Annotated in this window: 85 protein-coding genes and 2 pseudogenes (2 of these 87 only partly in view); 33 read left to right on the top strand and 54 right to left on the bottom strand. The window is 62.1% G+C overall.

Annotated features, from left to right (window positions below; translation table 11 throughout):
• From CQ041_RS07575 to CQ041_RS07540, 8 genes are all read right to left on the bottom strand, one after another.
• Positions 1–681 carry the 5' end (the start) of a GntP family permease gene (locus tag CQ041_RS07575; RefSeq protein ID WP_105521836.1) on the bottom strand. Its footprint begins 711 nt before the window's first position, so the window shows 681 of its 1,392 coding nt (coding positions 1–681); the start codon lies at positions 679–681; its stop codon lies beyond the left edge, outside the window.
• Between the two features lie 276 nt (positions 682–957).
• Positions 958–2,361, bottom strand: coding sequence for a sigma-54-dependent Fis family transcriptional regulator (locus CQ041_RS07570; protein ID WP_105521835.1), 1,404 nt, complete (start codon positions 2,359–2,361; stop codon positions 958–960).
• On the bottom strand, positions 2,358–3,932 hold the full coding sequence (locus CQ041_RS07565; RefSeq protein WP_105521834.1) for an ABC transporter ATP-binding protein: 1,575 nt from the start codon (positions 3,930–3,932) through the stop codon (positions 2,358–2,360). The genes CQ041_RS07570 and CQ041_RS07565 overlap by 4 nt, the downstream gene beginning before the upstream one ends.
• Positions 3,933–3,942: 10 nt before the next feature.
• On the bottom strand, positions 3,943–4,965 hold the full coding sequence (locus CQ041_RS07560) for an ABC transporter permease (protein WP_105521833.1): 1,023 nt from the start codon (positions 4,963–4,965) through the stop codon (positions 3,943–3,945).
• Positions 4,965–6,026, bottom strand: a complete 1,062-nt coding sequence (locus tag CQ041_RS07555; RefSeq protein ID WP_105521832.1) for a microcin C ABC transporter permease YejB — start codon at positions 6,024–6,026, stop codon at positions 4,965–4,967. Before CQ041_RS07555 ends, CQ041_RS07560 begins: the two co-directional genes overlap by 1 nt.
• On the bottom strand, positions 6,026–7,873 hold the full coding sequence (locus CQ041_RS07550) for an extracellular solute-binding protein (RefSeq protein ID WP_105521831.1): 1,848 nt from the start codon (positions 7,871–7,873) through the stop codon (positions 6,026–6,028). Before CQ041_RS07550 ends, CQ041_RS07555 begins: the two co-directional genes overlap by 1 nt.
• 129 nt (positions 7,874–8,002) lie before the next feature.
• Entirely contained in the window at positions 8,003–8,284 is a 282-nt protein-coding gene (locus CQ041_RS07545) for a peptidylprolyl isomerase (RefSeq protein WP_010210937.1), read from the bottom strand.
• Positions 8,285–8,375: 91 nt separating this feature from the next.
• Positions 8,376–8,870 (bottom strand): DUF1543 domain-containing protein, encoded by a 495-nt coding sequence (locus CQ041_RS07540; RefSeq protein WP_105521830.1) that lies wholly within the window; start codon positions 8,868–8,870, stop codon positions 8,376–8,378.
• 106 nt (positions 8,871–8,976) lie between these two features.
• Between CQ041_RS07540 and CQ041_RS07535 the strand changes: the two genes are divergently transcribed.
• Complete coding sequence (locus CQ041_RS07535; RefSeq protein ID WP_105521829.1) at positions 8,977–9,798, top strand: aldo/keto reductase; 822 nt, start codon at positions 8,977–8,979, stop codon at positions 9,796–9,798.
• Positions 9,799–9,817: 19 nt separating this feature from the next.
• On the opposite strand, the pseudogene CQ041_RS07530 reads toward CQ041_RS07535, so the two are convergent.
• Positions 9,818–9,898 (bottom strand): annotated as a pseudogene (locus CQ041_RS07530) (type VI secretion system tube protein Hcp); the annotation flags it as partial.
• A complete protein-coding gene (locus CQ041_RS07525; RefSeq protein ID WP_105521828.1) occupies positions 9,886–10,248 on the bottom strand; it encodes a DUF6388 family protein in 363 nt (120 codons plus the stop codon). The pseudogene CQ041_RS07530 and the gene CQ041_RS07525, both read right to left, overlap by 13 nt.
• 253 nt (positions 10,249–10,501) lie before the next feature.
• Here CQ041_RS07525 and CQ041_RS07520 point away from each other — a divergent pair, with 253 nt between their 5' ends.
• Positions 10,502–12,577, top strand: a complete 2,076-nt coding sequence (locus CQ041_RS07520) for a PTS sugar transporter subunit IIC/EAL domain-containing protein (protein WP_105521827.1) — start codon at positions 10,502–10,504, stop codon at positions 12,575–12,577.
• Here CQ041_RS07520 and CQ041_RS07515 read toward each other — a convergent pair.
• Genes CQ041_RS07515 through CQ041_RS07505 form a run of 3 tightly spaced genes read right to left on the bottom strand, consistent with a single transcriptional unit; the run spans position 12,574 to position 15,845 of the window.
• Positions 12,574–13,407, bottom strand: a complete 834-nt coding sequence (locus CQ041_RS07515; RefSeq protein WP_105521826.1) for a metal-dependent hydrolase — start codon at positions 13,405–13,407, stop codon at positions 12,574–12,576. The genes CQ041_RS07520 and CQ041_RS07515 overlap by 4 nt on opposite strands.
• Positions 13,408–13,422: 15 nt before the next feature.
• A complete protein-coding gene (locus tag CQ041_RS07510; protein ID WP_105521825.1) occupies positions 13,423–14,313 on the bottom strand; it encodes an SDR family oxidoreductase in 891 nt (296 codons plus the stop codon).
• Positions 14,310–15,845, bottom strand: a complete 1,536-nt coding sequence (locus CQ041_RS07505) for an NAD(P)/FAD-dependent oxidoreductase (protein WP_105521824.1) — start codon at positions 15,843–15,845, stop codon at positions 14,310–14,312. The genes CQ041_RS07510 and CQ041_RS07505 overlap by 4 nt, the downstream gene beginning before the upstream one ends.
• Positions 15,846–16,032: 187 nt before the next feature.
• Here CQ041_RS07505 and CQ041_RS07500 point away from each other — a divergent pair, with 187 nt between their 5' ends.
• The 10 genes from CQ041_RS07500 (at position 16,033) to CQ041_RS07455 (ending at position 29,547) form a co-directional block, all read left to right on the top strand.
• Complete coding sequence (locus CQ041_RS07500; protein WP_105521823.1) at positions 16,033–17,019, top strand: alpha/beta fold hydrolase; 987 nt, start codon at positions 16,033–16,035, stop codon at positions 17,017–17,019.
• A gap of 227 nt (positions 17,020–17,246) precedes the next feature.
• Entirely contained in the window at positions 17,247–18,527 is a 1,281-nt protein-coding gene (locus CQ041_RS07495) for an alkane 1-monooxygenase (RefSeq protein ID WP_105521822.1), read from the top strand.
• A gap of 135 nt (positions 18,528–18,662) precedes the next feature.
• Positions 18,663–19,157, top strand: a complete 495-nt coding sequence (gene praA, locus CQ041_RS07490; RefSeq protein ID WP_105521821.1) for an alkane oxidation protein activator PraA — start codon at positions 18,663–18,665, stop codon at positions 19,155–19,157.
• 136 nt (positions 19,158–19,293) lie between these two features.
• Positions 19,294–19,821: an alkane oxidation protein activator PraB gene (gene praB, locus CQ041_RS07485; protein WP_105521820.1), complete on the top strand. Its 528-nt coding sequence runs from the start codon at positions 19,294–19,296 to the stop codon at positions 19,819–19,821.
• 117 nt (positions 19,822–19,938) lie between these two features.
• Positions 19,939–21,393 (top strand): outer membrane protein transport protein, encoded by a 1,455-nt coding sequence (locus tag CQ041_RS07480; RefSeq protein ID WP_105521819.1) that lies wholly within the window; start codon positions 19,939–19,941, stop codon positions 21,391–21,393.
• Between the two features lie 213 nt (positions 21,394–21,606).
• Positions 21,607–24,132: an acyl-CoA dehydrogenase gene (locus tag CQ041_RS07475; RefSeq protein WP_105521818.1), complete on the top strand. Its 2,526-nt coding sequence runs from the start codon at positions 21,607–21,609 to the stop codon at positions 24,130–24,132.
• Positions 24,133–24,278: 146 nt separating this feature from the next.
• Positions 24,279–25,622 (top strand): 3-oxoacyl-ACP reductase, encoded by a 1,344-nt coding sequence (locus CQ041_RS07470; RefSeq protein ID WP_105521817.1) that lies wholly within the window; start codon positions 24,279–24,281, stop codon positions 25,620–25,622.
• 4 nt (positions 25,623–25,626) lie between these two features.
• The gene (locus CQ041_RS07465) at positions 25,627–26,517 is read left to right on the top strand and encodes a MaoC/PaaZ C-terminal domain-containing protein (RefSeq protein WP_105521816.1); all 891 of its coding nucleotides are present in this window, start codon (positions 25,627–25,629) and stop codon (positions 26,515–26,517) included.
• Complete coding sequence (locus CQ041_RS07460) at positions 26,514–27,812, top strand: acetyl-CoA C-acetyltransferase (RefSeq protein ID WP_105521815.1); 1,299 nt, start codon at positions 26,514–26,516, stop codon at positions 27,810–27,812. The genes CQ041_RS07465 and CQ041_RS07460 overlap by 4 nt, the downstream gene beginning before the upstream one ends.
• A 31-nt stretch (positions 27,813–27,843) precedes the next feature.
• On the top strand, positions 27,844–29,547 hold the full coding sequence (locus CQ041_RS07455) for an AMP-binding protein (RefSeq protein ID WP_105521814.1): 1,704 nt from the start codon (positions 27,844–27,846) through the stop codon (positions 29,545–29,547).
• 130 nt (positions 29,548–29,677) lie between these two features.
• Here the strand turns inward: CQ041_RS07455 and CQ041_RS07450 are convergent, their stop codons facing one another.
• The gene (locus CQ041_RS07450) at positions 29,678–30,793 is read right to left on the bottom strand and encodes a Gfo/Idh/MocA family protein (protein ID WP_105521813.1); all 1,116 of its coding nucleotides are present in this window, start codon (positions 30,791–30,793) and stop codon (positions 29,678–29,680) included.
• Between the two features lie 308 nt (positions 30,794–31,101).
• On the opposite strand from CQ041_RS07450, the gene CQ041_RS07445 reads away from it, so the two are divergent.
• The 5 genes from CQ041_RS07445 to CQ041_RS07425 all read left to right on the top strand — a co-directional run bounded on the left by CQ041_RS07445 (position 31,102) and on the right by CQ041_RS07425 (position 36,402).
• Positions 31,102–32,142 carry a YCF48-related protein gene (locus CQ041_RS07445; protein WP_177429370.1) on the top strand — a complete coding sequence of 347 codons (1,041 nt, stop codon included), beginning with the start codon at positions 31,102–31,104 and terminating at the stop codon, positions 32,140–32,142.
• Between the two features lie 15 nt (positions 32,143–32,157).
• Entirely contained in the window at positions 32,158–34,533 is a 2,376-nt protein-coding gene (locus CQ041_RS07440) for an RND family transporter (RefSeq protein ID WP_105521811.1), read from the top strand.
• Positions 34,534–34,611: 78 nt separating this feature from the next.
• Positions 34,612–34,905 carry a DUF5629 family protein gene (locus tag CQ041_RS07435; RefSeq protein WP_105521810.1) on the top strand — a complete coding sequence of 98 codons (294 nt, stop codon included), beginning with the start codon at positions 34,612–34,614 and terminating at the stop codon, positions 34,903–34,905.
• Complete coding sequence (locus CQ041_RS07430; RefSeq protein WP_105521809.1) at positions 34,892–36,067, top strand: lactonase family protein; 1,176 nt, start codon at positions 34,892–34,894, stop codon at positions 36,065–36,067. Before CQ041_RS07435 ends, CQ041_RS07430 begins: the two co-directional genes overlap by 14 nt.
• A 155-nt stretch (positions 36,068–36,222) precedes the next feature.
• Positions 36,223–36,402, top strand: a complete 180-nt coding sequence (locus CQ041_RS07425; RefSeq protein WP_105521808.1) for a hypothetical protein — start codon at positions 36,223–36,225, stop codon at positions 36,400–36,402.
• Between the two features lie 102 nt (positions 36,403–36,504).
• Here the strand turns inward: CQ041_RS07425 and CQ041_RS07420 are convergent, their stop codons facing one another.
• The 11 genes from CQ041_RS07420 to CQ041_RS07370 form a co-directional block, all read right to left on the bottom strand.
• Positions 36,505–41,877, bottom strand: a complete 5,373-nt coding sequence (locus CQ041_RS07420) for a hypothetical protein (protein WP_146116052.1) — start codon at positions 41,875–41,877, stop codon at positions 36,505–36,507.
• A 195-nt stretch (positions 41,878–42,072) separates the two neighbouring features.
• Positions 42,073–42,693 carry a glutathione S-transferase gene (locus CQ041_RS07415; RefSeq protein ID WP_105521806.1) on the bottom strand — a complete coding sequence of 207 codons (621 nt, stop codon included), beginning with the start codon at positions 42,691–42,693 and terminating at the stop codon, positions 42,073–42,075.
• Complete coding sequence (locus CQ041_RS07410; protein WP_105521805.1) at positions 42,690–46,328, bottom strand: AAA family ATPase; 3,639 nt, start codon at positions 46,326–46,328, stop codon at positions 42,690–42,692. Before CQ041_RS07410 ends, CQ041_RS07415 begins: the two co-directional genes overlap by 4 nt.
• Entirely contained in the window at positions 46,325–47,566 is a 1,242-nt protein-coding gene (locus CQ041_RS07405) for an exonuclease SbcCD subunit D C-terminal domain-containing protein (RefSeq protein WP_105521804.1), read from the bottom strand. The genes CQ041_RS07410 and CQ041_RS07405 overlap by 4 nt, the downstream gene beginning before the upstream one ends.
• Before the next feature lie 144 nt (positions 47,567–47,710).
• Positions 47,711–49,351 (bottom strand): BatD family protein, encoded by a 1,641-nt coding sequence (locus CQ041_RS07400; protein WP_105521803.1) that lies wholly within the window; start codon positions 49,349–49,351, stop codon positions 47,711–47,713.
• Entirely contained in the window at positions 49,348–51,087 is a 1,740-nt protein-coding gene (locus CQ041_RS07395) for a tetratricopeptide repeat protein (protein WP_105521802.1), read from the bottom strand. Before CQ041_RS07395 ends, CQ041_RS07400 begins: the two co-directional genes overlap by 4 nt.
• Entirely contained in the window at positions 51,084–52,172 is a 1,089-nt protein-coding gene (locus CQ041_RS07390; RefSeq protein ID WP_105521801.1) for a VWA domain-containing protein, read from the bottom strand. The genes CQ041_RS07395 and CQ041_RS07390 overlap by 4 nt, the downstream gene beginning before the upstream one ends.
• Positions 52,165–52,659 carry a DUF4381 domain-containing protein gene (locus CQ041_RS07385; protein WP_105521800.1) on the bottom strand — a complete coding sequence of 165 codons (495 nt, stop codon included), beginning with the start codon at positions 52,657–52,659 and terminating at the stop codon, positions 52,165–52,167. The genes CQ041_RS07390 and CQ041_RS07385 overlap by 8 nt, the downstream gene beginning before the upstream one ends.
• A complete protein-coding gene (locus CQ041_RS07380) occupies positions 52,656–53,588 on the bottom strand; it encodes a DUF58 domain-containing protein (protein WP_105521799.1) in 933 nt (310 codons plus the stop codon). Before CQ041_RS07380 ends, CQ041_RS07385 begins: the two co-directional genes overlap by 4 nt.
• Before the next feature lie 5 nt (positions 53,589–53,593).
• Complete coding sequence (locus tag CQ041_RS07375; protein WP_034106117.1) at positions 53,594–54,553, bottom strand: MoxR family ATPase; 960 nt, start codon at positions 54,551–54,553, stop codon at positions 53,594–53,596.
• A gap of 168 nt (positions 54,554–54,721) precedes the next feature.
• Positions 54,722–55,075 (bottom strand): hypothetical protein, encoded by a 354-nt coding sequence (locus CQ041_RS07370; protein WP_105521798.1) that lies wholly within the window; start codon positions 55,073–55,075, stop codon positions 54,722–54,724.
• Positions 55,076–55,555: 480 nt separating this feature from the next.
• On the opposite strand from CQ041_RS07370, the gene CQ041_RS07365 reads away from it, so the two are divergent.
• Entirely contained in the window at positions 55,556–60,415 is a 4,860-nt protein-coding gene (locus tag CQ041_RS07365; protein ID WP_105521797.1) for an NAD-glutamate dehydrogenase, read from the top strand.
• Positions 60,416–60,509: 94 nt separating this feature from the next.
• Here CQ041_RS07365 and CQ041_RS07360 read toward each other — a convergent pair whose 3' ends face one another.
• From CQ041_RS07360 to CQ041_RS07350, 3 genes are all read right to left on the bottom strand, one after another.
• On the bottom strand, positions 60,510–61,196 hold the full coding sequence (locus CQ041_RS07360; RefSeq protein WP_105521796.1) for a GntR family transcriptional regulator: 687 nt from the start codon (positions 61,194–61,196) through the stop codon (positions 60,510–60,512).
• 17 nt (positions 61,197–61,213) lie between these two features.
• Positions 61,214–61,915: a FadR/GntR family transcriptional regulator gene (locus tag CQ041_RS07355; RefSeq protein WP_105521795.1), complete on the bottom strand. Its 702-nt coding sequence runs from the start codon at positions 61,913–61,915 to the stop codon at positions 61,214–61,216.
• Between the two features lie 83 nt (positions 61,916–61,998).
• Positions 61,999–63,324, bottom strand: a complete 1,326-nt coding sequence (locus tag CQ041_RS07350; RefSeq protein ID WP_177429369.1) for a C4-dicarboxylate transporter DctA — start codon at positions 63,322–63,324, stop codon at positions 61,999–62,001.
• Positions 63,325–63,541: 217 nt separating this feature from the next.
• On the opposite strand from CQ041_RS07350, the gene CQ041_RS07345 reads away from it, so the two are divergent.
• Positions 63,542–64,171 (top strand): DNA-3-methyladenine glycosylase I, encoded by a 630-nt coding sequence (locus CQ041_RS07345; RefSeq protein WP_105521793.1) that lies wholly within the window; start codon positions 63,542–63,544, stop codon positions 64,169–64,171.
• Positions 64,172–64,245: 74 nt separating this feature from the next.
• Here CQ041_RS07345 and CQ041_RS07340 read toward each other — a convergent pair whose 3' ends face one another.
• Entirely contained in the window at positions 64,246–64,647 is a 402-nt protein-coding gene (locus CQ041_RS07340; protein ID WP_105521792.1) for a cupin domain-containing protein, read from the bottom strand.
• Between the two features lie 84 nt (positions 64,648–64,731).
• Complete coding sequence (locus CQ041_RS07335) at positions 64,732–66,165, bottom strand: PLP-dependent aminotransferase family protein (RefSeq protein ID WP_105521791.1); 1,434 nt, start codon at positions 66,163–66,165, stop codon at positions 64,732–64,734.
• 120 nt (positions 66,166–66,285) lie between these two features.
• On the opposite strand from CQ041_RS07335, the gene CQ041_RS07330 reads away from it, so the two are divergent.
• Both CQ041_RS07330 and CQ041_RS07325 read left to right on the top strand, forming a co-directional pair.
• On the top strand, positions 66,286–69,639 hold the full coding sequence (locus CQ041_RS07330; protein WP_105521790.1) for a type I secretion protein: 3,354 nt from the start codon (positions 66,286–66,288) through the stop codon (positions 69,637–69,639).
• The gene (locus CQ041_RS07325; protein ID WP_105521789.1) at positions 69,636–71,474 is read left to right on the top strand and encodes a hypothetical protein; all 1,839 of its coding nucleotides are present in this window, start codon (positions 69,636–69,638) and stop codon (positions 71,472–71,474) included. The genes CQ041_RS07330 and CQ041_RS07325 overlap by 4 nt, the downstream gene beginning before the upstream one ends.
• Before the next feature lie 52 nt (positions 71,475–71,526).
• On the opposite strand, the gene CQ041_RS07320 is transcribed toward CQ041_RS07325, so the two are convergent.
• The 4 genes from CQ041_RS07320 to CQ041_RS07305 form a co-directional block, all read right to left on the bottom strand.
• A complete protein-coding gene (locus CQ041_RS07320) occupies positions 71,527–72,294 on the bottom strand; it encodes an SDR family oxidoreductase (RefSeq protein WP_105521788.1) in 768 nt (255 codons plus the stop codon).
• A gap of 22 nt (positions 72,295–72,316) precedes the next feature.
• Positions 72,317–73,384, bottom strand: a complete 1,068-nt coding sequence (locus CQ041_RS07315) for a phosphotransferase family protein (RefSeq protein ID WP_105521787.1) — start codon at positions 73,382–73,384, stop codon at positions 72,317–72,319.
• A 129-nt stretch (positions 73,385–73,513) separates the two neighbouring features.
• Complete coding sequence (locus CQ041_RS07310; RefSeq protein ID WP_105521786.1) at positions 73,514–74,467, bottom strand: 2-hydroxyacid dehydrogenase; 954 nt, start codon at positions 74,465–74,467, stop codon at positions 73,514–73,516.
• 165 nt (positions 74,468–74,632) lie between these two features.
• Positions 74,633–75,157 (bottom strand): cysteine hydrolase family protein, encoded by a 525-nt coding sequence (locus CQ041_RS07305; protein WP_105521785.1) that lies wholly within the window; start codon positions 75,155–75,157, stop codon positions 74,633–74,635.
• 385 nt (positions 75,158–75,542) lie between these two features.
• On the opposite strand from CQ041_RS07305, the gene CQ041_RS07300 reads away from it, so the two are divergent.
• Positions 75,543–76,820, top strand: coding sequence for a serine/threonine transporter (locus CQ041_RS07300; protein ID WP_105521784.1), 1,278 nt, complete (start codon positions 75,543–75,545; stop codon positions 76,818–76,820).
• A 154-nt stretch (positions 76,821–76,974) separates the two neighbouring features.
• Here the strand turns inward: CQ041_RS07300 and acnB are convergent, their stop codons facing one another.
• Positions 76,975–79,584, bottom strand: coding sequence for a bifunctional aconitate hydratase 2/2-methylisocitrate dehydratase (gene acnB / locus CQ041_RS07295; RefSeq protein WP_105521783.1), 2,610 nt, complete (start codon positions 79,582–79,584; stop codon positions 76,975–76,977).
• 396 nt (positions 79,585–79,980) lie between these two features.
• On the opposite strand from acnB, the gene CQ041_RS07290 reads away from it, so the two are divergent.
• Positions 79,981–80,451, top strand: a complete 471-nt coding sequence (locus CQ041_RS07290; protein WP_105521782.1) for a DUF1289 domain-containing protein — start codon at positions 79,981–79,983, stop codon at positions 80,449–80,451.
• 121 nt (positions 80,452–80,572) lie between these two features.
• Here the strand turns inward: CQ041_RS07290 and CQ041_RS07285 are convergent, their stop codons facing one another.
• Positions 80,573–81,436, bottom strand: a complete 864-nt coding sequence (locus tag CQ041_RS07285; protein WP_105521781.1) for a universal stress protein — start codon at positions 81,434–81,436, stop codon at positions 80,573–80,575.
• A 150-nt stretch (positions 81,437–81,586) separates the two neighbouring features.
• Here CQ041_RS07285 and CQ041_RS07280 point away from each other — a divergent pair, with 150 nt between their 5' ends.
• On the top strand, positions 81,587–82,189 hold the full coding sequence (locus tag CQ041_RS07280; protein WP_105521780.1) for a tRNA-(ms[2]io[6]A)-hydroxylase: 603 nt from the start codon (positions 81,587–81,589) through the stop codon (positions 82,187–82,189).
• Here CQ041_RS07280 and CQ041_RS07275 read toward each other — a convergent pair.
• The 3 genes from CQ041_RS07275 to yghX all read right to left on the bottom strand — a co-directional run bounded on the left by CQ041_RS07275 (position 82,145) and on the right by yghX (position 85,506).
• The gene (locus CQ041_RS07275; protein ID WP_105521779.1) at positions 82,145–83,344 is read right to left on the bottom strand and encodes an MFS transporter; all 1,200 of its coding nucleotides are present in this window, start codon (positions 83,342–83,344) and stop codon (positions 82,145–82,147) included. The genes CQ041_RS07280 and CQ041_RS07275 overlap by 45 nt on opposite strands.
• A 79-nt stretch (positions 83,345–83,423) precedes the next feature.
• A complete protein-coding gene (gene ampC, locus CQ041_RS07270) occupies positions 83,424–84,566 on the bottom strand; it encodes a class C beta-lactamase (RefSeq protein ID WP_105521778.1) in 1,143 nt (380 codons plus the stop codon).
• 52 nt (positions 84,567–84,618) lie between these two features.
• Positions 84,619–85,506 carry a YghX family hydrolase gene (gene yghX / locus CQ041_RS07265; protein ID WP_105521777.1) on the bottom strand — a complete coding sequence of 296 codons (888 nt, stop codon included), beginning with the start codon at positions 85,504–85,506 and terminating at the stop codon, positions 84,619–84,621.
• 96 nt (positions 85,507–85,602) lie between these two features.
• Between yghX and CQ041_RS07260 the strand changes: the two genes are divergently transcribed.
• On the top strand, positions 85,603–86,169 hold the full coding sequence (locus CQ041_RS07260; protein WP_256586753.1) for a YceI family protein: 567 nt from the start codon (positions 85,603–85,605) through the stop codon (positions 86,167–86,169).
• Here CQ041_RS07260 and CQ041_RS07255 read toward each other — a convergent pair.
• On the bottom strand, positions 86,166–87,056 hold the full coding sequence (locus CQ041_RS07255; protein ID WP_105521775.1) for a DMT family transporter: 891 nt from the start codon (positions 87,054–87,056) through the stop codon (positions 86,166–86,168). The genes CQ041_RS07260 and CQ041_RS07255 overlap by 4 nt on opposite strands.
• A 90-nt stretch (positions 87,057–87,146) precedes the next feature.
• On the opposite strand from CQ041_RS07255, the gene CQ041_RS07250 reads away from it, so the two are divergent.
• A complete protein-coding gene (locus CQ041_RS07250; protein ID WP_105521774.1) occupies positions 87,147–88,472 on the top strand; it encodes a PLP-dependent aminotransferase family protein in 1,326 nt (441 codons plus the stop codon).
• A gap of 23 nt (positions 88,473–88,495) precedes the next feature.
• Here the strand turns inward: CQ041_RS07250 and CQ041_RS07245 are convergent, their stop codons facing one another.
• Positions 88,496–88,924, bottom strand: a complete 429-nt coding sequence (locus CQ041_RS07245; RefSeq protein ID WP_105521773.1) for a nuclear transport factor 2 family protein — start codon at positions 88,922–88,924, stop codon at positions 88,496–88,498.
• A gap of 221 nt (positions 88,925–89,145) precedes the next feature.
• Between CQ041_RS07245 and CQ041_RS07240 the strand changes: the two genes are divergently transcribed.
• Positions 89,146–90,243 (top strand): SMP-30/gluconolactonase/LRE family protein, encoded by a 1,098-nt coding sequence (locus tag CQ041_RS07240; RefSeq protein ID WP_105521772.1) that lies wholly within the window; start codon positions 89,146–89,148, stop codon positions 90,241–90,243.
• 120 nt (positions 90,244–90,363) lie between these two features.
• Here the strand turns inward: CQ041_RS07240 and CQ041_RS07235 are convergent, their stop codons facing one another.
• Positions 90,364–92,064, bottom strand: coding sequence for an amidase (locus CQ041_RS07235; RefSeq protein ID WP_177429363.1), 1,701 nt, complete (start codon positions 92,062–92,064; stop codon positions 90,364–90,366).
• A 53-nt stretch (positions 92,065–92,117) separates the two neighbouring features.
• Positions 92,118–92,906: a helix-turn-helix domain-containing protein gene (locus CQ041_RS07230; RefSeq protein ID WP_105521770.1), complete on the bottom strand. Its 789-nt coding sequence runs from the start codon at positions 92,904–92,906 to the stop codon at positions 92,118–92,120.
• A gap of 82 nt (positions 92,907–92,988) precedes the next feature.
• Between CQ041_RS07230 and CQ041_RS07225 the strand changes: the two genes are divergently transcribed.
• Positions 92,989–93,294, top strand: coding sequence for a DUF2834 domain-containing protein (locus CQ041_RS07225; protein WP_105521769.1), 306 nt, complete (start codon positions 92,989–92,991; stop codon positions 93,292–93,294).
• A gap of 171 nt (positions 93,295–93,465) precedes the next feature.
• On the opposite strand, the gene CQ041_RS07220 is transcribed toward CQ041_RS07225, so the two are convergent.
• From CQ041_RS07220 to CQ041_RS07210, 3 genes are all read right to left on the bottom strand, one after another.
• On the bottom strand, positions 93,466–94,659 hold the full coding sequence (locus CQ041_RS07220) for a GGDEF domain-containing protein (protein WP_105521768.1): 1,194 nt from the start codon (positions 94,657–94,659) through the stop codon (positions 93,466–93,468).
• A gap of 87 nt (positions 94,660–94,746) precedes the next feature.
• A complete protein-coding gene (locus CQ041_RS07215) occupies positions 94,747–95,877 on the bottom strand; it encodes a sensor histidine kinase (protein ID WP_105521767.1) in 1,131 nt (376 codons plus the stop codon).
• A gap of 117 nt (positions 95,878–95,994) precedes the next feature.
• Entirely contained in the window at positions 95,995–97,206 is a 1,212-nt protein-coding gene (locus tag CQ041_RS07210) for an MFS transporter (protein WP_105521766.1), read from the bottom strand.
• Between the two features lie 97 nt (positions 97,207–97,303).
• On the opposite strand from CQ041_RS07210, the gene CQ041_RS07205 reads away from it, so the two are divergent.
• Positions 97,304–98,125, top strand: a complete 822-nt coding sequence (locus tag CQ041_RS07205) for a helix-turn-helix domain-containing protein (RefSeq protein ID WP_105521765.1) — start codon at positions 97,304–97,306, stop codon at positions 98,123–98,125.
• On the opposite strand, the gene CQ041_RS07200 is transcribed toward CQ041_RS07205, so the two are convergent.
• The 4 genes from CQ041_RS07200 to CQ041_RS07185 all read right to left on the bottom strand — a co-directional run bounded on the left by CQ041_RS07200 (position 98,118) and on the right by CQ041_RS07185 (position 104,155).
• Positions 98,118–100,679 (bottom strand): EAL domain-containing protein, encoded by a 2,562-nt coding sequence (locus CQ041_RS07200; RefSeq protein WP_105521764.1) that lies wholly within the window; start codon positions 100,677–100,679, stop codon positions 98,118–98,120. The two genes, CQ041_RS07205 and CQ041_RS07200, sit on opposite strands and share 8 nt — an antisense overlap.
• Positions 100,680–100,811: 132 nt before the next feature.
• Entirely contained in the window at positions 100,812–102,314 is a 1,503-nt protein-coding gene (gene proP / locus CQ041_RS07195) for a glycine betaine/L-proline transporter ProP (protein ID WP_105521763.1), read from the bottom strand.
• Between the two features lie 138 nt (positions 102,315–102,452).
• Complete coding sequence (locus CQ041_RS07190) at positions 102,453–103,745, bottom strand: sorbosone dehydrogenase family protein (RefSeq protein ID WP_105521762.1); 1,293 nt, start codon at positions 103,743–103,745, stop codon at positions 102,453–102,455.
• Entirely contained in the window at positions 103,742–104,155 is a 414-nt protein-coding gene (locus CQ041_RS07185; protein WP_105521761.1) for a DUF2231 domain-containing protein, read from the bottom strand. Before CQ041_RS07185 ends, CQ041_RS07190 begins: the two co-directional genes overlap by 4 nt.
• Positions 104,156–104,324: 169 nt before the next feature.
• On the opposite strand from CQ041_RS07185, the gene CQ041_RS07180 reads away from it, so the two are divergent.
• The gene (locus tag CQ041_RS07180) at positions 104,325–105,359 is read left to right on the top strand and encodes a UV damage endonuclease UvsE (RefSeq protein WP_105521760.1); all 1,035 of its coding nucleotides are present in this window, start codon (positions 104,325–104,327) and stop codon (positions 105,357–105,359) included.
• A 12-nt stretch (positions 105,360–105,371) separates the two neighbouring features.
• On the opposite strand, the gene CQ041_RS26765 is transcribed toward CQ041_RS07180, so the two are convergent.
• The 3 genes and pseudogenes from CQ041_RS26765 to CQ041_RS07170 form a co-directional block, all read right to left on the bottom strand.
• Positions 105,372–106,139, bottom strand: coding sequence for a methyl-accepting chemotaxis protein (locus tag CQ041_RS26765; RefSeq protein WP_371923005.1), 768 nt, complete (start codon positions 106,137–106,139; stop codon positions 105,372–105,374).
• Between the two features lie 87 nt (positions 106,140–106,226).
• Positions 106,227–107,231: pseudogene (locus tag CQ041_RS26760) on the bottom strand (cache domain-containing protein); the annotation flags it as partial.
• Between the two features lie 230 nt (positions 107,232–107,461).
• Positions 107,462–111,199: a bifunctional nitrate reductase/sulfite reductase flavoprotein subunit alpha gene (locus tag CQ041_RS07170; RefSeq protein ID WP_105521758.1), complete on the bottom strand. Its 3,738-nt coding sequence runs from the start codon at positions 111,197–111,199 to the stop codon at positions 107,462–107,464.
• Positions 111,200–111,372: 173 nt separating this feature from the next.
• Here CQ041_RS07170 and CQ041_RS26170 point away from each other — a divergent pair, with 173 nt between their 5' ends.
• Genes CQ041_RS26170 through nirD form a run of 3 tightly spaced genes read left to right on the top strand, consistent with a single transcriptional unit; the run spans position 111,373 to position 114,610 of the window.
• Positions 111,373–111,714 (top strand): hypothetical protein, encoded by a 342-nt coding sequence (locus CQ041_RS26170; RefSeq protein ID WP_146116051.1) that lies wholly within the window; start codon positions 111,373–111,375, stop codon positions 111,712–111,714.
• A gap of 2 nt (positions 111,715–111,716) precedes the next feature.
• A complete protein-coding gene (gene nirB / locus CQ041_RS07165; RefSeq protein ID WP_105521757.1) occupies positions 111,717–114,257 on the top strand; it encodes a nitrite reductase large subunit NirB in 2,541 nt (846 codons plus the stop codon).
• On the top strand, positions 114,257–114,610 hold the full coding sequence (gene nirD / locus CQ041_RS07160; protein ID WP_105521756.1) for a nitrite reductase small subunit NirD: 354 nt from the start codon (positions 114,257–114,259) through the stop codon (positions 114,608–114,610). The genes nirB and nirD overlap by 1 nt, the downstream gene beginning before the upstream one ends.
• Positions 114,611–114,665: 55 nt before the next feature.
• Here the strand turns inward: nirD and CQ041_RS07155 are convergent, their stop codons facing one another.
• A protein-coding gene (locus CQ041_RS07155; protein ID WP_105521755.1) for an NAD(P)H-quinone oxidoreductase crosses the window boundary here: on the bottom strand, positions 114,666–115,343 show its 3' portion. 312 nt of this gene lie beyond the right edge of the window; the window shows 678 of its 990 coding nt (coding positions 313–990); its start codon lies beyond the right edge, outside the window — the gene reads right to left on this strand; the stop codon is at positions 114,666–114,668.

Here is a 115,343-nt window from a genome sequence, read left to right as displayed (position 1 = left end):
TGCCAGGTTGTCAGCGGTTTCCGGTTCGTTGCGCAGGTCGGTGCCATACCCTTCACCCGCGCGCTGGGCCTTGTTGCGCTGGCGCGCCAGGTAGAGCATGCCTGCGCAGAACACGAAGATCGTGCCGATCAATCCCAGCCACGGCGCGGCCCAGGCGGTGGTGTTGAAAAAGGTGCTGGGGATGATGTTCTGGATCTGCGGCGTGCCGGGCAGGGCGTCCATGGTGAACGAGAACGCACCGAGGGCAATAGTCGCCGGGATCAGCCGCTTGGGAATATTGCTCTGGCGGAACATCTCCGCAGCAAACGGGTACACCGCAAACACCACCACGAACAGCGACACGCCGCCGTAGGTGAGCAGGGCGCAGACCAGCACGATCACCAGCATCGCCTGGCGGGTGCCGAGCAAGCGGATCGCAGCGGCCACAATCGAACGGGAAAAGCCCGACAGCTCGATCAGCTTGCCGAACACCGCGCCGAGCAGGAACACCGGGAAATACAGTTTGATAAAGCCGACCATCTTTTCCATGAACACCCCGGTAAAAGCAGGGGCGACGGCGGACGGATCGGTGAGCAGTACCGCGCCGAGCGCGGCGATGGGGGCGAACAGGATGACGCTGTAGCCACGGTAGGCAGCCAGCATCAGCAGCGCGAGGGCTGCGAGGGCAATGATCACACTCATGGTGTGTCTCCAAATCGGATTGTTATTTTTGTGGGGTGTTGCGGTGGGGAACGGCTATAGCTAAATATGTGCCAATTAGTTAAGTAATTGATATGTAAGGATAATTTATAATTAGTGTCGAGTGGTGTCTCGATTTTGAGAAAAATGAGGATCAAAGGTGGGACCAGGCTTGCCCCCGATGAGGGAGAGTCAGTTGTCAAATTTGCTGGCTGACACACTGCTGTCGGGGGCAAGCCCCCTCCCACATTGGACTGTCTTGGATTAGAGAATGATGTCTCAATTCAGGGATTGTGCGATACCCAAGGCGACCATCTTCTTGTACAACGTCGATCGCCCCAGCCCCAACCGCTTGGCCGCCTCAACCACATTCCCCCCGCAGGCCGCCAACGCCGTCGCAATGATCTGCCGATCAAACCGCTCACGCGCCGCACTGAATGACTCTTCCTCGACAGCCTGCACGGCGTGGCGCTCAACCGGGGTAAACGTCCCAATCGCCGCACGAATCTCCCCGGCATCCAACACCAAGTCGTCACTCAACAACGCCGCCCGCTCCAGCACGTTGCGCAGCTCACGGATATTTCCCGGCCACGCATGCTGGGCCAGCAATGCCAGGGCATCGCGGTCCAGCTCATGCTGGCTGCGCAGCTCCTCCAGGATCGCCTCGCTCAACGCCGGGATATCTTCCAGCCGCTCGCGCAAGGGCGGCACCTGGATCGGCAGCACATTGAGCCGGTAATACAGGTCGGCCCGAAACTCGCCGCGCTTGATCGCCGCTTCCAGGTCCATGGACGTTGCCGCGATCACCCGCACATCGCTTTGCAGCATCTCGTTTGAACCCACCGGTTCGAACTCCTTTTCCTGCAACACCCGCAGCAGTTTGCTTTGCAGCGGCAAGGGCATGTCGCCGATTTCATCCAGGAACAGGGTGCCGCCCTGGGCAATCTGGAATTTACCGGGACGGCCCTTGCGGTCGGCGCCGGTAAACGCCCCCGGCGCGGTGCCGAAGAACTCGGCTTCCAGCAGGTCGGCAGGAATTGCCGCGCTGTTGACGCTGACAAACGCCTTGTGCGCTCGCGGTGAGGCGCCGTGAATCGCCTGGGCCAGCAATTCCTTGCCGGTGCCGGTTTCCCCCAGCAGCAGCACCGGCGACTCGGCGCTCGCACTGCGCCGGGCGCGGCGTTTGACTTCCAGGCTGGCAGGGCTGGTGCCGATAAAATGGGCGAAGTTGTACTTGCTCTGACGCGAGCGCAGCAACGAACGCGTGGACGCCAGCTCCTGCTGCATGCTCAGGTAGCGTTCGATCAACGGCGACAGGTTGCGCAGTTCATCGAACAATGCAAAACCGATTGCCCCGATCACCGCCCCGGCATCGTTGTGGATCGGCAGGCGCATCACCACCAAGGGGCCTTTGGGCGTGTCCTGGATATCCAGCAGGATCGGCTGGTCATTGCGCACCACCTGCCGCAACAGGCTGTTGGAAATCACCTGCTCGCACGGTTGGCCGATGGCTTCGTCGGCGCTCTTGAGGCCGAAGCGCTTGGCGTAGCGCTCGTTCATCCACACGATATTGGCGTCGCGGTCGACGATCACCGTGCCTTCGCTGGACTGCTCGATGATCTCGAACAACGACTGGATGGCCAGGCCGCGAACCTGCTGGTAATCCGTGAGGCTGGTGCTCATGAGGATAATCCGCAGGCGGCCGCCAGCAGTTCCTGGGTGTAGGGATGCTGGGGCGCATCAAACACTCGGCGGCTCTCACCGGCCTCCACCACCTTGCCGTCCTTGATCACGATCATGTCGTGGGCCATGGCCCGTACCACGGCCAGGTCATGGCTGATGAACAGGTAGGTCAGGCCATATTTATCCTGCAGCTCACGCAGCAGCGCCACAACCTGCTTCTGCACCGTGCGGTCCAATGCCGACGTCGGCTCGTCCAGCAGCATCAGCGCCGGCTTGAGCACCAGGGCTCGGGCGATGGCGATCCGCTGGCGCTGGCCTCCGGAAAACTCATGGGGGTAGCGGTGGCGGCTGGCCGGGTCGAGGCCCACGTCCTTGAGGACCTGGACCACCTGCGCGTCGCGGTCCGCCAGGCTGCACGGGGCGTGTACTTCCAGCCCTTCGCTGATGATCTGTTCGACCGTCATGCGCGGGCTGAGGCTGCCGTAGGGGTCTTGGAACACCACCTGCATCTGCTTGCGCCATGGGCGCATCTGTTGGTGATTGAGCGGGTCGAGGGCCTCGCCCTGAAAGCGGATGCTGCCGCTGGAATCCAGCAGGCGCAGGATCGCCTGGCCCAAGGTGGATTTGCCCGAGCCGGACTCGCCGACAATGCCCAGGGTCTTGCCGCGTTGCACGCTGAGGCTGATGCCGTCGACGGCACGCAAATAGGTTTTGCGCCGAAACAATCCGCCACTGAGGGGGAATTGCACGGTCAGGTCTTCCACCTGCAACACGGTTTCGCGCTCGTCGCTGCACAAGGCGTCGCCCGCCGGTTCGGCGTCCAGCAGCAGGCGGCTGTAGGGATGTTGCGGGGCGTTGAACAGGGTTTGGCAATCGGCCTGCTCGACGATCTCGCCGGCGCGCATCACGCACACCCGTTGGGCAATGCTGCGCACCAGGTTGAGGTCATGGCTGATCAGCAGCAGCGACATGCCCAGGCGCTCCTGCAGGGACTTGAGCAACAGCAGGATCTTGCGCTGCACGGTCACATCCAGCGCAGTGGTGGGTTCGTCGGCAATCAGCAATTCCGGCTCGCAGGCCAGGGCCATGGCGATCATCACCCGTTGCCGTTGCCCGCCCGAGAGTTGGTGCGGATAGGCCTTGAGGCGCTCCTGGGGTTTCTGGATGCCCACCAGGTCAAGCAGCTCGAGGATGCGTGCCTGGGCGGCCTTGCCCCCCAACCCTTTGTGCAACAGCAGGGTTTCTCCTATCTGCTTTTCGATGCTGTGCAGCGGGTTCAAGGAGGTCATCGGCTCCTGGAAAATCATCGCGATGCGATCGCCCCGCAGCTTTTGCAGGGTCGCGGCCGAGGCGCCGATCAGTTCCTGGCCACGGTACTGGATGGACCCCGTGGTGTGCGTGCCGGCTTCGGGCAGCAATTGCAGGATCGAATGGGCCGTCACCGACTTGCCCGATCCTGACTCACCCACCAATGCCAGGCATTCGCCGGGGCGCACGTCCAGGCTCAGGTTGCGCACCACGGTCTGGCCGCTGAAAGCGACGCACAGGTCGCGGATCTCGATCAGGTTCATAGGCAGTCACTCATGAGCGTGGGTCGAAGGCGTCACGCAACGCCTCGCCGATAAAGACCAGCAGCGACAGGATCAGCGCCAGGGTGAAAAACGCCGTCAGCCCCAGCCACGGCGCTTGCAGGTTCTGCTTGCCCTGGCCGATCAGCTCGCCCAGTGACGCGCTGCCCGCGGGCATGCCGAAGCCGAGGAAATCCAGGGCGCTCAGCGTGGAAATCGCGCCGGTCAGGATGAAGGGCAGGTAACTCAAGGTCGCGGTCATGGCGTTGGGCAGGATATGCCGCCGGATGATCTTGCCGTCACCCAAGCCCAGGGCGCGGGCAGCCTTGACGTACTCCAGGTTGCGCCCGCGCAGGAACTCGGCGCGCACCACGTCTACCAGGGCCAACCATGAAAACAGCGCCATGATCCCCAGCAGCCACCAGAAATTCGGTTCGACAAACCCCGACAGGATGATCAGCAGGTACAGCACCGGCAGCCCCGACCACACTTCCAGCACGCGTTGACCGATCAAATCGACCCAGCCGCCGTAATAGCCCTGCAATGCCCCAGCCGCGATACCGATGGCAGCGCTGATGGCCGTGAGGGCCAGGGCAAACAGGATCGACACCCGCGCGCCGAAGATCACTCGCGCCAGCACATCCCGAGACTGGTCATCGGTACCCAGCCAGTTCACCGTCGAGGGCGGGCTGGGGGCAGGGCGGGTCAGTTCGTAGTTGGGCGTGTCGTCGCTGAACGGGATCGGCGGGAACAGCATCCAGCCGCCGTTCTGCTTGATCAGCGTTTGCACATACTCACTGCGATAGTCGGCCTGGAAGGGCAACTGGCCGCCGAACTGTTGCTCGGTGTAACGCTTGAACACCGGGAAATACAGCTCGTTCTTGAAACTCAGCACCAAGGGCTTGTCGTTGGCGATCAACTCGCCGCCGAGGGTCAGGATAAACAGGCCGATGAACAGCCACAGTGACCACCAGCCACGGCGGTTTTTCTTGAAACGCTCGAATCGGCGCCGAGCCACGGGAGACATATTGAACATCAGGCGTTCCTCGCGGCGAAGTCGATACGCGGGTCCACCAGGGTGTAGCAGAGGTCGCCGATCAGTTTTATCAGCAGGCCGAACAAGGTGAAGATGAACAGCGAGCCAAACACCACCGGGTAATCCCGGGACACCGCAGCTTCGTAGCTCATGCGCCCCAGGCCGTCGAGGGAGAAGATCACTTCGATCAACAACGATCCGGCAAAGAACACGCTGATGAAGGCCTGGGGAATGCCAGAAATCACCAGCAGCATGGCGTTGCGGAACACGTGGCCGTACAGCACCCGTCGCTCGCTCAGGCCTTTGGCGCGAGCGGTGACCACATATTGACGGGTGATTTCATTGAGGAACGAATTTTTGGTCAGGATGGTGAGGGTGGCGAATCCACCGATCACCAAAGACGTGACCGGCAGCACCAAATGCCAGAAGTAGTCGGCGATCTTGCCCACGGTGCTCAGTGTCTCGAAGTTTTCCGACACCAGCCCGCGGACCGGAAACCAGTTCAGCGAAGTGCCGCCCGCGAAGACCACGATCAGGAACATCGCAAACAGGAACGCAGGCATGGCATAGCCGATGACGATGGCGGTACTGCTCCAGACATCGAAGCTGCTGCCGTGGCGCACCGCTTTGCGAATGCCCAGGGGGATCGATACCAGGTAGGTGATGAGCGTGGCCCACAAGCCGAGGGAAATGGTGACGGGCATTTTTTCCAGGATCAGGTCGATCACCGTCTTGCCGCGAAAGAAGCTGTCACCGAAATCCAGTTGGGCGTAGCGCTTGAGCATCAGCCACAGGCGCTCCGGCGCGGGCTTGTCGAAGCCGTACTGTTTTTCGATGTCCTTGATCAGCTTCGGGTCCAGGCCACGGCTGGCGCGGGAGCCACTGCTGACGCTGTCGCCGGAAGAGCCGCCGACCGCGCCCCCGCCAACCCCTTGCAAGCGCGCGATGGCCTGTTCCACCGGGCCGCCCGGCGCGGCTTGGACGATCACGAAGTTCACCAGCAGGATGATCACCAGCGTCGGGATGATCAACAGCAGGCGGCGCACGATATAGGCAAACATCAGTGGCGGTCTCCGCGTTGTTTCATCTGTTCATTGGTCAGCGGTGTCGGGCTGATTTCCCACCAGGTTTCCAGGGCTTCATCGTTCTTCGCTTCGATGGCCGGGCGGCCGAAACGGTTCCACCACGCGGCGGACGTACCCGGCGGGTAGTAGTTGGGGATCCACAGGTAATTCCATTGCAGCACCCGGTCCAGCGCGTGGGCATAGGCGAGCATCCGGGGCTGGGTGTCGGCCTTGACCAGGCCCTTGATCAGGGTGTCGACCGCCGGGTCCTGCAGCACCATGTAGTTGTTGGCACCGGGGTCAAACGCGGCGGTCGAGCCAAAGTAGTTGTACAACTCCATCCCCGGTGAAGTGGTGACCGGGAAGCCGATGACGATCATGTCGTAGTCGCGGGCCATGATCCGGTTCACATACTGCGAGGAATCGATACGGCGGATATTCAGGGTGATGCCGATCTGCGCCAGGTTGCGCTTGTACGGCAGCAGCAGGCGCTCCATGCCGTTCTGGGTATTGAGGAAGGTGAACGTCAGCGGCTCGCCCTCGGCGTTGACCAATTGATCACCCTTGGGTGTCCAGCCGGCTTCTTCCAGCAGCGCCAGGGCCTGTAACTGCTTGTCGCGGATCATGCCGCTGCCGTCGGTCACCGGGGCCTTGAACACCTGGGTGAACACTTCGTCGGGCACCTGGCCGCGCAGGGGTTCAAGGATCGCCAGTTCTTCCTGGGTCGGCAACTGGGTGGCGGCGAGCGGGCTGTTGGAGAAGAAGCTCTGCTGGCGGATATACAGATTGCGCATCATCTGCCGGTTGGCCCATTCGAAATCCCACAGCATCGCCAGGGCCTGGCGTACGCGGCGGTCCTTGAACACCGGCTTTTGCACGTTGAACACATAGCCCTGGGCCGGTTGCGGCATTTCCTTGGCCAGGTGGGCACGCTGCAGGCGCCCGTCGTCGAGGGCCGGGCCGTTGTAGCCGATGGAGTAGCCGGTGGCGGAAAATTCACGGTTGAAATCGTAGGCGCCGCCGCGCAGGACCTGGCGCGCCACTTCGGTATCGCCGAAGTATTCCAGGCTCAAGTGATCGAAGTTGTACAGGCCACGGCTGATCGGCAGGTCCTTGCCCCACCAGTCAGGATCGCGGGTAAAGGTAATGGTGCTGCCGGAATCGACCTTGCTGATCTTGTACGGGCCGCTGCCCAGCGGCGCTTCGTAGCCGCCGCCGTTGGCGAAGTCGCGGGTTTTCCACCAGTGTTCGGGGAAGACGGGCAGGGTGGCGATGTCGAGGGGCAGGGTGCGGTTTTCGTTGCTGGAAAAATCAAAGCGGACCTGGCGCTCGCTTTCGACTTCGACGTGCTTGACGTCGGCGAACAGCGTGCGAAAACGCAGGCTGCCCTGGGTCATCAGCAGGTCGAAGCTGTAGCGCACGTCTTCGGCGGTGATTGGCTTGCCGTCGGCGAAGCGCGCCTTGGGGTTGAGGTAGAAACGCAGGGACAGGCCGTCGTCGGCACGCTCCATCGTCTCGGCGACCAGGCCGTAGACGGTATAAGGCTCGTCCAGGGAACGCTGGGCCAGGGGCGCGTACAGCCAACCGTCTACCTGGGAAACGCCAATGCCTTTGTCGATATAGGGCAGTACGTGGTCAAAACGCCCGATCTCGATGGCTGAACGCCGCAGGGTGCCACCCTTGGGGGCATTGGGGTTGGCGTAGTCAAAATGGCTGAAGCCGGCGCGGTATTTTGCCGGTTCACCATATACCGTGAGGTAGGGCTGCGGCGCCGCGATCACGGCGGTGCTGGCCAGTAGCAGGGCCAGGGCGGAACCCAGCAGAGTAGAAAAAGCCAATCGCATTATCAGCCTTGAACGCCGTATCAATGGAAAAGGGGGTTGTACGCTAACGGCGTGCGCGTCGCCAGTCATCAAATACACAACGGCCCACCAAAAGGCGGGCCGTTGTTTACAGCATCAGCTGAGACTGTATCAGTCCTGGCGGCTGGTCACTTCGAGCAGGTGGTAACCGAACTGGGTTTTCACCGGGCCTTGCACGGTGTTGACCGGGGCGCTGAACACGACAGTGTCGAATTCCTTGACCATCTGGCCTGGACCGAACGAACCCAGGTTGCCGCCGTCGCGGCTGGATGGGCAGCTGGAGTTGGCTTTGGCGATTTCTGCGAAATCGGCGCCGCCTTCGATCTGGGCCTTGAGTTCGTTGCACTTGTCTTCAGTGGAAACGAGGATGTGACGGGCGGTTGCTTTGGCCATGGGGAGTAACTCCTTGAATAAAAAGGGTGAGCCTACCGGATTCAGGCGGTTATTTCCTGGCAAAGTTCCGTCGGGTTTCAGGGCATGCGATTTAAGGCAGCACAATGTAGTCATTTCGCTGACTGAGCGGTCGATGGGCGCCTTGCACCAGGTGCACGTAGCGGCCGTCGACCAGGTCGATGGGCAGGCAATCATCAATATCCATCACGCCGTCGGTGTGCGCCTGCGACCAGTGGCGCAGCATCTGCTGCCTGCCTTGTGCGGTGGCCTCGCGCTTGTCGCGAGCCACCACCAGCAGGTAGTGATGGGCTTCGCCAAAGCTGCCCGTTTCATAGCCGCCCAGGTTGATGAAGTACAGGCGATGCGCGCCGGCCTGGGGGGCCAGAGGGCTTAGTTCGACTTTCCAGCCGTCGACGCCATCCACGGCCATCCACGCATCAATGTGCACGCCCTTGGGGCTGCCAAACCAGGCATCGCGCAATTGCGGGTAGGCGGCCTCCAGGGTATCTGCCGCGGCGAAAACCACATCATGCACCTCGATATTGGCCCGTGGGTGCTTGCCCCCGAGCATCACGACAAACAGCATTGCAGGACCTTCACGACGAATTGGCAGAGGGCAACCATACTTCGATTGAACCCTTTTGTCCGGCCAATGCCACACTGTTAATCCTTGAACTCACTCGGAGGCAGTCATGCGAACCATTGATCTGGCGGGCGTACCCGTCCCAGTCATCGGCCAGGGCACCTGGCGCATGGGCGAACATCCCGACCAACACCGTGCCGAAGTCGCAGCCCTTCAACTGGGCATCGACGAGGGCATGACGCTCATCGATACCGCCGAAATGTACGGTGAAGGCGGTGCCGAAACAGTGGTAGGCGAAGCCATTCGTGGCAGGCGCGACCAGGTGTTCCTGGTGAGCAAGGTTTATCCGCACAATGCCAGCCAAAAAGGCACGGCGCGCGCCTGTGAAGCCAGCCTGCAACGCCTGGGCACGGATTATATCGATCTGTATCTGCTGCACTGGCGTGGGCAATATCCCCTTGAAGAAACCGTTGACGCCTTCGAGCGCTTGCGAGAAGCCGGCAAGATCGGCCGTTGGGGCGTCTCCAACTTTGACGTGGCAGACCTCCAGGAGCTGGCATCGCCGGTCTGTGCTACCAACCAGGTGCTCTACAACATTGAAGAGCGCGGCATCGAGTTCGACCTGCTGCCCTGGTGGCAACAGCACCACTTACCCCTGATGGCGTACTGCCCGATTGCCCAGGGCGGCGAGTTGCTCTCCAGCCAGACCCTCAAACAGATCGCTCACCGTCATGAGGCCACTCCCTCTCAGGTCGCCCTGGCCTGGGTGTTGCGCCAGGACGGCGTGATTGCCATTCCCAAGGCGGTCAGCCCTGAGCATGTCCGGCTCAATGCGGCCGCCGCCAGGTTGACGCTGGACGAGCATGACCTCGATGCCATCGACCGGGTATTTGGTGCGCCCAAGCGCAAGCATCCGCTGGCGATGGTGTAGTGAGCCGGCAGCCCCTGGGATGCTCCAAGGTTCCCGCCGAGGATGTTCGGAACCACTCCAATCGGCACTTGACCCTCTCGCCGCAGGTCAATGCGCAACAGAACCCGGGGCCTGGCTTGACCCAGGCCCTACGTCGTAAAGCTCGCAGTATTCGGTCCAGCTGAGACCCGCCATCTGCGCGACTTCCTTGTGCACCTCGAGGCGCTGGGCCTCGTAGGACTCCGGCGAGTCGGCGGTCAGCTTGAGGGTGAGCTCCCAGGCAAACAGACCCAGGTGCTCGGCATGGGCTTCGAAGGCTTCATGCAGTCGCTCGGTACGGTAGTGCGCCAGGGTTTCGCCTTTGGCCTGGGCAGCCAATGGGTTCAGTGTGTCGAGCTCAGCGGCCACGTCGGGGTGGTCATTGAGAAACCTGTCCAGCGCGAGCTGGTGGTTATCACCGGGTTGGGACAAAGGTCACTCCAGATCAGATCAGGGCTGCACCGGTTATCGGTGCGCGTAAAAACAATAACAGATAGCTACGCGGTTGCATCGCCCGGACCCCTGGGGTGGCGCCGGTCGAACTATTCAGGGGGGCGCCGCGGCATCTGCCGGTTAAATAGATAGCAAAAGGCTTTCGCTCATGGCACTTGGCCGTGTAGCGTTAGGCCCGGTATTTGCAGCCCTGGTTTGGCAGGGCTGAGTGCGATGGGCAGAGGGACGTGTCATGGCGCAAACGCTGTTCAAACTTTTCTTTACCCAGCGTCTGGCCGCGATGGCCAGTGCGGACTCGTTGCGTGCCATCCGAGAAGGGTTGCTGTGGATCCTGCCGTGCCTGCTGGTGTCGGCCGGTTTCCTGATCCTGTCCGAATGCGCCCGGGTACTGGGTGCGGATCCGCACCTGGTGAGTTTCCTCGCCGGGCTGCACAACCAGATCAGTTCGGTGATCCCGCTGCTGGTGGCCGCGTCCATTGGCTACATGTTGGCTATCCAGCATCGCCTGCCACAACTGCCAGTGGCGTTCCTGTGCCTGGCCCATGTGGTGGTGGCCACCTTCATTTTGCGCGAGTACCCGCGTGCATCCGCCACGTTCGTGTTGTTCATCGCCATCGCTTCGCCGTTGCTGAATGTGCCGGCCATGGCCTGGCTGCACCGCTTTCGATGGACGCGCCTGGTCAATGAAAACCTCGTTGGCCACAACCTCAAGGGCACTATCAACATGGTCGTGCCGGGCGCCATCACGGCGCTGGTGCTGGTTGCGGTGCTGTCGTTGCTGTTGCAGGTGCCCTATGTGGCGCAGATCCAGGGACCGCAGGTCCTGGGCGCGCTGGAAACGCCCTACGGCAGCGGCCTGTTTGTGACCATGATGAACTCGCTGCTGTGGTTTTTCGGGATCCACGGTGTGTACGCCATGCAGCCGCTGTTCGACGTCCTGGACCATGCCGTGACGCTCAACGCGGCTGCGCTGGCGGCCGGTGAACCGATCAAATACGTGCTGAACAGCGGCCTGCTGGGCAATTTTGCGTTTATCGGCGGCTCCGGTGGCGCGTTGTGCCTGTTGGTGGCGATCCTGATGTTTTCCAAGAGTCAGTCCATGCGCCTGCTGGCGATCGCCAGTCTGCCGCTCTCGCTGTTCAACGTCAGCGAAGTGTTGCTGTTTGGCCTGCCGATCATCCTCAATCCGCGCCTGTTCATCCCGTTCCTGTTGGTGCCCGCCATCAATGCAATGGTGGCCCTCACGGTGGTGCAGTGGGGCTGGGTTTCCCCCGCGGTGGCCAGCGTACCGTTCACCTCGCCGGTGATGCTCAATGCGTACCTGAGCACCCACGGGGACCTGGCGGCGGTGGTGTTGCAATTAGCGCTGTTGTGCCTGGGCACGTTGATCTACGCACCCTACGTCAAGGCGATGCACCGCCAGCGCAGCGAAGGCGGCACGGTGTACCTCAAATCCCTCGACATGACGTTCCGTGGCCTGGAAGAAAAAGGCCGGCTGCTGGAGATGGACTCGGTGCTCGCGTCCCACAAGGCCCTGGCACGGCAAACCACCCAACTCAACCGCATCCAGCAGATTTGCGACTACGAGTTCTACCTCGAATTCCAGCCGCAAGTCTCCACCCGTACGGGGTTGTGCACCGGTTGCGAGGCGCTGATGCGGGCCCGTGACGACAAGGGCACGGTGCATTCACCGTGGGAGTTCCTGCAATGGCTGGCCCAGGCGGGACTCATGCCGGACGTGGATGTCTGGGTGGCGTCCCAGGCGGTTCGGCAGTATCAGCAATGGCAAAAACTGGGTTTTGCCTTGCCGATGACCATCAATATTTCCAGCGCCACCCTGACCGACGCCGCCTACGGCGAACGCCTGGTGGAGATCCTGGCCGAGGCCCATGGGCAGGTGTCGGTGGAAATTACCGAGGATGCACTGGTGGGGGATATCCAGGCCACGCGCCAGACCATCCAGAAGCTGCAGGCCATCGGTGCCAAGGTCTATATCGATGACTTTGGCACCGGGTATTCGGCCTTGAGCTACTTGCACCAGTTCCCGGTGGACTTCATCAAGATCGACCGCAGTTTCGTGCTGGCCCAGCACGACCCCAAGGGGGCTCAGGTGATGACGGGCATGCTGCGCTTCTGCGAGGCGCTCAACCTTGGTGTGGTGGTGGAAGGCGTGGAGACCGCCGAGCAGTTGGCCTTCCTGAACACCGGTGCCGAGCTGTTCATCCAGGGTTGGTATTTCAGCAAGGCGTTGCCCGGTGATCTGCTGGAAGACTTTGTGCGGGAACGCGCCGCCCTGGCGCACACTTAATAGCCGCGTTGGGTGTGCTCGATCTCTTCGACCAGTGTGTCGATCCTTTCGAGGCGCGCACGGTTGTCGTGGTCCCAGGGGTGAAAGCCGGGTTTGAAATACTGCAGCCACGGGACCAGCATCCGTGGGAAAACCCCTTTGCGCCCGTACAGGAATTTGAGCATGCGCCAGAACCCTTTCAGGTGCCCACCGGCCTTGCGATCAGCCACCAGCAGGCGCACGTGGAAGTCCAGCACCACCAGCCAGAAGAACACGGTGGTGGTAAGCATGGTCCCGGTGCGCAACAGGTAGCGTTTTGGGCCGGGCTTGATCACGGTGTTCCAGACATCGAATGCCACCGCCTTGTGTTCGGTTTCTTCCAGGGCGTGCCAATACCACATTTGCTGATAACCCTTGAGGGAGTCGCCGAAGCGTGACGGGTCGCTGAGCAGTATCTCGGCGAGCATTGCCGTGTAGTGCTCGAGAGCGATGGTGATGGCCAGGTTGAAGGACGCGGGGCAATGTTTTTTTTGCCAGTCGAGAATGAACTTCAGTCTGCGATCCAAGAGGTGTGCCGGCAGGCCCGCGCTCTGCAGCAGGTCGTTGTAGGCCACGTGTTCCCGGCTGTGCATGGCTTCCTGGCCGATGAAACCCTGGACTTCCTTCTTCAACTGCGGGTCGTCAATGCGTGCGCGATAGTGGCGCACGCTGTCCATGAAAAACAGTTCGCCCTGGGGAAACAGCAGCGACAGCGCATTGAAAAAATGCGTGATGAACGGACCCTGTTCATGCCAGTCCTTGATGCGCTCGGCAGGCAGGGAAAAACGCAGATCGCGGCGGATCGGCAGCATGGTGTGTGCTCCTGTTCAGAGGCGGGGCTCGTCGTGGGTTTCCAGCACCGCGGTGCGCGGTTTGGGCGCCATGCGCTTGCTGGCGAACACCACCAGCGCCTGGTAGGCGGCCGGCAGGCAACGGGCGAGCAGGTCGAGAACATACGCGTCGCGGCCAATCAGCACGCGGCGTTTGTTTCGACGCACGCCGTGCAGGATCACGTTGGCGGCGTGGTCGGCGTCGGTGATGAACAGCTTTTCGACGTCGGCGCGGGCTTGTTGTTCGCTGTGGATCAGGAAGCCGGTCATGTTCGCGTCGATGCGGCTAGCGCGGCAGATATCCGTGCGGATGCCGCCGGGGTGCACGCAGGTGGCCGACACGCCACAGCGTTGCAGGTCGAGTTCCTGGCGCAACGCCTCCGTGAACCCGCGCACGGCGAACTTGGTGGCGTTATAGCCGCTCATGCCCGGCTGGGCGAACAACCCGAACACGCTGGACGTATTGATCACATGACCCTCGCCCGCGGCTTTCAAATACGGCAGGAACGCCTTGGTGCCATGCACCACGCCCCAGAAATTGATGCCGACAATCCATTCCAGGTCGCTGTAATCCACGCCTTCCACGGTGCTGGACAGGGCAACCCCGGCATTGTTGAACACCAGGTTGACCTGGCCGTGCTCGGCGGCGCAGCGCGCGGCCCAATCCTCCATGGCCGGGCGGTCGGACACGTCCAGCACCTGGGTGGTGACCCGTACCGGTGACCGCGTAGAGGCCTCGATAAGCGCCAGGGTCTGCTGCAGTCCCTGGCTGTTTTTATCGGCCAGTGCCAAGTGACAACCCTCACGCGCCAAGGCCAGGGCCAAGGCTCGGCCCATGCCGGATGCCGCGCCCGTAATCGCCGCTACGCGGCCGTTGAATGACTTCATGAGAGGCTGCCTTCTGGGGTGGTTTGGGGCGTTGCAGGGCTCAAGAGCACCGGGGCTGGCTGAAGGGTGGCGACGTAATCCTTGAGCGAAAACTGCCGCGTGACCTGCCTGAAGCGCCAGGTCGAGCCCGGCCACAGGGTGGTGTTTTTGCCGGTGCGTGGGTCGAGGTACCAGCTCTGGCAGCCGCCGGTGTTCCAGATTGTGCGTGTGAGCCGGTCTTGCAGGCGCTGGTTGTAGGCACTTTCCACGGTGGGCTTGACGTCCACGCTGGCGATTCGCTGTTGCTGCATCTGCTTGAGGGCGTCGAGGATGTAGGTCACTTGTGCCTCGATCATCAGGATCATCGAGTTATGCCCCAGGCCCGTGTTCGGCCCGACAATCAGGAACAGGTTGGGATAGCCGGGCACCGTGGTGCCCTTGAAGGCATGTGCGCCATCGCGCCAGGTGTCCATCAGGTCCACACCGCCACGCCCGATGATGCAGTCCCGGGGCAATGGGTCGGTGGCCTGGAAACCGGTGCCGAAGATCAGGCAGTCCACGGGGTGCTTGATACCGTCGTCAGTGATCACGCCATCCGCTTCGATACGCTGCACGCCCTCCGTGACCACGGCGACGTTGCTGCGAGACAACGCCGGGTAGTAGTCATTGGAGATCAGCACGCGCTTGCAGCCGATGGTGTAGTCCGGCGTCAGGGTCTGGCGCAGGGAAGGGCGGGCCACGTGTTTGTACAGGTGGCGCAGGGCAATCTTCTGCACCAGTTTCATCAACCGCGGATGCTGCGCAAACCCCACCACGCGGCCTTCCAATGCCCAGTAGAACGCGCTGCGTACCACCCGTTGCGTGACCGGCACATGCCGGAACAGCCAACGCTCGAAAGGCGATATGGCGCGGTCGGGCTTGGGCATGATCCACGGCGGTGTGCGCTGGAACAAGTCCAGGTGGGCCACCTGCGGGGCAATCTGCGGGACGAATTGAATGGCACTGGCGCCGGTGCCGATCACCGCCACGCGCTTGCCCTTGAGTGAGTAGTCGTGGTCCCACTGCTGGGAGTGGAAGCGCGCGCCTTTGAAGCTGTCCAGCCCCGGAATATCCGGCAGCGCCGGGCGCGACAAGCCGCCCATGCCCGACACCAACACCCGCGCGCTGACCTGGCGACCGTTGCGAAAGCTCAACTGCCAGCGTTGTTGCGGCTCATCGAACACCGCGCGCACCAGCCCCATGCCGAAATGCAGGTACGGCGCCAGCGCGAAGCGCTCTGCACAGCGCTCAAGGTAGGCGCGGATTTCCGCCTGCTGCGCGAACTGCCGCGACCAGTCCGGATTGGGCGCAAAGGAAAACGAATACACATGGGACTGCACATCGCAGGCGCAACCGGGGTAGTGGTTGTCGCGCCACGTGCCACCCAGGGTGTCGGCCTGTTCGGCGATAAAGAAGTCGGTGAACCCGGCTTCCTTGAGCTGGATACCCATGCACAGGCCGGCAAAACCCGAGCCGATGATGGCAATGTCGATGACGTCACGCGAGGCATTCATGGGGCGGTACTCCTAAGCATCGGGGCGCTCCTGTTTGAGTTCGGTCTTTTAGATAGAACACCATTGCAAAGAAAAATTGAATTACTTATTTTAAAAAAGATTTTGAATGGTTTGTTCGAACCAGACGGTTGAGGCCTTGATCAATACCGGTCGGGTCGCCAGCCGCAGGGACGCAGAGGGCCGGGCTATGGCGGTTGGATGGGTTGTCGCTGCAAGCGTGTTCGTGGGTTTGAGCGCGGTGTCATGGGGTTTCAGCGCCTGGATGACGCGGCGTATTGAAGCCAACGTTCCGATCAACGGGCGCGTGGTGGAGGTCAATGGCGAACGCGTTCACTACGTCGAAGAGGGCAAAGGTCCGCCGCTGGTGATGATCCACGGGTTGATGGGCAGCAGTCGCAACCTGACCTATGCGTTGTCCGGCCAATTGCGCGAGCACTTTCGCGTGATCAGCCTCGATCGGCCGGGCTCGGGTTATTCCAGCCGCCACACCGGCACCGCTGCAGACCTGCCGGCGCAGGCGCGGCAGATCGCCAGTTTTATCGCCACGTTGGGCCTGGAGAAGCCGCTGGTACTGGGGCACTCCCTGGGCGGGGCGATTTCCCTGGCGCTGGCGCTGGATCACCCCCACGCGGTGTCGGGCCTGGTGCTGGTGGCCCCACTGACCCATCCCCAACCCAGGTTGCCACTGGTGTTCTGGTCGCTGGCGGTGCGACCGGCGTGGTTGCGGCGCTGGGTGTCCCGCACCCTGACCGTGCCCATGGGGCTATTGACCCGGCGCTCGGTGGTCAAGGCCGTATTTGCCCCGGACCGTGCCCCCGAAGATTTCGCCACCCGTGGCGGCGGGCTGTTGGGCATGCGTCCGGACAACTTCTACGCCGCCTCCAGCGAGATCGCCCTGGTCAACGATCATCTGCCCGACATGGTCAAGCGCTACGCCCAACTGAGTCTGCCCATTGGCTTGATCTTCGGCGCGCGCGACAAGGTGCTCGACTTCCGGCGCCATGGCCAGGCACTGGCCGACAAGGTGCCTGGACTGAAGCTGCAGCTGGTGGAAGGGCGCGGTCATATGCTGCCGATCACCGCCACGGCGCGGGTGACGACCCTCGTGCTGCACGTCGCCAAGCGCACGCGTAGCCCTGAAAAGCCTGGTCTAGAGACTTGGCCAATCGGTTGAAAAAAAGACTGCGCGGTCACGCCCGAAAGGGTCGGAAAAATGGTTGACGACCTAACGATTCCGCGCTATTTATTTAAAAAAATATTTCAATATTTATTTTGAAATGATTTTTGAAATGCCTAAGAGCGAATAAAAATGAAAAAAACGCCTTTTATCGCATGGTTGTATTCCTGGGGCTTCCCGTGCTCCGTGAACCTGTTTTCAGCTTCCCAGCGCCGGAGGCTGTCATGAACCCGACGTTGGCTGCACCGAGCGTATGGGCCGATGGCAAGCGCCACCTGTGGTGGCTGGGCATCATGCCTTTGGCCACGCCATTGCTGTCCGGCGCGTTGGCCATCGGCACCGGTATCCAATCCTTGTGGTGGGTCGGCGTGCTGGTGATCTTCGGCCTGATCCCGCTGATCGATGGCCTTCTTGGCGAAGACGTGAGCAACCCGCCCGAGTCCGCTGTCAGCCACTTGGAATCCCAACGCTACTATCGCTGGATCGTCTACACCGGGGTGGTGTTCGTCATTGCTTCGGTTGTGGTCACCGGCTGGCTGGCGGCCGGAGGTATCGGTTGGATCATCGGCGGTGGCTTGTTGCAAGCCGCCGCCCACCTGGACCCTTCGAGCTGGCTGTGCCAGGCCGCGAGTTTCGTGACTGCCCGCGCCCAACTGCATGGCGAGCCCAGCTGGTTCACATACCTGGGCATGGCCATGTCGACGGGTGCGGCCACTGGCATCGCGATCAACACCGCCCATGAATTGGGACACAAGCCCAACGCGCTGGAAGTGTTCCTGGCCAAGGTCACCCTGGCGCCGACGTTCTACGGGCACTTCTACACCGAACATAACCGTGGCCACCATGTGCGCGTCGCCACGCCGGAAGACCCGGCCAGCTCGCGGCTGGGGGAGAGCTTCTGGGCGTTCCTGCCGCGCTCGGTGTGGTTCAGCGCCCACTCGGCGTGGAACCTGGAGCGCGAACGGCTGCGCAAGCTCGGCCTGCCGGCCTGGCACTGGAAAAACGGCGTGCTCAGCGCGTGGATGTACAGCGTGGTGCTGTGGGGCGCGATGATTGCCTGGCTGGGGGCTGCGGTGATTCCGTTCCTGATCATCCAGGGCATCTACGGGTTTTCGCTGTTGGAAGTGGTCAACTACGTCGAGCACTACGGGCTCAAACGCCAGAAGTTGCCCAACGGTCGTTATGAACGTTGTTCGCCGCGCCATTCCTGGAACAGCAATCGCATCGTCACCAATATCTTCCTGTTCCAGTTGCAACGGCATTCCGATCACCATGCCAACCCCACGCGCAGTTATCAGTCACTGCGCCACTTCGACGAGTCGCCGCAACTTCCCTACGGTTACGCAAGCATGATCGTGTGGGCCTATGTGCCGTACTTGTGGCGACGGCGCATGGACCATCGTGTGTTGAATCACTATGCCGGTGATATCCACCTGACCAATCTTCAACCGTCACAGCGCTTGAAGTATCTGGAGAAGTACAGCGGCAGTGCCAAGCCGTTTTGATTTGAACTAACGCGTCCAGCGTTCAACTCGGGATCTGTGTATCGCGCAGGATTTCATCGCCCCACGTTTACCGATCCTGTTTCAAGCAAGTGGTTTGACCCGAACAACAATAATTTCAAGGGAAGGGCGTACACCATGCAAACACCTGCCACGTTCACCACCCACATCCTCCTGGCTGCGTTGGGGCTGATCGCCTATCACCAGGCCCAGGCCGCCCGCATCGAGCCGGCGGGCAGCGCATTAACGGCCCAGGGCCCCATCAGCTTCTCCAAAGGCGCGCTGATCAGCGCCGACTGCACCATCAAGGTCGCCGGCAAGGTGGCGGCCGATGGTTCTTCGGTGAATGTCGACAAGGTCGAATTCGACGGCGGCCTCAAGTGCAGTCGCGTCGAAGCCATCAACTTGCCGTGGGTGCTGGTGGCCAAGGACGCCAAGAGCGGGTCGATGTCGAAGATCGCCGTGGATGTCCACGCCTTTGGCCTGGGTGGCAAGTGCGGCCCGTCAACGGCGGAGGGCACCTGGGACAACGCCACCGGCAAGTTGGAAGCGAGCAATGTTCCGATTGGCGACGACTGCACGATCAAGGCCGTGTCGATCAAGATGCCGCCCACCTTCAAAGTTGTCGAGTAAATACCCGCGGCTGTCAGTGCGGTAATTGAATTGAGATTTGGCTGGAAAGGGACGTTCTGCTGTGTTTCACCGTGACTTCTCGTTCATGGCCATTACCCCCGGCGAAATGACTCGCCACAACATGTGAGGAACAATAATGAAAACGTTGAAAGCCCTCGTTTCGTTGTCTGCTTTGGCTGTCTGCATGGGTGCAGCTTCAATGGCAAATGCGTTCAGCATCAGCCCGAATGGTCCGTTCACCACCTCCGCCGGTAGCCTCACCGTGCAATCGCCTTCCTCTTTCGGCGCCGCGGTCACCTGCGGTATCACCTTCTCCGGCAATGTTGCTGGCGGTGTCGCCACCATCACCAGTGCATCCCTCACCGGCGGCGGGCTGTGCGCGTTGCCGACGCTGAAAAATATCCCTAGCCCAGGCTGGGTACTGAGTGCCACCAGCTTGAGCACCGGCACGGTCACCAACGTGGGCTACACCATTGCCCGCAGCCTGTTGTTCCCGGCCACCGATTGTGGGGCCAACACCCTCACCGGCAGCTTCAACAACAGCACCAACGTGCTCACCATTACCAACCAGCCGCTGACCGGCCACACCACGGGCACCGGAAACCAGAACTGCACCATTCAAAGCCTGACGGTAACGGTGCCGGGCATCACGATCATCCCTTGATAGCAGCGTTGCAGAAGGCGTGATCACCCGCTGTCAGTAGGTGCCTCACACGAGGCACCTACCGGGTGATGACGACAGGGTATTTCGTGGTTCGTGGCTAATGAGAAGGATTGGAGCATGAATAATAAGAAACAACAGATGCGGGCTGCCGTTGGATTGGCACTGTTGGGTAGCCTGGTCGCGGTGGGCACTGCACACGCCGGCGGATTCTCGACGCCCACCTACGGCGCGCCCGGCTGGGGCCGTGCATTTGCCGGTGGCTCGCTGTTCAAGAACGACCCGAGTTCGGCCTACAACAACCCCGCCGCCATGGCGTTCGTCGAGCACAACGTGGCTCAATTCACCGTCGACTACGCGCGCATCAAGATCAAGTACAAGGGCGATGCCTACGACTATCTCGGCAACCCTACCTCGAATACGCCGATTGGGGACAACGGATTCCCTGATACGGCCGCCACCACGGTGAACAACAACAACGGTGGCGAGGGCGGCTTTACGGCCTGGTTGCCCACCGGCTTCATGGTGATGCCGCTGGGCGACCGGTTTGCCTTCGGCTTGAGTCAGGTGGTGCCACAGGGCATGCGCTCCACCTGGAACGAGGACTCCAAGGTGCGCGACTTTGCCGTGGATACCAAGATCGAAACCGTGGGCCTGACCGGATCGCTGGCGTTCAAGGTCAATGACCAGTTCTCCCTCGGTGCCGGGGTCATCGTGCAGCACAGCAAAGGTTTCGTGAGCCAGAATATCGATTTGTTCTCCGCAGCTTCCAGCTCCCAGGACCCCATCCTGGGCACAATCGACCTGCCTTCGGGTGTGGGCGGGGCACTGATTCGGGTCAAGGTCGACAATATCTCGGCAGGCTGGTTTACCGGGGTTACCTGGAAACCCACTGACCGTGACACGCTGGGTTTGAACTACCACGCCAAGATCAAAAACAAGATGACGGGCAAGTACAACATTCGCGCGGATGCGTACAACCGGGCCCTCATGACTGAACCCAGCCCGTTCGGCAGCGGCACGTTGGTCAGCCAGGCTTACCCGGGCCTCGCGCTGTACCCTGATGGCGCCCACGCCAGCACCCAGCTGGATATCCCGGCAACGGCGGGCCTCGACTGGGTACACGTGTTCAGCGACCGTTTCACCCTCGGCGCGAGCGTGGTGTGGACCGAGTGGTCGTCGTTCAAAGACCTGACGCTCAAGTCCGGCGACATGACCATCGTGTCCATTCCCTATAACTACAAGAACACCTGGATGTACTCCCTCGGCGGTGACTACCGCGTCACCGATGAGCTGACCTTGCGCGCCGGTGTCGCGCTGGACCAGACGCCGACCCGCAATTCGACCCGTGACCCACGGATCCCGGATGGCGATCGCACATTCCTGTCCCTGGGCGCCGGGTACGACGTCAAGGCGGTCAAGGGCCTGACGATTGACGCGGCGTATTCGCACCAGTTCGTTCAGGAGGTCAAGCTCAAGACACAGAACGTCGACCGTCTCGGGGCTGCGAGGCTTGATGGCAAGGCCGAGTCTTCGGGTGACGTGTTCAGCCTGTCGGCAACCTACGCGTTTTGACGGCTCGTCGAGGATGAGGGAGGAGGGTGCCAAGCGCATCGTGTTGCCTTCGTCCAGTGGTTCATCCTCACGTGCACGGTGTTGTATCGGAACGGGAAGGCTGACAGGTTCAGCCGCGTTTTTTTTGCCTAGCGATTAAATAAAAATTTCAAAACATAATTTGAATCTGGCGTTGCGGATTTGCAGTGTGGTCTAAACGAGTCGAGGTATCCCATGGTTATCTGGTTATTGGCGGGTGTCGCAGCAGCGATTGCCCTGGCGTATCGACAAGCTGCCGCCATCCTCTGGTTGGGCGCAGGCCTCATCTGGTTGGCGGCGGGTTATCTGTTCAACGGGGTCGGCGCTTCCGGCGCCACCGTCGCTGCGGTGGTGGTGATCGCGCCCGCATTGTTGCTGGCGGTCAAACCCTTGCGGCGTCGCGCGCTGACCGGCAAGGCCCTGGGCCTGTTTCGCAGCATCATGCCGGCGATGTCCGACACCGAGCGCGCCGCTATCGAGTCTGGCACCGTGTGGTGGGACGCCGAGCTGTTCAGCGGCAAGCCAAACTGGGAGCGCCTGCTGCAGGCCGCGCCGGCGAGCCTCAGTGCCGAGGAGCAAGCCTTCCTCGACAACGAAGTGGAAACCCTGTGCGACATCGCCAACGACTGGGAAACCACCCAGATCTGGCAGGACATGTCGCCCCAAGGCTGGCAGTACACCAAGGACGCCGGGTTCCTCGGCATGATCATTCCCAAGCAATACGGCGGCAAGGGTTTCTCCCACTACGCGCATTCCCAGGTGGTGATGAAACTGTCGACGCGCTGCTCGGCGGCGGCGATTTCGGTGATGGTGCCCAACTCCCTGGGGCCAGCCGAATTGCTCTTGCATTACGGCACCGACGCCCAGCGCAATTACTACCTGCCACGCCTGGCGCGCGGTGAAGACATCCCGTGCTTTGCGTTGACCAGCCCCTATGCAGGCTCCGACGCGGGAGCGATTCCCGACTTGGGCATCGTCTGCAAAGGCACCCACGAAGGTGAGGAAGTACTGGGTTTTCGTGTGACCTGGGACAAGCGCTACATCACCCTGGGGCCGATTGCCACGGTGCTGGGCCTGGCCTTTCGCGCGGAAGACCCGGACGGCTTGCTTGGCGCTCCCGGTTCGCTGGGCATCACCTGTGCCCTGATTCCAACGTCCCATCCGGGGGTGAACAGTGGCCGTCGCCATTGGCCACTCAATGCCGTGTTCCAGAACGGTCCTACTACCGGCAAGGATGTTTTCATTCCGCTGGAATGGGTGATCGGTGGCCGCGAACAGGTTGGCAACGGCTGGCGCATGTTGATGGAATGCCTGGCGGCGGGGCGGGCGATTTCCTTGCCGTCGGCCAACGTCGGCCTGGGCAAGGTCGCGGTGCGTGGTACCACGGCCTACGCTGCCATGCGTAAACAGTTTGGCTTGCCTATCGGAAAATTTGAAGGCGTGCAGGCGCCACTCGCGCGCATGGCCGGGCACCTGTATGCCTGCGATGCGGTGCGCAAGGTGTCGGTGGCGTCGCTGGATGCAGGTGAAAAACCTTCGGTGATCTCGGCCATCGCCAAGTACCACGTCACCGAGCGTGCGCGGATCATCGTCAATGACGGCATGGACATCGTTGCAGGCAAGGGCATCTGCATGGGCCCGAACAATTTCCTGGCCCGCGCTTACCAGCAAAGCCCCATCGCCATTACTGTGGAAGGCGCGAACATCATGACCCGCTGCCTGATCATCTATGGCCAGGGGCTGATCCGTTGCCATCCGTATGTGTTCCGCGAGATGGAGGCCGCGCGCAACCCGGATCGGCGTCAGGCGCTGGCAGACTTCGACAGCGCAATGTTCGGTCATGTGAGTTTTGTGCTTGCCAATACCGTGCGTGCAGCGGTGCATTCCCTTACGGCCGGCCGGCTCATTTCCGCCCCGGCCAAGACCGACCCAGCGCTGGCGTCCTACTATCGCCAGGCCAATCGTCTGTCGGTGGTGCTCGCGTTGATCTCGGACGTTTCCATGGGCGTGCTGGGCGGCGCCCTCAAGCGCAAGGAAAGTATCACCGGGCGCCTGGGGGATATTCTGTCGCAGCTGTACATTTTGTCCTGCGTGCTCAAGCGCTTCGAGGATGACGGCCGGCCCCAGGCCGACCTGCCGCTGGTGCACTGGTCAGCCCAGGATGCATTGCTGCGTGCCCATGAAGCCCTGGCCGAAGTGCTCGACAACTATCCCTCCAAACCTGCTGCTGCCGTGGTACGCGGCTTGAGTTTCCCGTTCGGCATTCCACTGCGTAAACCCTCGGACCGCTTACTGGCCCAGGTCGCGGACGTGGTGCAGACCCCGGGGGAAACCCGCGACCGTTTACTGGCGAACTCCTATATACCGAGGGCGGAAATCGACAAGCTGGCTTACGGCGAACTGGGTTTCCGGCTGTTGCCGCAAGTGGCGTTGGTCGAGACGCGCCTCAAGTCTGCGGTCAAGCAAGGCCTGATCGAGCCGATGCCGATTTCTGCCACAGCGTTCACTGCCTGGCGCGTGAAGGCGCGGGCGCTGGACCTGATCAGCGACGACGAAGACGCACTGCTGGGGCGCTACGTGGAGTACGCCGACCACGCCATCCAGGTCGACGACTTCCCGCAGGACTTCGGATTGCTGGAGGCGTTGCAGCAGCGTAAGCAAGCGTTGGAGCCCGCGACCAAGCGTCGTAACGCCCAAGGCGAAAACGCCTCGGTTAATTGAGTGGCACTGAATGTACGCGGTCAGTGTGAGAGCTGGCTTGCTGCGATGCAGACGTTCGGTCCGTCACAGACACCGAGGTGACGCCATCGCAGGTAAGCCAACTCCCACCTTGAACGGGTTCACACGCCAAGACAGTGGGTCTACCTATGAGCGACAGCTACCTTTCCTTCGTCAATTCCCCTTGGGGCCGTCGTCTGGCCCAGGCCGTCGGTTTACCGCAACCTTTGCCGCTGCAACGCCATCGCAGCGGCCAACAGGGTTTGGCCAACCCGGTGATCATCGCCGGGGCAGGGCGCCTGGCCGCCGAGGTGCAACGGGTTTTCGCGGCCACCGACACGGTCATCGCCACCCCGGCCACGCTCAAGGCGCCATCCACGGTGAGCGTGCAGGGCGCGGTGTTTGATGCCAGTGCCGTGGCCGATCTACAGCAATTGGACGAGCTGTATGTATTCTTCCATGCCAATGCCAAGCGCCTTGTTCAGCATGGCCGTGTGGTGGTGCTCGGTACCGCGCCGGAACATTGCCGGGACGTGCCCCACGCCATCGCACAACGCGCCCTTGAAGGGTTGGTGCGCTCGCTGGCCAAGGAACTGCGCCGGGCGATCACCGTGCAATTGATCTACGTGGCACCGGGCGCCGAAGACGCACTGGACAGCAGCCTGCGCTTCTTTCTGTCGCGCCGTTCAGCGTATGTTTCAGGGCAAGTGGTGCGTTTGGACACATCGGTGGACGGCCAGGTTGCGGTCAACTGGGACAAACCCTTCGCTGGCCGCCGCGCGCTGGTCACCGGTGCTTCCCGTGGCATCGGCTTGGCGATTGCCCAGGTGTTGGCGCGGGACGGCGCCCATGTGGTGTGCGTGGATGTGCCCCAGGCGCAGGGAGCGCTGCACCAGGCGGCGGAGAGTGTCGGTGGTTCGGCGCTGCCCCTGGATATCACCGCAGCGGACGCCGTCGCACTGCTGCAAGCGCATGTCGGCCAGTACGGCGCCTTTGACGTGGTGGTGCACAACGCGGGCATCACCCGTGACAAGACTATCGTCAAAATGACCGAGGCCGCGTGGCGTAGCGTGCTGGCGGTCAACCTCGAGGCACCGTGGCAACTGAGTGATGCGTTGCTGGCAAACCAGGGATTGAACCCCGGTGGACGCATCGTATGCGTGTCGTCGATTTCCGGCATCGCCGGCAACCTCGGGCAAAGCAACTACGCCACCTCCAAGGCCGGGGTGATTGGCCTGGTGCAAGGCCTGGCACCGCGTGCAGCGGCGCAACATGTCACTGTGAATGCGGTGGCGCCCGGGTTCATCGAAACCCAAATGACCGCGAAGATCCCGCTGATGATCCGTCAAGCGGGGCGACGCCTGAATTCACTGTCCCAAGGTGGACTGCCCATTGATGTGGCCGAGACCATCGTTTGGCTGGCGCACCCTGCATCCGGCGGGGTCAACGGTCAAGTCGTGCGCGTGTGCGGCCAAAGTCTGCTGGGAGCCTGAGTTCATGGACTACGTGACGCAGATTATCGACCCACCGCCATCGCGCACCCGCCTGCTGTTGGATGGCGTGCGTGCCCTGCGCAAACCCACGCTCGACGGTGCGCCTGCATTGCCCAAGGAGCGCCTGGTGCGCTCGGCGGTGGCGTTGTCCGCCGCGGGCATCACCGCTTATGGCCGTGCCTGTGGCTTTCGCCGCGAGCAGGGTGTGCCGTTGTCCTACCCGCACGTGCTGGCGTTCCCGTTGCACCTGATGCTGTTGACTCGCCCGAGTTTTCCTTACCCGGCCAGCGGGATGGTGCACCTGGCCAATCGTATTCGTCAGCACCAGCGCCTGCACGAAGGCCAGGCGTTGCGCCTGGAGGTGTACTGCGAGCGTTGGGTCGCCCATCCGAAGGGCCAGGCGCTGAGCATCGCCACGCGAGCCTACAGTGCCGGCACGCTGGTATGGGAGAGCGACAGCCTCTACTTGCGTCGGGACGTCAAAGACCCGGTCGGCGAGCCCTGGGACGACGTGCTGCCCTTGGAAGAGGAGGGCTTGCTGCGCACTCAACGCTGGGTCCTGCCCGCCGACCTGGGCCGGCGCTTTGCCAAGGTCTCGGGCGATTTCAACCCGATCCACACCTCGCTGATCGGCGCAAAAATTTTCGGCTTTCGCCGCGCCATCGCCCACGGCATGTGGACCTTTGGCCGTGCGCTCGCCGCCCAGCAACCGCCCGGAGGATTGGACCAGGCGGAGGCCCATTGCGTCTTCAAACTGCCGATTTTCCTGCCCGGCCAGGTCGCGCTGTGGAGCCATCCGGTAGCGGGTCCGCGCCGTGAATTCGACGTCCGCAATGTCGCGGGTGACAAGCCCCACATGCGCGGACTGTTCGTCTGGAAAGAGAGCTTTAAATGACTGACTACAGCTTCAACCCAACCCCGGTTCGCCGCGTGGCGATCATCGGCGGCAACCGCATCCCGTTTGCCCGCTCCAACACCGTGTACGCCCACGACAGCAACCAGGATCTGCTGGTGGCCGCGCTGCAAGGCCTGGTGGACCGCTACAACTTGCATGGCCAGCGCCTTGGCGAGTTTGCCGCCGGTGCAGTCATCAAGCATTCGCGGGATTTCAACCTGGCGCGTGAGGCGCTGCTGTCCACCACCTTGTCCCCGGACACGCCAGCCTACGATGTGCAGCAAGCCTGTGGCACCGGCCTGGAAGCTGCATTGCTGGTGGCGAACAAGATCGCCCTTGGCCAAATCGACGTGGGCATTGCCGGTGGTGCTGACACCACCTCCGACGCGCCCATCGGTATCAATGAGTCCTTGCGTCACACCTTGCTCGCGGCCAACCGCGCCAAGGGCATGGGTGACACGTTGAAGGCGCTGCTGAAGGTTCGTCCGTCAATGGTGTTCAAACCGTTGTTGCCGCGCAATGGCGAGCCGCGCACGGGCCTGTCCATGGGCGAGCATTGCGAAGAAATGGCCAAGCGTTGGCAGATCAAGCGGCTGGCCCAGGATGAACTGACCCTCACCAGCCATCAGCGCCTCGACGCGGCCTACCGGCGCGGTTTCTTCGACGACCTGATCAGCCCCCACCGCGGCCTCGCTCGGGACAACAACCTGCGGGCCGACGCCAGCCTGGAAAAACTCGCCGGGCTGTCCCCGGCCTACGATCGCCAGAACGGCACCCTCACGGCCGGCAACTCCACGCCGCTGACCGATGGCGCCTCGGTGGTGTTGCTGGCCAGTGAGGAATGGGCCGCCGAGCACGGCTGGACGGTGCTGGCTTATCTGCGCACCGGCGAGACGGCCGCGGTGAATTTTGTCGACGGTACCGAGGGTCTGTTGATGGCGCCGGTTTATGCCGTGCCGCGCATGCTCAAGCGTGAAGGCCTGAGCTTCAATGACTTCGATTTCTTTGAAATTCACGAAGCCTTCGCCGCCCAGGTGCTGTGCACGCTCAAGGCCTGGGAAGACGCAGATTACTGTCGCGATCGCCTGGGCCTGGACGCGCCGCTGGGGCCCATCGACCGTGCCAGGATGAACGTCAACGGCGGTTCGCTGGGCTGCGGCCACCCCTTTGCCGCAACGGGTGGGCGCCAATTGGCGACGTTGGCCAAGATCATCCACGCGAACGGCGGCGGGCGCGGCCTGATCTCCATCTGTGCGGCAGGCGGGCTGGGTATTACTGCCATCGTCGAAAAATAGCGTTAATAAAAACAACAACAAGGAGACTGCCATGAACGCTGTAAGCCTGGAACAAACCGAACGGATCTGGTTGGACGCCTACCTGCCCGGTGTCCCTGCGGACATCGATGCCGACATCGACGCCTACCCGTCGCTGCGCGAAGTGTTTCTGGAGCACCTGGACAGGTTCCAGGAGCGGGTGGCCTACGTCAGCATCGGCACGGAAATGACCTACGCCGACTGGCACCTCCAGGGTGTCGCCTTTGCCGCCTGGTTGCAGGCACAGGGTGTGCAGAAGGGCGACCGCGTGGCGTTGATGATGCCCAATTGCTTGCAGTACCCGATCTGCCTGCTGGGCACGATTCTGGCCGGCGCGGTGGTGGTCAACGTCAACCCGCTGTACACCGCCCACGAACTCAAGCACCTGCTCAAGGACAGCGGCGCGCAAACCGTGGTGATCTTCGAAAACTTCGCCCATACCCTGGAAAAGGTGGTGGCCGGCAGCAGTGTCAAGCGCGTGGTGGTGGCGGCCATTGGCGACTTGCTGGGCACCTTCAAGGGGGCGGCAATGAACTTCATCCTGCGCCGGGTTCAAAAGCAGGTGCCGGCGTTCAATCTGCCAGGCGCCGTGCGGTTCAATCAAACCTTGAAACAGGGCCGGGGCCTCAACCACGTACCGGTGGACCTGCGCCTCGATGACCTGGCGTTTTTGCAATACACCGGCGGCACCACGGGCGACGCCAAGGGCGTGATGCTCAGCCACCGCAATATCATCGCCAATCTGCTGCAAGCCAAGGCGTGGGTCGGCGACCAATTGGACCAGAATCAGCAGGAAACCAACGTGACCTTGCTGCCGCTGTATCACATCTTTTCGCTGACGGTGAACTGCCTGATGTTTATGTGCCTGGGCGGGCGCAACATCCTGATCGCCAACCCCCGTGACGTGAAGCGGGTGCAGATGATCCTGCGCAAGGAGCGCTTCAACGGCATCGCCGGGGTCAATACCCTGTTCAATGGCCTGCTGGAGAACCAGGAATTTTGCGCGCGGGACTTCTCCCAGCTGCGCCTGGTGATCGCCGGCGGCATGGCCACCCACACGGCGGTGGCCAAGCGTTGGAAGGAAGTCACCGGGCTGCCGATCATCGAAGGCTACGGCCTGACTGAGTGTTCGCCAGTGGTGAGCATCAGCCCCATCGACATTGCCCGCATGCGCGAGATGGACTTCACCGGCAGCATCGGCGTGCCATTGCCGTCGACGTGGGTGCGGTTCATGCGCGAGGACGGAGAACTGGCCGAGATCGGCGAGCAGGGCGAATTGCAAGTACGCGGGCCCCAGGTGATGCAGGGCTACTGGCAGCGCCCCGAGGCGACCGCCGAGGTGCTGGATGCCGAAGGCTGGTTGTCGACCGGCGACATCGGGGTGATGGACGCGCGCGGCTACATCCGCCTGGTGGACCGCAAGAAGGACATGATCCTGGTCTCGGGCTTCAATGTGTACCCCAATGAAATCGAGGACGTGGTAGCGCTGCACCCTGGCGTGGCCGAAGTGGCAGCGATTGGGGTGGAAGACGGGGTGAGCGGGGAGAAGGTCAAGATCATCGTGGTGCGCAAGGACCCGAGCCTGACGCAGGAGCAGATTCTGGCGCATTGCCGGGAGTACCTGACGGGCTACAAGGTGCCCAGGTACGTGGAGTTCCGCAGCACTGAACTGCCCAAGACTACCGTAGGCAAAGTATTGCGCCGGGTGTTGCGTTGATCCAACGCTGCAGCTGATCGAAATAGGGGAGCGGGCTGGTCTGTGAACGCGGTGTATCAGTTGGAAAATCCGTTGACTGATACGCCGCCTTCACAGGCAAGCCCGCTCCCACAAGGGGTTCAGTTGGGCTTCAGACCTCTTCAACGTTGACCCAGCGCGCTTCCTTGGCCGCCACACGAATCGCGGTCGCCAATTGCTCCACTGCCCAAGCCCCTTCGAAGTCAGTGCCATCCGCTCCCTGGCCAGCCACTGCCAGGATCAACTCCTGCACTTCCAGCGTCTTCAACTCGTTGTACCCCAGCTGATGCCCTGCCGCTGGGCTGAATGCCGCATACCCAGGCAGGGCAGGGCCGGCCAGCAGGCGCTGGAACCCTTGCTGGCCTACTCGGCACAGGTGCAGTTCATTCAAGCGCTCCTGATCGAAGGCCAGGGTGCCTAGAGTGCCGCTGATTTCGAAACTCAAGTGGTTCTTGTAGCCATGCTTGAGCCAGCTGCTGCTCACCGTGCCGCGCGCGCCGTTGGCGAAGCGCAACAGGGCGTGGACCTGGTCGTCCACGGCGATGGCCTTGTGTTCGGTGCTGCCTTTGACTGCCGGGCGTTGGGCGTGAACCGTTTGGGTGTCGGCGCACACGCTGACCACTGGCCCGACCAGGTAGCGGGCCATCGACAACAAGTGGCTGCCCAGGTCCGCCAGCGCACCGCCGGCATGCTCCACTTCACAGCGCCATGACCACGGCGACGCCGGATCGGCCATGAAGTCTTCGCTGAACTCGCCCTGGAAGCTGATGATCTCGCCCAGTTCGCCGTTGGCAATCATCTGCCTGGCCAGCACGATCATCGGGTTATGTTGATAGTTGTAGCCGACCCGTGTGACCACACCGGCGGTGCTGGCGGCACGGCGCATTGCCTGCGCTTGTTCCAGGCTCACGGCCAGGGGCTTTTCGCAATACACCGCCTTGCCCGCCGCGATCGCAGCCATGGCCATGGGGTAGTGCAAATGGTTGGGGGTGGTGATGGCGACCACATCGACGCTGGGGTCATTGATCAGCGCTTGCCAGTCGCCATGGGCCTGGGCAAACCCCCAGTCCCTGGCGCAGCGCTGGGCGCGTTCGGTATCGGCGTCGGCCAGGGCGGCCAGCTTGAGGTGTACTGGCAGTTCGAAAACCGCCCGGGCGTTGTTGAACGCCAAGGCATGGGCGCGGCCCATAAAGCCTGTGCCGATCAAGCCGATTCCGAGTTCACGCATAGCCGTGGTCCTTTGAATTATTGTTGTTGAGAGGTGCTATTAATGGAATAAAAATTCCCTTATTTCAATAGGTGGAATAAAAATTCATTGAGGTGCCGACGATCAGCCACGCTGATGCAGCTATATTCATGCTCGTCCGAAAGGGCTTCAGTTAACAAAAGATAACGTAGCGCCGATTGTCAGACGATTCCAAAGCCCGATAGGATGGCCCCTGCTTGCTTCGGGCGCTCTAGATTGCAGGTTTCACGGCCCCGGAAGGCAGGCGATAACAATAATAAATGGGAGAAAGGTCTATGAGTGAGCCTGTCATGGGTTGGGTTGTCTGCCGCCCACGTGCCGCGCGCAGGGTCGCGTTGCTGGCCACAGCGCTCTCGCTGCTTGGAGCGGTCGCGTTGCCGAACCTCGTCCAGGCCGCCAGCGATACCCCCGCCCCAACGGCGTTTGCGATTGAATCCCCCAAGGCCGCCAAGGGCCTGATGATCGATGTGGTGCACGCCGGCAAACGCCTGGTGGCCGTCGGTGATCGCGGGCACATCCTCTATTCCGATGACCAGGGCAGTACCTGGACCCAGGCCAAAGTGCCTACCCGGCAATTGCTCACCGCCGTGTTTTTCGTCGATGACAAACAAGGCTGGGCAGTCGGCCACGATGCGCAGATCCTCGCCAGCACAGACGGCGGCGCCACCTGGAGCCAACAGTTCCAGGACCTCAAGCGTGAATCCCCCTTGCTCGACATCTGGCTCAACAATGCCAATCACGGCCTTGCCGTGGGGGCCTACGGTGCGTTGATCGAAACCACCAACGGCGGCAAGAGCTGGAACGACGTCAGCGACCGCCTCGAAAATGAAGACCAGTACCACCTCAACGCCATCGCCCCTATCAAGGATGCCGGCCTGTTCATCGTGGGCGAGCAGGGCAGCATGTTCCGCTCCAGCGACGACGGCCAGACCTGGGAGAAACTCGAAGGGCCTTACGAAGGGTCGCTCTTTGGCGTCATCAGCACGGCCCAGCCGCAAACCCTGCTGGCCTATGGCTTGCGCGGCAACCTGTACCGGTCCACGGATTTTGGCAGCACCTGGGAGCAGGTCGAGTTGAACGCCGCGCGGGGAGCACTGGAGTTCGGCTTGTCCGGCGCGACCTTGCTGGACGACGGCTCGATTGTGGTGGTCGGCAACGGCGGCAGCGTGGTGGTCAGCCATGACGATGGCCAAACGTTCAGCGTGTTCAATCGTCCAGACCGCATTTCGCTCTCGGCGGTGACGGCAGCAGGCAATGGCAACTTGATTCTGGCCGGGCAGGGTGGCGTCCGCGTCGCTAAAGCCGATGGCGCCGAACCGACAAAACAATAAGAAGGCGGGGAAAGAATGAGCAGTCATCACAACGATAAAGCGACCTTTCTTGAGCGCCTGATCTTCAACAACCGCCCGGCAGTCATTGTGATCTGCCTGCTGGTGAGCATTTTCCTGTTCTGGCAGGCGACCTTGATTCGCCCGTCCACCAGTTTCGAAAAAATGATCCCCCTCAAGCACCCCTTCATCGAGAAGATGATGGAGCACCGCAACGACCTGGCGAACCTGGGCAACACGGTGCGTATTTCGGTAGAGGCCAAGGACGGCGATATCTTTACCAAGGAGTACATGGAGACCCTGCGTCAGATCAACGACGAGGTGTTCTACATCTCCGGCGTCGACCGCTCCGGCCTCAAGTCGCTGTGGAGCCCCAGCGTACGCTGGACCGAAGTGACCGAAGAGGGTTTCGCCGGCGGCGAAGTGATCCCCCAGAGCTACAACGGTTCGCCGGAAAGCCTCGATCAACTGCGCAACAACGTGCTCAAGTCCGGCCAGGTCGGGCGCCTGGTGTCCAACGATTTCAAGTCAAGCATTGTCGACATCCCGCTGCTGGAGTCCTACCCAGACCCGCAGGACCAGGGCACGTTGCTCGCCCTGGACTACCAGAAGTTTTCCCACGAACTTGAAGACAAGATTCGCACCAAGTTCCAGGAACAGAACCCCAACGTCCAGATTCATATTGTCGGTTTCGCCAAGAAAGTCGGCGACCTGATCGACGGCCTGATCATGGTGGTGCTGTTCTTCGGCGTGGCCTTTGGCATCACCCTGGTGCTGCTGCTGTGGTTCACCCACTGCCTGCGCAGCACCATCGCGGTATTGAGCACCACCCTGGTGGCGGTGGTCTGGCAACTCGGCTTGATGCATGCCGCCGGTTTCGGGCTGGATCCTTACTCGATGCTGGTACCGTTCCTGATCTTCGCCATCGGTATCTCCCACGGTGTGCAGAAGATCAACGGCATCGCCTTGCAATCGAGCGAAGCAGACAACGCGTTGACCGCTGCGCGCCGCACCTTCCGGCAACTGTTCCTGCCGGGGATGATCGCAATTCTGGCCGATGCGGTGGGCTTCATCACCTTGCTGATCATCGACATCGGTGTGATCCGCGAACTGGCCATCGGCGCATCCATCGGCGTGGCAGTCATCGTGTTCACCAACCTGATCTTGCTGCCAGTGGCAATTTCCTACGTCGGCATCAGCAAACGCGCCATCGAAAAGAGCAAGAAGGACGCGAACCGCGAGCATCCTTTCTGGCGGCTGCTGTCGAAATTCGCCAGCCCGAAAGTCGCCCCGGTGTCGATCTTCCTGGCGCTGGTCGCCTTTGGTGGCGGCCTCTGGTACAGCCAGAACCTCAAAATCGGCGACCTCGACCAGGGCGCGCCGGAACTGCGCCCGGACTCGCGCTACAACAAGGACAACAACTTCATCATCAGCAACTATTCCACCAGCTCCGACGTGCTGGTGGTGATGGTCAAGACCAACGCCGAAGGCTGCTCGCGCTATGAAGCCATGGCGCCCATCGACCAGTTGATGTGGAAGATGCAGAACACCGAGGGCGTGCAGTCGGCGATCTCGCTGGTGACCGTGTCCAAGCAGATGATCAAGGGCATGAACGAGGGCAACCTGAAGTGGGAGACCCTGTCGCGTAACCCGGACGTGCTGAACAACTCCATCGCCCGGGCCGACGGCTTGTACAACAACAATTGCTCATTGGCGCCGGTGCTGGTGTTCCTCAACGACCACAAGGCCGAAACCCTGGACCGCGCCGTGCATGCGGTGCAGGAATTCGCCAAGGAAAACAACAAGGACGGCCTGGAATTCATCCTGGCTGCCGGCAACGCCGGGATTGAAGCCGCCACCAATGAGGTGATCAAAGAGTCCGAGTTGATCATCCTGATCCTGGTCTACCTGTGCGTGGCCACCATGTGCATGATCACCTTCCGTTCCTGGGCGGCGACGCTGTGCATCGTGCTGCCGCTGGTGCTGACCTCGGTACTGGGCAATGCGCTGATGGCGTTCATGGGCATCGGCGTCAAGGTCGCGACGTTGCCGGTAGTGGCGCTGGGCGTGGGGATTGGCGTGGACTACGGCATCTACATCTACAGTCGCCTGGAAAGCTTCCTGCGTGCCGGTTTGCCGTTGCAGGAGGCGTACTACCAGACGCTCAAGTCCACCGGTAAAGCCGTGCTGTTCACCGGCCTGTGCCTGGCCATCGGCGTGTGCACCTGGATCTTCTCGGCGATCAAGTTCCAGGCTGACATGGGCCTGATGCTGACGTTCATGCTGCTCTGGAACATGTTCGGCGCGTTGTGGCTGCTGCCGGCGCTGGCGCGGTTCCTGATCAAGCCGGAGAAACTGGCCGGGCAGAAGGGCAACTCACTCTTCGCCCATTGATCGATTAGACCATCGCCGCAAGGCACGGCGGGGGAATTGACCTATCATGTGTCTTTTCCCCCGCAGTGACTTCACATCATGACCGATGCATCCCCCAACCTGAGCACCGCCCTCAACGACAGCGACATGCTGATCATCAACGGCCTGCACGCCTTCGAGTTCACTTTCGATACGCAGTTGATCATCGAAAGCATGGACGGTCGGGACCTCAAGCGTTGGACATTCACCCCCGAACAACTGAGTGCCGCCACCTTCGATGAAAGCCTGCAAAGCTGGTTGCTCAGCAACGCAGACGGCGAGCACCGCCTGGTCTGCCTGAGCGCGTTTACCGGCAACAACAACGACGAGGACGAAACTGATGATGATGCGTAAATTCTGGCCCTTGCTGATGGCCGGCAGTGTCGGCGCCATGTCGGTACAGGCCGCCCCGGCGCAAACCCATGAACTGTTGGTCGGCAGCTACACCGCCGGCACCAGCGAAGGCATCTACCGCCTGCAATTCGACAGCCGTACCGGTAAGTTCCAGGGCGCGCCCGTATTGGCCGCCAAGGCACAGAACCCGTCCTGGCTGACGATTTCCAAAGACCAGAAGCACCTCTATGTGGTCAACGAAAACGGCCCGGGCCAGCAAGACCCGGTCGGCCGCGTCAGCAGCTACAGCATCGCGCCCCAGGACCACCAACTGACCCTGATCAATCAGGTGCAGAGCCTGGGTAATGAGCCGACCCATTCCAGCCTGGCCGCTGATGGGCGCTACCTGTTTGTCGCCAACTATTCGGTGCTGGAAGATCCGGGCGGCAGCCTGGCGGTGTTGCCAGTGGACGCCAGCGGCAAACTGTCGGCGCCCGTGCAACTGAGCGGCCACCCGGCCAGTCGCGTGAACCCGGAGCGCCAAGCCTCCAACCATGTGCATTCGGTGGTGTCGTCGCCGGATGGCAAGTACGTGTTTGTGCAGGACCTGGGGGCGGACAAGGTGTTTGCCTATCGCTACGATCCCAAGGCCAACCACGAATTGCCGCTGACCCCGGCCGAGCCTGCTGCTGTGCAACTGCCGCCGGGCAGTGGTCCGCGCCACTTGCTGTTCAGCGCCGATGGCAAGCACGCCTGGCTGACCACTGAGATGAGCGCCCAGGTGGCGGTGTTCGATTACCACGATGGCAAGCTGAGCCAGACCCAACTGGTGGACTTCGCCGCCGGCCAACCGGTGTCCGACAAGGCCGGCGCGGCACTGCATGTGTCCGCAGACGGCAAGTTCCTGTACGTCAGCAACCGTGGCACCGCCAACCAGTTGCTGGTGTTCAGCATCGACCCTGCCACCGCGCACCTCAAGGAGCTGCAGCGCCGTTCCGTGGAAGGCGACCATCCGCGCGAGTTCAGCCTGGACCCCAGTGGCAAGTTCCTGCTGATCGCCAATCAGAAAAGCAACGAAATCGTGGTGGTCGAGCGTGACCCCAAGACTGGCTTGTTAGGCAAAACCGTGCAGAAACTGGCAATCGATGCCCCCAGCGATCTCAAGTTCCTGGTGCGTCAATAAGCCACAGGCCCCGCCGTGCGGGGCCTGACCCTTTCTATTAATTTGATTGATAGCGGCTAGTGTTTCAAAGCATTTCTAAGGTTCAACCCTCGGGCGTAAGTTGGTTCCAAGGCCTTCCCCGGCCACCCAACCAAACGAACACAAGGGTTACCGACATGAATCTGAATCTCTTCTCCATCATTGCCGCTTCCGCTGTTTCCGCCACCGTGGCACTGCCAGCCGCTGCCAGCGTGGACGTCTCCGGCAAAAAATCCAGCACCAGCGCCTACACCCAGAAGTACCTGCAACAAAGCGCCAACTTCTACGCGGCGCTGGATCACAAAATCCAGCAATGAGCCGTTATTGATCCTTTCTGCCCGCAGACGCCAAAGCACTGGAACGAAGCATGGCTCGTTCAAGTGCTTTGGCGTTTATGCATCTGCAGAGCCGTAAGCAGATCAGGGGCGTGTACGCAGGAAGATCTCATCCAGCGGTGGCTTGATTCGAGCCCGAACAATGGCCTCGGCCTGCCGGTTTTTTCCGGCCATTCTGTTCAAGTCATTTTGAGTCAGCTTCCGCTGGTTCGGCAGTTTCAGGTGAGCGGAATTGGTGATGCCTGGGTGCGCCTTCGCCGCTGCGGCGGAGTCATAGTGGAAGTGGGCGTACCAAAGAACAGGACGCTGCTGCCTTGTGTCGCGCACGGAGTATTCGGTGAATACCTTGCCGTCACGGGTGTTGAGCACCTTGGGGTTAGGCTCGATGGTAGCCAGGCCCTGTTTAACCAGGTAGTTGACCTTTTCGGCCGTGGGTGATTGGAGAACGTAGGCATCTCGAACATGCCCATACATCGTCGCCTGCATCCTCTCAGCCTGCGTTCGCCATTCATTGATGAGTGCGGCAATCTCCGCGTTTTGACCCTGCGCCTGTTCGGTCCTGTCGGCCAGTTCAAGCAAATGGGAAGCCGCATCGCCCAACATTTTTTCCCAGTCCAGCGGCTGGATATTTTCAAGTTCGGCGGGCTGGTTGAGTTTCTTTTTTTGATGCAATACCAACTTTTCCTGTTCCTTGAATCTGTCTATCAAAGCTTGCCCTTTGGTTTTCAGGGTAGTGAGCGATGGCAGCGGTGAGGAGGTACCCGCTCGGGAGGAAACGCGGTCGGCCACTGGATCCTGGGTGTTCCCGACGTCTGGTGCTTCACCTGTGGGTGAGCCCTTCGAAGGGCGGGTCTTTTTGATTTTGGGCGGAGAGAGACGATCATGTGGCTTGCCGGGAGTGGGCAACGGCGGGACTGAATCGTCGTGGATCTCCTGATCAAGCGATGCCTGCAAGCCTTCAAGGTTCTTGAGCAATCCATCGAAACGTTCAATCAGTAGATCGTTGTAGTCGGGATGAATGAACGCAGAGTTTTTTTGCTTGAGCTGACGGCGATCATTCAAAAGGATTTGGTAGGCAGAGGCCAGCTCCGTCAACTCTGATTTGCGCTGTTCAACAGAATAATCGTTGGGGGAAAGCAGCGCCCGGTGTCGCTTGAGCAGCGGATCCACCTGGGTGTTGGTGATGCGAGATCTGATCTCAGCCTCCTCTGGGGTAGAAGGCGCGGACCTGTCCAGACTCAACTCCTTGAGTGTGCTGAGGGTATTGAGCGTCAAACTGAGCGCCGGGCTGATGCCTGTGAGCGGAAGAACGTCCATGTTCGGGATTAACGATTTAGGCTCTTTTGCCAGGGCTGCAACCACGCCGGGGGTGGTTAGCCGGCGTTTGACTTCCTCCTTGTATTTTTCAGCCGTGCGCAATTCAGCGGCACGCGTTGAATCATTGGGACTGCTCTCCAGTGCCCGCTTGGCGTCTGAAACGGTGTGCAGTAAGCCCATCAGGTTCTGTTTCAGCTCAACCTCCACGCGCTTTTCTGCCAGTTCCTTTCTCACTTGATCAAGGCGGGTCAGTGCCGTTTCATTGCCCGCCACGATGCCCATTTCAGCTTTGTTGATCGCAAGCAGGCCATTGAACTTCATGACGTCTCGCTGCGCTTCGATGTGAGCCACGTTGAATCTGGCGGCGTCCCTGTCGGCTTCCAGCTGGCTGTCCGCCGGGTTGGAGGCAAGAGCGCTCTCGGCCTGTCTGAATTGCTCTTTGGCCTGAATGATTTTGGCAGTCGACGCTTCAAACTGCGCTTTCAATGCGCTCTGCACAGCGAGCTTTTTGCCCATGTGCTTAGCCTGCTCTTTGCCTATGGGTGAATTGTTCGCCCACTCATTCAACAGTGCTGTGCGTTGGTTGTAATACCCCAGCAACTGTTCTTTAGCGGCAAAATTCGCCTGCTGCGCCGATGTCAGTTCGTGATAGGCACCTGGCTGCCGGTTGTGTATTCCCTCGACGATCTTCACCAGCGGTTTGCCGTCGCTGGTATAGGAACCTTGGAGGGCGAGGGGTTCGTAGATTGCCTCCAACGCTGAATGAGCTTCGAACATTTTCAGGAACAGTTCAGAGCGCTGTTGTTGGAAAAACGATGATTGTTGTGTACGACTCTTGGGGGTCAAGACATCGATGGCCGACTGGCTGAGGATGTGATATTCGCTCAGCTTTGCACGGTAGTCGTTGATCCCGTCGTACAGCTCCGTTTGGGCTTTGTTGCTCTGTACCAATTGTTTCTGATATTCAAGCCGGGCTGCGCTGTCAGGCTGCGCGGTATCCATGGCGTGCCATTTTTCCAGTAACTGCTGACGCTCCACTGTGTAGGCCTTCCACGCGGTATTCAGTTGCAGTTTGGAATGGTTTAGCGCTTCACCCTGGGCTGTAATCGAAGCACTCATCAAATCAAACCTGGCCGTCATCTGCTCGTCGGCGGCAAAGGATTTTGTACCGCCTCTCAGGGACGCGACCTCCTTGAACTGCCAGCTGCCGTCATTGGAGCGTGTCAGGAAGGGACCGGTGCGAGCTTTGTTTTCACCGTCGAGGAGGAACACTTGATCCAGGTCGGCCCCTACGCGGTACCATTTTTCATGGGCTTTGGCATACAGCTTGCCATCGACGCGGTAGAGGCCTTTGAGCCTCCCTTCAGCGATGGGAGACGCCAGCGGGCCCGGTTGCGGGACTTCGAATGAGTTGATCAGGTCCACAAGCCGCGTGCGCGGGTTCAACTGCGGGAATTTCAGGGCTTGGTTGATATCAGCTGGCAGTGGCCGAGTCGCCGCATCGCTTGCGTGAGCAGGCGGCTCAGCGTCGACGCTGTTGGCTGAGGCCTCTGCGGCTGGATTCCCGTTCCCATCGTTGTGTGTCGCTGACGGGCGCGACGTAAGGTGTTCGATGGCAAACATCATATTGAGCAGCAGATCCAGTACCGCGCCGGATTTGTCTGCGCCGTTTTCGCCGTCGAGCGTCTCGAGGTCTTGCTGGATGGCATCGAACTGCATCAGCGTGCCCATCACCATGCCGGGTGTTCGCAAGGCGGGCAGTACGGCGTTCAGCACCAGGAAGCCGCCTTCCTTCAGGGTGGCCCAGCGGCTCTCACTGTCCGACACTGACTGCTGATCGGCGAGGCTCAAGAGGCCGCGGACGTTGGCATCGTAGAGTGCGTCCATCAGCTTGCCCGCCTGCAGCGCGTGCAGGAGCGAATCGGCCGCCGCATAGTTGTCTGTGGCCAGGGTTGCGGGTTTTGCCGCTTCGTAGCGGGCGAACTCGTCGCCCTGATTGAAGCGCTGGAGGTGAGGTTCGCGAAACCCGTTATGGGCATAGACGTCGCGCGTGTTCTGGTTGGGTAGCCAGGCGAGTACGCTTTTTTGTAGATCGCCCGGTGTGGCGATCGCCTCCATCAACGCTGCGCGCGTAGGGAACTCCAACAAAGGCGCATCGGACAACAGCGGGCGATACAGAATGTGGGGGCCCGCAGCGGGGTCCTTGGGCTCGATCAAAAACATGTTGTCGACAACGTCGGGCTGCGCACCGGGTCGACGCAGGAATGCCAGTGGCCGAAGGACGATTTCCTGGTTGTCGACGTGTTTTTGGCCGGGGCCTGGGTGTACGAGCGCTTCGACGTACCGGTAGCCAAGGGCGCTGAACCCGCCGCCTTTTTGCAGGGACTGGGACAATGCCTGCAGCGGAAGCTCGATCGTCAGGCGTTCGGCAAATAACGCGCGGCGCTCCCGGGTATCTTGAGTGTCGCCCGATAGCGTGTGTTCAATCTGCGCGGGGTAGTGTTTACCGATATCCACTTGCTGCACGAGCGTCTTGAGTAGCCCGTCCTTTTCGAGCTCGGGTACACGTTTGCCGTTGTGGTAAACCTCCATCTCGCCTTTGGGCAGACCCGCCAGGTTCTGCAGGGCCATGGCTTCCAGGCTCATGGGTTCACGTTCGATGTAGCCGCCGCCCAGTGTGCCCACCGGGACTTTGAACACCACGCTCAAGTCCTTGGTGGCATAGCCTTTCGGTAATTTTGCGTCGAGCTGCTGTTGTGCAAAACGCTGTATGTCTGGAATTCCATGTTTGTAGGAGCGCCCGCCGTTGCGGTTCACGCTACGGGTCAATTGCAAAGCCAGATTACGGTAGGCCGCCAGATCAGCCTCGCTGGCGTCACGCAGCCATTCAGGCGGGGCTTTGTGCAAGGCTTCAAGCAGTTGCGGTTGGCCGTTGGGCGCGGTGGGGAGGTCCAAGAATGGATCGCTTGCCTCGGCGAATTGCTGAGCGAGGTCTGCGTTCGCCTGTCCGCCGAGGGGCGTCGGGAGCAATGTGATAGTGCGCAGGTTTTTATGCAGGAGGTTGTCGGCCAGGGTATCGAAGATCGAGCCATCAGGCTCTTCAAGGCCAAACTTCAACTGGTCGAGCGGTAACTGTTCTTCAAGCTGTTGTGCCCAGGCGCTTTTGAAGGCTGCGACAGAGTCGTAGGGCTGAATTTCCCCCGTCGACTTGTACAGCAACACCACCTCACGGTCGTTGATCGTGCGCACTATCAGCAGATCGTTACTGTACGCTGCCCAGGACTCCGGCTCGTGTTCAAGGCCCAGGTTCAAGGTAAACACGCTGGCGCCGGTGTCCCCCTCCGGCTGAGGTCGCGACGATTTTTCAGGGTGGTTGACCACCTGGTTCAGCGTCTCACGTTGCAGGTTATCAAGTGCAGGAGCCTTCGCACCGGCGGCGTGCAGGTTGTTGCGCAGAATCGCGCTGAGCCACTGGCGTCGACTCAAGGGCGGCAAATCGCTGTGGGACCCAGGGACCAGCGCAGGGTAGGCCGCACCGTTCCAATAGTGCACAAGGTCACGTTTGAAGGCCGCTTTGAACAGGTTGGGCAGGTCTCGTATGAGGTGTTCCAGGCTGCGAAGGTCCAGGGGGAGCGTGTCGTTCGGCGAGGCTGCGTCCTGGGAGGAAGAGGGGCGAGTTTCGAGCAGTTTTCGGTCCCCGCTGAAATTCAATGCGGTGCCTTCCAGCAGATGGTCCAGGGCAATGTCTACCAGGCGCGTGTATTTGCGCCTGTCGGGTGCATCCGGGTCTGGTTCAGCGAGAACCAATTGAGCGATATCAAGGTTCGTGCGGTGAGTCGCCGCGCTCAGGGCCTCCGATAATAAACCGGTTACTACGGATTGCACGGTAGGCCGTGCGGAGAATCGATTGCGCGCTGCGTCGACTGAGGCGCTGTTTGCGGACCTGGCCGGGGTGTGATTGACCCCTGAAAGTTGCAAGGAGTGATGCAACTTCAGTGAGCGGGATTTATTACTGGTTGTTGAAGGCGTAATTGAAAAGTCATTGGCAGGCGTTGAGCCTGAAGGGGGATTGGTTGGAGGGGTAGATGCTGACGAAACGCGGAAATCAATAGCCAGCGGCCGGGTAGAGATTGTAGGCATACTGCACTCCTGGGCTATAGCGAGAGGAAAGTGTGGACAGTAGCAATCTCGGGAAAAATAAAAGACAGGTCATTTATTTTAATTGTTTGCAGTGCGCACCCTGTGTAGGAATAACAGGGTGCACAGCGCGGTGGAGAACAAGTAAAAGAGTGACGGGATATTTACGGTGTCCGCAAATTAAACTTGGAGGGGCATTTAAGGGTGTAGTTTGGCGACTGGATTATTGTGTTTGTCCATGATCTGCAGGAATAAGTCACTGGTCAGGTAACGCTGTAACCATTGTTGCAACTTCGGATAGTTCGAGCCTGCAAACCACTCGCGATCAACGTGGGCAAATTGACGCACGAACGGCACCAAGGCCGCGTCGGCCAAGCTGGGATGGGAAGCCAGCAAATAGTCGCGGCCCGCCAGAAGCCCTTCCAGTGTGTGCAAAAATACCTCGCCTTTCGCCCGGTAATGTTCCATCGGCTGCTCGGGGTAGCGCTCGGCATACTTGTAGCGATTCAAGTGCTGCTTGAACACCTGGTCATTCTCGGTAATCAACGCGAGCACGGCGGGGTCGCCGTGCAGCAACCAATCGTGCGGATCGTTCTGCGCCAAGGCCCACTGCATGATTTCCAGGCTTTCTTCAATCACGCGCCCGTCCACGCTCAACACCGGCACCGTGCCCTTGGGCGACAATGCCAGCATCTCGGCGGGCTTGTCCTTGAGGCTGACCTCGACGATACGCACCGGCACGCCTGCATAGCGCAATGCCAAGCGTGCGCGCATGGCATACGGGCAGCGCCGGAATGAATACAGCAGCGCCTCGCTCACTTGACCTCCAGGGTGCTCAGGCCATTGCCCTGGCGCTTGACCTGGATCTGCACCGGGATGCGTTCATGCATTTCCTGCACGTGAGAAATCACCGCCACCTTGCGCCCTTGGGCCTGCAGGCCGTCCAGGGCATCCATGGCCAATTGCAGCGATTCCGGGTCGAGGCTGCCGAAGCCTTCGTCGATGAACAGCGATTCGATCTTCAGTGTGCTCGACGCCATCGATGCCAGCCCCAGGGCCAATGCCAGCGACACCAGGAACGTCTCGCCGCCCGACAGCGAGTGCACCGAGCGCAGTTCATCGCCCATTTCCGTATCCAGCACCAGCAGCCCGAGCATGCTGCCGCCGCGCTGGAGACGGTATCGCCGCACCAGTTGGCGCAGTTGCACGTTGGCGTGATGCACCAGCAAGTCGAGGTTGTAGGCCTGGGCGATCTTGCGGAATTTGTCGCCGCTCGCCGAGCCGATCAATGCCTCGAGACGCGCCCAGCGCTGCCATTCCTCATAGGCCTTGGCGGTGGTGATCGCCAGGGCCTGGTTGGCATCCTGGCGGCGCTGGTCTTCGGACTGACGCGCGCGCAACTCGGCGACGTGTTTCTCGCCATCGGCCAATTGCTGATTGAGCGCGGCGAGGCTGCTGTCGAGCTCGTCCGCCGCAAGCGAGCCGTTGTGCAAGGCCTGGTGCTCGGCGAGGCGCTGTTCGCGCTCTTGCAACAACACCCTGGCCTGTTCGATGGCTTTTTCGCTGTGCTGCAGTTGTTGGCGCAGCGTGGCCACCTGCGCGTCATCGAACGCCAACAGGCGGCTGAGGCCGGCGTCGTCCAATTCTGGATGCAGGGCGCGCCACTCGCTGATGCGTACAGCGAGGTGCTGCTGTTCGGCGTGCAGCGCGTGCTGGCGTTCCTGCTGGGCCTTGAGGTCGGAGGCCAGTTGGACCAGGGCGGTGCGCGTCTCTTGCAGCTGTTGGTTGGCGTCGGTCTCACTTTGGCGTGACTGGGTGACGGCCTGGTCGACGTGCTGCTGCCACTGCTCGGCGCTGGTGTGTTCGCCCAGTAATGCGCCAAGCCTTTGCTGCGCGGCGTGTTGCTGGGTGTTCAGCTCGGTGACCTGTTGCAACAGGGCGTCGAGCTGCTGCTGGCGATGGTGCTGGTGGGTCTGTTCTTTCTCGATGGCTTGCTGGCGTTCTTGCTGTTCGGCGTGTTCTTCCTTCTGGTGGTCCAGTTGCTCCAGGCGCTGGCTGACGTGCTGGTCCAGCTGCAAGAAGGTCGCGGCCGGTTCGCTGCACAGGCCTTCGAGCGTGGCGGCGGGCAATACGGCGGCAAAGCTGCTGAGTTCTTCGTCCAGGCGCGCACGGTCGCTGCTGAGTTCACGTTGCTGCGTCACCAATAACTGCTGCGCCTGCTGGCTCGCCTCTTGAGCCGCTTGCAGTTGCTGCTGCAGGCGCCCGGCGTTCTGTTGCAGGTTGAGCAGGGCGCCCTGGCGCTGTTCGTCCTGGGTGATGCTCTGGCTGAGTTGGGTCAATTGCTGGGCCAGCCAAGTGCTGCGCTTGGCGGCGTCCTGGTTGAGCAACGAGGCGGACAGCGGGTGGGCGTCCAGGCTCGGTGCGAGCGCCTGTTGCTGCGTGGTCAGGCCTTCCTGTTGTTGCAGGAACTCCTTTTGCTGGGCAATCAGGCCGCCCACTTCGCCGCGCAGTTCGGTGAGCTTTTCCTTGAGTGTGTCCACCGCACGCTGTGCCGTGGCTTCCTCGTTGTCATCGTGACGACCGAGGCTTTGCAACAGCGCTTCGGGTTGGTGATACGGGTGCTCGTGGCTGCCACACACTGGGCACGGCTGGTCATCTTGCAGCTGCTCGCGCAATTCCTCGACGCTGGCACTGCGGGCCAGGCGCTGGCGTTCCAGCAGTTGCTTGGTGACCGTCAGGGTCTGCTCGGCGACCGTCAGCTCAGCCTTGGTTTGCAGCCCGGCCTGGTTCAGTCGCTCACGTTGCTGCTGGGCGTCGGCGAGCTTTTGCGTGAGGGCGGCGGCCTGCTGGTCGAGCTGCTGCTGGCTGTCCCACAGGCGGGCCAGGTCTTCGAAGGCGCGTTGCTGTTTGCGATTGTCCTGCAACAGGCTGGCGAGCAACTGGATCTGTTCGGCCACGGCCTGGGGTTCGGCGCCGGCTTCCTGATACAGCACGTCCAGCGCTTCGCGTTGCTGGGTGAATTGCTCGGCGGCGGCGCTGGCACGTTGCTCCAGCTGCGGCAACTCGGCCTGGCCCTGGATCAGGCGATTGCCGGTCATCATCAGCTGTTGCAGGCTGGGGCGATAGCCTTGCCACGCCGCGCTCAAAGGGGCGAGGGCGGCGCTGTGCTCAAGCTCGGCGGCCAGGCGTTGCAGGCGTTCGGCAACTTGGACCTGTTTTTCCAGCAAGCCGTCGAGCAGGGCCTGGCCTTGCGCGCACGCCGTGTGCTGCTGCTGTTGTTCGTCGCTGCGTTTGGCCAGGTCCCGGGTCAGGTGGGCGAGGGTATTCTGTTCGGCGAAGGCCTGTTGCAGCAACGGTGCGGCGTCGGCCTGGCGCTTTACCGCGTCGGCCAGTGCAGTGTGTGCGCTGGCTTGCTGGTGCTGGGCCTGTTCCTGGCGGCTCAGCCACTCGGCTTGCTGTTCGATGTGCTGCTGAATCTGCGCCGCCAGGGGCGTCAGCAGGTTGTCGAGTTCGGCTTGGCGCGCAAAATGATGACGTTGCGGCGCCAATTGATCCAGGCGATTCAAGTCCTGGCGCTGCTGGCCCTGGCCGTCCCAGTCCGCCCGGGCACGTTGCAGTTGTTCGGTAGCGTCGAGTTGGCGCTGCTGCCATTCGCGCAGTTCCTTGAACCAGGTTTGCTGTGCCTCGAGTTGCTTGAGCTGGGCCTGTTGGGTCTTGAGCTGTTGCTGGGCTGTGTTGAATTGCTCGTCCAGTTCGGCGCGCGCTTCAGGCGCCAGTGGCACGACGCCGGTGGCCTGGTCCTGCAACTGGCGGTGGGCGTCCTTGGCGTCCTTGGCCTTTTCGAATGCGCGGCGGCCGAGCTGGGTGTACAGCGCGGTGTCGGTGAGCTTTTCCAGCAGCTCACTGCGTTCGTTGTCGTTGGCCTTGAGGAATGCGCTGAACTCGCTTTGCGCCAGCAGCACGGCGCGGGTGAATTGCTCGAAGTTCAGGCCGAGGGCCAATTCCAGCTGGGTCTTGTATTCGGTCTTCTGGCTGGCGAGCAGTTGGTCGCTGTCCAGGTCGATCAAGCTTTGGCGGCTGTTCTGCAACTTGCCGCTGGCCTTGTCGCGGGCGCGATTGGCTTCCCAGCGCGCGCGATAGCGACGGCCACTCACACCGACAAAATCCACCTCGGCATAGCCACCACCGGTACCACGGCGCAGCAAGGTGCGCGGATCACCGATGGAAATGTCGCTGTCGGCATCGGGCATCTTGGCCTGGCCGGTGTCACCCAGCCGGGGTACAGCGCCGAACAGCGCCAGGCACAGCGCATCGAGCAGGGTGCTTTTACCCGCGCCGGTTGGCCCGGTGATGGCGAACAATCCAGCGCTGGCGAGCGGCTCGGCGGTGAAGTCGATTTCGAACGGGCCGGCCAATGAAGCCAGGTTTTTCAGGCGGATGGCGAGGATTTTCATGGCTGTTCGTCCTCCTGTTGCACGTCCTGGAGCAGCACGGCGAAGTCCTTCAAGGTTTGTTCATCGACCTCGCTGCCATAAGTGTCCTGCCAGGCGCGGCTGAACAATTCCTGGGGCGTGAGCTGGTCGAGTTCGATCAGGCGCTCGTCGCCTTCGTCTTCGCGGCTGCCCTTGCCTGCGTATTCCGCCGCGATGCGTACCAGGCGCACGGCCTTGCCGTGCAGGGCAGCTTCGATCTGCTGGCGCAGGTCGGGTTGCGGCTCGTCGAGACGTACGCGCACTTCCAGCCACGGATGGCGCTGGGTTTCGGCCAGCAGGTCGACGTCCGGGAGGTCGGCCAGCGCCTTGAGGATTTCCACCAGCGGTGCGGCTTCCAGGCGTTGCAGGTCGACCGAGCGGGGGATCAGAAGGGGTTCGACGCTCACCAGGCTTTGGCCCTGGAACGTCACGTCGAGCACCTGATGCTTGTAGCCGATTTCGGAAAACGACAGCGGAATCGGCGAACCGCTATACCGAATGCGCTCTTCGCCGTTGACCTTCTGCGGCTTGTGCAGATGGCCGAGGGCAACGTAGGCGATGGTTCGGTCGAACAGTTTGGCCGGCAGGGCCTCGGCATTGCCGATGATCAGGCTGCGCTCGGAGTCTTCCGACACCGATCCGCCGGCCATGTGCGCATGGCTGATGGCAATCAGCGCCTGGCCTTTCTTGCGCTTGGCGTTGGCGGCGGCGATCAGCGCCTCATGTACCTGGCCGATACCGCGTAAATAGTCGTCACCCAGGTGCACACCGGTCACTTCAGCCGGGCGCAGGAAGGGCAGGGCCAGGCACCAGCCGGCGATCTTGCCCTTGGCGTCCGGCAGAGGGATCAGCAGGCGCTCGGCGTCGAGCTGGCCGTCGTCCAGCCACAACACTCGACCGAGGGCGTGGGTGCGCAGGCGGCGCATCAGCGGGGCGGGCAGCTCGATCCGCGAACCGGAGTCGTGGTTGCCGGCGATCATCACGATGGTCAGCGTGGGGTTCTGCTCATGGGCGCTGATGATGAAATCGTACAGCCGCTCCTGGGCCTTGAGCGGCGGGTTGACCGTGTCGAAGATATCGCCAGCGATCAGCAGCACATCCGGGCGATGGGTTTTCAGTTGGCCGAGCAGCCACTCGAGAAAACAGGCGTGTTCGAAGTCGCGTTCCTGGCCATGAAGGTTTTGGCCCAGATGCCAGTCGGAGGTGTGAAACAGACGCAAGGCGGACTCCGTGGAGAAGATGAAAAGGAGGGGAGTTTACCTGTGTAGGCGCTGGCTTGCCTGCGATGCTGGCGTATCAGTCGAAAAAACGGTGGATGACACACTGCTATCGCAGGCAAGCCAGCCCCCACAGGAACAGCGTGGTTATTTGGGGTAGAGCGGCGGCAGGCTGGTGGTGTCCGTCGCCGGGTCTTGCTCACGTTCGGCCACTGGAATGGCTTTTATCGCGCGCCACAGGTCTTCGCCCAGCCAGAAATGCCCACTTTCGCTGTAGAGCGCGCCGTTCAACCCATCCAGCGCATCCGACAGCGGCACGAACCGCGCCGCCATGTCGGCGAGTGTCTCCGGCTGCTGGCGGGCCCAGGCGTCGAGGGCCTGACGGGTGGCTTGGGGGTCATTCGCTTGTGTGGCGCGCTTGAGGTCATCGAGCAAGGTGCGCGGACTCGGACCTGTCTGCGCCGCACGCTGCACGGCGGGCTGCCGACGCGCACGCCACCACAGGCCGAAACCCAGCAACGTGGTGCAGGCCAGCAGCAAGGTACTGAGCTGCCACAACCATAGGTGGCTGTCGTCGGGAGCGGTGATGATGGTCGGGGTGGCAGGGGTGTCCACCACCAGGCTCGGATTATTGGCCACTTGCAGGGTGCGCGCCGGCAGGCTGGTGCGTTCCAGGTGGTCTTCGTGGGTGTTCCACCACACCACTTCCACGGCCGGCAGTTCCAGCGGGCCGACGCGGTTCGGCACTAAGGCCTCGCGGTCTTCGCGGCTGCCGACCAGGCCGCGCTCGCTGGTCTGGTTGCCCAGGACCGGCTGGTCCGGGTAGCGGCGCAGGCCGGTGATCTCGGGGCTGGGCAAGGCGGGCAGTTGCGCACTCGACAGGCCCTCGGCCTTGACGGTGAGGCTGCGGGTCAACGAGTCGCCGACCTGCACCTGGTCGGGTTCCGGGTTCCAGCTTTCGCTCAGGGTCAGGCTGCGCGCCGGTAGCCACGGTGTATCCGCCGGATACAGCGCCGGCTTGGGCTTGACCATCAGCGGCAGCTCAGCCGAGCTCACATGGATCAACTTGCCGGGCTTGGTGCCTTGCAGGGTGTTTTCCTGGGGCGGGCGCGACTCCACCAGCGTCGCACTGAAGGTCTGTGCTGGAATTGCCAGCGTGCCACTGTGCTGCGGATAGATGGCGTAGCGGGTCTCGATCACCCCGTGGCGAATGCTGTTGATGACCTTTTCGTAGGTGCGCGACTCGCCCAGCTGTTCCACCCGCGCATCGGCAATCTGCAACGGCGTGAGGCTGCTGTCGTCATACAGCGACACCGAGTGGTACACGCGCACGGTCAACAGCGCCTGGGCCTGCACGTACACGGCGGTCTGGTCGAGGTTGGCTTCGACGAACACCGGGGCCAGCTCCGCCGAGGTGTTTTGGCTGGTGGTTTCCACCACGGTCAGGCTGATGGGCTGGGTCGTGTGCTCGCCCACCTGCAAGGGGGGGATGATCACGGTGCCATTTTGTTTGGGCAGCAGGGTGATGATCCAGCGCGTGGTCGCGTGGTTGTCGCCGTCCAGGGTGGTGAGCTGGTTGAGTTGGCGCGTGCCGCTGACCTCGAACTGCGTGTCCAGGGGCGACAGATCGGGCTTGCCGAACTGGGTGACGTCGCTGGATTCCACCGTCAACTCTACTGTTTCCCCTGAATTGAGGCGGCTGCGGTCGACGCTGGCGACCAGGCTCGCCGCCTGGGCGTGGCCTGCCGATAACGCGAGCAGAAGCAGTAGGGTGGGGCGGCGGCTCATTGAGTCTTGTCCTGATGTTGTTGCTGTTCATACCAGAATTTGCGGCGCAGCAGCTCGCCGGGGTTGTCCGGGATCTCCCGCAGCCATTGTTCCAGGGCCTGGCGGTGTTCACCGTCGAGGCTGGCGTCGTTGGGACGCAGCGGCGGGGTGGTGGTGTGCTCGTCCCCCAGTTCGCTGCCCGGGACTTCGTTGCCACCGGGTTGCGGCGTGGCGCCGGTCTGGGTGTCACCGGTACCGGCTTCGCCCTGGCCCTGGGCTGACTGCTCGCCACCGGATGTCGTTTGGCCACTGGCGCCCGGTTGCGCAGTTTGGCCGGGTTGCGCGGTTTCGTCATCCTTGTTTTCGGTGGGTTTTTCCGGCTCCGGCGCCTGTTGCTCATGCATCAGCGCTTCTACCAGCGCCTTGTTTTTCAGCGCCGGCTGCAAATCAGGCTGGGCTTCCAGGGCTTGCTCGTAGGCGTCGATGGCAGCGTCCAGCTCACCGGACCTGGCCAGCGCGTTACCCCGATTGTAGTGGGCGTAGGCGTCGTTACCCTCGGCGAACAGCTTGATGGCCTCGGCATAGTTGCCTGCTTCGTAGAGCGCCACGCCTTTCCATTGCGGGTCTTCGAAGTGTTCGGCGGCTTCGGCGGGGCGTTTTTTCTTCAGCAGGTACTGGCCTTGCTGGTCGGGGCGCAGCCACAGGTCCTGCAGGCCAAACGCGTAGCTGGGCTGCGGTGCGCTCAACAGCAACAGCGGCAGGCAGAACAACCAACCACGGCGCCCGGCACACGCGGCCAGCAGCAACAGCGGCAGCAGCAACCAATACCCCTGGTCGGCCCACGTATCGAGGTGCAGCAGTTGACCCTCGTTGCGCACGGTTTGGGGTGGGTCGAGTACGCCGAGGTAACGCAGGTCTTTGTCATCCAGGCGGGCGGCCCGGTAGCGGCCACCCATTTCGCTGGCGAACGCCTTGAGCGTAGGGCTGTCGAGGCGCGGGACCAAAATCGCACCTTGTTCATCCTTGAGGAATTCGCCGCTTTCCTGGGTCACGGGCGTGCCTTCGCGGCTGCCGATACCGAGGATCGACAGCGTTGGAGACTGCGCGCTTTGCAGCAGCAGGCGAATGCCCTGGCGCTCTTGCTTGGACAGCGACGAACCGATCAGCACCAGGCGGCCCTGGCCAAGGCCGGCCTGCTTGAGCAGGAACAGCGCCTTTTCCACGGCCAGGTCGGCGCGGTGGCCGGGTTCGGGCATCAATGACGGGCGCAAGGCTTCCAGCAGGTTGCGGCTGGTGGCCAGGTCGTCGGACAGCGGCACCAGCGTATGGGCGCTGCCGGCGTACACGACAATGGCGGTTTGTGCATCGGTGCGTGCCTGCAGCAAGTCATACAGCTTGCGCCGCGCCTGTTCGAGGCGGTTGGGCGGGCTGTCGGTGGCGAGCATTTCCGGGGTCAGTTCCAGCAGCACCACCAGTGGGTCGGAAGGTTTTTGACTGGACTGCTCGACGCGCTGCCAACTCGGCCCGAGCAGCGCCAGCACGGCCAGCAACCAGGCGACACCGAGCACGACCCAGGGCGATTTGCTTTCGCGCCCATTACCCCCACTGAGCAGCACGGCGTGAAAGGCCGGCGGCAGGATCATCTGCCAGCGCCCTGCGCGTTTTTGCCGGTGCCACAGCTGCCACAGCAGCCAGCCGAGCAACGGCAGCAGCAACAGCCACCAGGGGCGGAACCAGTGCGGCCACAGGTCGATCATCGACGCCTCCGCAAACGCAGGCGTTTGAGGCGCTGGCGCCATTCAGGGTGTTGCTGCAGGAATATGCCCTTGCTCGACAGTTTGTTGAATGCACGCTGCAGGGCGTTATCCGGCCAGCGCTCCTGGATTACCAGCAGCATGCTCAGGAACAGCGCCAGGGCCAGCGGCGCGCTGTACAGCGCCTGGGCCGGGCGTGCCTGGGTCGGTTGCTGTTCCACCGGTTCGAGGGTGTCCAGGGTGTCCTTGATCGCTTGCAACTCTTCGCCATCGCGGGCGCGGAAGTACTGCCCACCGGTCGCGGCAGCGATAGCCTTGAGCGCCGGTTCGTCCAGGTCCAGGCTTGGGTTCACGCCCAGGATGCCCAGGGAACCGGTTTGCTCCGGGTCGGCGCCAATGCCGATGGGGTAGATTTTCACGCCTTCTTCGGCGGCCAGGCGCGCGGCGGTCAGCGGGTCGATCTGCCCGGCGTTGTTGGCGCCGTCGGTGATCAGGATCAGCACGCGACTCTGGGCCGGACGCTGGCGCAGGCGTTTCAAGGCCAGGCCGATGGCATCGCCGATGGCGGTGTTCTTGCCGGCGATGCCAATACGCGCCTCGTCCAGCCAAGTGCGCACGGTGCGTCGGTCGAAGGTCAGCGGCGCTTGCAGGTAGGCTTGGCTGCCGAACAGGATCAAGCCCACGCGATCACCTTCGCGGCCTTCGAGGAAGTCGCCGAGCAGGTGCTTGACCAGGCTCAGGCGACTGACGTCTTCGTCCTGCCAGTGCATGTCGGGAAAGTCCATGGACCCCGACACATCCACCGCCACCAGCAAGTCGCGGCCACTGGCCGCAATCGGCAAGGGTTCGCCGAGCCATTCCGGGCGAGCGGCGGCGGTCAGCAACAGCAACCACAGCACCACGAACGGCGCTTGCTGGCGCCAGCCCGGCAGGTTCACGCGGGCACGGCGGCGGGCGAGGCCTTCAAGGTCGCTGAGGTAGCTGACCTTGAGCGCCGGCTCGCCGCTGTCTGCCGCCGGCAACATCAAGCGCATCAGCCACGGCAGCGGCAACAGGGCGAACATCCATGGCCAGGCGAACTCAAACATGTTTGCGAATCCACGTGTCGACCGCTTGGGTGAGGCCGGCGATGGCCTTGTCGTCGAGTTTGCATTCGGGTTTGTAGGCGCCTTCCACCAGTACCATCCAGCGCGTGAGGCCGGCGGCCGGGCAGCGGTTGTCGAGGAACGCCAGCCATTTACGGCCATTGAGCGTATGGCTCTGGCTGTAGGGGTAGTCGTTGCGGCACAGGCGCTTGAGCAGGCCGTTGAGTTGTTGCAGCCAGGCACCGGCGGGGGCGCCGTCGTAGGGGCGCGGCATCAGCGCCAATTCCGCGAGGGCGGCGACGCGCAGGGGGTCCAGGGGTTGTTCGGCGCGCACCACGGGGCGGCGTGCAGGCAGGAAGCGGCGCAGGGTCCACAAGCCCCAGCCCAGCAGCGGGATGACCACCAGCAGCAACCACCAGCCCGGCGCAGGGGGCCAGAAACCAATGGCCGGCGGGGCGATCAGCGGTTGCAACTGGTCGAGGCTGCTCATTGCTTTTTGACCGGGCGTTGGGGGTTGAGGTACTCGCGCAATTGCTCGACCATTTCGCTCTGCGTGCTCAGTGGCATCAGCAATACGCGCAGCTTTTGCGCCAGCAGTTCCCAGCGCGCAATACGCGCTTCAGCCTGGGCTTTGTAGGCCTGGCGCAGTTCGACGTTGAGGGTGTCCAGCTCCAGTTGTGCGCCTCTTTCCGCAAAACGCAGCAGCCCGGCGGCTGGCAGGGCGTGGTCCAGAGGGTCGGACACTGGCAATAGCAGCAGGTCGCAGTGGCGTGACAGCAAGCTCAACTGTTGCTCGGCACCTTCGGTCAGCGCGCGTTCGTCACAGATCACGATGACCAGGCTGCCCGGGCGCAAGACTTCGCGGCCACGGCGCAAGGCCATGCCGAGCGCATCAGCCTCGGGGCGGCTTTCGGTGTCCAGGCTCTGGTTGACCCGCACCAGACGGTTGAGCAACTGCAACAGGCTTTGTTTGCTGCGCCGGGGTTTGATCTCGTAGTGCTCACTGTCACCGAAGACCAGCCCGCCCACACGGTCGTTGTGCCCCAGGGCTGCCCAGCCGATCAGGCTCGCCGCCTGGGCCGCGAGCACAGACTTGAACATCTGCCCGGAGCCGAAAAACAGCCGGCAGCTTTGCTCCACCATGATAAAGATCGGGCGTTCGCGCTCTTCGTGGAACAGCTTGGTGTGCGGCTCCTGAGTGCGTGCCGTCACCCGCCAGTCGATGGTGCGCACGTCGTCGCCGGCCTGGTACACGCGCACCTGGTCGAAATCCACCCCGCGCCCACGCAACTTGGAGTGGTGCAGGCCGATCAGCGGGCTGCGCTGGCTGGGGGTGGAAAACAGTTGCACTTCACGCACGCGATGGCGCATCTCGATCAATTCGCTGAGGGTGATGCGGATCCCATCGCTGGCGTTCATGGGTTTCAAGCGACGGCAACGACGTCGAGAATGCGTTGGACCACGCGGTCCTGGTCGATGCCGGCCGCTTCCGCCTCGAACGACAGGATGATGCGATGGCGCAACACGTCGAACAGCACCGCCTGGATGTCTTCCGGGCTGACGAAGTCGCGGCCGGCCAGCCACGCATGGGCACGGGCGCAGCGATCGAGGGCGATGGAGCCGCGCGGGCTGGCGCCGTAGGCGATCCACTCGGCCATTTCCGCGTCGAACTTGGCCGGGGTGCGCGTGGCCATGACCAGTTGCACCAGGTATTCCTCCACGGCGTCGGCCATGTACAGGCCGAGAATTTCCTTGCGCGCGGCGAAAATGGCCTGCTGGCTGACGCGGCGCTCGGGCTTGGTCTCGCCGTTGAGCGCTTCGCCACGCGCCTGCTGCAGGATGCGCCGCTCGACGGCGGCGTCGGGGAAGCCGATCTTGACGTGCATCAGGAAACGGTCGAGCTGGGCTTCGGGCAACGGGTAGGTGCCTTCCTGCTCGATGGGGTTCTGCGTGGCCATCACCAGGAACAGCGGCGACAGGTCATACGTGCTGCGCCCGACGCTGACCTGGCGCTCGGCCATGGCTTCCAGCAGGGCGGATTGCACCTTGGCCGGGGCGCGGTTGATTTCGTCCGCCAGTACCAGGTTGTGGAAGATCGGGCCCTGCTGGAACACGAAGCTCCCGGTTTCCGGGCGATAGATCTCAGTGCCGGTGATGTCGGCGGGCAGCAGGTCGGGGGTGAACTGGATTCGATGGAACTGCGCTTCGATGCCTTCAGCCAGCTCTTTGATGGCCTTGGTCTTGGCCAGGCCCGGCGCACCTTCCACCAGCATGTGGCCGTCGGCAAGCAAGGCGATCAGCAGGCGATCGATGAGTTTTTCCTGGCCGAGAATCTGCGTAGAAAGAAAGGTTCGCAGCGCAAGCAGCGCTTCACGATGTTCCATCGATGACGGTTCCTGGAGAGATGAGCCCGGTGGTCGTGACACAAACGCCGGGCTGGGGCGCCTACTTTAATGCATGGCGGGGTGTGGCGACTAACGGCGTAATGGGTATTTTTGGCAAAACTTGTAGGAATTTTGTTTAGGAACACGGTCAGTGTGGGAGGGGGCGGCTTAAGTCCGGTTGAAGGTTCCGGTGCCTTTGAGGATGTTTTGCAGGGTTTCTTCGACTTCGGCCAGGTCAGAGGCAGCGGTGGCGTGGGTGATCTGCAATTGATCCTTGCCCCCCAGCGCGTCGGCATCGCCGGCCGCCAGCTCGACCAGCAGCGTGGTTGCGCCGAGGGTCACTTTCAACCCGTCGAGTGTCGACGGCTCGTAATCCCAGGTCAGCTCGACCTCGTCTTCATCCGGGTAGCGGGTCAGCATGAACATTTCGCCGTTTTTGCCGTGGCAGCAGAGCATCGCCATGTTGTCTTCTTCTTCGTCACACGGAGTGACCATCAGGGCGTCGGTGTTGAGCTGCAGCATGGGGGAATCCTGTCTGGGTAGGGCGTGATGCCGGCGATTGTGCCACTGCGGCGAATTTTGTGCTGCATCCTGTGTCAGACCCCGTGCATGACCTGGGAGCGGATATCAGTCATTTCTGGTACTCGTTGCCGTCCAATCAGTCGGTTTAGCTGTCGAAAATGCCGGGTTGCCCAAGTTGCAACCCGGGCCCTGCTTACCGATGACCGAATATGTCGCAGCACCGCAAGCAGCTGCGTTCCCACACTCGTTAAGCTGCGCAACGGATGTGCCTGTGCCAGGCGCCTGACCTGCCCGTCGTACCGTCATCTGGCACGGCGCGCATCCAGGGAAAGTTGAATGTGACCCGATGGTCGTGTCCGGCTTCACCCACCTGTCGCTTTGATTCGCTATGGTTAACGTGCGAACAGAGCCGACGGTCTCCCCACAGGGGGAAAACACGCGACGCTTTCATCAATAACAAGCCCAAGCGGAGTACCACAGATGGCGTTCTTCACCGCAGCCAGCAAGGCCGACTTCCAGCATCAACTGCAAGCGGCACTGGCGCAGCACATCAGTGAACAGGCACTGCCACAAGTGGCGCTGTTCGCTGAACAATTCTTCGGCATCATTTCCCTGGATGAACTGACCCAGCGTCGTCTTTCCGACCTGGCCGGTTGCACGCTTTCTGCATGGCGCCTGCTTGAGCGCTTTGATCACACCCAGCCCCAAGTGCGGGTGTACAACCCCGATTACGAACGTCATGGCTGGCAGTCGACCCACACCGCGGTCGAAGTGCTGCACCATGACCTGCCGTTCCTGGTGGACTCGGTCCGCACCGAGCTGAACCGTCGCGGCTACAGCATCCATACCCTGCAGACCACCGTGCTCAGCGTGCGTCGTGGTGGCAAGGGCGAGTTGCTGGAAATCCTGCCCAAGGGCACCCAGGGCGAAGGCATCCAGCAAGAATCGCTGATGTACCTGGAAATCGATCGCTGCGCCAACGCCGCCGAACTGAACGTGCTGAGCAAAGAGCTGGAGCAAGTGCTGGGCGAAGTGCGCGTGGCGGTGGCTGATTTCGAACCGATGAAAGCCAAGGTCCAGGACCTGCTGGCCGGTATCGACGCCAGCCAGTTCGCCATCGACGGTGAAGAGAAAGCCGAGATCAAGAACTTCCTGGAATGGCTGGTGGGCAACCACTTCACCTTCCTCGGCTACGAAGAGTTCGTGGTACGTGACGAGGCGGACGGCGGTCATATCGAATATGACGCCAGTTCCTTCCTCGGTCTGACCAAATTGCTGCGTGCCGGCCTTACCGCCGATGACCTGCGCATCGAAGACTACGCCGTTGCCTACCTGCGTGAACCGACCGTGCTGTCGTTCGCCAAGGCGGCGCACCCGAGCCGCGTGCACCGCCCAGCCTACCCGGACTACGTGTCGATCCGTGAGATCAGTGCCGACGGCAAGGTGCTCAAGGAACACCGTTTCATGGGCCTGTACACCTCGTCGGTGTATGGCGAAAGCGTGCGGGTGATTCCGTATATCCGTCGCAAGGTCGCGGAAATCGAGCGCCGCTCGGGCTTCCAGGCCAAGGCTCACTTGGGCAAGGAATTGGCCCAGGTCGTTGAAGTGCTGCCTCGCGACGACCTGTTCCAGACCCCGGTGGACGAACTGTTCAGCACGGTGATGTCGATCGTGCAGATCCAGGAGCGCAACAAGATCCGCGTGTTCCTGCGCAAAGACCCGTATGGTCGCTTCTGCTACTGCCTGGCCTACGTGCCGCGGGACATCTATTCCACCGAAGTGCGCCAGAAGATCCAGCAAGTGCTTATGGATCGCCTGAAAGCCTCGGACTGCGAATTCTGGACTTTCTTCTCCGAGTCCGTGCTGGCCCGGGTACAGCTGATTCTGCGCGTCGACCCGAAGAACCGCCTGGACATCGACCCGCTGCAACTGGAAAAAGAAGTGGTGCAGGCCTGCCGCAGCTGGCAGGACGACTACTCCAGCCTGGTCGTGGAAAGCTTCGGCGAAGCCCACGGCACCAACGTGCTGGCAGATTTCCCGAAAGGCTTCCCGGCCGGCTACCGCGAGCGCTTTGCGGCGCATTCGGCGGTGGTCGACATGCAGCACCTCAATAGCCTGACCGAAGCCAACCCACTGGTGATGAGCTTCTATCAGCCGATGGGGCAGGGCTCTGATCAACGCGAACTGCATTGCAAGCTCTACCACGCGGACACACCGCTGGCGCTGTCCGACGTGCTGCCGATCCTGGAAAACCTCGGCCTGCGCGTGCTGGGCGAGTTCCCGTACCGTCTGCGTCACGCCAATGGCCGTGAGTTCTGGATCCATGATTTTGCGTTCATCGCCGCCGAGGGCGTGAACCTGGATATCCAGCAGCTCAACGACACCTTGCAGGACGCGTTCGTGCACATCGTGCATGGCGACGCCGAGAACGATGCGTTCAACCGCCTGGTGCTGACCGCCGGCCTGCCGTGGCGCGACGTGGCCCTGCTGCGTGCCTACGCCCGTTATCTGAAACAGATTCGCCTGGGCTTCGACCTGGGCTATATCGCCAGCACCCTGAACAACCACACTGACATCGCCCGCGAATTGACGCGGTTGTTCAAGACGCGTTTCTACCTGGCGCGCAAGCTCACTGCCGACGACCTGGAAGACAAGCAGCAACGCCTGGAACAAGCGATTCTCACGGCCCTGGACGACGTTCAGGTGCTCAACGAAGACCGTATCCTGCGTCGCTACCTGGACCTGATCAAGGCCACGCTGCGCACCAACTTCTACCAGACCGACGCCAACGGCCAGAACAAGTCGTACTTCAGCTTCAAGTTCGACCCGCGCGCCATTCCCGAGCTGCCCAAGCCAGTGCCGAAGTTTGAAATCTTCGTCTACTCGCCGCGTGTCGAAGGCGTGCACCTGCGCTTTGGCAACGTGGCCCGTGGCGGCCTGCGCTGGTCCGACCGTGAAGAAGACTTCCGTACCGAAGTGCTCGGCCTGGTAAAAGCCCAGCAAGTGAAGAACTCGGTGATCGTGCCGGTAGGTGCGAAGGGCGGCTTCCTGCCGCGTCGCCTGCCACTGGGCGGCACCCGTGACGAGATCGCGGCCGAGGGTATCGCCTGCTACCGCATCTTCATTTCCGGTCTGTTGGACATCACCGACAACCTCAAGGACGGCGCCCTAGTACCGCCGCCCAACGTCGTGCGTCATGACGACGATGACCCGTACCTGGTCGTCGCCGCGGACAAGGGCACTGCGACCTTCTCCGACATCGCCAACGGCATCGCCATCGACTATGGCTTCTGGCTGGGCGATGCATTCGCGTCCGGTGGTTCCGCCGGTTACGACCACAAGAAAATGGGCATCACCGCCAAGGGCGCGTGGGTCGGCGTGCAGCGTCACTTCCGTGAGCGCGGCATCAATGTGCAGCAAGACAGCATCACTGTGGTGGGCGTCGGCGACATGGCCGGTGACGTGTTCGGCAACGGCCTGTTGATGTCCGATAAGCTGCAACTGGTCGCGGCCTTCAACCACCTGCACATCTTCATCGATCCAAACCCGAACCCGGCCACCAGCTTCGTCGAGCGCCAGCGCATGTTCGAGCTGCCGCGTTCGGCCTGGACCGACTACGACACCAGCATCATGTCCGAAGGCGGCGGGATCTTCTCGCGCAGCGCGAAGAGCATCGCCATCTCGCCGCAGATGAAGGAACGCTTTGACATTACAGCCGACAAGCTGACCCCGACCGAACTGCTGAACGCCTTGCTCAAGGCGCCGGTGGACCTGTTGTGGAACGGCGGTATCGGTACCTACGTCAAGGCCAGCACTGAGAGCCATGCCGACGTAGGCGACAAGGCCAACGACGCCCTGCGCGTCAACGGCAACGAACTGCGCTGCAAGGTGGTAGGCGAGGGCGGTAACCTCGGCATGACCCAGCTGGGTCGTGTGGAATTCGGCCTCAATGGCGGTGGTTCCAACACGGACTTCATCGACAACGCCGGTGGTGTGGACTGCTCCGACCACGAAGTGAACATCAAGATTCTGCTCAACGAAGTGGTGCAGGCCGGTGACATGACCGACAAGCAGCGCAACCAGTTGCTGGCGAGCATGACCGACGAAGTCGGCAACCTGGTGTTGGGCAACAACTACAAGCAGACCCAGGCCCTGTCCCTGGCCGCCCGCCGTGCCTACGAGCGTGCCGCTGAGTACAAGCGCCTGATGAGCGACCTGGAAGGCCGTGGCAAGCTGGACCGTGCCATCGAGTACCTGCCGACCGAGGAGCAGCTCACCGAGCGCGCCGCGAATGGCAAGGGCCTGACCCGTCCGGAACTGTCGGTGCTGATCTCGTACAGCAAGATCGACCTCAAGGAAGCGCTGCTCAAGTCCCTGGTGCCGGATGACGACTACCTCACCCGTGACATGGAGACCGCATTCCCGCCGAGCCTGGTCGCCAAGTTCTCCGAGGCCATGCGTCGCCACCGTCTGAAGCGTGAGATCGTCAGCACCCAGATCGCCAATGACCTGGTCAACCATATGGGCATCACCTTCGTTCAACGACTCAAAGAGTCGACCGGCATGAGCCCGGCGAACGTGGCCGGTGCCTATGTGATCGTGCGTGACATCTTCCACCTCCCGCACTGGTTCCGTCAGATTGAGGCCCTGGACCACCAGGTTTCCGCTGACGTGCAACTGGAGCTGATGGACGAGCTGATGCGCCTGGGCCGACGTGCTACGCGCTGGTTCCTGCGCAGCCGTCGCAATGAGCAGGACGCTGGCCGTGACACCGCGCACTTCGGTCCGCACCTGGCGGCGTTGGGTCTCAAGCTCGACGAGTTGCTGGAAGGTCCGACCCGCGAAGGCTGGCAGAACCGCTACGGCAAATACACCGAAGCCGGTGTGCCTGAGCTGCTGGCGCGCATGGTTGCCGGCACGACGCACCTGTACACCTTGCTGCCGATCATCGAAGCGGCCGACGTGACCGGGCATGACGCCGCCGATGTGGCCAAGGCCTACTTTGCCGTCGGCAGCGCGCTGGACTTGCCGTGGTACCTGCAGCAGATCAGCGATCTGCCGGTGGCCAACAACTGGCAGGCCCAGGCCCGTGAAGCGTTCCGCGACGATGTGGATTGGCAGCAACGTGCAATCACCATCTCCGTGCTGCAAATGGCCGATGCGCCACAAGACATGGAAGCCCGCGTGGCCCTGTGGCTTGAGCAGCACAAGGACATGGCTGAGCGTTGGGTGGCAATGATGGTGGAAATTCGTGCTGCTGTCGGTACGGACTACGCCATGTACGCGGTGGCAAACCGTGAGTTGCTGGACCTGGCGTTGAGTGGTCAGTCGGTGTTGTAACCCAGGTGATCAAACGCTGAAAACCAATGTGGGAGGGGCGGTGCGACGATTCGACTCGCCCCCTCCCACATTGGGTTCTGCGTTTATCTGAAAATCAGTGGTGTTTGAGTAATTTCGATTCCAGGTGATCCAGGTGTTGGGTCATCAAGGTGACGGCGGCCGTAGCATCCCGCTGCTCCAATGCCTCCACAATCGCCACATGCTCCTGCCACGCGCAATACGTGCAGGCCTTCGCTTCATATTGCGCAATGATCAGCGAAGTCAATGGCACCAGGCTGTTGAGAAACTGCGCCAGTGGCGCATTGCGGGCCATGGCCGCCAGTTGCAGATGAAATTCCCCCGATAAACGAATCGCCGGCCCACGCTGGTCTTTTTCAATGCACTCACGTTCCCGGGCAATCAGCTCACGCAACTGACGCAGCTGCGTCGGCGTGGCGTGCACGCAGGCCAGTTGCACCACGGTGATTTCGGTCAAGCGCCGGGCCTCGAGGATCTGCCGGGTTTGTTGGGCGTCTGGTGCTGCGACTTGGGCACGCTGGTTGGGGCGCAGGATGACGACTTGCTGATGGGACAGTTTGGCCAGGACGCGACGAATCACGCTGCGACTCACGCCAAAGCTTTCCCCCAGGCTTTCTTCGGTAAAGCGGCTCGCCGGGGCGATGCGTTGTTCAAGGATGGCGTCGAACAGGCGCGGGTAGATGTCGTCCACCGACGGCTTTTTACCACCGATCAAGCGCAGCGCAGGGAAGATAGGGTCGCGTTGTAACGCATAGGCGGTCATGGCCGGTCTCCGATAATTCAGCTGCCCAGATGGTCGTCCGGGATGTTCAAGCGAATGCCCATGCGCAGGCCTTCCTGGAGGATGTGCCGACGCATCTCGGCGCTGGCCAGGGCGCTGTTCTTGTTGCGGATGGCGCGCACCACCGCCTCGTTTTCCCGCAGGCGTTCGGCCAGGTGTTCCGGTGAGTTGCGCAGCACCTGGGCGCTTTGCTTGAGCGCGTTGCTGGTTTGTTGCACCACGTTCTGGAAGATCGGGTTGGACGTGAGGGCGAAGAGTTCTTCGTGGAAGCCGATGTAGGCGTTCATGCCGGCCTCGGCGTCCTCGGCGTCGAGGGCTTCGCGCATGTCCATCAGGGTCAGGCGCAGTTGGCCGACTTCCTTGCTGCTGATCGACTGGGCGACGAGGCCGACGATGAAGGGTTCGAGGGTGTAGCGCAGTTGCAGGATGTCTTCCAGGCTGGCGTCGGCCACGGCGTCGCTGGACTGCGGCTCGCTGACGCTGGTTTCCAGCACGACCACCCCTTTGCCGGGCATGGAGCGCACCAGGCCGAGGGTTTCGAGCACGATCACCGCCTCCCGCAGGCTTGGCCGGCTGATACCCATCTGTTCGGCAAGTTCACGCTGGCCAGGCAGCATTTCGCCCCTGCGCCACTGGCCCCGCGCCAAGGCGGCGCGCAGTTTTTCTACGACTGAATTGACGACGGTTGAGGTGCTGATCACGTCTACCTCTCCTTGATGTTGCGCATACGTTAGTTAATCCAGCGAAAATTTTCTGTGGGAGGGGGCTTGCCCCCTCCCACCTTTTAGAACTCCTGATGCGCCGGCAACACCGGCTTCTTGGCCTGGAAGGCATAGCCTTGCTGACCGTCCAGCACCTTGTTGGCGCGCTGGATATCGATGTCTTTTTCCCAACGGGCGATGGCCACGGTGGCCACGCAGTTACCGATCAGGTTGGTCAGCGCGCGGCCGATCCCCATGAACCAGTCCACCGCCAGCACCAGCACCAAACCCACTACCGGAATCGCCGGGATTGCCGTGAGTGTCGCCGCCAAAATCACCAGGGCCGAACCGGGAATGCCGTGGGCACCCTTGGAGGTGATCAGCGATACCAGCAGGATGGTCATCAGGTCGGTCATCGACAGCGGCGTGCCCGTGGCATTGGCGATAAACACGATGGCCAGCGTCAGGTAGATGGAGAAACCGTCGAGGTTGAACGAGTAACCCGTCGGAATCACCAGGCCCACGGTGGAGCTGCCAATGCCCAGGTGTTCGAGTTTACGCATGATCTGTGGCAGCACGGCGTCGGACGAAGCGGTGCCCATCACGATCAGCAGTTCTTCGCGCAGGTACTTGAGCAGCGGCAACATGCGCAGGCCGGACAGGCGCATCACCAAGCCGAGGATAATCCCGACAAACGCAAAGCAGGTCAGGTAGAACAGGCCCACCAGGCTGCCCAGGTGTTGCAGTGAGTCGATGCCGTAGGTGCTGGTGGTGAACGCGATGGCGCCGAACACGCCGATCGGCGCCAGGCGCACGATCATGCCCATGATGCGGAAGATCACATGGCTCAGCTCGTTGATCAGCCGCGAGATGCCCGAGGCCGCTTCACCCACCAGGTTCAGCGCACTGCCGAACAGCACCGAGAACAGCAGCACTTGCAGCACGTTGTTGTCGGCAAAGGCGCCGATCACCGAGTTGGGAATCAGGTCCATCAAGAATTGGCTGGTGCCTTTGATGTGCTGACCTTTATCGGCCAGTTCATTGAGGCCGGCGGACGACAACTGCTCCAGATGGATGTTGGCGCCGCTGCCAATCCCGGTGCTGAAGGCCATGATCAGGCCGATCACCAGGGCAACGGTGGTGAGGATTTCGAAGTAGATGACTGACTTGAGGCCGATGCGTCCGACTTTTTTCAAGTCGCCGGCACCGGAAATACCGCTGACCACCACGCAGAACACGATCAGGCCGATCAGCATTTTGATCAGCTTAATAAAGCCGTCACCCAGGGGTTTGAGTTGGGAGGAGAATTCGGGGAGGGCAAGGCCGCAAATGACGCCTAGCATCAGGCCAATCACGACTTGCAGGAAAATCGAACGCGAGCACCATCTGAGCATGGGAGGGATCTCTATTCGGTGCCCTGGTGGTTCCAGGGCTTAATTGTTGTGGTCATACCGGTAAGTCCAGTGCGGGGCCAGTCTACGCTCCGGTTTTTTGAAATCACAAGCAAAAATTCAGTGGTTGGCTGGACCCGGTCTGACCAGTTGGTCGCTGAGGTCGATGCTTGAGCGGTTGGCGAGCTGCAAATTTTTTCGCTTATCATCCCCCGCTGGGCACACGAGGTGATGGATGGACGGATCAGGGCTGACCACCGACGAAAGCGGGCAAACCCACTGCAGCTGGCGCACGTCTGCGCCGGAGTACCTGCATTACCACGACCAGGAATGGGGCGTGCCGGTGGTCGATGACATCCGGCTTTACGAGAAAATCTGCCTGGAAGGTTTCCAGGCTGGCATGGCCTGGATCACCATCCTGCGCAAGCGCGAGCAGTTTCGCAGGGCGTTCGAGGGCTTTGATTTTCGCCGGGTGGCGCAGTATGGCGAGGCGGATATTGAGCGCTTGATGCAGGACCCGGGCATCGTGCGCAATCGGGCCAAGATCGTGTCGGCCATCAACAACGCGCGCAGGGCCTGTGAGCTGGTGGATGAGACGGGGTCGCTGGCAGGCTGGCTGTGGGAGTTTGAGCCTGCCGCAGAGGAGCGCCCGACTGTCGTGGACATGGCTTACTGGACAGCCAACACCACTTCGCCGGCTTCCGTGCGCCTATCGAAAGCCTTGAAAAAACGCGGCTGGACCTACGTGGGCCCGACGACGATGTATGCGCTGATGCAGGCGATGGGGATGGTCAATGATCATCTGGAGGGTTGTGCCTGCCGGCCTCGCATCGATGAACTTCGGTGCCAATTCAAGCGCCCCTGAACACCCGGCAAAACACAGCTCTAACTGTGGGAGGAGGCTTGCCCCCTCCCACAGGTGTCCTGCGGTGTGGCTGATTATTGGGGCAGGGGGGTTAGCACCTCGGCCTTGTCATCCAGCACAATCACCACCAGCAACCTGGCTGGCTGGGTCTGGCTCGCATTGCTCGACTCAAAATGCCGCGAGCCGGCGGGTTCATAAAACGACTCGCCGACCTTGTAGGTCTTGGCCTTCTCATCATTGACCCGCGAGGTGACCGCGCCTTCCAGCACGTAGGCCACGGCCGTGCCGGTGTGGCTATGGGGCACCGTGGCTTGGCCAGGCTTGTATTCGACGGTGAGCATGATGGTTTTCTTGCCAGGCACGTTGGCCAGCGCATGCTCTTGCAGGATCTTGATGGATTCCTGGTTATAGACCGGTTCATGGGCGAAGGCGCTCAGGGAGGCGAGCATCAGGGTGGCAGCGAGCAGTGGTTTCATGACGAGTTTTCCGAGAGATTCGAGACCCCTTTACCCTACGCCCCGGTGTGTGGGTGACCAATGTCCAATCCGCCGGAAAATGCCCTAGCCAATCTGCTGGAGAATATCGCGCACCCGATCCAGCGCCGGGTCGATGTCCAGGGTCTCGATGGCGCCAAAACCGACGATCAGGCCCGAACGCACCGGCGCGTCATGGAAGAATACATCCAGCGGATACAAGCCCACCTCCACCTCGCGTGCCAGCGCGATCAGCAGCGGGATATCGACCGGCACCTTGCACAGTGCGGCCATGTGAAACCCGGCTACTGTCGGGATGGTTTCGAACCATGGCGACAAGTCGCCCGCCAGACGCTGCAGGATCCGCTCGCGTCGCCCGGCATACACCGTATGGCAGCGGCGGATGTGCTTGAGCAGGTAGCCTTCACTGATGAACTTGGCCAATGCCCACTGCGGCAGGGTGGAGCTGTGCTGGTCGGTGAGCTGCTTGGCCTTGAGCACGGCGCCGTGAATCGCCGGCGGCAGCACCGCGTAGCCCAGGCGCAGCTCGGGCAGCAAGGTTTTCGAAAAGGTCCCGACGTAGGTCACCACGCCGCGGGTGTCCATGCTTTGCAGTGAATCGGTGGGCCGGCCTTCGTAGCGGAATTCACTGTCGTAGTCGTCCTCGATGATGATTGCGCCCAGTTCGATGGCGCGCGCCAGCAAGGCTTCACGGCGCGCCTGGCTCATGGGCATGCCGAGGGGGAATTGGTGGGACGGCGTGACGTAGATCAAGCGCGTGCCGGCGGGAATCCTGTCGACCTGTATGCCCTGTTCATCCACCGGCACGCTGGCGACACTCGCTCCCATGGCCACGAACAGCTGGCGAGCGGGACTGTAGCCCGGGTCTTCCATGGCCACGATAGTGCCCGGCTCGAGCACCACGCGGGCGATCAGGTCCAGGGCCTGTTGCGCACCATTGGTGACCACGATGTCGCTGTCGCGGCACTTGACGCCGCGGGAGAACGCGATGTGTCCGGCAATCGCACTGCGCAGCGCCGGCACACCTTCTGGCTGGCTATAGAAACCGCTGTTCTGGGCGATGCGCCGCAGGGCGTCCTGGGCGCAGCGCCGCCATTCATCGGCGGGGAACTGGTTGCGGCTGGTGGCGCCACCGATGAATTCGTACCGCAAGGTGCTATCGCGGGTGGGGTGGCGCATGGGGGAGGGCAGAGATTGCCACTGCGCAAGGCTGGCGGCGCAGGCGAGGTCGGTCGCGGTTTGCACGCGGCCGGGCTGAGGCGCCCAGGCGTTGACGAAGGTGCCACGGCCAATCTTGCCCACCAGCAAGCCTTCATAGGTCAGGGTGGCGTAGGTGTCGGACACGGTTTTGCGTGAAATGCCCAGTTGTTCGGCGAGCAGGCGGCTGGGCGGCAGTTGGGCACCTGCGGCCAGGCGCCCGGAACTGATGGCTTCGCGCAGTTGTTGGTAAAGCTGTTCGGCCAGATCCTTGCGGCCATTGATTACGACGTGCAGTTCCATTGGGTGTCCTGTGGCTGGAGTACGCGGCTGGAATATATGCACCGCAGTTTGCGCCGTTGACGCTTCAGTATCGACCCGGTGCGCAGTTTGTGCGTGAGGGTTGTCAATGGAGTGCTATGGATGGGTGTTTCGCAAGACGAGGTTGTTCCGGCCTCAGTGCAGCGTCAACAGGCGTTGTTGGCCCTGGATGATACATGGGGGCCGCTCTCTATCGGCGAGACCGCGATCAGCCGAGTGGCCCTGGACCACATGGGTGTACGGTTGGGCAACGGGCCTGTTTCCCTTGATCGCTTGGGTCGGGCGCAGGCTGATCAGCGGTTGATTGATCAGGTAGGCGTGTCCGGGTCCCACTTCAAGACGTACCTGGCTTCTGCCAGCAGTGAAGCCTCCAGCCTGGCCTCAGGCGTGCTTTTCGAGCTGGCGTCGCTGCGCTCCGTGGCAGCACCCGCGCTGTTGCGCGGTGGCGACGCCGCAGACGCTACGTTGATGCGACTCGAGCGGCTGCTGTGCTCGGTGCAACGCGTCAATCTCAATGACACCAACAGGGTACAAAGCCTACCAGGCTGGGCGGACAAGGTTCGCAGTGGCAGCTATCAGACGGTGGGCGCAGGCCTGCAGCTATACGGCTTCTACAGTGCCATACGCGGCATCGGCGAGGCGATCAGGACGGGTGACTCCGGCGCGCTGCTGTTTGAGGGGGGCGCGTTCACCGCCGAAGTGCTTTCACTGGGGGTCGAGGTGGCGCTGGAGCGCGCCGGGGCCAAAATGATCGACGCTGCCCATACTGTGTATCACGGCTTCCGTGCATCACGGGCCGGCTTGTTGCTGATGCGAGGGGCTGGGCTGATGGCTGCGGTGCTGACCTTGCCGTTTGACATTGCGCAGGCCGTCACGGCGCTTTCAAGCGCAATCAAGTCCGAAGGCAAGGTGGCGCAGGACCTGTATGTCGAGGCTGGGCTCAGCCTCGCTGGCGCGGCCTTGAGTATGGCCCTGGGCGCCGCTGCGTTGGCGGGCTTCAGCGCCGCGGGGCCTGTGGGGTTGGTCGCCTCGGCGTTTCTGATCATTGGCGCCCGCGGCTATGCGGCGGCGCGGGTGGTGGATGATATCGACGACTACATCGAGTTGAGCACGCGCGACCGCCTGCGCACAGGCTGGTTTGCGTTCGTGGGGGTCGATCTGGATGAGAGCGTGCTGGACCGCTACAAGGTCGCCCGAGCCCGCAGCGCCTATGCGCAGGCTCTCAAGAACCAGGCCCGGGCGCTGCTTGACGGCGAGTTGAAGGACAGTGTGCAGGCCATCGTCAACGGTCGTTTTACTGTGCGACTGCAGACCCTGCGCCACTGGAAACACGCCTGGGATGAGGCAGCCGGTGAAAAACCCTATGCAGACGTCCGCGAACCCGCAGTCGAGGATGTAGACGACTACTTCGATGCGCGCAGGGCGGGGGCGATAAATGCCTTGCCCGAGGCTCACTGGGGCACCAAGGGGCCGGAAAAAGGCGTCGTGTGGCTGTTGGGCGGCGGCCACGATACGGTGATGGGTGTGCCTGGCAGCCCCAATCACTTTCGCTATGCCGGTGGCGCAAAATACCTGCTGGGTGGCAACGTGGACGATGAGTTCGTATTCGAGGTGCCCAGGGATACGTTTTCCGCCACCGGTAAGGCCGTCTACCCCTCGACAGTGATCGGCGGTACGGGAACCGATACGCTGAACCTGGCCGGCGAGCCTGAAGGGTGGGGGCGTGCGGGATTCAATGTGAATCTCGGGGCAGGCACCGTGCACCTGATTGCCGACTCTACGCGCCACGGCCTCAAGTGCATGGGGATTTGGGGCATCGAAAATATCTCGACCCTGCCTGGCGCTTCCAGCGTCGTCACCGGGAGTGCCGACGCCAACCGCATTGTGATGCAAGGCGAGCATGACAGCGTCGACGCGCAGGCCGGGGACGACCAGTTGTTGATTCTGGGCGCCAGCGCCCGTGTCGATGGGGGCCCGGGCGCGGATTACTATGAGGTCTCGGCGCGTACGCGAGAGGTGGTGATCGTGGAAGATGGCCAGCAGCAGAGCCTCATCTTGCTGAACTGGCCATTCAATCGCATCCAGCGCTGGTGGGTCGCAGGGACTGAGCTGAAGGTCGCGTCTACGTCGGGCCCTGATGGCGAGTCCCCCGGCCCCACGGTCACTGTCGAGGAGGTCTACCGGCTGCGTGAAGGCAAGCATCATTTGGCCAACAGGCTGTTGCGTTTTCTGTCCAGTGACGGGTACCGGATGACGCCATTGTTGCCCGAGGAACTGGACGCGCAAGGGGCGCTGGAGGTCAGCGTCGAGGTCATCGCACCGCCGGGCGCGAGCGTGTCGCCGACCTTTCTGGGCGCAGGCCAGTCGGTGGCACTGACGCAGGCCTCCCATGATTATTTTGTCGGCCGGGGAGTGGGTGAGTCGGTCATCGATGCATCGGCGAGCACGGATACTGCGCGATGTTGCTTGTATGTGGACTACGACAGCCATGAACTCTCAGGCGTCTACACCCGCTATCACGTGGCCACACGGCGCGAGCGCCATTTTGACTACCTGGATTACACCCGTGCCGAGATCAACTTTGTGATGGTCGATGGTCGCGTGCTGAGCCTCAGGGGATATGCCGCGCAACCCGCAGCGTCGTGGACAAGTGTGGGGGGACCGTTGCAGGGCGCGGCATTCAAGCCGCGAGCAGCCTGTGTGATCGTGATGCGCGATGGCGTGTCGTATCGGGTCATGCCGCCGGTGCAGTCCTACCTCAGCGATCACACCAGCCCTGGCCCCAAACGCATGGACGGTGCGGCGTCACTGAGCTTGAGATATGGCCACGCTGCATTCTTCACGCCGCAGCGTGCCAAAAGCATAAACCTGACCACGCAATCGCAACGGGTGGTCCTGGGTGAACCACCTCACCCCAACAGGTATGTGCTGTCAGGGCAGGGGGGCGTGTATGAAATCGAATTGAGGTCATGGGCGACGATTGAACTCGTCACGCCTGGCGCGGAGCCCCAGCAGGCTGATGGGTCCAAGTGGATCCTGTGTTGCTCCGGTTTGGTGGAAGACGTTGATCTGGACAACATTGCCTTTGAGAACGGGCAGTTGAGGATTGGCAGTGTTTCTGTTCAGGTGCATGCGCTCGTCGATCCTGACGCGCCGGTGGAGCACATCCAGATTCACGCCCGCCAGGGCCTGCAGTACGACGTAAGGCTGGACCTTGAAAAGGTTTTTATCGCCAGTGTGGTTGCTGCTGAAGGGCGCACGGTTGACGAACTGTTGAACGTGCTGCGCCATGGCCGGCAACGAAGCAGCGTATTCACGCCCTTTATCAGCGTGCCTTGCCTGAGCCTGAATGACGGTGGCGCAGGCGCCGTTTGCTACGACGTCGTGGCGGACCGTTGGACCCTGGTGACGGATAAAGCCAGGACCCTCTCATCTGAACAGTTGTCGATCTCATGAAGCAATTTACCTCGCCCGCCGTGCCGTCAGGCCCGGGGCACACGCCTGCACGCCCCACGGGCGCGGCGCCTCAACCCCGGGCGGCGTTTCCGGTCGTCGACTTTGCCCAGCGAGCCAGGTCGGAAGAGCCGAGCCCGCTTGAGGAAAACCCGTCACTGGCGATGTTTGGTGCCACTTACCAGCGCATTTCCGATTTGCCGTCTCCGCCCGCTGTAAGGCAAAGTCCGGTGTTTGCGCCTCACGGCGACCCCATCCCCGGCCCCGATCCCGACACCGGGTTGCGTCGCCATGCATCGCGCGATTATGTGGACATGGATGATGGGACAACCGTCAGGGTCACCCGTGACCCGGCGACCGGCGAGTGGCGTGAGAGGCTGCCGGACGTGCGTGTGGCGCGCGGTCCGGCCTTGCACTGGGCCATGCAGACGACTACGTGGCGCAGCGGTTCTCCGGCCAGTTCCTCGGCGTCTTCGTCTCCTGGGGTCAGCCGCAGCACCTCGACATCGTCACTCAGCCATGGCGCGTCATCGTCTTCGCTGTCCAACGCGATCAGCCCTGTGGGTTTGGGGAGTGCCAGGCGCGTCGACCCGATCTGGAATATCAGTCAGTACAAGGTGCCGACGAACCCCACGCAGCCCGGTCTCCCTACCCCTGCAGGGTACAAGTCCTTGATGATCGGCCATGAACAATACTTCGTGAACGCCCACTTCGGGGCTGTATCCCTGACAGCGCCCCACGCTGCGCCGCATATCTATTCAGTCGCGCTGGCCAAGGTTGGCAGGGTGACGGATGAAGGTTTGTACCGGTTGAACGATGGACGTCATTTTCTTCCTGTGGACAGCGATTTCTGCGCGGTGGCATTTGACAGTCATCACCTGCGCTGGAAAATCACCGGGCCACCGGGATCGCCAGTACCGACCATCTTGATTGAAACGGGCAGTGCGCCGGACAAATGGGTCCCGGTCATGGCAGTGGCCGACGTCGACGATTTGTTTCAATCGGCACGCGGGGTCAAGGGTTATCCCGGGCAGGTCGGCCCGGTTGATCTGGTGAACAGCAGTGTCGATAAACACGTGTATGGGTATATGCAAGGTTATCTTCGGCAGATCATCAGCGCGTGCGATCCGGCCATTCACAGGGCGTCGGTGGCGAATAAAGGCCAACTGATAGATGACTATATCTGGACGCATGGCTACCCCTACGACTGCCTGGCATCCATTCACAGTGCAGTGCAAGCGGGTCGGCCGATAGCGCCCGGAATGCCGGTATTCGATGCGTTTCAGGGGCTGGGCGCGGTCAGGTGCTCCAAGGACGGCAACTTCAACGTAGGCAGGGTCAACCCCTATACCCAACTCAGTTATCCGGACAGGCGCAGGTCGGCCGCCGAGGATGCTTTGTTGGCCGAGTGGAAAACCCATCGGGACGCCAGGGACAACAGGCGTAAAGGAGCACTGAATGAACAGATGTATGCAACCCGATTGCAGGAGGACGGTTACAGGTTTCTGGATGGCGGAACCTACGGAGGTGGGCAGAATGGCTTCGATCGGGTGTTTGAGGGCCCGGCGGGTCATGTCTACATCCTCGAAGCCAAGCACGTCGGCACTACGTCAAGCGGCCATCCGGGCAACGCCAAACTGGCGATGACGACGAATGCGTTTCAAATGACCGACAAATGGGTGGACGAGGTGCTCGCCCATTCCGACTCCGGCAAGCCCGCCGTCAGCAAAGTCAACGCTGCAAGGTCACGTGGTCAACTGTTCAAAGTGTTGGGTACGACGACCGAAGACGGCAAGCTCATCCTGTTCAGGATTGATATGAGCCCGGTGGAGTTCTAATGATTGAAGGTGTCCGTCGGGAGCGGGTAGCGGCCCGCCCCCGAAACGGTCCTCAGGACAAGAAACCACCATCAACATTCAACGATACGCCGGTGGTGTAGCTGGACGCATCGCTGGCCAGGAACAACACGGCGCCTGCCATTTCGCTCGGGTCGGCCACGCGCTTGAGCGGGATCTGCGCGAGGGCCATCTTGAGGATTGCGTCGTTCTTGACCAGCGCCGAAGCGAACTTGGTGTCCGTGAGGCCCGGCAGCAGCGCATTGCAGCGGATGCCAAACTCGGCGCATTCCTTGGCGAACACCTTGGTCATGTTGATCACGGCGGCCTTGGTCACCGAGTAGATGCCTTGGAACACGCCCGGCGAGATGCCGTTGATCGAAGCGACGTTGATGATGCTGCCGCCACCGTTCTCGCGCATCAGCTTGCCGGCTTCCACCGACATGAAGAAGTAGCCACGGATGTTCACGTCCACGGTCTTCTGGAACGCACCGAGGTCGGTGTCCAGTACGTTGCAGAATTGCGGGTTGGTCGCGGCATTGTTGACCAGGATATCCAGGCGGCCGAACTGCTCGCGGATGCCGGCGAACACGTGGCTGATCTGCTCCATCTCGCCGATATGGCAGGCAACGGCGGTGGCCTTGCCACCGTCGGCGATGATCGCGTCGGCGACGTGCTGGCAGCCTTCGAGCTTGCGGCTCGAGACGATCACATGGGCACCTTGCTGGGCCAGCAACTTGGCGATGGCTTCGCCGATCCCGCGGCTGGCGCCGGACACAAAGGCGATCTTGCCGTCGAGGTCGAACAGGTTGGTCTTGGACATAGCGGTTCCTTGTTATGGGCGTTCAGAGCGCGGATTTGCCGATGACATTCAGGCTCATCTGCTCCAGCAGCTTGTTCATGTGGATGAACTGCGCAAAGCGTTTGTCCTGGGTCTGGCCATGGAAGAAGCGGTAGTAGATCTGCTGCACGATGCCGGCCAGGCGGAACAGGCCGTAGGTGTAGTAGAAGTCGAAATTGTCGATCTGGATGCCCGCACGCTCGGCGTAGTAATCGACGAACTGGCGGCGGGTGAGCATGCCGGGGGCGTTGCTCGGCTGGCGGCGCATCAGTTGCACCGGGGCCGGGTCGTCGGCTTCGATCCAGTAGGCGAGGGTGTTGCCCAGGTCCATCAGCGGGTCGCCGAGGGTGGTCAGCTCCCAGTCCAGCACGCCGATGATTTGCATCGAGTTGTGCGGGTCGAGGATCACGTTATCGAAACGGTAGTCGTTGTGCACGATGCTGGACGTTGGGTGATCGGCGGGCATCTTGTCGTTGAGCCAGGCACGTACCGCTTCCCAGCGCGGGGCGTCGGGGGTCAGCGCTTTTTCGTAGCGGTCGCTCCAGCCACGGATCTGACGCTCGACATAGCCTTCGGGCTTGCCCAGGTCGGCCAGGCCACAGGCGCTGTAGTCCACTTGGTGCAGCTCGACGAACTTGTCGATGAAGCTTTTGCACAGGGCTTCGGTCTTGGCCGCGTCCAGGCCCAGTTCGGGCGGCAGGTCCGAGCGCAGGATGATGCCGTTGACCCGCTCCATCACATAGAACTCGGCGCCGATCACCGCGTCGTCGGTGCAATGCACGTAGGCCTTGGGGCAGTACGGAAAGCCGTCCTTGAGCTGGTTGAGAATGCGGTACTCACGGCCCATGTCATGGGCGGACTTGGCCTTGTGGCCAAAAGGCGGGCGGCGCAGGACGAATTCCTGGCCAGGGTACTCGAGCAAGTAGGTCAGGTTGGAGGCACCGCCATGAAACTGGCTGATGGCAGGCGTGCCGGTGAGGCCAGGGATATGGGCCTTGAGGTAAGGGTCGATCAGGCTGGCATCAAGTTCTTCGCCGGGTCGAATCTGGGTCGATTGGTCGTTAAGCGCCATGCGTATCCCTTCTGCTTATTCTTAAGGCCTTGGACTATTTCCTAATCTAATGCGCGCAACCGCCCAGCGACAAGGTCGGGGCGGCTTAATAGGTTAGCGTGTTGGATGATGATCAGCGTGCCTGATCGGTCATTTTACAGGCGCGGGGAGGGCGACAGGCGTGAGCACCGGGCGGCCGGCGAAGTACTCCACCAGGTTGTCTGCCACCCGTTGCACTGTGTCGTGCGCCGCTTCCGGCGACAGGCCGGCGACGTGGGACGTGAGCACGGTGTTGCCCAGGCGCTTGAGCGCATCGGGCACCTTGGGTTCGTCGTCGAAAACGTCCAGTGCGGCGCCGCCGATGCGGCGCTGTTCGAGGGCGGCCACCAGATCGTCGGTCACCACCACGCTGCCCCGGCCGATATTCACCAGGTAGCCATTGGGGCCCAGTGCGTCGAGGGCGCGGCGGTCGATCAAGTGGCGGGTGCCCGGGCCGCCGGGGGTGGCCAGCACCAGGAAGTCCGAGGTGCGCGCCAGCTCGACCGCTGTGGCGCAGTAGGTGTAATCCACGTCATCGCGGGGCGAGCGGTTGTGATAGCTCACGTCCATGCCGAAACCCAGCGATGCGCGCTTGGCGATTTCCAGGCCCACGGCGCCCAGGCCGAGGATGCCCAGTTGCTTGCCGCCCAGGGAGGGGCGCATGACCTTGGGCCATTCGTTGCGTCGCACCGCCGCATCGGTCTGCGGGATGCCGCGCACCAATGACAGCAGCAAGGCCATGGCGTGGTCCGCCACCGACGGCGCGTTCACACCGGCGCCGTTGGTTACCACGATTGCGCGATTGCTGGCGGCTTGCAGGTCCACATGCTCGTAGCCTGCGCCGATCACGCAGATGATCTCCAGCAGGGGCAGGGCGGCGATTTCCTCGGCGTACAAACCCAGGGGGCCACGGGTGAGCACGGCCTTGATCTGGCCCCCGTGGGCCTTGATGGCCTGGGCGCGTTCGGCGGGTGTCGGTGCCAGGATCACATGAAAGTCATTGCTCTCGATGATTTGCAGGTATTCGTTGATGGTTTCAACCAGGACCAGGACAGTGGTGGACATCGGAACGCTCTTCCTTGGGGGTTTGAGACCCCCAGTATGCGGGATTTGCGGATTGTAGGAGCGAGCTTGCTCGCGAAAAACCCGATTGCGACGCGGGGTCTCTGATTGCCCGCGTCAGCATTGGCGAATGTCGCGAGCAAGCTCGCTCCTACGAGGGTGACGCACTCAAAAAGCGACTTCGTTCGCTTTCACGCGTTTAACGAACGCTCCTGCCAACGTGGCATTGTGATGCTCGATAATCGCTTCGGCGCTCAATGCCGGAGTGTCCATGCAGGTATGGGCATCTTCCGGCAGCACCACGGAAAACCCCAGCTCCGCAGCCACCCGGCAAGTGGTGTCGATGCAGAATTGGGTTTTCATGCCCACGATCACCAGCTCGTTGACCTGCGCGGCTTTCAACTGTGGCGCGAGATCGGTGCCCAGGAAGCAACTGGGTCGAGTCTTGTTGAAGAACACGTCGCGAGACTCATCGACAGCCACGCCGGGCCAGACCTGCCAGAGCGGGCTGCCCGCTGCAATCGGCGATCCGGCGGGCCCGGTGTGTCGAGCGACGAAGATCGGCGCACCGGCGGTACGGGCCTGAGCGATCAACTGGTTGATCGTGCCAAGCACGCGTTCACGCTCGTAAGGCTTTTGCGGCCCATCGTACAGGCCTGTTTGCATATCGATGATCAGCAGGGCGTCAGCCATGGTGTTACTCCTTGTAGTTGCCGGGCGGACGGCGCAATAAAAAGGCCCCGTCCATTGCTGGCGGGGCCTTGGGTTGAATCTGTGAAGTGTCTAGCTCATGCACCCACAGTCACCGCGCGACCCGCCGGAAGCGGTCGTGGTGCTGGTACGGGTGAGGTAGGGCTGAGCACGTTTCATGCACCGATCATGCTGAGCGGGGGAGTAGTTTGTCAACAAATGTGTCTAGATTTCCGGCGGCGTGTCGCTGCACGGCGCCACCGTTCCTCAGCTAAGTCTTTGCTTATTCACAAGAATCCCGGACAATCCGGGCCCTTCTATGGTCGGGGCGCTGCCTGTCAGGTTTTTCTGACTCGTCCCGGCCGTGTAAATGCGGAGATCCGACCGGATGAATGATCAGGCCAATAGCGTGGGCGAACGCTATGCAACGACACCTGCAACCCTTACAAGCTGGAGCCGCCAGGACACCACCTGGATGCTGGGCTTGTTCGGCACGGCCATTGGCGCCGGTACCCTGTTTTTGCCAATCAACGCGGGCCTGGGCGGTTTCTGGCCGCTGCTGATCCTGGCACTGCTGGCTTTTCCGATGACGTTCTTTGCCCACCGTGGCCTGACCCGTTTCGTCCTGTCCGGGCGTGAGGGTTCCGACATCACCGACGTGGTCGAAGAGCACTTCGGCATCAAGGCTGGCGCGCTGATCACCTTGCTGTACTTCTTCGCGATCTTCCCGATCCTGCTGATCTACAGCGTGGCCCTGACCAACACGGTCGGCAGCTTCATGGAGCACCAACTGCACATCATGCCGCCGCCACGGGCGCTTCTGGCGTTCGTGCTGATCCTCGGCCTGCTGGCCGTGGTGCGTTGTGGTGAGCAGGTGATCGTCAAGGCCATGAGCCTGATGGTGTACCCATTCATCGTCGCCTTGCTGTTTCTGGCGGTTTACCTGATCCCGCATTGGACCGGTGGCATCCTCAGCACCGCCAGTGAAGTACCGGCGCCGTCCGCGTTGCTCAGCACGCTGTGGCTGGCGATCCCGGTGATGGTGTTTTCGTTCAACCATTCGCCGATCATCTCCGCCTTTGCGGTTGACCAGAAGCGCCAGTATGGAGCCCACGCTGACGAGCGCAGTTCGCAGATCCTGTCCCGCGCGCACCTGCTGATGGTGGTGATGGTGCTGTTCTTCGTGTTCAGCTGCGTGCTGACCCTGTCGCCGGCCCAGTTGGCTGAAGCGAAGGCGCAGAACCTGTCGATCCTGTCGTACCTGGCCAACCACTTCGACAACCCGACCATCGCCTTCGCCGCGCCGCTGATTGCGTTTGTGGCGATTGCCAAGTCGTTCCTGGGCCACTACATCGGCGCCAGTGAAGGCCTCAAGGGTTTGGTGCTGAAGACCGGTCGCCGTCCGGCGCCCAAGACGCTGGACCGCATGACAGCGGCGTTCATGCTGGTGGTGTGCTGGATCGTTGCCACGCTGAACCCGAGCATCCTGGGCATGATCGAAGCCCTGGGTGGCCCGGTGATTGCGTCGATTCTGTTCCTGATGCCGATGTACGCGATTCGCAAGGTGCCAGCCATGGCCAAGTACCGTGGGCAGGCTTCCAATGTGTTCGTCACGGCGGTAGGTCTGGTGGCGATTACGGCCGTGGTGTATTCGCTGGTTGCTTGAGCTGTAACGCTACTCTCAAGGCTGTAAATATCCCAATGTGGGAGGGGGCTTGCCCCTCCCACATTGGGTTTTCGGTGTTGCAAATACTGTATTTCAGGCATAAAAAAACGCCGCGTATCGTTCGATACGCGGCGTTTTTTATTGCATCAACACTTTAGGCTTGAATCACCGGGATGTTGGCGCTTGCTGCGATCTTGCGGAACTCGGCGATCTGGTCGAAGTTCAGGTAGCGGTAAACGTCACTGGCCATGGTGTCCAGTTTCGCTGCGTAACCCATGTACTCTTCAACCGTCGGCAAGCGACCCAGGGTAGAAGCCACCGCCGCCAACTCAGCCGAGGCCAGGTAGACGTTAGCACCATCACCCAGACGGTTCGGGAAGTTACGGGTCGACGTCGACACAACCGTCGAGTTCGGTTCTACACGTGCCTGGTTACCCATGCACAGCGAGCAGCCCGGCATTTCCATGCGCGCGCCAGCCTTGCCGTAGATGCCGTAGTAGCCTTCTTCGGTCAGTTGGTGAGCGTCCATCTTGGTCGGCGGCGACAGCCACAGACGGGTTGGCAGCTGACCCTTGACCTGTTCCAGCAGCTTGCCGGCCGCGCGGAAGTGGCCGATGTTGGTCATGCACGAACCGATGAACACTTCGTCGATCTTCTCGCCGGCAACGCTCGACAGCAGACGGGCATCGTCCGGGTCGTTCGGTGCGCAGAGGATCGGCTCGTTGATTTCCGACAGGTCGATCTCGATGACTTCGGCGTATTCGGCGTCGGCATCGGCTTCCATCAGTTCCGGGTTGGCAACCCAGGCTTCCATCGCTTGGGCGCGACGTTCCAGGGTGCGTGCATCGCCGTAGCCTTCGCCGATCATCCAGCGCAGCAGGGTGATGTTGGAGTTCAGGTACTCGGTGACGGACTCTTTCGACAGTTTGATGGTGCAACCGGCAGCCGAACGTTCGGCCGAGGCGTCGGACAGCTCGAAAGCCTGCTCCAGCGTCAGGTCGTTCAGGCCTTCGATTTCCAGGATGCGGCCGGAGAAGGCGTTTTTCTTGCCTTTTTTCTCTACCGTCAGCAGACCCGACTGGATCGCGTAGTAAGGAATGGCATGCACCAGGTCACGCAAGGTGATGCCAGGCTTCATCTTGCCTTTGAAGCGCACCAGGATCGATTCCGGCATGTCCAGTGGCATGACGCCAGTGGCTGCGGCGAACGCGACCAGACCGGAACCGGCCGGGAACGAGATGCCCATCGGGAAACGGGTGTGGGAGTCACCACCGGTACCGACGGTGTCCGGCAGCAGCATGCGGTTCAGCCAGCTGTGGATGATGCCGTCGCCTGGACGCAGCGATACACCGCCACGCGTCATGATGAAGTCAGGCAGGGTGTGGTGGGTGGTCACGTCGATCGGCTTTGGATAGGCCGCGGTGTGGCAGAAGGACTGCATCACCAGGTCGGTCGAGAAGCCCAGGCACGCCAGGTCTTTCAGTTCGTCACGGGTCATCGGACCGGTGGTGTCCTGAGAACCCACGGTGGTCATCTTCGGTTCGCAGTAGGTGCCAGGACGAACGCCTTTGCCTTCTGGCAGGCCGCACGCCTTGCCGACCATTTTCTGGGCCAGGGTGAAGCCTTTGCCGGTATCGACAGGCGCTTCAGGCAGCTTGAACAGGTCGGTTGGGCCCAGGCCCAGCTCGGCACGGGCCTTGTCGGTCAGGCCGCGGCCGATGATCAACGGGATACGGCCGCCGGCGCGGACTTCGTCCAACAGCACCGGAGTCTTCATTTCGAAGGTGGTGATGACTTCGTCGGTACCGTGCTTGCAGACTTTGCCAGCATGCGGGTACAGGTCGATCACGTCGCCCATGTTCATGTTGGAAACGTCGAACTCGATAGGCAGTGCGCCCGCATCTTCCATGGTGTTGTAGAAGATCGGAGCGATCTTGCTGCCGAAGCAGAAGCCGCCAGCACGCTTGTTCGGCACGTAGGGAACGTCGTCGCCGAAGAACCACAGTACGGAGTTGGTCGCCGACTTACGGGACGAACCGGTACCGACCACGTCACCGACGTAGGCGATCGGGAAGCCTTGGCCGCGCATCTCTTCGATCTGCTTCATCGGGCCGGTCTTGCCTTGCTCGTCCGGTACGATGCCTTCGCGGGCCATTTTCAGCATGGCCAGCGCGTGCAGCGGGATGTCAGGGCGGGACCAGGCGTCCGGGGCAGGGGACAGGTCGTCGGTGTTGGTTTCGCCGGTGACCTTGAACACGCGCAGGCTGATCTTGTCGGCCAGGGTCGGGCGGTTCTTGAACCACTCGCCGTCAGCCCAGGACTGGATCACGGCCTTGGCGTGATCGTTGCCGTTCTTGGCTTTTTCGGATACGTCGTGGAACGCATCGAACATCAGCAGGGTGTGCTTGAGTTGGGCGGCGGCGACAGGTGCCAGTTCGGCATCGTCCAGCAGCTCGACCAGGGTCACGATGTTGTAGCCGCCTTGCATGGTGCCGAGCAGTTCAACAGCGCGTTTCTTGTCGATCAGGGGGGAAGTGACTTCGCCCTTGGCCAGGGCAGACAGGAAACCGGCCTTGACGTAGGCAGCTTCGTCAACGCCTGGTGGAATGCGGTTGGTGATCAGGTCAACGAGGAATTCTTCTTCGCCAGCCGGAGGATTTTTCAGCAGCTCGACCAGGCCTGCGGTTTGTTCGGCGTTAAGCGGCTGGGGAACAATACCCAGGGCTGCACGCTCTTCGATATGTTTGCGGTAGGCTTCAAGCACAGTTATTACCCTCATCAGTGGTCCCACGGGACGCTCATCCAGAAATGAACGGCACGCATGCGCTCGGGGGCTTTTTGGGCCGCAAAGCCAGCGCTGCCGGCATTCCTCACAGAAGCTGCTTTCAAAGTTTTACGCCTGCAGAACGGGGCTGATGAGGGTTGGCGAGGGGCTTGACCTACCGAGTCAAGACCCGCGCCAACACCGTTCTGAAGGAACGACTGTGCTCGTGACGCTTTGAAAACAGCTTCCAGCGGATTATTGGCGCCTTACAAGGCCGGATGATTCTACGGCAAAAAAAATCTAAAGGTAAGTTGCCTGGCCAAGTTTGCAGGGTGATCAAGGTTAGACAAAGGGCTAACATGGCGCACTGTTTCGCTGATCTGTGTGTCGCTGCCCATGTCCAACCAAGCCATCAAAACCCCCTGCGTAGGCCTGTGCTCCACGGTCTACGGCGATCTTGTGTGCCGTGGCTGCAAGCGGTTTCACCACGAAGTGATCCAGTGGAACGGCTACAACGAAGAACAAAAACGTGCGGTCTGGCTGCGCCTGGAGCAACTGCTGGTGCAGGTGATGGCCGGCAAGCTGGAAGTTTTCGACCCCAAGCGGCTGCGCGGGCAGCTGGAGCAACGCAAGATCCGCTTTGTGCCACACCAGTCCGAATACTGCTGGGCCTACCAGTTGATTGCACGGGGCGCGCGGGTGATTTCAAATCTGGAGGCTTACGGCATGGTGCTGCTACCGGAGTTTCGCGAGTGGCCGTTGCCGGATTTGCGTGATGCCATTGATCGGGAGTTTTTTATCCTCTCCGAAGCGCATTACCAGCGGTATATCGCGCCGGGGTTTTTGAAAGACGTGTTTTCTGACTGAAAACACCATTCCAATGTGGGAGGGGGCAAGCCCCCGATGGCAGCCTTTCAGCACCGGATGTACTGGCTGATACACCGCTATCGGAGGCAAGCCCCCTCCCACATGTTGGTCTCCATCGCTTTCAGGGCTGGGTGGCGAGTTCTTCCAGGTGATCCATCAGCGTCTGCGGCTTGAGCACCAGCACATCGCTTTCCAAGGCGTCCAGCACCACCTCTGCGGTATTGCCGATCAATGCGCCGGTGATACCGGTACGCCCCACGGTGCCGATGATGGTCACGGCGGCACGCAGAGTGTGCGCCAGGTGCGGAATCAACACGTCCGCAGGGCCTTCCTCGATGTGCAGGTGCTTGTCGTCCACGTCGAACTCGGCCTGGAACGCCCGGCATTGCTCGCGATACCGCGCCTCGATGGTTTCCCTGAGTTGGAACGTGGGGTCCGCCGCCGACAGCATGGGCGACGGGTGGGCGCTGATCACATGCAATTGCGCCTTGGCCAGGTGGGCAATATCGAAGCCGTGGTCGATGATCGCGTTATGCAGCGTGCGATGGTCCTCATCGCTGTTACCCACATCGATAGCGGCCAGAATCACGCCGCCCGCCCACGGGGTGGCCGTCTTGACCAGTAGCACCGCCGCCGGGCAATAGCGCAGCAACTTCCAGTCCGCCGGGGTCAACAGGGCCTTTTTCAGCGGGCTGTCGGGGAAGTGCTGCTTGATCACCAGCCCACAGCCTTCAGCCTGCTGCACCTCGATGATGGTGTCATGCAGGCTGTCATTCCACGCCTGTTCGGTGGTCACGCCGTAGCCGTCCTCCTGCAAGCCCGCCTTGAGCAGGCTCAGCAATGCCGAATGCTCGTGTTTCTTGTCGCACACCAACAAATGCAGGTGCGCGCCCGTCACCCCGGCGATCAGCTTGGCGCGTTTGAGGGCCAGGCTCTCCGAATGCTCGGGCTCGATGACCACCAGGATGCTGCGGATGGCTTGCATGTTCGGGTTCTCCACGAAGAGGGGCATGAGACAACTATAGTTGCTGCCCGCCAGACGGCATGTTGATGCACATCAAGGCCTGTGGCTGGTGGTCTGCGGCGTGGTCGGTATAATCAGCGCCCTTTTGTGATCCTTTTGCCCGTGAGCCCGATGAACCTGCCAGAAATCCACGAATTCCTCGGTTGCCGCACCCCCGATGCCTGGGTCCAGGCTGCGCTGGCCGATCAGGAAACCCTGCTGATCGACCACAAGAACTGCGAATTCAAAGCCGCCAGCACCGCCCTCAGCCTGATGGCCAAGTACCACGGCCATGTCGACCTGATCAACATGATGTCGCGCCTGGCCCGCGAAGAGCTGGTGCACCACGAACAAGTCATGCGCCTGATGAAAAAGCGCAAGGTCGAGCTGCGCCAGTTGCATGCCGGCCGCTACGCCTCCGCGCTGCGCAAGGTTGTGCGCAGCCACGAGCCGGTGAAGCTGGTGGATACCCTGGTGGTCGGTGCCTTCATCGAAGCCCGCAGTTGCGAGCGTTTCGAAGCACTGGTGCCGCATTTGGACGAAGAACTCGGCAAGTTCTATTTCGGCCTGCTCAAAAGCGAAGCGCGGCACTTCCAGGGTTACCTGAAACTGGCCTACCAGTATGGTGACGCCAAGGACATCGCTCAGGTGATCGAGCGGGTGAGGGCGGCGGAGCAGGAACTGATTGAGTCACCCGACATCGAGTTTCGCTTTCACAGCGGCGTGCCGGCTTGAGGCCACTGCCACGCCGATCAGCGCGGTGATTCCCGCCAGCAGCAGAATCACCGTTTGCGTGCCCATGGGGGCGGCCAACAGCGCGACCGCCAACCCGGCCAGCGGCTGTGGCAGGTTGTTGAGCAGGGTGATCACGCCGACGGTCTTGCCGAAGTCCTGCACCGGAATGACCTTCTGGCGCACGCTGCGCATGTACACGCTGTACATCTTGTCGAAGCCGATCACCAGCAGGAAACCCACGCAGTAGGCCCACAGGCTGGGGCTGATCGCCATGACCAGTGCGCCGAGCGCAATCAATCCGTAGGACACCCCCCCGAGCCTGTTTAAGGGCAGGGTGGCGCGAGCCAGGTAGAACAGAATCACGATGGTCACCAGCGCGCCGGCGGCTTGCAATGCGGCATAGGCGTCCTTGCCTGCGTCGAAGTGGCCTGTGACCATGGCCGCAGAGGTCGCCAGCGTCACGCCGATGATCAAGTTCACGCCCACCGTCAGTGCAATCAGGCGTTTCAGGCCGGGCAGGGTGCGGATGTGTCCGACGGCGATGCGCAACGGTTGCAGCCAGATGTCCCGATGCTGGGCGAATACTGCCAGGCTGATCGTGTTGGTACGCTGCCACACGCGCATGGCCAGGTCCGCCAGCACGAATAGCCCGCCAACGCCCAGCACTACCCAATGCCACGGCCCGATGTCCAATAACAACGCCGCCACCAGCGGGCCCAGCACCAGGCCGCTCTGATCGGCGATTTGTGAATAGGACAGGGTTTTGGCATAGCTGTACTGCTGGAAGATATGGGGCATCAGGACTTCGCGCGCCATGATGCCCTGGGTGGTCAGCACGCCACACAGCGCCGAGAGCAGCACCAGCCAGTAAATGCCGTCAAATGCCACGTACAGCGCCACGGCCACCAGGCAGGCAAGCGCGCGGTAGACCTGGCTGATGTGCAGGATCCGCACGGGTGAATATTTGTCGCATAACGCCCCGCACACCGGGAACGCCAGGAACCGTGGCAGCGACTCGACGAAAAAGGCCAATCCCGCCAGGGATGCGCTTTGGGTCGTTTGAAACACGATCAACGGCACGATGAACAGCAGGATCTGGTCCGCCAACCGCGATACGAACAGCGAAACGAAAAACGCCAGGTAATCCTTGCGCATACAACTCCTTGTACTTCGCACGCGTGCGAACGAGCCGGCAGCCTCTTGCGTGGAAACACAGCGCTGGCAAGCGGTGCTCCTACAAGTCCAACGCGGACAGGATGGCGTGGGCGACCTTCACGCGTTCGGCATTCGGGTAGTTCTTGTTGGCCAATATCACCACGCCCACTTTTTTGCTCGGTACGTAAGCCACGTATGCACCAAATCCATTGGTGGACCCGGTCTTGTTCACCAGGGTACCGGGTTGGAGCGCCTGTGGCGGGGTAAGCCAATTGACCGGGTGCGGTTCCATGGCCATTTTTGTCGAGTTGCCGTCTACCAGGGCGTCAAGCTGGATCGGGTACGGGTACATTTCCCAACCCAGCCCTTGGGTCATGCCGTCGACGCTGTAGTAACCGGTATGGGTGATCGCGATGGCCTGTCGCAACGCTTTGTCCAGGTGTGCCGGGTTCATGTTGACCTGCACGTAATGCAGCAGGTCAGCAGCGCTGGTCTTGACGCCGTAGGCTTCGCTGTCCAGGGCGCCGGGCCCCACGCGCACGGGCTTGCCGTCCTTGCCGTAGCCTTGGGCATACAGGCTCATCTGGTCCTTTGGAACCTTGAGGAACGTGTGCTTGAGGCCCAGTTTCGGCAGCAGGGTATTCTCCATCAGCGGGTCGAAAGGCTGCTTCAGGCTTTGTGCTGCCAGGTAGCCGAACAGGCCCAGGCTCGGGTTGGAATACAAACGGCGGGTACCGGGGGCGAACTCGGGTTTCCACTGCTGGTAATAGCCGACCATGTGTTCGGCATTGTCTGCGGCCTGCGGAAATTGCAAAGGCAGCCCGCCGGCCGTGTAGGTGCCGAGGTTGAGCACGCTGACGTGGTCGAACTGGCTGCCACGCAACGCGGGCAGGTAGTGGCTGGCGCGGTCGGACAGTGTCAGCGTGCCGCTGGCCACGGCGTAGCCGGCGAGGGTGGCGGTGAAGGTCTTGCTGACCGAGCCGATTTCAAACAGGGTGTTTTCGCTGACCGGGGCCTGCGTGTCCTTGTCGGCAACGCCGTAGTTGAAGTAACGCGTCTTGCCCTCCTGTACGACGCCGACCACGACGCCTGCAATCGACTGCTGTTGCATCAGAGGCTTGACGCGGGCGTCTACCACCGCGCGCAGATCGCTCGCCGCCTGGGCGTGACCGACCGCCAGCGCCATCGCCAGTACGGTGAGCTTCAAAGTGTGTCGGTACATTAGGGTGTTCCGTGGCAGTCAGATACAAGCACGCAAGCCTACCAAATGCGCGCTAGGCCAGGTACTTGCGAAACCACTCCAGTGTCCTTTCCCACGCCAGATTGGCCGCCGCCTCGTCATACCTGGGCGTCGAGTCGTTGTGGAACCCGTGGTTGGCACCTTTGTAGATATACGCTTCATACGGGGTGCCTGCCGCCTTCAAGGCCTGTTCGTATGCCGGCCAACCCTCATTGATCCGGGTGTCCAGTTCGCCAAAGTGCAGCAGGATGGGCGCCTTGATGCGTGCCACGTCCTTTGCCTCTGGCTGGCGCCCATAGAACGACACGGCCGCACCGAGCTCCGGATACGCCACCGCCGCCGCATTGGTGACGCCGCCGCCATAACAGAAACCGGTGATGCCGACTTTGCCGGTACTGCTGTCGTGGTGCATCAACCATTCGATGGCGGCGAAGAAGTCGTTCATCAGCTTGGTCGGGTCAACCGTCTGTTGCAGCGCCACGCCTTTTTCGTCATTGCCGGGGTAGCCGCCTACCGACGTCAGGCCATCTGGCGCCAGGGCGATGAACCCGGCCTTGGCCAGGCGCCGCGCGACGTCCTCGATATAGGGGTTGAGGCCACGGTTCTCGTGGACCACAACCACGGCCGGCAACTTGCCGGCAGCCTTGGCCGGGCGCACCAGGTAGCCGCGCACGGTGCCGTTGCCTTTGGGTGAGGGGTAGGTGATGTAGTCGGCGACGATGTCCGGGTCGGTGAATTTCACTTGCTCGGCCAGCGCGTAATTGGGGCTGAGGGCTGCCAGCAGCGCCGAGGCGGTCAGGCCGCCGAAGGTGAACAGTGCGGCGCGATCGAGAAACTCCCGGCGGTTGATCTTGCCGTGGGCATAGCCGTCGTAGAGTTCCAGCAGTTCGGGGGCAAAGTCTTTCGCGGTGAGACGCGTCATCGGTGCAATCCTCGATTCCAGGGCGGGCGACTACTCTGTTTAGCAGGACATGGGCAGGATGGGAATAATATGTCCTCACTTCTTGCGGAGCCTGGCATGAAAAATCGAATGTCCCTGATCGTGATGCTGGCGCTCTGCCTTGGCCTGGCGACCCCGGCGCGGGCGGCGGAGTACACCGAGGTCAACCGCACCGCCAGCCAGATCAGCTTCACGTTCCAGCAATTCGGACAGCGGGTGTATGGCACCTTCAGCGAGTTCGAAGGAACGCTGGCGTTCGACACGCTGAAACCCGAGGCGGCCCACGCGTTGCTCAAGATCCAGCTCGCCAGCATCAATGCCGGCAGCCCTGATGCCAATGACGAATTGCAGCGTGCGGCCTGGTTCGACACGGCCACCTATCCGGTCGGCTTGTACCAATCCACCGGTGCCGAAGCGCTGGGTGGCGATCGCTACAAGGTCAGCGGCCACCTGACCATCAAGGGCATCACGCGCCCGGTGACGGTGAACGTGTTGCTCAAGGCGCAGGACGGTATTGGCGTGTTCGACGGCGAGTTCATCCTCAACCGCAGCGACTTCAGGATCGGCGAGGGCGAGTGGGCGGGCAACAGCGTGGTGTCCAACGACATCCACATCAAATTCAAACTGGTGGCGCCGCAACGTTAACGCGCGAATTTCTTCGCCCCGGCCACGCAGCCGATCACCGCTACCGTCACCAGCACCATGCCCAGGCTGACCTGCTCATGCAGCAGCCCCGCGGCCAGCGCCAGGCCAAAAAAGGGCTGCAGCAACTGCAACTGTCCCACCGCCGCGATACCACCCTGTGCCAGGCCGCGATACCAGAACACAAAGCCGATCAACATGCTGAACAGGGCCACATAGCCCAGGCTCAGCCAGGCCGGCAGGCTGATGCCGCTGAAACGGGCGGGCGCCAGGATCAGGCTCAAGGGCGCCACCACCGGCAGCGCCACCACCAACGCCCAGCAGATCACCTGCCACCCGCCCAGGCTGCGCGACAATGTGGCGCCTTCGGCATACCCCAGGCCGCACACCAGCACAGCGAGTAGCATCAGGACGTCACCCATCGGTGCCGCGCTCACGCCTTGGGTCAGTGCATAGCCCACCACCAGCAGGCTGCCGAGCACCGAAAACAGCCAGAACACCGCACGCGGACGCTCACCGCCGCGCAGCACGCCAAACACCGCAGTGGCCAATGGCAGCAGGCCGATGAAGACGATGGAGTGCGCAGACGTCACGTATTGCAGCGCCAAGGCAGTGAGCAGAGGAAAGCCGATCACCACGCCGAGGGAGACGATCACCAGGGACGCCCACTGACGGCGCGCCGGGCGTCGTTGCTTGAACAGCCCCAGCAGAAGCAGGCCCAGCACGCCCGCGATGACAGCGCGTGCCAAGGTAAGAAATACCGGGTCGAACTCCATGACCGCCAGGCGCGTGGCCGGCAATGAGCCGCTGAAAATCACCACGCCGATAAAGCCGTTGATCCAGCCTTGGGTGCTGGTGTCCTGGGGATTGAGCCGCGACGTGCATTCCATGTGGGGGTACCCGGAAAAGAAAGATTGCGTGCCGCTCATCCTAGGGTTGAGGATTGAGACAATCAAAAAATTGTCATGGATACATCGTCTATGCCTCGCGCGCGCTACAAGTCGCTGGTCGATCACTTTGCCCACGCCATTCGCAGTGGCGCGCTGTCGCCCGGCACACGCTTGCCGACTCACCGCCAATTGGCCGCCGAACATGGCATGGCGCTGGTCACCGCGAGCCGGGTGTACACCGAGCTGGAAGCGATGGGCCTGGTCAGTGGGGAGGCGGGGCGCGGCACCTTTGTGCGTGAAATCGCGCTGCCGCCGGGGCAGGGGAGCGGGCAGATGACCCTGGCGACAGGCATGCTGGACCTGAACTTCAACTACCCCTCACTGCCAGGCCAGGCAGACCTGTTGCGCACCGCGCTACGCCAGCTAGCGCTGTCCGGTGACCTGGAAGCCCTGCTGCGCTACCAGCCCCATGCGGGCCGCTGGCATGAGCGAGAGGTGATCGCGCGCCATGTGCTGAGCCGTGGGCTGACGGTCGCCGCCGAGCAGGTCCTGGTCGTCAGCGGCGCGCAGCATGGGCTGGCAGTGACCCTGATGGCGTTGCTCAAGCCGGGGGATGTGATCGCGGTGGATGCGTTGACGTACTCGGGTTTCAAAGTGCTGGCGCAGGCGCTGCATCTGGAAGTGGTCGCAATTCCGGTCACTGCCGACGGCCCGGATCTGCACCACCTGCAAGACCTTTGTCGCAAGCGCCCGGTGCGCGCGGTCTATAGCATGCCGACCCTGCACAACCCATTGGGCTGGGTGATGAGCCAGGCGCAACGCGAGCAGTTGGTGGGCATTGCCCGCCTGCACTCGCTGATGATCATCGAGGACGCGGCCTATGCGTTCTTGGTCGAAGACGCGCCGCCTCCCCTGGCCAGCCTGGCGCCGGAATGCACGGTGTATGTCGGCGGGCTGTCGAAAAGTGTTGCGACGGGCTTGCGGGTGGGTTTTGTCGCCGCGCCTGCGCGGTGGATGGGGCAATTGGAGCGCGCCATCATGGCCACCACCTGGAACGTGCCAGGGGTGATGAGCGCCATTGCTGTCGCGTGGATCGAGGACGGCACCGTCGCCCGGTTGGAAGCGCAAAAGCGCGAGGACGCCCGGGCGCGACAAGCGTTGGCAGCAACGGTGCTGAAGGGGATGGGCGGTATCAGTCACCCCTCGTCTTACTTTCTGTGGCTGCCCCTGGCCGAGGACATGCGCGCCGATCAGATCGCCATGAACTTGCAGCGCGAGCACGTCTGGGTTTCCACCGCCGAGCCGTTTGCCGTCTCGGCCCATGTACCCCACGCGTTGCGCCTGGCGTTGGGGTCGGTGGAAATGCCCGCGCTGCGCGAAGCCTTGGCGGCGGTGCGCAGGGTCGTGGAGTGGTGAGCCAAACGGCCCACCGTTAGCGATCAGAATTTAAACGCTTGGCGACCGATCAGTAGCCAGTGGCCTTGCTGCTTTTGCCAGATCTGCAAGTTCTCGATTTCGGTGGGGACTTCTTTGCCGCTGTTCACCGCCACGGCGGAAAAGTGGTTGCGCACCAGGGCGGTATCGCCGCTCAGGGCGATGGTCTGTTTCTGCATTTCGAGCGTCTTGAAGCTGCTGCGACCGGTCTCGATATCGGCGATGAACGCCTGCTTGTCCTGGATTTTGCCGCTGGAATGGCCGTAGCTGAGGTTGTCGGCGGTCAGGCTCTGGAGCTGTTTGAGGTCTTTGTGCAGCATCGCTTGAGTCAGTTGGTCGACGGCTTGCGCGACATCCTGGTCGGCGGCCGGGGCTGCGGCGACGTAGCCGCTGAACAGGCACAGAAAACCGATCAGCACTTTGACGTTTTGCATGGGTGTTTCCTTATTGTTGTGGGGGAGGAGCCGACAGAACGTTACTGATTATGTCGTCGTATAACATTGCAATATCTAGGCGGCGTTTGGAAAGAGAATTTTGAATGGCCTGCGTTTTTCCGGTGTGTAAAAGGATCTTAGGTTTCAATTCTTGTTGTACGACGTCCTATCAATTGTTAAAACTACGCCCCCGTCTAACAATAAAATCACGGAGATACACGATGGATGCTTCCCCTTCGCCCGACCGGAATGACCACAGTCGACGGGTCTTTCTCAAGCGTTCCCTGGCGGTTTCCGCGTCCGTGGCCGTGCTGGGCAATCTGCCGAGCCTGGCTGACGCGGCTGAGCCGCTGAGCCAGCGCTATCCAGACCCTCTGGTCAAAGTGCTGGATGACAGTTTCCTGGAATTGCGCCTGTTCAACGCCAGCGTCGAACGGCTGGCGACCGGTTTGCGATGGGCCGAGGGGCCGGTGTGGATTGGCGATGGCCGCTACCTGCTGCTCAGCGATATCCCCAACAACCGCATCGTGCGCTGGGACGAGGTGACCGACAGCCTGTCGGTCTATAGGGAAAACGCCAACTTCTCCAACGGCATGTGCCGTGACCGGCAGGGCCGATTACTGGTGTGTGAAGGGTCGACGACCAGTCAGGAAGGCCGGCGCATCACCCGTACCGAGCACAATGGGCGTATCACCGTGCTGGCCGACAGCTTTGAAGGCAAACCCTTCAACTCGCCCAACGATATCGTGTGCAAACGAGATGGCTCGGTGTGGTTTACCGACCCGCCGTTCCAGACCGGCAACAATTACGAAGGGCACAAGATCACGCCGACGCAACCCCATGGTGTCTACCGCATCGACGGCGAGACCGGCAAGGTCACGCGGGTGATCGCCGACCTCAATGGCCCCAACGGCCTGTGTTTTTCTCCGGATGAAAAACTGCTCTACGTGGTGGAAGGCCGCGCCAAGCCCAACCGCTTGGTCTGGGCCATCGACGTCAACGACGACGGCACGCTCGGCGCTCGCCGCAAGCACATCGAAGGCTTGGAATACGCGGCGCTGGACGGCATCAAGTGCGACGAAAGCGGCAACCTCTGGTGTGGCTGGGGCGGCAACGGTGACCCCAAGGCAGACCTGGAAGCGCTAGACGGTGTGCGCGTGTTCAACCCGAAAGGCAAGGCGATCGGGCATATATCCCTGCCGGAACGCTGCCCCAACCTGTGTTTCGGTGGGCGTGAGGGCAACCGCCTGTTCATGGCCGGCAGCCATTCGATCTATGCGCTGTTCGTCAACACCCGTGGCGCCGACTTGGGCATGTAATCGGCGCATGAATCACGAGGGGCGTCGATGGACCGGCGTGCGTCGTGACGGGGCGTGCGGCAGAGGGCTGCATGCCCCGACATCAGTCAGTCACACATGCAGCCTCTTCCCACGTTGTGCTCAGAGCGGCGGGGTGCGCGGCGGTACCTGGCGTTTGCTGCCGGTGGCTTCATACGCAGCGGCAAACCGCAGCAACGCCGAATCATCATAGGCTCGGCCCGCAAACGTCAGCCCCACGGGCATGCCGATATCGGCCATCACGCCCATCGGCACGGTGACAGTTGGCACGCCCAGATGACGGATGGCGAGGTTGCCGTTGGCGACCCACACACCGTTGCTCCAGGCAATATCCGCCGAGGCCTCGTTCACGTCTGCATCCGCCGGGCCTACGTCGGCCACGGTCGGGAACAGGACCGCGTCGAGCCCCAGGGTGTCCATCCAGTCTTCGAGGTCCAGGCGCCGGGTTTGCTCCAGGCCGCGCAGGCCATCGGGCAGGGTGCTGATCTTGTCCCACGGGGTGATACCGCGTTCGGCCATGCGCACGTATTCGTCCATGCCGGCGGCGAGGTCGTCTTCGCGGTTGGGCAGGGTACCGGGGTCGTGGGGGAAGATCTTCGGCCCGTCCACGTCCGCCAGGCGGTTGAGCGCCGGGTCATTGTTGGCGCGCAGGAAATCGTCGAAAGCCCAGGCTGACAATTCCCACAACTCGTCGTGGAGGAATTCCTTGCTCACCAGCCCCCGGGTAAACACGGTCGGTGCGCCGGGGCGGTCGCCTTCGCAGTTGGACACCAGTGGGAAATCCACTTCGATCACTTCAGCCCCCGCCGCCTCCAGCGCCTGGCGCGCGGCGCTCCACAGGTCGATGACACTGGCGCGGGTGTTGATCTGTTGCCCGGTCGGCCCGCCAATCCCGGGTTTCTCGCTGGTACCGGCTTCGGGGTCGGCGTTGATGTACATGCGCGGCACACCGAAGCGCTTGCCCGCGAGGGATTCGGACGCTACCGCCAGTTCGGCGTAGGACGCAGGTCGCACGGCGTTCACGCTGGGGATCGGCACCCAGGGCTGCAGGCGCCACAGGTCGCCACGGGTGTCCGGGTCTTCGGCAACGACGACGTCGAGCACTTCCAGCAGGTCGGCCATGGTGCGCGCATAGGGCACCACCACGTCCATGGTCGGCGTGAGCGGCCAGTTGCCGCGTACCGAAATCACCCCACGGGATGGCGTGTAGGCGCACAAGCCGTTGTTGGACGCCGGGCCACGCCCGCTGGACCAGGTTTCCTCGGCCAGGCCGAAGGCGGCAAAGCTCGCCGCCGTCGCGGTACCCGCGCCGTTGGAGGAGCCCGAGGCGAAAGGCGCGGTCAGGTAGTCGGCGTTATACGGGCTTTCCGCGCGGCCATACACGCCGCGCTGCATGCCACCATTGGCCATCGGCGGCATATTGGTCTTGCCCAGACAGATGGCGCCGCCGGCGCGCAGGCGTTCGATGGTGAAGGCGTCACGCTGGGCGACGAGGTTGGCAAACGCGGGGCTGCCGGATGCGGCGGTCAGGCCCTTGACCAGGTAGCTGTCCTTGGCGGTGTAGGGGATACCATCCAAGGGCCCCAGGGTTTCGCCCTTGGCCCGGCGCGCATCGGACGCCCGGGCCTCATTCAGGGCGTCGGGGTTGGGGACCACGACGGCATTCAAGGCCGTGGCGGTCTGCGGGCCATCGTAGGCCGCTATCCGCGCCAGGTAGGCTTCAACCAGTTCAACGGCCGTGGTCTGGCCGGATTCCAGCGCAGCGCGCAGTTGGGCAATGGAGACTTCAGTTACTTGCATCACGTGTGTTCGCCGCCTTCAGGTGGAGGTATGGCGGCAGTCTACGGACAGATATTTCACAAAACCAGCGCCGAATATTCCCCGTAGGCAGTGCGCATGACCTGCCAGGTGTGAGCGTCGGCGGGAATCAGATGCTCGATGCGCAGGGACGTGAGGGTGATGTCCTGGGGCATGCCGAATGTGGTGAACGTGGACAGGAAACTCAAGTGCCCCTGGCTCGAGCGGACGCGGGTCAGGACCAGCGGCGGCATTTGCCCGGGCAGTTCACGGCTGGCCGGCGCCGGCAGGCGTGCCAGCAAGGCGGCGAGGGCCGGATTGTCCAGTGCTTCGCGGGTTGCCCGTTGCCACGCCAGGGTGCGGATTTCCTCGGCGTTGATCAGGTGGTCGCCGAGCCCGCCGGGTTGCAGCAGGGTCGTGAGCAGGTTCTGGCCGCTGGCCGCATCCGGTGTGATGCCCACCAGTTCAAACAGCACGCCGGTGCTGGCGTTGGCCGCCAGCACGTCCCACTCGCTCCCCAGCAGTATCGCCGGGGCAGGGTTGTTGGCGTGCAGTACATGGCTGACTGCTTCGCGAATCGCGGACATGGCCGGCGCCGCAAGCGGGGTGGCGGCGTAGCGCGGGGCAAAGCCGGCGGCGAGGAAGATGCTGTTGCACTGCTCCAGCGGCGCATCCAGTGCCGTCAGCAAGTTGTGCAGGGTGCCTGGGCTGGGTTTGGCGCGGCCGGTCTCGAGGCAACTGAGATGGCGCTGGGATACGCCGGTCATCAGCGCCAGGTCGAGCTGGCTCAAGTTGGATTGGCGGCGCAGTTGGCGCAGCAGTGCGCCGGCGCTGGAAGGGTTGTCCATGACGTGACCATGACCTCCGAGGTCATTGCAGGGGGCTGAACCTTATCACTAACGTGGCGCCTCATCACTTGAGGAAGAGACCATGCCAAGACCCTCTCTCGCCCTGGCCGCATTGCTGGGATTCTCGCTGTACACCCTGTTCACGATGCTGACGGCGGAGCAATCGCTGTGGGCATTCGGGCTGGCATTGATCTCGCGCCCGGACACGGCGCAAGTGGTCATAGACCTGTACCTGATGGCACTGCTGGCCTGTGTGTGGATGTACCGCGATACCCGGCGACGAGGGCGGTCGCTGGCCTCGGTGGTGCCTTACTGGCTGCTCACGGCGGTGTTCGTGTCGGTGGGGCCGTTGCTCTACATCGTGGTGAGGCAGTCGAGGGATGAATGACCTCATGGCCGTGCATGCCAGTTGTGTGTGGCACTGCAGACTGACAGCGCAGTGACCCAGGGGGGATTTGCTGATTTCCCCAAACCGCGGCGCATCTGATGGGGAGGCAACCTTGGCGCACGCTGGCCTATGGCATTGGGGTGATCTGCCTGTTTGGCCTCGGTGCAAGCTTCAGCGAGGCTGCGAAAACAGGGGGGCTGCCACCGGCGATACCGCCCCGGTCCTGTCCACCAATCGGATGCTATCGCGCCCACCGCGCTTGGATTCGTACAGCGTGGTATCCCCCTGTTCGATCAAGTCCGTCAGGCTGGCTGGCGGTTGGTCGAACAGGTGGGCGCCGATGCTCAGGGTCACGGGTGCCGGGGTGGCAAAGGTTTGTGAGGCGAGCTGGAAGAATTGGTCGCGCAGGATGCTGCCCAGTTCGACGATCTGCTCGGTGGTAGCGCGGTTGAACAGAATCACGAACTCGTCACCGCCCAGGCGGGCCACCAGTGAGTCTCGGGGCACGGCGCTGCGGATCATCTCGCTCAGGGCAATGAGCAGGCGGTCGCCGGCGCTGTGGCCGTAGAGGTCGTTGACCAGCTTGAAGTTGTCGATGTCGATCAGCAACAGGGCGCCCGGTTGTTGCGCTGACACCTTGCCCAAAAGACGCGGCGCGCGCAGGTCGAGGGCGCGGCGGTTGTAGAGGGCGGTGAGCGGGTCGCGGGCGGCGAGGCGGGCGATCTGCTGTTCGCGGCGGTAGCGTTCGGAACCGGTCATGGACAGGGCGATGAGCATGATCGCCATCGCGCCTTCCACCAGGGAAATCTGGATGATTTCGCCCTTGAACGAGGCCAGGTCGATCAAGGTGCCGGGGATCAGCACCGACAGCGCCTTGGCCACGTAGAACGCGCCGTGGCACAGCAGTACGTAACGCAGCTGCACGGCGCCGATGCTCAACGATTTACCATGGGGCCGCAGCAAAAAGCTTGCGCGCAGGGTCGGCAGGGCGACCAGCAGCGACTGCACGCTGATCATGACTTTGGACCAGGATTGATCCACCGGCAGCATCAGCATGCCGAACCAGACCCCCACCATCAGGTACCAGAGCCTCGATACACGCACGTGGGTGAAGCGTGCCACGCCCAGCAGAAACAGAAAGTGTGCGGTCACTAGCAGGCCGTTGGCGAACCAGATGCCGATCACCAGAAACCCGTTGATACGTAGCAGCGCCAGGGTCGAGCCGACGGTGATGGTGGCGAAACCCGCGCTCCAGAACAGCAGCGAGGGTTCACGCACGCTGCGCCAGTCAACAGCAAGGTAGAGGGCCGCAGCAGCGGCCAGGGCCACGGTGAGGGCCAGAATCGTAGGAGGGTCGAGCGTCATGTGCTGCCAAGTGTGCGTTGAAAACCGCGATTGTAAGCGTTCGCGAGCGGTTTTCGGAGCCTTACTGGCGAACGGCTATCTATGGCCTCAAGCGATGGCCAGCGGGACGCCTACCCGGAATACCGTACCGGCCTGCGCGCTCGACTCCACCTCGATCGAACCCTGATGGGCCGCGACGATTTCCGACGCAATGAACAAGCCCAGGCCCAGGCCCGCCGTGGGCCCGTGTTCAACCGCAGCCCGCTGGGAAAACCGCCCCATGGGGTTGAAGATGAACGGCAGCACATCCGCAGGGATCGGGTCGCCGTGGTTGTGCACGGTGAATACCAGTGCCTCGGCGGTGGCGGCCAGTTCGATGCGAATCGGTGTGCCGGGGTTGCCGTGTTGCACTGCATTGCTGAGGAGGTTGGAAAACACCTGCTCCATGCGCGGTCCATCAAACAGTCCGACGGCCTGGCACCCGGTGTCGAAATGGATCTGTGCGTGAGGATGAAATGCGCGGATTTCTTCGACAATGCGCTCGCAGATCGGCGCCAGGTCGACCTGTACACGTTTGACCGGAATGCCGGGGCCCATCTGACAGCGCGTCAGATCCAGCAAGTCGCCGACGATCTGGCTGGCGCGCTGCACACTGGTGTAGATCTGCGTGGCGACGCGGGTGTCACGCTCACCCACCGTGCCGGAGCGTCGGAGCATGTCCGCGCCCAATAGAATCGCCCCCAGCGGCGTGCGCAGGTCGTGACCGAGAATGCCCAGGAAGACGTTGCGCGAGGCTTCCACGGCGCGCGAATAGCTGGCGATCGACTCCGCCAGCGCCTGGTCGATGGCCTCGTGAAAGCGATTCATGTCATCGACGTCCAGCGGCGTGCCGTGCTTGATTTGATCGAGCCACTGGCTGAGCACGCTGGCCCGCAACGCGCGGTATTCCGAGACCATCTGGTCGATGGAAAACCCGGCCATCAGGCGCGTGACCGCGTGGGTTTCGGCCGGGGTCTCATCGTCATGCTGCGGCGCCAGGCCCTGGGCCTTGTCGATCTGCTCCTGCGTGGTCTGGGCGGTACGCAGGTCCAGCACAATGGCGTGCAACATCTGCTCCGCGTGATCGCGCAGGCCAGCGCGATCGAGGTCGGCCCCAGGGGTCTGGATGGTGCGGGCGAAATCCTCCCACGCCTGAAGGATGGGCTCGAGGTTGTGCACAATGAAGTCAGCCAGGCGCATGCGATAAATCCTTGGAGAGGACGCCAGCGAAACGCTCGCGAAGCTGCCAGACAGGATTTAAGCACGGATTGGTGTTGCACACGCTGGGCAGACGTCCCTGTCTGCGGCAGCCTGGCCTCAAACGCCTTTGGTTGAAGGCAGCAATATCGTCAGAATCCCCACCAACGGCAGGAACGAGCACAGTTTGTAGACGTACTCGATGCCGTGGTTATCGGCGAGCAAGCCCAGCAGTGCCGCGCCGATTCCGCTGAAACCGAACATCAGGCCGAAGAAGATCCCGGCGATCATGCCCACGTTGCCCGGGACCAGTTCCTGGGCGAAGACCACGATGGCCGAGAAGGCCGACGCCAGGATGAACCCGATCACCACGCTGAGCACGGCGGTCCAGAACAGGTCCACGTAGGGCAACGCCAAGGTGAACGGCGCGGCGCCGAGGATCGAGAACCAGATGACTTTCTTGCGGCCGATGCGGTCGCCGATCGGCCCACCAAAGAAGGTGCCCGCCGCCACTGCACCGAGGAACAGGAACAGGTAGAGCTGGGAATTGGCCACCGACAGGCCGAACTTCTCGATCAGGAAGAAGGTGTAGTAGCTGGTGAGGCTGGACATGTAGAAGTACTTGGAAAACACCAGCACGGCCAGCACCACCAGGGCAAAGGTCACGCGGCCTTTGGACAAGCCGTGGGTCGCCTTGCCACCCTGCTTGAGCTTGAACAGGTTGAGGTGGTTGCGGTACCAGCGGCTCAAGCCGTACAGCACCAGGATCGCGAACACCGCAAACAGGCCGAACCAGGCGATATGGCCCTGGCCGTAAGGAATGATGATGGCCGCCGCGAGCAACGGGCCCAGGGCACTGCCGGTGTTGCCACCCACCTGGAAGGTCGATTGCGCCAGGCCATAACGCCCGCCGGAGGCCAGCCGTGCGACGCGCGAGGTTTCCGGGTGGAAGGTCGAGGAACCCACGCCCACCAGGCCGGCGGCGAGCAGGATCGCCGGGAAGTTGCCGACAAACGCCAGCATCAGGATGCCGACGAGGGTGCAGACCATGCCCGCCGGCAACAGCCACGGCTTGGGATGGCGGTCAGTGTAGTAGCCGATCCACGGTTGCAGCAGGGACGCGGTCAATTGGAAGGTCAGGGTGATCAGGCCGACTTGAGCGAAGCTCAGGCCGTAGTTGGCCTTGAGCATCGGGTAGATCGACGGCAGCACGGCCTGGATCAGGTCGTTGATCAAATGCGCGAGGGCGCAGGCACCCAGGATACGCATGACCAGGGGGCTGGCCTGAGGGGGACTGGTTGCAGCGGTGGGTGTCGCGGTGAGGGTCGACATGCAGGCATTCCATTCAAGGCGTCAAACAGGGGCGGCGAGTACGTGTGCTCACTGACCGTTACAAAATGATTCGGTGGTTATGCTAGATTCGTCATAAATGCCTGTCTCGCGAAATTCGGGAGGCAACTCGCGCAAAAAGGGCGAAATGATCAAATCACTGGATGAATTTCTGCAAGAGATCGATCAGGGCGACTGGGCCGTCATCAGTTCGGCCACCGACTACCCCGAACATTGGGTGATCCCCGAGCACAGTCACGAAAAACACCAGCTACTTTACGCCACCGAAGGCGTGATGGTGGTGCACAGCGCGCACAACCAGTGGACGGTGCCGCCCAACCGTGGGTTCTGGATGCCCAGTGGGCAGGTGCACTCCCTGCGATGCGTGGGGGCATTGAAAATGCGCAGCGTGTTCGTGCGCACCGATGCCTTTGCGAATTTGCCCACGGAAACCAAGGCGGTGAGCATTTCGCCGTTGCTCAGTGAGCTGATCAAGGCCTCGGTCAGCCTCAAGCCGCCCTATGCCGAGGACTCGCGGGACGCGCGGATCATGCACCTGATCCTCGACGAACTGGCGATGTTGCCGGCACTGCCATTGTCGCTGCCGCAACCCGCCGACGCGCGCATCCACCGTATCTGCCAGGCGCTGCAGGACGACCCGGGCGACGCCTCCACCGTGGCCGACTGGAGCGAGCGCCTGGGCCTGGACCAGAAAACCATCCAGCGCCTGTTCCGCAAGGAAACCGGTATGACCTTCGGCCAATGGCGCCAACAGGCTCGCTTGTTGCTGGCGCTGGAGCGCATTGCGGTGGGGGAGAAGATCATCGATGTGGCCCTGGAACTGGGCTATGAAAGCCCCAGCGCCTTTACCACCATGTTCAAGAAACAGTTTGGCAAGACGCCGAGCCAGTTCTTCAGGTAGGGCAGACGAGCAGGCCGTTGAAGGTCTCGCGGTCCATCGGCCGGCTGAGGTAATAGCCCTGGCCTTCGTCGCAGGCCACGGCCTTGAGCAGGGCCAGGTGTTCTGCGCTTTCAACGCCTTCGGCGGTGACGGTGAGGGCGAGTGCACGGCCCAGGCCGACGATGGCCTGGATGATCGCTTTGTCATCGGCGCTGTCCTCCAACCGGCTCAAAAAGCTACGGTCGATCTTCAAGCCGTCGAACGGAAACGCGCGCAAGTAGCTCAATGATGAGTAACCGGTGCCGAAATCGTCCATCGAGATGCGGATGCCCAGGGATTTGAGGGTGTGCATCACCTCCAGCGCGCCTTCGGCGTCCTCGAGCATGACGCTTTCGGTGATCTCCAATTCCAGCCGCGACGGGTCGATACCGGAGGTATCCAGCGCCTGGGCGATACGCGCGACCATGTTGCCGCGCTTGAATTCGGACGGTGACAGGTTCACCGACACGAACAGCTTCTCCGGCCACTGGGCGGCGCACGCACACGCGGTCTCCAGTACCCAGTCGCTGAGCGATAGGATCAACCCCGACTCCTCGGCAATCGGGATAAAGGTGTCCGGCGCGATCAGGCCGCGCACCGGGTGTTGCCAGCGCACCAGCGCTTCGGCGCCCACCATCTTCCCGTCGGCAATGCGATAGCGCGGTTGGAAGTGCAGGCGCAATTCACCGTGCTTGATCGCAAATCGCAGGTCGCTTTCCAGGCGCCGGCGCTCGATGATGCGCGCGTTCATGTCGCCGGAATAGAAACGCCAGGTATTGCGTCCGGCCGCCTTGGCTTCGTACAGCGCGATATCGGCGTAGCGCAGCAGTTCGGCGGCCTCGCTGGCGTCGTTGGGGGCCAGTGCAATGCCGATGCTGGCGCTGATGAATACGTCCTGCTCATCGATGCGGATAGCCCGTTCGATCGAGGCGATCAGGCGCTTGCACAGGCTTTCGACTTCGTCCTGGGCCCCGGTGTCGCTGAGGATCAGCACAAACTCGTCGCCACCCACCCGGGCGACCAGGTCGCCATGGCGCACGCAATCGGCCAGGCGGCTCGACACTTCATTGAGCACGCGGTCGCCGGCGGCATGGCCGAGCAGGTCGTTGACCGGCTTGAAGCGGTCCAGGTCCAGGCTGAGCATGACCAACGGCTGGGTCAGGCTCGGCGAGGCCTTGAGTTTGCCGTTGAGAAAGGCCTGGAGGCGGGTGCGGTTGGGCAGGCCGGTGAGGGCGTCGTGCTGGGACAGGTATTCGATGCGGCGTCGCGCTTCGACTTCCTCGGTCACGTCGGTGGCGGTGCCGCGGAACCCGCCACAGGGCATTTGCCGTGCCGACAGCCGGGTAATCCGCTCCTGCCCCTGGGCATCCACATAACGGCATTGCACGCTGACGTCGGGCCTGCGGTCCGGGGCGGCCAGCCATTGGGAAAGCACGCGGCCATCGGTGTCGAGCAGTTCATTCATGGTTGCGCCCATCCAGGCCTGTCGCGCCAGGCCCGTGACGCTTTCAAAGCGTTCCGACAGGTAGGTGAAGCGCCAGGTCGGGTCGATTTCCCAGACCCAGTCAGAACTGGCCTCAACCACGTCGCGAAAGCGCGCTTCGCTGGTGGCCAACGCCACTTGGCTGTTTTGCAACGAGGTGTGGCTGGCGTCGAGTGCCAGGGCAGCCGCCGTCGAGCGGCGCAAGATCACCCACGTCATCAGGCACACCAGCAATGCCGCCAGCCCCAGCAACGGCAGGCCCACGGTCATCAGGCGCAGGCCCGGGCGCTCCGGCTCCCAGTGGAGGCTGCCGGCCGTCCCGTTTTCGCCGAGGGGCAGCGTCAGGGTGTGGCCGGGCTCGTCGGGCGTGGCGATATGCAACCGGGCCACGCCAAAATCGCTGCCGATCGCCGCCAGCTTGGCGCTGTCGAGGATATCGACGAAGAACAGCACGGAGTTGCGCCGGCCATCGGTGACCACCCTGGGGTCGGTGCCGGGGGTGATGGCGGCGGCCGCCACCAGGGTGGGGCTGCCACGCACATTGATGAAGGTGCTCAGGGGTGTTTCATCCGCCGCGCCTGCGCGCGCACGTTCAAGGAGTTCGGTGATGGGATGGTCGAGCCATTCGCTCAGGTCGACTGACGCCAATTCGCCGTTGATCACGGCATAAACGGTGTGGTCCAGATCATTCACCACAAATACGCCTTGAAAGCCGAAGTCGTCATGCAGCGTGGGCCCGACGTTCTCGCGCACGTAGGCCCAGTCCCGGTCGACCTTGACGTGCAGGTGCGCGTAGGCGTCGCTCCAAAAGGCGTAGTCCTTGACCGTCAGGCGCATGGATTTTTCCAGCGACTGCACGGCTTTGCGCGCATGGAAAGCGCTTTCAGCCTCCTCGGTTCGGTCCAGCTCATAGGCCAGGTACACCAGCGAATAGGCCGCCGCCGCAAAAACCACGGCCAGCAAGGCCATGAACTTGAACAAGGAGGTACGGGTGAGCGACAGGCTGGTGCGATTGGAGAGGGTGCGGACGATTGGAGCGAGAGTATTCGGCATTATTTCCCGCAGGACGTCGCTGCTGGTCAGGGGTATGGCTTTATATCGGCAGCGCCAGGGGAAATATGAGTACGCGGGGATGACCTGTCGTCGGGTAACGCGGTGGCCGGGGCCACCGCGCACCGTCGGGTGTCAGTTGATACGTGGGTGCTGCTGCACGAGGTTTTTACGCTTGGCCTCGAGCTCGGCAATCTCGGCGTCGATGTCTTCGATCTTCTGCTCGATATTGTCGTGGTGTTCCTGCAGCAGCTCCTTGGCTTCTTCCATGTCCGAGGCTGCCGGAGCGGCGCCGCGCAGGGGTTTGTTGGCCGTTTCCTTCATGGTCAGGCCGGTCACCAGGCCGACTACCGCAAACACCATCAGGTAGTAAGCGGGCATGAACAGGTCGTTGGTGCTTTCCACCAGCCAGGCCACGGCGGTCGGTGTCACACCGGCAATCAACACCGAGACGTTGAACGCGCTGGCCAGCGCGCTGTAGCGCAGGTGAGTGGGGAACATCGCGGGCAGGGTGGACGCCATCACGCCGATGAAGAAGTTCAGGATCACCGCCAGGATCAACAGGCCGGCGAAGATAAGGCCGATCTGGCCGCTGGTGATCAGCATGAACGCTGGAATCGACAGAAACAGCAACCCGATGCTGCCAGCGATAATGAAGGGCTTGCGGCCGATCTTGTCGCTGACGAAACCAATGAACGGCTGCACGAACAGCATGCCGACCATGATTGCGATGATGATCAGGACGCCGCTGTTTTCTTTGTAATGCAGGTTATGGGACAGGTAGCTCGGCATGTACGTGAGCAGCATGTAGTAGGTCACGTTGGTGGCCGCGACGATGCCGATGCAGGTCAACAGGCTGCGCCAGTGTTTGGTGGCGACTTCCTTGAACGAGACTTTGGGGCCGTGGGTCAGGCCTTCGCGGTCGCCTTGCTCGAGCTTGTCCATGTGCTGCTGGAACGCCGGGGTTTCTTCCAGCGCGTGGCGCAGGTACAAGCCAATGATGCCCAGGGGCAGGGCGAGGAAGAACGGCAGGCGCCAGCCCCAGGCTTCGAAGTCGGCTTCGCCCAGGACAGTGGAAATCAGCACGACCACACCGGCACCCAGGACAAAACCGGCGATGGAGCCGAAGTCCAGCCAGCTGCCGAGGAAGCCGCGCTTGCGGTCCGGGGCGTATTCGGCGACGAAGATCGACGCGCCGGTGTATTCACCGCCCACCGAGAAACCTTGAGCCATTTTGCACAGCAGCAACAGGATCGGCGCCCAGATGCCGATGCTGGCGTAACTGGGGATCAGGCCGATGGCGAAGGTGCTCAGCGACATGATCACGATGGTGGCGGCGAGGACTTTCTGTCGTCCGTACTTGTCACCCAGGGCCCCGAAGAACAGGCCGCCCAGCGGGCGAATCAGGAAGGGCACGGAGAAGGTACCGAGTGCAGCGATCATCTGCACGCTGGGGGAGGCATCGGGGAAGAACACCTTGCCGAGCACATAGGCGACAAAACCGTAGACGCCGAAGTCGAACCATTCCATGGCGTTACCCAGGGCGGCGGCGGTGATCGCCTTGCGCACCTTGGTATCGTCGACAATGGTGATGTCTTTCAATCCGATGGGGTTGACGCTTTTCTTGCGAGATTTCATGCGGGCCACTCTTAAACCGAAACAGGGGAGGTGCCATCGCCACGATGGCACCGCTCTGTCAGTTCAGATACAAGCGGACACGAAATAATTCACCCATTTCTAAATTTTTTATCCAGCTCCCTGCGGGGAGGCTGGAATTCAGCGATTGCGGGTGACGCGCCACACGGTATTGGCCAAGTCATCGGCAATGATCAACGCACCTTTCGGGTCCACGGTCACGCCCACTGGACGGCCACGGGTCTTGCCGTCGTCACCGCGAAAGCCGGTGGCGAAGTCGATGGGTTCGCCGGACGGCTTGCCATCGGTGAAGGGTACGAAGATCACCTTGTAGCCCACCGGGTTATCGCGGTTCCAGCTGCCGTGTTCGCCGACGAACGCGCCGTTGGCGAAGGCGTCGCCCATGGCCGGGATCGAAAAGTCCACGCCCAACGCCGCGACGTGGGAGCCCAGGCTGTAATCAGGTTTGACCGCAGCGGCGACCTTGGCTGGGTTTTGCGGTTGCGCACGCGGGTCGACGTTCTGGCCCCAATAGCTGTAAGGCCAGCCGTAGAACGCGCCTTCGCGCACCGAGGTGAGGTAATCGGGCACCAGGTCGGGGCCCAGTTCATCGCGTTCGTTGACCACCGTCCAGAGTTGCCCGGTGCCTGGCTGGATCGTCAATGCAGTGGGGTTGCGCAGGCCGGTCGCGTAAGGCTTGTGGGCGCCGGTGGCCGCGTCGATCTGCCAGACCATGGCGCGATCGATTTCCACTTCCATGCCGCGTTCGGTGACGTTGCTGTTGGAGCCGATGCCTACATACAGCTGGCTGCCATCGTCACTCACGGCGAGGGACTTGGTCCAATGGTGGTTGATCTGCGCCGGCAGGTCCGTGACTTTGCTTGGTGGGCCGCTGGCTTTGGTCTGGCCGTCGGCGTAGTCGAAGCTCACCAACGCATCCTGGTTGGCCACGTAGAGCTTGCCGTTGGCAAACGCCAGGCCGTAGGGCGCGTTGAGGTTGTCGGCGAACACGGTCTTGAGCTCATACGTGCCGTCGCCATCGGCGTCGCGCAACAGGGTCAGGCGGTTGCCACCTTTGACCTTGGTATTGCCTTCGGCTTTGATCAGGCTGGCGATCACGTCCTTGGGCTTGAGCTTGGCCGCGCTGCCACCTCGGCCTTCGGCGATGAGGATGTCGCCGTTGGGCAGTACCAGTGTCTGGCGCGGGATCGCCAGGTCAGTGGCGATGGCCGTGATGCTGTAGCCATCCGGCACCTTGGGTTTCTGCTCACCCCAGGGCGCGGGTTCGGCGATCTTCATGCTCGGCAGCAGGCTGCTTTGCTGTTCCGGCAGTTTCGGGTCGGGGCCGCGGGCCTGGGTCTTGTCGCCTTCGCCACCGCAAGCGCTGAGCAACAGCGCGGCGCTCAACAGGGTCAATGTGCTGGACGTTTTCATTTGCCACCTCCGCTACGCAGACCGATCCAGGTGGCTGCCAGGGCAAGCACCACGACAATCGCCGACAACACCAGCCCGGCCGGCATGGCGGCGTAGGCGTCCTTGGCGTGTTGGAAGGCGTTGACCAGGCCAAGCACCCAAGCGGCCAGCAACAGCAGGACGTAGGCAGCCGGCCCGCCCGCCTTGCGTTCGGCGCGAACCAGGTTGACCAGCGCAAACAGGAAGGCGAAGCCGCCAAACACCAACGCGCCGGCGATCAGCCAGGAGGCGAAGTTGGCCCATTGAATCTGGAAGGTCTGGGTGTAGGCAATGTCGCAGAGCAAGGCACCGAGGAACAACGGCACGGTGCCGGCCAGCAAGGTCGCGTGCAGCCGACCTGGGTGGGCTCGATAGGCGGGGAGGGTAGTCATGTAAGGCGGCTCCTTGTTGTTCGACGCCCCTGAACGGGGCAGCATAGGAAGTGAGCGCGTCTAGCGTAGGAAAGTTCAGCGTGATTAGTGTCGAAATATTATGAACCTGCTGGTTCAACCCCGAACTAAACCCGTATTCTCCCGTACCTTTTTTTGCCCAGGCGCCTCCATGACTCATCCCCGCATCGGCTTCGCGTGCCAATACCAGCATCCTGAACGACTCCTGTCGGCCAGCGCGTTGAAGTTGATCGAGGGCCCGTTCAACCCGCGAACCACCACGCTGCGCTGGATGGACAGCGTCACCCCGCAGGTCGCGCGCGAGAAGCTGGTGGAGGTGGTCACCCACAACCTGGCCGCCCAGTTGCGCCTGCTGGCGTATGTCGCCGAACTGCCGCCGATGCTGCACATGCTCCGGCTCAGCAGTGATCTGCTGCCGTTCTACAGCCACCCCAAGGTGGCGGCCGTGTACAAGGACCCGGCCATCGAGCGTCAATTGGTCGAAGGCTTCGCCGCCATTGGCGAACGAGCCCGCGCCTCTGACATCCGCCTGTCATTCCACCCTGGCCAGTACTGCGTGTTGGGTTCGGACAACCCCGGCGTGGTGGAAAACAGCCTCGCGGAGTTCGAATACCACGCCGACATGATCCGCATGATGGGCTACGGTCGACGCTTTCAGGACCTCAAGTGCAACGTGCACATCGCCGGGCGGCTGGGGGTCGAAGGCACCCGTGCGGTGTGGCCGCGCCTGTCCGAGGTGGCGCGCAACTGCATTACCTTCGAGAACGACGAAAAGACTTACGGCCTCGATCCCTGCCTGCAAGTCGCCGACCTGGCGCCGGTGGTGCTGGACATCCACCATTGCTGGATCAACGAGAACGACTATATTGACCCGCATTCCGAGCGGGTCTCGCGGGTGATCGACAGCTGGCGCGGCGTGCGCCCGACGATGCACTACTCCCAGCCCCAGGAGAGCTTGCAGGAGCTGGGCTTCGACGCCGAGCACAAGCTGGAAATGGACGCGCTGATGAACGTAGTATCCAAGCGCGACTTGTATGGCCACAGCGCGCAGATGTGGAACCGCTGGACCAACGATTACGCGCTGCAGTTCCTCGACCGCTTCGACATCATGCTGGAGGCCAAGGCCAAGAACGTTGCATCCCTGGCCTTCTATGAACACTACAAACGCCGCACACCGCGTGACTGAAGCGTCGCGTTGTCAGGACTTGAAGCGGCCTACCAGCCCGTTCAGTTCCGCCGACAAGGTCGACAGCCGGCCCGAATCATCCTGCGCCGAACTGGCCAGGCTTTCGACCAGTCGCGCTTCGTCGTAGATCTGCTGGATGTGCCGATTGATCTCCTCGGCCACGCTGTGTTGCTCCTCGGCGGCGGCGGAGATTTGCAGGTTCTGGTCGCGAATCTCGTTCACCGACAGTTGAATGCCTTCAAAGCTGTCCCGTGCGTTTTCGATGGACGACACGCTGGCGCGTGACAAGTCCAGGCAACTGCCCATTTTCTGCGTGACTTCCTGGGTCTTGTTTTCCAGGGTGCCCAGCAGTTGCTCGATCTCGCCGGTGGAGTCGGAGGTACGCTTGGCCAAGGCGCGCACCTCATCGGCGACCACCGCAAACCCGCGGCCCTGATCGCCGGCGCGAGCGGCTTCGATGGCGGCGTTGAGTGCCAGCAGGTTGGTCTGTTCGGCAATCGCGCGGATGGTGCCGAGGATCTGGTTGATGCTGCGGCTGCCGGCCTCCAGCTCGACCATGGCCTGGGACGATTCGGTCAGGCGTCGGCCCAGGCGGTTGACGTTGTCGGTGGTCACCTCGATTTGCTGCTTGCCCTCGGCCACTCGCCGATGGCCGTTTTCGGCCGATTCCGCCGCACCGCTGCAGGAACGTGCCACCTCGTTGGCGGTGGCGACCATCTCGTTGAACGCGGTGGACACCAATTCCACAGCTTCGCGCTGGCGCCCGGCGGCCTCGTTCATGTTGTGCGCCACCTCACTGTTGACCTTCGACGCGTTCTGCAAGTTGGTCGAGGCAGCGACGATGTGCTGGATCAGTTGACGGATCGCGGCCAGAAACTTGTTGAACCAGCCCGCCAGCTCGGCGGTTTCATCCTTGCCCTGCACCTGCAACTCATGACGCAAGTCGCCTTCGCCTTGGGCGATGGATTGCAAGCCGGTGCTGACCTGGCCGATCGGCTTGACGATCACCTTGGAAAACGCCGCCGCCACCAACCCGAAGATCAACACCAGCACGCCGACAATGGCGGCGGTGAGGTAGGTCATGCGGGTGGCCTCGGCCATCACTTCGCGATGTTCGATCAGTCCGATATAACGCCAGCCCAGGCCGGGCGACGTCCAGATATTGGCCATGTAGCGCACGCCATTGATCTGCACCTCGGTGGAGCCCTGAGGCGTGTTGGCCAGGTGCGCATAAGGCGCGCCCAGGTCCTTGAGGGGCTTGAAGCTGTGGCCGGCGTCACGCGGATCCACCAGCACCACGCCGTCCTCGATCAGCATCACGTAGCCGCTTTCTCCCAGCTTGATGCTCTTGACCAGTTCGGTGAGGTTTTTGAGCGACACGCTGACCACGAACACACCCTTGGCCTTGCCCGTGGCGTCCAGCAATGCCCGTGCGGTGCCCACCAGTGCTACGTCGTCCTTGTCGTAGTAGTAAGCCGGTGTACGCACGGTCTTGCCGGGGCTGGCCATGGCCGCCTTGTACCAGGGGCGGGTGCGCGGGTCGTATTTGGACAGTTGTGGATCGTCTGGCCATTTGACGTAGGTACCGTCCTCAAGGCCGATGGACAGGATCGCCGCCGCCGGGTGCGTGGCACCGTAGCGGGCGAAGCGCTCGATCACCGCCTGTGCCGCCGGCGGCAGGGGCTGGCTGGCCGCGTTGGCGGGTTGGTAGTCCTTGAGCGTGTCGACGGAGGTGTATACAGGATCGCCGGCCATTTGATCGACATTCTGCAAAGTGCCATCGAAGAACTGGCGAATATTGCCGTCGATCTGACGGATCTCCCGGGTGCTGCCGTCGATGAACTGATCCACCGCCTGGGTCCGGGTGTTCATGACCGAGATCACGGCCACCAGGCTTACCGGGATAAACGCGACAGAAACAAACGCCAGCACCAGCTTATTTTTTATTTTCATCGAGACGACCATCGGCAGAGAAAGTGGCCAGACCGCTGCTGTTTCAACACAGTATTGGCGATCTGCTATCACTGTTGTTTCGGCGGGCGCTCGGTAAATCTTTAGGGTTTTTTGTACACAATACAAAGTGGTGATTGTTCTGTGTCCAATCAGTACACATCACGCAGGTAACGTTTCTGTTCACTCATCCGGCGCCAGTAATCCACAGCGTCCTCCGCGCCAAGCCCGCCGTGGGTTTGCGTGATATCACGCAGCGCCTGGTCAACGTCCTTGGCCATCCGGCTGGCATCGCCGCAGATGTACAGTTGCGCGCCGTCCTGCAACCAGCGCCATAGTTCGGCACCCTGTTCACGGATGCGGTCCTGCACGTAGATTTTCTGCGCTTGGTCGCGGGAGAACGCCAGGCTCAGGTGAGTCAGCAGGCCATCGTGTTGCAGGTGTTGCAACTCGTCCTGGTAGTAGAAGTCCGTGGCGGCGTGCTGCTCGCCGAAGAACAGCCAATTGGCGCCCTGATGGCCCTGGGCCCGGCGCTCTTGCAGGAACCCGCGAAACGGTGCCACACCCGTGCCAGGGCCGATCATGATGATCGGCACGTCACCATCGCGCGGCACATGGAAGTGCCGGGAGGGCTGTACGAACACCGGCACTTCGGCAGTGTCTGCACGGTCGGCGAGGAAGGTCGACGACACGCCCTTGCGTTTGCCATAGCGCACGGCGGACACGGTGAGGTGGACTTCCTGCGGATACGCCTTGGCGCTGGAGGCGATGGAATACAGGCGCGGTTGCAGGCGCTTGAGGGTGTCGAGCAACTCGTCCGCCGAACATTCGACGGGGTAGTGATGCAGCACATCGGCGAGTTGCCGGCCCCATAACCAGTCCTTGAGGTGGGCTTTGTGCTCGGGTTCGAGCAACTGTTTGAGCCCGGGGTTGGCGCTGCGCTCGGCAATCAACGCCAGGGTTTCGCTGCCGGGCCGGGCGATTTCGAAGTGTTGGGTCAGCGCTTGTTGCAGCGGGACGTCGCCGAAGGTGTCGATGTTGACGCAGGTGCTGCCAGCCAGCCCGGTCAGCGCGAGCAACTCGTTGACCAGCTCGGGGCAATTGCGCGGCATGACGCCCAGGGCATCGCCGGCTTCATAGCTCAGCCCGGAGCCAGCCAGGTTCAGGGCGAACTGGCGCGTATCCTTGTGGCGGCTGTGCGGGTTCAGCCGGCGGTTGATCAGCAGCCCCGAGCCGTGCAGCTTGGTTTTGCCGGCGGGCTCGAGGGGCGCCAGGGGCTTGCTGGGGTCGATGCTTTGCTGCAGACGGGTCAGCCAGGCGTCGGCGCGGGCTTCGAATTCGGTGTCGCAATCGACGCGCTCCATCAGGCGCGTGGCACCCAGTTCCAGCAGGCGCCGGTCCAGCTGCTTGCCGTGATTGCAGAACTGCTCGTAATTCGGATCGCCCAGGGCCAGTACCGCATACCGCACGGACTCCAGGCGAGTGTCGGCGTTGCACAAGCTGCGCCAGAAACTTTCGCCGTTGTCCGGTGGGTCGCCGTCACCGAACGTGCTGCTGATCAGCGCCAGGGTCTGCCGGCTGGCCAGTTGGCTGGCGGGGAAGTCCGCCATCGCACTGGATTCCACGCTGATACCCGCCGCACGCAGGCGCTTGGCGAAACCTTCGGCCAACGCTTCGGCGTTGCCGGTTTGCGACGCCCACAGCAGGGTGACGGCCGCGTCGGTGTGCGCATGATGCTCGGGTTCGGGGGCTTGGCTATCGAGAAACCGGTGGCCGATCAATTCGACCCGGCTCAGGGCCACGGCGCAAAACTTGAACTCGGGCTGCAGGGAAATCGGGTCCACGGCGTCGTTGGTCACCGCGTTGATCGCCAGGTGTTCACCGAACACATCGTTCCAGTGGAACGGCGCAAAACAGTTGCCTGGGCGCACCCGGTCAGTGACTCGTGCGGGCAGTACGGCGCGACCGCGCTGGGAACGCACCTCCACCGCGTCCCGGTCCTTGATGCCCAGGCTGGCGGCGTCTTCGGGGTGAAGTTCCACGAACGGGCCGGGGTTGAGCTTGTTCAGGGTCGCGACCTTGCCGGTCTTGGTCAGGGTGTGCCACTGGTGTTGCAGGCGGCCGGTGTTGAGCACGAAGGGGAACGCGGCGTCAGGCATTTCTGCCGGTGGCAGGTGAGGGCGGGGCAGGAATTGGCCCCTGCCGCTGTCGGTGGCGAAGCGGATCGTGCCGTGATCGAGGTAGCGGATCGGGTTGCGGTCGGCGCCCGCGCTGGATGCGCACGGCCATTGCAGGGGTTGGCCCCGCAGCCGCGCGTGGCTGGCGCCGCGAATGTCGTAGCCGGTCCTGGGGTTCCAGGCGCGCTTGATCTCATCAAACACCTCGGCGGCGCAGGCGTAGGTGAAGGACTCGGCAAAGCCCATTTCACAGGCAACCCTGGCGATGATCTGCCAGTCCGGCAAGGTTTCGCCTGGGGCGTCGACGGCCTTTTGCATCAGGGTCATGTTGCGTTCGGAATTGATCATCACGCCTTCGGCCTCGGCCCACAGCGCACCGGGCAGAAGAATGTCGGCGTAGCGGTTGGTCTCGGTGTCGAGGAATGCATCCTGGGTGATCACCAGGTCGGCGGCCTGCAGGCCGTCGATGACGCTGCGGCGATTGGGCATGCTGGCCACGGGGTTGGTGCAGATGATCCAGCAGGCCTTGATCTGCCCGGCAGTCATTTGTTCGAACATCGATACAGCGCCGCCGCCCACCTGGCGCGGCAGGCTGCCCGCGGGAATCTGCCAGAGGTCTTCGATAAAGGCGCGGTCGGCGTCCACCAGCACCGAGCGCTGCCCCGGCAGGCCCGGGCCCATGTAGCCCATCTCGCGACCGCCCATGGCATTGGGCTGGCCAGTGAGGGAAAACGGCCCGCTACCGGGGCGGCAGATCGCACCGGTTGCCAGGTGCAGGTTGCACAAGGCGTTGGTGTTCCAGGTGCCGTGGGTGCTCTGGTTGAGGCCCATGGTCCAGCAGCTCATCCATTCGGCGGCGTGGCCGATCAGCTCGGCGGCGTGGCGAATGTCGGCTTCGGCGAGGCCGGTGATCTCGGCGACGGTGTGCGGCGGGTAGTCGTCCAGGAAGGCCGGCATGACGTCCCAACCGTCGGTGAACGCGGCGATAAAGCCAGGGTCGGTGTGGCCGTTCTTTACCAGCAGGTGCAGCAAACCGTTGAGCAGGGCGAGGTCGGTGCCGGGCTTGATCGGCAGGAACAGGTGCGCCTTGTCGGCGGTAGCACTGCGCCGCGGGTCGACCACGATGAGCTTCGCGCCGGCCTTGACCCGGTCCATCATGCGCAGGAACAGGATCGGGTGACAGTCAGCCATGTTGGCGCCGATCACGAAGAACAGGTCGGCGCGGTCGAAGTCCTCGTAGGAACCGGGGGGGCCGTCCGAACCGAGGGATAACTTATAGCCGCTGCCGGCGCTGGCCATGCACAGGCGTGAATTGGATTCGACGTTATTGGTGCGCACGAACCCCTTGGCCAGTTTGTTGATCAGGTACTGGGCCTCCAGGGACATCTGCCCGGACACATAGAAGGACAAGGCGTCGGGCCCATGGGTGTCGAGGATGTGGCGCAAGCGCGCGGCCGTTTCGCTGATGGCGGTGTCCATGGCGATGCGGACCGGGTCGTGGTCGCGGGCCTGGCGCAGGTAGGCATTTTCCATACGTCCGGAGTCGGCAATCGCCTGCCCGCAGGTCGTGCCTTTGGTGCACAGGCGCCCGGCATTGGTGGGGTGGTCTTTGTCGCCGATGACCTTGACGACCTTGTTGTCCTGCACCTGCATGACAATGCCGCAGCCCACGCCACAATAAGGACACACACTGCGTACGCTCTGGTTTTCCATGGTTGACCCTATAAACAAAAAAGGCGCCTTGTGACCCTCCGTTCAGAACGGGGATCACACGGCGCCTTTGTCGTGAGAGGGCAGTCTGCGTTGACTGCTTGATTGAACAGTCCCTAGCAAGTCACGCGCCAGGTTTTTGCAAGTGGGGTTAAAGGCGCTTGTGGTGAGCGGGCTTGCTCGCGCCGGGCAAGCCCGCTCACCACAATAAGCCCGCTCTGGCCACAGGGGTTGTGCACGGTTATGAATCGGGGCGCACCAGTTGGGGGCGAATTCTTCGGTATTTGAGCAGCAGTGCAAGGCTTGGCGCCGCCGCCACGGGCCGATTCGTTGATTGGCACGGCGCCTGCAAGACCTTTGGCAACCCACCTCGGTCAACGACGATCGACAGACCAACACAGGTCATGGGCAAGAGCGGCAAGACCGCACAAGAACAGGCAAAGACGCCTGGAACCGCAAGGTTTCAGGCGTTTTTTTTTGCTTTTTTTAAAACCGTGATGAGCTTTGTCGGGTGCTAAGTATGAACAGTCTCAAAACCCTGATCGTCGTCGGCAATGGCATGGTCGGCCACCACTGTGTGGCGCAATTGATCGAGCGCGGTGCGCTGGATCACTACCGTTTGCATGTGTTCAGCGAGGAGCCGATGCGCGCCTATGACCGCGTGCATTTGTCCGAATACTTCACCGGGCGCGATGCCGAATCGTTGGCGCTGAGCGAGGCATCGCTGTACCAGACGCCGGGCGTGACCCTGCACCTGGGCGTGCCGGTACTGGAGATTGATCGGGCCCGCTGCGAGGTCATCACGGCCGACGGCTGCGTAGCCTATGACAAGCTGGTGCTGGCCACCGGTTCTTACCCGTTCGTGCCGCCGATTGACGGCGCCGCAGGCGATTCACGCCTGGTCTATCGCACCCTCGAAGACCTCGACGCCATCCGCGCTGCCGCCGCCAATGCCCGGCGCGGCGTAGTAGTAGGCGGCGGCCTGCTCGGCCTGGAAGCGGCCAATGCGTTGAAAAGCCTGGGCCTTGAGGCGCACGTCGTGGAATTCGCGCCGCGCCTGATGCCCGTGCAACTGGATGATTTTGGTGGCCTGGCCCTCAAGGCCCAGATCGAGCGCCTGGGCGTTGGTGTGCACCTGTCCCGCGCCACCCAGTCCATCAGTGCCGGCGAGCAGTACCGTTACCGGATGAATTTTGCCAATGACGAACACCTTGAGACCGACCTGATCGTGTTCTCCGCCGGCATCCGCGCCCAGGACGCGCTGGCCCGCCAGGCCGGCTTGGAGATCGGCCCGCGCGGCGGGGTGGTGATCAACGACGAATGCCTGAGCTGCGACCCGAATATCTACGCCATCGGCGAGTGCGCCTCGTGGAACGGCAGCCTGTTCGGCCTGGTGGCACCGGGTTACCAGATGGCCCGTGGCGTGGCTGCGCTGCTGTGCGGGCAAACCGCCGAGCCGTTTGTGGGCGCCGACATGTCCACCAAGCTCAAGTTGCTGGGGGTGGACGTGGGTTCGATCGGCGATGCCCACGCCCATACGCTGGGTGCGCGCAGTTATCAATTTATCGACGAAGCCAGCGCCAGCTACCGACGCCTGGTGGTGAGTGCCTGCGGCAAACACGTGATCGGCGCGGTGTTGGTGGGCGACAACAGCTACTACGACACCCTGCTGCAATACATGCAGAACAGCATCGCGCTGCCAGCGGAGCCCGCCAGTCTGATCCTGCCATCGTCCAGCGGTGCTCCCACCCTCGGCCCCGGCGCGCTGCCGGACACGGCGACGGTGTGCTCGTGCCACAACGTCACCAAGAGCGCGATCTGCTCGGCCATCGACGGCGGCTGCAGCGACCTCGGTGTACTCAAGGCCCAGACCAAGGCCTGCACCGGCTGCGGTGGTTGCGCCGGCTTGCTCAAGCAGGTGTTCGAACATGAGCTGATTGCCCGTGGCGTCAGCGTGGATAAAAGCCTGTGTGAACATTTTGCCTTCACCCGTCAGGAACTCTATGCGCTGGTGCGCGTGGAAGGCGTGGTCACCTTCGAAGAACTGCTGGCCAGGCATGGCCGTGGCCACACCGGTTGCGACGTGTGCAAACCGGCGGTGGGCTCGATTCTCGCGTCGTGCTGGAACCAGCCGATCATGGACCCGTCGCTGGTGCCGTTGCAGGACACCAACGACACCTTCATGGCGAACATGCAAAAAAATGGCACCTACTCGGTGGTGCCGCGCATTCCCGGCGGTGAGATCACGGCGGACAAACTCATCGTGATCGGCGAGGTGGCGAAGAAATACGACCTGTACACCAAGATCACCGGTGGCCAGCGTATCGACCTGTTTGGCGCGCAACTGCATGAACTCCCGGATATCTGGGCCGAACTGATTGCGGCCGGGTTCGAGACCGGGCACGCCTACGGCAAGTCCACGCGCACCGTGAAGTCTTGTGTGGGCAGCACCTGGTGCCGCTACGGCGTACAGGACAGTGTGAAAATGGCGCTGCTGATCGAAGACCGCTACAAGGGCCTGCGCTCGCCGCACAAGCTCAAGTTCGCGGTGTCCGGCTGCACCCGCGAGTGCGCCGAAGCCCAGAGCAAGGACGTCGGTGTGATTGCCACGGAGAAGGGCTGGAACCTTTACATCGCCGGCAACGGCGGCATGCGCCCACGTCATGCGGAGCTGTTCGCCACCGACCTGGACGACGCTACGCTGATCCAGTACATCGACCGTTTCCTGATGTTCTACATCCGCACCGCCGACAAATTGCAGCGCACCTCGGTGTGGCGCGAAAGCCTGGAGGGCGGCCTGGACTTCCTCAAGGACGTAATCCTTCACGATAGCCTGGGCCTGGGCGCCGAGCTGGAAGCGCAGATGCAACTGGTGGTGGACCGTTACGAATGCGAATGGGCCAACGCCCTCAAGGACCCGGAAAAACTCAAGCGCTTCCGCACCTTCGTCAACGACAAACGCCCTGATCCGGACATTCACTTCGTCCAGGAGCGCGGCCAACGCCGGCCGATCATGGCCGCCGAACTCAACCTGATTCCTGTGATCGAGGAGATTGCCTGATGAGCCTGCCCACCTGGAAAAGCGTGTGCAATGAGTATGACCTGGTCAGCAATTCCGGCGTCGTGGTGTGGCTGGACGGCGCGCAAGTCGCGCTGTTCTATCTGCCCGACGCCCAGGAGCAGACGCTGTTCGCCATCGACAACCACGACCCGGAGTCCGGTGCCAATGTGATCGGCCGTGGGCTGGTGGGGAATATCAAGGGCGAATTGGTGGTGGCAGCGCCGATCTACAAGCAGCATTACCGCTTGCAGGACGGCCAGTGCCTGGAGGCGCCGCACCAGCGGCTGCGGGTGTGGCCGGTACGGCTGAGAGAAGGTTGGGTGGAACTCGCCTTGACCCCGGCGTCCCTTTAGCCGAGCCAGGTTAACAACCCGCTCCTGCAGTGAGCGGGTGTGCCTGATCTGTCGCTCAATCGCCCATCGTCAGGATGATCTTGCCGACGTTCTCCGAACTCTCCATGCGCCGATGCGCATCGGCGGCACGAGCCAGCGCGAAGGTGCTGTCGACCACCGGCTCCAGGCTGCCACCGCCTTCGAAGCGTTCCAGCCAATGCTCGCGAAAGCGCCGGATCATCGCGTGTTTCTCAGGCTGGGAGCGGGACTTCATCACCGTGCCGATAATCTGCAGGTGGCGGTACAGAATATGCTCCAGCTGCACGCTGACCTCACCGCCGCCGCCGAGGATTCCCACCTGGATCAGCCGGCCTCCGTTGGCCAACGACGCAATGTTGCGGCTGAAGTAGGGCGCGCCAATGAAGTCGATGATCACGTCTACGCCGCGCCCTTCGGTTTTGCTGGCGATCACTTCGGCGAAATCTTCCTGTTTGTAGTCGATGGCGACATCCGCGCCCAAGTGTTCGACGCGCGCGGATTTACTGCCTTCGGTGGTCGCGTACACGGTGGCGCCGGTGGCGTAGGCCAACTGCACGGCCGCCGAGCCGACCCCGCCTGCCGCAGCGTGAATCAGCACCGAGTCGCCGGACTTGAGCCGACCCAGGTGCAGCATCGCTTCATGGGCGGTGACGAACACCTCGGGAATCGCGGCCGCATGCACGTAGTCCAAGAGTGCCGGAATGGGCATGGCCAT

It is taken from the genome of Pseudomonas sp. MYb60 (assembly GCF_002979555.1).
Classification (GTDB): domain Bacteria; phylum Pseudomonadota; class Gammaproteobacteria; order Pseudomonadales; family Pseudomonadaceae; genus Aquipseudomonas.
This window is presented reverse-complemented; position numbering and strand designations above follow the sequence as displayed.

What these genes read in the sequence shown, in the direction of transcription:
- CQ041_RS07185 (WP_105521761.1), bottom strand. Translation starts at nt 104,155, where the DNA reads ATGACTACCCTCCCCGCCTATCGAGCCCACCCAGGTCGGCTGCACGCG.
- CQ041_RS07480 (WP_105521819.1), top strand. Translation starts at nt 19,939, where the DNA reads ATGAATAATAAGAAACAACAGATGCGGGCTGCCGTTGGATTGGCACTG.
- CQ041_RS07360 (WP_105521796.1), bottom strand. Translation starts at nt 61,196, where the DNA reads ATGACCGCCTATGCGTTACAACGCGACCCTATCTTCCCTGCGCTGCGC.
- CQ041_RS07285 (WP_105521781.1), bottom strand. Translation starts at nt 81,436, where the DNA reads ATGCAAGCCATCCGCAGCATCCTGGTGGTCATCGAGCCCGAGCATTCG.
- CQ041_RS07510 (WP_105521825.1), bottom strand. Translation starts at nt 14,313, where the DNA reads ATGAAGTCATTCAACGGCCGCGTAGCGGCGATTACGGGCGCGGCATCC.
- CQ041_RS07230 (WP_105521770.1), bottom strand. Translation starts at nt 92,906, where the DNA reads ATGGACAACCCTTCCAGCGCCGGCGCACTGCTGCGCCAACTGCGCCGC.
- CQ041_RS07330 (WP_105521790.1), top strand. Translation starts at nt 66,286, where the DNA reads ATGGGTGTTTCGCAAGACGAGGTTGTTCCGGCCTCAGTGCAGCGTCAA.
- CQ041_RS07205 (WP_105521765.1), top strand. Translation starts at nt 97,304, where the DNA reads ATGCCTGTCTCGCGAAATTCGGGAGGCAACTCGCGCAAAAAGGGCGAA.
- nirD (WP_105521756.1), top strand. Translation starts at nt 114,257, where the DNA reads ATGAGCCTGCCCACCTGGAAAAGCGTGTGCAATGAGTATGACCTGGTC.
- CQ041_RS07275 (WP_105521779.1), bottom strand. Translation starts at nt 83,344, where the DNA reads ATGCGCAAGGATTACCTGGCGTTTTTCGTTTCGCTGTTCGTATCGCGG.
- CQ041_RS07445 (WP_177429370.1), top strand. Translation starts at nt 31,102, where the DNA reads ATGGGTTGGGTTGTCTGCCGCCCACGTGCCGCGCGCAGGGTCGCGTTG.
- CQ041_RS07190 (WP_105521762.1), bottom strand. Translation starts at nt 103,745, where the DNA reads ATGAAAACGTCCAGCACATTGACCCTGTTGAGCGCCGCGCTGTTGCTC.
- CQ041_RS07305 (WP_105521785.1), bottom strand. Translation starts at nt 75,157, where the DNA reads ATGGCTGACGCCCTGCTGATCATCGATATGCAAACAGGCCTGTACGAT.
- CQ041_RS07380 (WP_105521799.1), bottom strand. Translation starts at nt 53,588, where the DNA reads ATGAACGCCAGCGATGGGATCCGCATCACCCTCAGCGAATTGATCGAG.
- CQ041_RS07245 (WP_105521773.1), bottom strand. Translation starts at nt 88,924, where the DNA reads ATGCAAAACGTCAAAGTGCTGATCGGTTTTCTGTGCCTGTTCAGCGGC.
- CQ041_RS07520 (WP_105521827.1), top strand. Translation starts at nt 10,502, where the DNA reads ATGGCGCAAACGCTGTTCAAACTTTTCTTTACCCAGCGTCTGGCCGCG.
- CQ041_RS07325 (WP_105521789.1), top strand. Translation starts at nt 69,636, where the DNA reads ATGAAGCAATTTACCTCGCCCGCCGTGCCGTCAGGCCCGGGGCACACG.
- CQ041_RS07370 (WP_105521798.1), bottom strand. Translation starts at nt 55,075, where the DNA reads ATGCTGCAGCTCAACACCGACGCCCTGATGGTCACTCCGTGTGACGAA.
- CQ041_RS07395 (WP_105521802.1), bottom strand. Translation starts at nt 51,087, where the DNA reads ATGATCGACCTGTGGCCGCACTGGTTCCGCCCCTGGTGGCTGTTGCTG.
- CQ041_RS07200 (WP_105521764.1), bottom strand. Translation starts at nt 100,679, where the DNA reads ATGCCGAATACTCTCGCTCCAATCGTCCGCACCCTCTCCAATCGCACC.
- CQ041_RS07450 (WP_105521813.1), bottom strand. Translation starts at nt 30,793, where the DNA reads ATGCGTGAACTCGGAATCGGCTTGATCGGCACAGGCTTTATGGGCCGC.
- CQ041_RS07565 (WP_105521834.1), bottom strand. Translation starts at nt 3,932, where the DNA reads ATGAACCTGATCGAGATCCGCGACCTGTGCGTCGCTTTCAGCGGCCAG.
- CQ041_RS07535 (WP_105521829.1), top strand. Translation starts at nt 8,977, where the DNA reads ATGCGAACCATTGATCTGGCGGGCGTACCCGTCCCAGTCATCGGCCAG.
- CQ041_RS07505 (WP_105521824.1), bottom strand. Translation starts at nt 15,845, where the DNA reads ATGAATGCCTCGCGTGACGTCATCGACATTGCCATCATCGGCTCGGGT.
- CQ041_RS07390 (WP_105521801.1), bottom strand. Translation starts at nt 52,172, where the DNA reads ATGTTTGAGTTCGCCTGGCCATGGATGTTCGCCCTGTTGCCGCTGCCG.
- CQ041_RS07475 (WP_105521818.1), top strand. Translation starts at nt 21,607, where the DNA reads ATGGTTATCTGGTTATTGGCGGGTGTCGCAGCAGCGATTGCCCTGGCG.
- CQ041_RS07225 (WP_105521769.1), top strand. Translation starts at nt 92,989, where the DNA reads ATGCCAAGACCCTCTCTCGCCCTGGCCGCATTGCTGGGATTCTCGCTG.
- CQ041_RS07180 (WP_105521760.1), top strand. Translation starts at nt 104,325, where the DNA reads ATGACTCATCCCCGCATCGGCTTCGCGTGCCAATACCAGCATCCTGAA.
- CQ041_RS07170 (WP_105521758.1), bottom strand. Translation starts at nt 111,199, where the DNA reads ATGGAAAACCAGAGCGTACGCAGTGTGTGTCCTTATTGTGGCGTGGGC.
- CQ041_RS07240 (WP_105521772.1), top strand. Translation starts at nt 89,146, where the DNA reads ATGGATGCTTCCCCTTCGCCCGACCGGAATGACCACAGTCGACGGGTC.
- CQ041_RS07215 (WP_105521767.1), bottom strand. Translation starts at nt 95,877, where the DNA reads ATGCGCCTGGCTGACTTCATTGTGCACAACCTCGAGCCCATCCTTCAG.
- CQ041_RS07430 (WP_105521809.1), top strand. Translation starts at nt 34,892, where the DNA reads ATGATGATGCGTAAATTCTGGCCCTTGCTGATGGCCGGCAGTGTCGGC.
- praA (WP_105521821.1), top strand. Translation starts at nt 18,663, where the DNA reads ATGCAAACACCTGCCACGTTCACCACCCACATCCTCCTGGCTGCGTTG.
- CQ041_RS07335 (WP_105521791.1), bottom strand. Translation starts at nt 66,165, where the DNA reads ATGGAACTGCACGTCGTAATCAATGGCCGCAAGGATCTGGCCGAACAG.
- CQ041_RS07570 (WP_105521835.1), bottom strand. Translation starts at nt 2,361, where the DNA reads ATGAGCACCAGCCTCACGGATTACCAGCAGGTTCGCGGCCTGGCCATC.
- CQ041_RS07310 (WP_105521786.1), bottom strand. Translation starts at nt 74,467, where the DNA reads ATGTCCACCACTGTCCTGGTCCTGGTTGAAACCATCAACGAATACCTG.
- CQ041_RS07280 (WP_105521780.1), top strand. Translation starts at nt 81,587, where the DNA reads ATGAACCTGCCAGAAATCCACGAATTCCTCGGTTGCCGCACCCCCGAT.
- CQ041_RS07345 (WP_105521793.1), top strand. Translation starts at nt 63,542, where the DNA reads ATGGACGGATCAGGGCTGACCACCGACGAAAGCGGGCAAACCCACTGC.
- CQ041_RS07365 (WP_105521797.1), top strand. Translation starts at nt 55,556, where the DNA reads ATGGCGTTCTTCACCGCAGCCAGCAAGGCCGACTTCCAGCATCAACTG.
- CQ041_RS07315 (WP_105521787.1), bottom strand. Translation starts at nt 73,384, where the DNA reads ATGGCGCTTAACGACCAATCGACCCAGATTCGACCCGGCGAAGAACTT.
- CQ041_RS07220 (WP_105521768.1), bottom strand. Translation starts at nt 94,659, where the DNA reads ATGACGCTCGACCCTCCTACGATTCTGGCCCTCACCGTGGCCCTGGCC.
- CQ041_RS07340 (WP_105521792.1), bottom strand. Translation starts at nt 64,647, where the DNA reads ATGAAACCACTGCTCGCTGCCACCCTGATGCTCGCCTCCCTGAGCGCC.
- CQ041_RS07420 (WP_146116052.1), bottom strand. Translation starts at nt 41,877, where the DNA reads ATGCCTACAATCTCTACCCGGCCGCTGGCTATTGATTTCCGCGTTTCG.
- CQ041_RS07255 (WP_105521775.1), bottom strand. Translation starts at nt 87,056, where the DNA reads ATGGAATGCACGTCGCGGCTCAATCCCCAGGACACCAGCACCCAAGGC.
- CQ041_RS07250 (WP_105521774.1), top strand. Translation starts at nt 87,147, where the DNA reads ATGCCTCGCGCGCGCTACAAGTCGCTGGTCGATCACTTTGCCCACGCC.
- nirB (WP_105521757.1), top strand. Translation starts at nt 111,717, where the DNA reads ATGAACAGTCTCAAAACCCTGATCGTCGTCGGCAATGGCATGGTCGGC.
- ampC (WP_105521778.1), bottom strand. Translation starts at nt 84,566, where the DNA reads ATGTACCGACACACTTTGAAGCTCACCGTACTGGCGATGGCGCTGGCG.
- CQ041_RS07545 (WP_010210937.1), bottom strand. Translation starts at nt 8,284, where the DNA reads ATGGCCAAAGCAACCGCCCGTCACATCCTCGTTTCCACTGAAGACAAG.
- proP (WP_105521763.1), bottom strand. Translation starts at nt 102,314, where the DNA reads ATGAAATCTCGCAAGAAAAGCGTCAACCCCATCGGATTGAAAGACATC.
- CQ041_RS07400 (WP_105521803.1), bottom strand. Translation starts at nt 49,351, where the DNA reads ATGAGCCGCCGCCCCACCCTACTGCTTCTGCTCGCGTTATCGGCAGGC.
- CQ041_RS07410 (WP_105521805.1), bottom strand. Translation starts at nt 46,328, where the DNA reads ATGAAAATCCTCGCCATCCGCCTGAAAAACCTGGCTTCATTGGCCGGC.
- CQ041_RS07290 (WP_105521782.1), top strand. Translation starts at nt 79,981, where the DNA reads ATGTCCAACCAAGCCATCAAAACCCCCTGCGTAGGCCTGTGCTCCACG.
- CQ041_RS07375 (WP_034106117.1), bottom strand. Translation starts at nt 54,553, where the DNA reads ATGGAACATCGTGAAGCGCTGCTTGCGCTGCGAACCTTTCTTTCTACG.
- CQ041_RS07495 (WP_105521822.1), top strand. Translation starts at nt 17,247, where the DNA reads ATGAACCCGACGTTGGCTGCACCGAGCGTATGGGCCGATGGCAAGCGC.
- CQ041_RS07320 (WP_105521788.1), bottom strand. Translation starts at nt 72,294, where the DNA reads ATGTCCAAGACCAACCTGTTCGACCTCGACGGCAAGATCGCCTTTGTG.
- yghX (WP_105521777.1), bottom strand. Translation starts at nt 85,506, where the DNA reads ATGACGCGTCTCACCGCGAAAGACTTTGCCCCCGAACTGCTGGAACTC.
- praB (WP_105521820.1), top strand. Translation starts at nt 19,294, where the DNA reads ATGAAAACGTTGAAAGCCCTCGTTTCGTTGTCTGCTTTGGCTGTCTGC.
- CQ041_RS07455 (WP_105521814.1), top strand. Translation starts at nt 27,844, where the DNA reads ATGAACGCTGTAAGCCTGGAACAAACCGAACGGATCTGGTTGGACGCC.
- CQ041_RS07560 (WP_105521833.1), bottom strand. Translation starts at nt 4,965, where the DNA reads ATGTTCAATATGTCTCCCGTGGCTCGGCGCCGATTCGAGCGTTTCAAG.
- CQ041_RS07460 (WP_105521815.1), top strand. Translation starts at nt 26,514, where the DNA reads ATGACTGACTACAGCTTCAACCCAACCCCGGTTCGCCGCGTGGCGATC.
- CQ041_RS07440 (WP_105521811.1), top strand. Translation starts at nt 32,158, where the DNA reads ATGAGCAGTCATCACAACGATAAAGCGACCTTTCTTGAGCGCCTGATC.
- CQ041_RS07210 (WP_105521766.1), bottom strand. Translation starts at nt 97,206, where the DNA reads ATGTCGACCCTCACCGCGACACCCACCGCTGCAACCAGTCCCCCTCAG.
- CQ041_RS07465 (WP_105521816.1), top strand. Translation starts at nt 25,627, where the DNA reads ATGGACTACGTGACGCAGATTATCGACCCACCGCCATCGCGCACCCGC.
- CQ041_RS07555 (WP_105521832.1), bottom strand. Translation starts at nt 6,026, where the DNA reads ATGTTTGCCTATATCGTGCGCCGCCTGCTGTTGATCATCCCGACGCTG.
- CQ041_RS07435 (WP_105521810.1), top strand. Translation starts at nt 34,612, where the DNA reads ATGACCGATGCATCCCCCAACCTGAGCACCGCCCTCAACGACAGCGAC.
- CQ041_RS07470 (WP_105521817.1), top strand. Translation starts at nt 24,279, where the DNA reads ATGAGCGACAGCTACCTTTCCTTCGTCAATTCCCCTTGGGGCCGTCGT.
- CQ041_RS07300 (WP_105521784.1), top strand. Translation starts at nt 75,543, where the DNA reads ATGAATGATCAGGCCAATAGCGTGGGCGAACGCTATGCAACGACACCT.
- CQ041_RS07550 (WP_105521831.1), bottom strand. Translation starts at nt 7,873, where the DNA reads ATGCGATTGGCTTTTTCTACTCTGCTGGGTTCCGCCCTGGCCCTGCTA.
- CQ041_RS07385 (WP_105521800.1), bottom strand. Translation starts at nt 52,659, where the DNA reads ATGAGCAGCCTCGACCAGTTGCAACCGCTGATCGCCCCGCCGGCCATT.
- CQ041_RS26765 (WP_371923005.1), bottom strand. Translation starts at nt 106,139, where the DNA reads ATGAACGAGGCCGCCGGGCGCCAGCGCGAAGCTGTGGAATTGGTGTCC.
- CQ041_RS07515 (WP_105521826.1), bottom strand. Translation starts at nt 13,407, where the DNA reads ATGCTGCCGATCCGCCGCGATCTGCGTTTTTCCCTGCCTGCCGAGCGC.
- CQ041_RS07425 (WP_105521808.1), top strand. Translation starts at nt 36,223, where the DNA reads ATGAATCTGAATCTCTTCTCCATCATTGCCGCTTCCGCTGTTTCCGCC.
- CQ041_RS07500 (WP_105521823.1), top strand. Translation starts at nt 16,033, where the DNA reads ATGGCGGTTGGATGGGTTGTCGCTGCAAGCGTGTTCGTGGGTTTGAGC.
- CQ041_RS07260 (WP_256586753.1), top strand. Translation starts at nt 85,603, where the DNA reads ATGAAAAATCGAATGTCCCTGATCGTGATGCTGGCGCTCTGCCTTGGC.
- CQ041_RS07540 (WP_105521830.1), bottom strand. Translation starts at nt 8,870, where the DNA reads ATGCTGTTTGTCGTGATGCTCGGGGGCAAGCACCCACGGGCCAATATC.